Here is a 112,344-nt window from a genome sequence, read left to right on the forward strand (position 1 = left end):
TGGCACAAAGCACAGAACCCGAATTGCCAGCCACGGAAAGCTGGGCGGGTGCATCGACTGACCAGTTGAAACACCAGGCCAGCGCCTGGCGCGAACAATTGCAACCGCGGGGGGTTGCCGGTATCGACTGGCAGGCCTGGCGAGACTTCCCCAAACGGTGAGCCGTCATGAAAATTCGTTTCGATAGTCGCAAAGAATTGAACCCCACCCAGGAACAGGGCTTGAGCGTGCTGTACGCACCGAGCAAGCGCATGGCCTTTCGCGCGCGCTGGTATTTGATTCTGTTGCTGGTCGCCAGCCCCTTGATCTGGCTCGGTGGCAAGCTGGCATACAGCATGCTGATGATCGACGCACCGGCGCAATTGCGTCTGCCGATTTACGAGGTGCGCGCGCGCGATGCCGGCCGGGTCGATCAGCTGTTTGCAAAGGCGGGTGAGCAAGTCCAGGCCGATCAAATGCTGGTCACTCTGGACAACCCGGAATGGCGGGCCCGGCTGGCGCAACTGGCTGCCATGCCAACCAAGGCAACGGGCACAGGCACAGGCACTGCCCAATTGGGCGGCCGCGAGCGTCAATTGCTCAAGACCCGAATCGGCAGGGCGGAACAAAAGATCAAGGAATTGGAGTACCTGGCTGACCGAGGCGCGGCGGCTCGCGGCGAGGTGCTGGCAGCGCAGTCGGAGCTCGACGGGTTTCGAGCGGACTTGTTGGCGTTTGAACGCCGCGAGCAACTGGCGCGTCAGCCCACCCAAAGCGTTGAGCGCGAGATCATTCAGCAGAACGCCGAGCAGCAGTGGTTGAAGACGCGTCTCGCCGCATTGTCGATCAAGGCCGGACAGAGCGGCCGGATCGCGGAAGTGCTGGTGACTCCGGGCGAGAACGTCGGCGCCGGCACGCTGTTGATGCGCCTGGAGCGGCTGGAGGACCCGCTGCTATGGATTTATCTGGAACCGCTCAATATCAGTTACGCCGCGATCGGTCAGCCGTTGCGCGTGCGCATGCCGGATGGCCAGTGGCTGGCGGCGCATGTGGTTCAGGCGGTAGACAGCGCCGGGCGCACGCCGACGGTGCTGCGCGGCCCGTTTGCCGCCAGTGAAATGGGTTTGCAGGTCGCAGCCCGGTTCGATGACCCGCTGCCGTCGCGTTGGCGAATCGATCAACTGCCCTTGAATGTTCGCTTCCCCACGGACTGGCAAGAGATGTTCAGCGCCGGTCGGGAACTCATGGAAAGAGTCGAGGAGTTCGTCGCGATGGATCGACCTACAACCACTACTCCAGAGTGAATTTGCCATGTCTGCTGATCGAATTCTTGTGACGGGTGGCGCGGGCTTCATTGGTTCGCACCTGGTCGAAGCCTTGCTTGAAAACGGCTATGGCGTTCGGGTGCTGGATGATCTTTCAACCGGCAAACTGGCGAATCTGCCAGTGGACCGTGCGCATTTGAGCCTGATAGTCGGGGATGTCGCGGATGCGCCGACAGTGGAGCGCGCCCTGAAAGATTGCAGCGCGGTGGTGCATCTGGCCGCGGTCGCCTCGGTTCAGGCGTCGGTCGAAGACCCGGTCGCCACTCACCAAAGCAACTTCATCGGGACGCTGAATATCTGCGAAGCCATGCGCCAGGCCGGCCTGAGAAGGGTGGTGTTCGCCTCCAGCGCCGCCATCTATGGCAATAACGGCGAGGGCACGGCCATCACCGAAGACACGCCCAAGGCTCCGTTGACGCCCTATGCCGCGGACAAACTGGCCAGTGAGCATTTCTTTGATTTTTACCGCCGCCAACATGGTCTGGAACCAGTGATCCTGCGCTTCTTCAACATTTACGGACCGCGCCAGGACCCGTCATCGCCTTACTCCGGGGTCATCAGTATCTTCAGTGAAAGAGCCCAGAAACACCTGCCCGTCACGGTGTACGGGGACGGTGAACAGACCCGGGATTTCGTTTATGTGGAGGACCTTGTAAAGGTACTGGTACAGGCGGTGAAAGAGTCGGAGCCGAGCGGCGAACCGGTCAATGTCGGTTTCAACCGCTCCACCAGCATCAACGAGCTCGCGGCCACGTTGAGCACGCTGCTGGGTCGGCCTCTGGCGTTGAACTACGCTGCACCGCGCTCCGGTGACATCCGCCATTCCCGGGCCGATAACCAGCGTTTGCTTGAACGTTTTCGGTTCACCGAGCCGACTTGTTTTGCCGATGGTTTGGGCCAGTTGCTCCGAAGTCTGGAGGGCGGTGACCGGTGAGCTCCGGGGCGTATAACCGGATGGAACTGTTGTCGCAGGCGCACCGTCAATCGAGGATAAGGCCGCCGGACCTCAGACGCCGAGATGCAGGAGGCCATTATCCTTCGACCCCATGACGGAGGGCCTCTCCATGAGGATCGCTCAGATTGCGCCGCTCACCGAACGTTGTCCGCCCCGTTTGTACGGTGGCACTGAGCGGATTGTGTCTTACCTGACCGAAGAGTTGGTACGACAGGGACACGATGTCACGCTCTTCGCCAGCGGCGATTCGCAAACCTCGGCACGCCTGGAACCAGGTGCGCCCCAGGCCCTGCGGTTCGATCCACGCATCAAGGACGGGGCGCCTCATCACATTCTGATGCTCGATCAAGTCCTGCGACAGGCGGATCAATTCGACGTGATGCATTTTCATGTCGATATTTTCCATTTTCCTTTGATTCGACACTTGGCCGGGCGCAGCGTGACCACGCTTCACGGGCGTCTGGACATTGCGGACTACCAATCCTTTTACCCTCACTTTCCCGAAGTGCCGCTGGTCTCGGTGTCCAAGGCGCAACGCACCCCGGTGAAGGGTGACGTCAATTGGGTGGGCAATGTCTATCACGGCATTCCGAGTGATCTGCTGGCCTTCAACCCTGAACCGAGCGGCGACTATCTGGTGTTTCTGGGGCGTATCTCTCCCGAAAAACGCCCGGACCGCGCCATCGAAATTGCCTTGAAGGCGGGGCTATCATTGAAGATCGCGGCTAAGGTCGACAGGGCTGATCAGGTGTATTGGGAAGAAGTCATCGCACCGATGATCGCCGCCCATCCGAATGTCGAATTTCTCGGCGAGATCGATGAATCGCAAAAGGCAGACTTGCTGGGCAATGCTCGCGCCTTGATCTTTCCCATCGACTGGCCCGAGCCGTTCGGTCTGGTCATGATCGAAGCCATGGCTTGCGGCACGCCGGTGATTGCGTTTGGTCAGGGCTCGGTGCCGGAAGTGATCGACGAGGGCGTGTCCGGTTACATCGTCGATGGCGTCGCAGGGGCGGTAGCGGCGGTGCAGCGGTTGGCAGAGCTGGATCGGCGCAGGGTGCGGGCCAGGTTCGACGAACGGTTCACGGTCGAGCGCATGACCAATCACTATCTGGAGTTATATCGCCATCTGACGGCGGGCAACACCTATGGCCATCCCTCCACGCCCTTCGATATTCCAGCCACCGCGTCGCTGCAAGAGCTGCGCTTGCGCAACCTGAAAAACAACGACACCTTCGCGGTGTTCGATCCCAATGGCGACGTGCTGTTTGCGGACGACAGCCCGCAAGGGATTTTCCATACCGACACCCGACACCTTTCCGGGCTCTACCTGACGCTTAACGGCGCGCGGCCGCTGTTGCTCAGTTCGACGCTGCGTGACGATAACGCGATGCTCACGTGCGACCTGACCAACCCGGATCTGTTCGACGCTCATGGTGAAAAAATCCTGCACCACGATTTGATCCATCTGCGCCGCTCACGATTCTTGTGGAATGGCTCCTGTTATGAACGGCTGACCCTGCGCAATTTCGACGATTCGCCCCAGCATCTGCAATTGAGAATTCAGTTCGCGGCCGACTTCAAAGACCTGTTCGAAGTTCGCGGCGCCCGGCGTCCGCAACGCGGCGAAGGGCACCGGGCAGAGATCACCGATGAAGAGGTGGTGCTTTCCTACACCGGTCTGGACCACAAACGGCGCATGACCCGCCTGCGTTTTGCCCCGGTGCCGGCCAGCCTGACCTGCGATTCGGCGTTGTTCGAGGTTCAGCTGGCGCCTGGGGAAAGCCAGTCGTTGTTCATGGACATCAACTGCGGTGTGCAGAACCCACCGTTTACGGTGCGCCACGGGTTCTTCATTTCATTGCGCGATTCCCGACGCGAGTTACGCACGTTCTCTTCGCGGGCGGCCTCTGTGGTGAGCTCCCACGATGTGTTCAACGAGGCGGTCAGCCGCAGCGTTTCCGACCTCTACATGCTCATGACCAAAACCCGCGAGGGGCTATATCCCTACGCTGGCATTCCATGGTTCAGCACCGTTTTCGGACGAGATGCGCTGATCACTGCATGGGAGATGCTGTGGTTCGATCCCGGTATCGCCAAAGGCGTGCTCGGGCATCTGGCCGCCAACCAGGCAACCATCGTTGACGCCCACGCCGATTCCGAGCCCGGTAAAATCCTGCACGAAATAAGACTGGGAGAAATGGCCGAATTGGGCGAGGTGCCGTTCCGACGCTACTACGGCAGCATCGATTCCACACCGCTGTTCGTCATGTTGGCCGCCGCGTACCTGGAGCGCACCAATGATTTGGGCACAGTGCGTCAGCTCTGGCCGAATATTGAGGCGGCGCTGACCTGGATCGAGGAGTACGGCGACCGCGATGGCGATGGTTTTGTCGAGTATGGCCGGCAGTCCGCCGAGGGGCTGATTAACCAGGGCTGGAAAGACAGCCACGATTCGGTTTTCCATGCCGATGGGCAATTGGCCGTGGGCCCGATTGCGATTGTCGAAGTTCAGGCCTATGTGTATGGCGCCTGGACGGGGGCCGCCAAAATCGCTCGTCGGCTGGGTGATCCGGAGCGGGCTCAGCGCCTGAAATACAAGGCTCAACGCTTGCGTGAAGAATTCGATTCCCGTTTCTTCGACGAAGAACTGGGCACTTATGTATTGGCCTTGGACGGCAACAAGAAACCCTGTCGAATCCGTACCTCCAATGCCGGTCATGCCCTGTTCGCCGGCATCGCTTACCCGGAGCGCGCGGCATCGGTCGTCAGCGCGCTGATGGACCGCTCATCCTTTTCCGGCTGGGGCGTGCGCACCGTGGCGTCTTCCCAGGCTCGCTATAACCCGATGAGTTATCACAACGGCTCCGTCTGGCCCCACGACAATGCGCTGATCGCCGCTGGTTTCGCCCGCTACGGTTACCGTCGGGACGCGGCGCGGATTTTCGAAGGCCTGTTCGCCGCGTCGACCTACATCGATCTGCGGCGCTTGCCCGAACTGTTTTGCGGCTTTGCCCGGCAACGCACCCAAGGGCCGACGTTCTATCCAGTCGCCTGCATGCCCCAGGCCTGGGCCGCTGCTGCACCGTTGTCGATGATTCAGTCGTGCCTGGGGCTGAGCTTCAGGCCGAGGAAACTCAACATCCTGTTCGACGAACCGGTGCTCCCGGCATTTCTGGACACCATCGCCTTGCGGCGTTTGGCAGTGGGTGCTGAATGTGTGGACTTGATGCTCCGGCGTTCGGGGGAAAACGTCATGATCGAGGTTCTCAATCGCCAGGGCCCGGTGCGGATTTTGAGTACCAGTTAGCAAGAGGGGCGCGAGCGTGTCAGAACGTGAACGCTTGTCCCGACGAATGCTGAGCCATTTCAGTCTCCAGCAAATGCTCAACCAGCACATCGTTCAAAAAGCGGAACTGATCATTGAGCCCGACCACTTCGTTACTGAAGTGGTTGGCCGCTGCCGGCATCAGCAAGGCCTCGAAGTGCTCGTCGAACACCAGTGCGACTGCTTTGCGAGACACGACCTGTTGCGAATAGTAGTTGCTGCCGAACACCGGAAAACTGACGGCGAGGCTGATGAAATGGATCATGATTTCGGCTCCTCGGTTTGACCGATATCCAGCACGAAGCGGGAAAACAAGGTCAGAGTGACGGCCGTCAGGGCCAGGCAGGTCAGGAGATGGATCAACATGGTTTGCCCCTCCGGTGCGGGGTTGAAAATGGGGATGAGGTTAATCCTGCACCTGACGGTTTTTTTGCGGAAAGCGTTCGTGGCGATGGTGAATATTGATGTGAATGATGGTGGTGATCTTCGGTGGTCTTGAGGGCCTATTCGCGAGCAAGCCCGCTCCCACATTGGATCTCCTGCGTATGGGAATCTTGTGTCCGGCGGTGATTAAGTGTGGGAGCGAGCTTGCTCGCGAAGGCGTCCTTGAGCGCGCCACCCATTCAACTGACGGACGGCCCATGTCCCCGACCTATACTCAAATCAGCACGCTCTTTAGCGTCCGGACACTCCGTTCGGCGAAGTCTGTAGGACACCGCGATCTTGAACCTGCGTTCGCTGATCGTCGCTGTGTTGGTGATATTGGCGGGATGCGCCACGCCCACGCGTGCCCCGGTAATCGTGGTGCCAGTAGTGGTATCCCAGAGCACCTGGCAGCAAGTAGACCGAGAAATTGTCGCCGCTTCACAGCAGGCCACCGAACAGGCCAGGGTCTACGCCCGCGGGTCCATGGAGCATTGGCGCACCCGGGTTTATCAGCAAACCGAAGAAGTCTTCATTCCGTGGTTCAGCAGCTACTGGACCCAGGAATGGCTGTCGATGAAAGTCAGCTGGTACACCATCAATGCCGGAGACGAGCAGGATGCGACGACCAAACGCCTGGCGGCCTATCTGCTGGAGCAATATCACCGGCGAGTACTGGAACCGGTGGCGGTGGAGATCGATCCCGACGCGGTCCTCGGCCAGGCGACAGAGTTTTATGTGCAACTGATGGGGCAGCAACTCGAAGTTATTTCCAAACGTCATGGCGTGCCAATGGCGCAGCTCAACGGTCGCGTTCAGAAAATCCCGGCTATTTCGCTAGGCCCGCCAAGCGCCCGTGACGCTTCGCTATATCAGGTGGTGCATGCCGAACTGAGCAAATTGCCGGCCTACCAGGCGCTGATCGAGAAGATCCACACCGCGGGCGGCGAGAAGGGCATTGCTTCGACGGATGCCGGCATGGCGCCAGTGGCCAAGCGTGCCAGCCGACGAATACAAGCCGAAATGGCCCCCCGAGGCGCGGCCAGTGCCGTGGCGGCAGTGGCGGGGAAGGCGGCCGGGGCGTTGATTTCCGTGGGGGTGGCGGGGGTGCGCGCGATTATTCAGGCCAACGATCGGCCTGACAGCGAGGCACTGATTCGCAGCAGTCTGGGCAATTCGTTCGACAAGGCATGGGTGAAGCTGGTGGATAACCCCGCAACCGGCGTCATGGCTGGAACGCTGTACATGGCCAGACAAATTGAGGGCAGCCTGGAGGAGACCGTCGAGCCGTCGGTCGGTCTGGATACAGGCACTGTCGATTTTAGCCACGCTGATTCGACTACCCAGCAGATCAACCCATAACCCGAGGAGAACGATCATGGCTTACGTTGATGGCTTCGTCGCGGCAGTACCCACCGCCAACCGTGAAAAATTCAAGCAACACGCGCAATCCGCTGCCGCAATCTTCAAGGAAAGCGGCGCACTCAGCCTCGCCGAATGCTGGGGAGACGACGTGCCCGATGGCAAATTGACCTCGTTTCCCATGGCAGTAAAACTCAAGGAAGACGAAACCGTGGTGTTTTCCTGGATCGTCTGGCCGGACAAGGCCACCCGTGACGCCGGCATGGCGAAACTCATGAGCGATCCGCGGATGCAACCCGACGTCAATCCAATGCCGTTTGACGGTCAGCGCATGATTTTTGGCGGTTTCGATATGATCGTGAAAGCCTGACGGGAACCGCAGGATCACTCTGACGTCGGGGCGGTCCTGCAACTCTTGCGGTTACGAATCTCGCTGTCCGAGGGGCGCTCCTTGATGAACTCGAAACGCGGCTCGCCTTCGTTGTAGTGAACCAGCCAGCCCCATTCCAGCTCGGACTCATCCTGGCCGGGTTTTGGTGGCACGGCCCACCATGGCTCTTTGCTGATGATCTGACGCATGGCGCCCTCCCATTGATTCGGTTGCTTCAACTATAACGCGCATGCCGGCACGTGCCAGAAATGCACTTGCTGGTGTGGTATCCCTTTGTAAAATCAAAGGGTTCCCGAAGCCTTGAGGTGGCAAACATGAGCGATGAAACCCGTGTTCCGTTCAAACGGCTGTTCTTCGCCCTGAACTGCGCCCCCGAACAACGCCGGGCCATCGCCCAATGGCGCAACGCGCTGGAGCTCAATGTCGGGCGCCCGGTGCCGGCGGAAAACTTTCATTTGACGCTGCTGTTTCTCGGCACGGTGGGGATGGCGCAGATAGCGGGCGTCTGCGAGGCCGCCGCCAATGTCCAGATGCCCGGCATGCCCTTGACGGTTGTGCTTGATCGACTGGAAGTCTGGCGTCGCTCCGGGGTTTTGTTGCTGGCGCCCGAGCAGGCAGAACCGCAGTTGCTGCGGTTGGTGTATGCGCTGGAGCAGGCCATGTTGCCGTTTGGCTTTGAAGACACCCGTCGGGAATTTCGCCCGCATTTAACCCTGATGCGCGACTACCGGTCACCAGTCCCCGAATCCGCTACGCCACCAGAATTTTTCCTGCGTGCTGACCGCTTCACCTTGTTCGAATCCCATAAAGGCCGGTACCGGGCGCTGGCCGAATGGCCACTGATTTCTACACAAAAAAAGGCGCCCGAGGGCGCCCGAAATTCACCTTAACCGAGGAAGCCAGGTGAAGCCGTTCTTCTTCAGAGGAGCGCAGCGGTGGTAAGGCGCTGCGTGAACGGAAAATGGTTGAAACCTTGCCACTGATCGTTCCAGCACGGACTCCTGTGGGAGCGGGCTTGCTCGCGAAAGCGGTGGGTCAGTCACCAATGATGTTGAATGTGATGGCCCCTTCGCGAGCAAGCCCGCTCCCACATTTTGGTCCGTGGTGTCCGATTTTGAATCACTTGCCGAGCTTCACCCGCGTCCAGCCCCGGGTCATCACCCGCTGAATACCGATCGGCATATCTGGAATGGCATACAGCGTCGCCATCACCGCTTGCGGCGGGTAGGAACCCGGGTCGCTTCGAATCGCTTCATCCACCAACGGCGTGGCCGCCGCATTGGCGTTGCTGTAACCGACGCTGTTGGTGACTTCGGCGATGATGTCCGGGCGCATCAGGAAGTTCATGAACAGGTAGGCGTTGTCGACGTTGGCCGCGTCCCGCGGGATGGCGACCATGTCGTAAAAGCTGCCGGCGCCTTCTTTCGGAATGCTGTATTCGATCTTCACCTTGTCGCCGGCTTCTTTGGCACGGGCCTTGGCTTGCAGCACGTCGCCGGAGTAACCGACGGCGACGCAGATGTTGCCATTGGCCAGGTCGGAGATGTACTTCGACGAATGGAAGTAAGCCACCGACGGCCGAATTTTCATGAACAGCGCTTCGGCTTCGGCGATCTGCGCCTTGTCCTGAGAATTCACCGGGTAGCCCAGATAGTGCAGGGCGGCCGGGAGCATTTCTGTCGGTGAATCAAGAAAGCTGATGCCGCAGGCTTTGAGCTTCGCAGCGTTTTCCGGTTTGAACAGCAAGTCCCAGGAGTTCACCGGCGCATCAGTGCCCAGCACTTCCTTGACCTTGGCCGGGTTGTAGCCGATGCCGATCGAACCCCACATGTACGGGAAAGCGTGGCCATTGTCAGGGTCGCTGGCGGAGGCGTTTTTCAGCAGCACCGGGTTGAGGTTTTTCCAGTTCGGCAGCTTCGATTTATCCAGCGGCTGATACACGCCGGCCTTGATCTGCTTGGCCAGGAAACTGTTGGACGGCACCACAATGTCGTAGCCGGATTTACCGGCCAGCAAGCGTGCCTCAAGGGTTTCGTTACTGTCGAACACATCGTAGGTCACGCGAATGCCGGTCTCGTCTTCGAACTTCTTGACGGTGTCCGGGGCGATGTAATCCGACCAGTTGTAGACGCGCAATACCTTGTCATTGGCCTGGGCACCGGTAGCCATTGCGCCCAATAAGGACAGTGTCAGCAGAGTCCTGCCAAACATTTTCATCGGTACAACTCCATTTTCTTTTTTATTCAAATACGCAAAGCAAAAGTGCAGTAAACACAAAACCTGTGGCGAGGGAGCTTTTTGTGGCGAGGGGGCTTGCCCCCGTTCGGCTGCGAAGCAGTCGTAAAACCAGCGAATTCGGTGTGCTTGATACACCTCGGTTGCAGGTTTGGGGGCCGCTTCGCGACCCAACGGGGGTAACCCCCCTCACCACAGGATGGTGTTCAGTAAACTGCACCGCAGCACTAAGCCGTCGCCTCAACTCGCTGGTTTTTCGGTTGCTGCCACGACTCGCTGGCGGTCTGGTCCATCGCTTCCTGGATCGCCCGTTTGCGCGTGGCTTCGGCCTTGCGGCTGAAATACCAGACCATGAACGTGACGATCGACACCGCCAGCAGAATCAGACTGGCCACGGCATTGATCTCAGGCTTCACGCCCAGACGCACCGCCGAGAACACTTCCATCGGCAACGTCGTCGAGCCCGGGCCGGAGACGAAACTCGCCAGCACCAAATCATCCAGCGACAAGGCAAACGACATCATGCCGCCCGCTGCCAGCGACGGCGCGATCATCGGGATGGTGATCAGAAAGAACACCTTGAACGGACGCGCACCCAAGTCCATGGCTGCTTCTTCAATCGACAGGTCCAGCTCACGTAAACGCGCCGATACAACCACCGCCACATACGCTGCACAGAACGTGGTGTGCGCGATCCAGATCGTGACAAGGCCACGTTCCTGCGGCCAGCCGATCAACTGCGCCATGGCCACGAACAGCAGCAACAGCGACAGACCGGTAATCACTTCCGGCATCACCAACGGCGCCGTCACCAGACCACCGAACAGCGTGCGACCCTTGAAACGCGTCACACGGGTGAGCACGAAAGCGGCGAGGGTGCCCAACGCCACGGCGGCAATCGCCGTGTAGCAGGCGATTTCCAGGGAGCGCACCACCGAGCCCATCAGTTGCGAGTTGTCGAGCAGGCCGACGTACCACTTCACTGACCAGCCGCCCCACACCGTCACCAGTTTCGAGGCGTTGAACGAGTAGATCACCAGAATCAGCATCGGCAGGTAGATAAACGACAGGCCGAAAATAAGCATGAACTTTGAAAATCCGAAGCGTTTCATCCCCGTCCCTCCATCTCTTTGGCCTGGCTGCGGTTGAACAGCAGAATCGGCACAATCAGGATCGCCAGCATCACCACCGCCAGGGCGGACGCCACCGGCCAGTCGCGGTTGTTGAAGAACTCTTGCCACAACACGCGGCCGATCATCAGGGTTTCCGGACCGCCCAACAGTTCCGGAATCACGAACTCACCGACCACCGGAATGAACACCAGCATGCAACCTGCGATGATCCCGTTCTTGGCCAGCGGCACAGTGATTTTCCAGAAGTTGTTGAAGTTGCTCGAGCCCAGGTCCGACGCCGCTTCCAGCAGGCTGTGATCGTGCTTCACCAGGTTGGCGTACAGCGGCAGCACCATGAACGGCAAGTAAGCGTAAACAACCCCAATGTAGACCGCCGTGTTGGTATTGAGGATCTCGATCGGCTGCGACGTCAGCCCGGTCCACATCAGGAACGCATTGAGCAAACCGTTGTTGCTGAGAATGCCCATCCACGCATAGACGCGGATCAGGATCGCGGTCCAGGTCGGCATCATGATCAACAGCAGCAGAACGTTCTGCGTTTCCTTGTTGGCCTTGGTGATTGCGTAGGCCATCGGGAAGCCGATCACCAGGCACATCAGCGTGCTTAAAAACGCGACCTTCAATGAGCCGAAGTAAGCCGAGATGTACAGCTCATCTTCGGTCAGCAGCGAGTAGTTGCCGATGTTCAGCAGCAGCTGAAACTTCTGCTCGGCGAAGGTGTAAATCTCGGAGTAGGGAGGAATGGCCAGGGCTGCTTCCGAGAAGCTGATCTTCATCACCAGGAAGAACGGCAACAGGAAAAACAGGCACAACCACAGGAACGGAATGCCGATGACCAGTTTGCGGCCGCTGGGCACCAGGCGCAGGAACTGCTGATTGAAGGTTCTCATGAGCGCAGTACCACGCCGCTGTCGTCTTCCCACCACACGTAAACCTGATCGTCCCAGGTCGGGCGCGCGCCACGGCGTTCGGCGTTGGCCATGAACGACTGGACGATCTTGCCGCCGGGCAATTCCACGTAAAACACCGAGTGGCCGCCGAGGTAGGCGATGTCATGCACCTTGCCTTCGGACCAGTTGTAGCGGGTCTCGGGCTTGAGGGTGCTGACCAGCATTTTTTCCGGGCGGATGGCGTAGGTGATCGACTTGTCCTGCACCGAGGTACTCACGCCGTGGCCGACGTAGATCTTCTGTTGCAGGTCCGGGCTGTGGATGATCGCGTGACCTTCTAGATCCTCGACCACGGTGCCGTCGAAGGCGTTCACGTTGCCAATGAACTCACAGACCATGCGGCTGACCGGGGCTTCATAGATGTCGACCGGGCTGCCGATCTGGGCGATCCAGCCCAGATGCATGATGGCGATGCGTTCGGCCATGGTCATGGCTTCTTCCTGATCGTGGGTCACCATCACGCAGGTCACGCCGACCCGCTCGATGATTTCCACCAACTCCAGTTGCATCTGCGAGCGCAGCTTTTTATCCAGTGCACCCATCGGTTCGTCGAGCAGCAACAGCTTCGGCCGCTTGGCCAGGGAGCGCGCCAGTGCCACACGCTGACGCTGGCCGCCAGACAACTGATGGGGTTTGCGTTTGGCGTACTGGGTCATGTGCACCAGCCGCAGCATCTCTTCGACACGGGCGTCGATTTCGCTGGCGGGCAAACGGTCCTGCTTGAGGCCGAAGGCGATGTTCTGCGCCACCGTCATGTGCGGAAACAGCGCGTAGGACTGGAACATCATGTTGATCGGCCGTTCGTACGGCGGCATGTCGGTGATGTCGACACCGTCGAGCAAAATCCGCCCTTCGGTCGGGCGCTCGAAGCCGGCGAGCATGCGCAGCAGCGTCGATTTACCCGAGCCGGAACCGCCGAGCAGGGCGAAGATTTCCCCTTGATGGATCTCCAGGGACACATCGTCCACGGCGGTGGTTTCGTCGAATTTCTTGGTGACGCGGTCGACTTTCACCAACACCTTTTTCGGTGCCTGGTGACCTTCAAGAGCCTTCCTGTAGATGCTGGAGGCGTTTGCCATATGAAACTCCCAACAGGTTTCAGTCGTCGGGCCAACGCGGCCTGACTTAGTAGTTGATTGCAAGCCCAAGCCGTACGGTGCCAGTCAGCCAGAACGCGGCCCCCTTGTGGGAGCGGGCTTGCTCGCGAAGGCTGTGTATCAGGCAACATTGATGTCGACTGACACTCCCTCTTCGCGAGCAAGCCCGCTCCCACAAGGGGATTTGCATTTGAATCACTGGCCCATACCGATCGGGCTTATTCGGCACCGCCATCCTGGCTGCCTGGTCGTACTTGTTGTTATTGCGGTTCATCTATTACGTGAGCGACCGGCGCGCAAAGGCACGCCCGCCAGACTCACGGGGGCAGTTAAATCGTTGAATGCTTTTTGAAGTCAGTGCGTATTACGTAGCGCCGCCCGTTGCCGGCACGCGTCGCCAAACGCCTGGAAAATACTCAAATAGGGGGGATTCGAAAGCACCTGCCATTCCGGGTGCCATTGCACGCCGACGGCGAAGGCCTTGCTGTGCTCGACGGAGATCGCCTCGATCAAACCATCCGGCGCGACAGCTTCAGCGCGCAGGCCAGGAGCGAGCCGGTCGATGCCCTGGCTGTGAATCGAATTCACCTGGAACACCTGCGGCAAATCCAGCGCTTCGAACACGCCACCCCGCTGCACGTTGACCGCATGAGCAGGCGCGTATTGCACAGCCAGGTCCGGGTGATCCGCTTCGCGGTGATCGAGGTAGCCGGGTAGGTCGTGCACCTTCTGATGCAGGCTGCCGCCGAACGCCACGTTCATTTCCTGAAAGCCCCGGCAGATGCCGAGCACCGGAACACCGGCGGCGATGGCTGCGCGCAATAAGGGCAGGGTGGTGGCGTCCCGCGCCGGATCGTGATCCGTGCCGGGGGCACTGGCCGGGCCTTGATAGTGGAAGGGTTCCACATTCGATGGCGAGCCGGTCAGCAACAGACCGTCGAGCTGCGCGAGCAGGTCATCGATTTCGGTCAGATCGCCTAAGGAAGGAATGACCACGGGCAACCCCAAAGCCGCGACGCTGACAGCACGCAAATACTTGTCGCCGCTGACGTGGTAGGGGTGCAGGCCAATCTGTTTGATGCACGCAGTAACGCCGATCAATGGCTTGAATGCCATTTTTATCACCTCGAAGTTTCACACTTGAACGAGCTTTTCCGGAGCTTAGCCTTGTTGATTTTAATTAACAACTCTCATGTAAAAAATTCTAAACGCCGGGCATCTTATCTTCAGGAATTACGTGGCGTGCAAGACTGATCTGGCACTCGCGGCCCCAAAAAAGGCCAGAAAATAAAGGTTGAAAGGCCAAGTGTTCGCTATTGACTTCACTTTGCCTTTCGGATTGACTGGGCTCGTGAAAGGGTAGTGAACATAATAATTAACAGCTAATAGGTGCATCATGTCGGTCCCTCTGCGTGCCGTTCAACTCAACGAAGCAAACGCATTCCTTAAGAAATATCCTGAGGTTTTGTACGTCGACCTTCTGATTGCGGATATGAACGGTGTGGTGCGCGGCAAGCGCATCGAACGCACCAGTCTTCATAAGGTTTACGAAAAAGGCATTAACCTCCCGGCGTCACTGTTTGCCCTGGACATCAACGGTTCTACGGTGGAAAGCACCGGCCTGGGTCTGGACATCGGCGACTCGGATCGCATCTGCTTCCCCATCCCCAATACCCTCAGCATCGAACCCTGGCAGAAGCGCCCGACCGCGCAGCTGTTAATGACCATGCACGAACTCGAAGGCCAGCCGTTCTTTGCTGATCCGCGCGAAGTGTTGCGTCAGGTGGTGAGCAAGTTCGATGACATGGGCCTGACCATTTGCGCAGCGTTCGAACTGGAGTTCTATCTGATCGACCAGGACAACGTGAACGGTCGTCCGCAGTCGCCACGTTCGCCGGTGTCCGGCAAACGTCCGCACTCGACTCAGGTGTACCTGATCGACGATCTGGACGAATACGTCGACTGCCTGCAAGACATCCTCGAAGGCGCGAAAGAGCAGGGCATTCCCGCTGACGCCATCGTCAAGGAAAGCGCCCCGGCGCAATTCGAAGTGAACCTGCACCACGTCTCCGACCCTATAAAGGCCTGCGACTACGCGGTGTTGCTCAAGCGTCTGGTGAAGAACATCGCCTACGACCACGAGATGGACACCACCTTCATGGCCAAGCCGTATCCGGGCCAGGCGGGCAATGGTTTGCACGTGCACATTTCGATTCTCGACAAAGAAGGCAACAACATCTTTGCCAGCGAGGATCCCGAGCAGAACGCCGCACTGCGTCACGCGATCGGCGGTGTGCTCGAGACCCTGCCGGCGCAGATGGCGTTCCTCTGCCCGAACGTCAACTCGTACCGCCGTTTCGGCGCGCAGTTCTATGTACCGAACTCGCCAAGCTGGGGCATCGACAACCGTACCGTGGCGCTGCGTGTGCCCACCGGTTCGGCGGATGCCGTGCGCATCGAACACCGAGTCGCCGGCGCCGATGCCAACCCGTACTTGCTGATGGCGTCGGTGCTGGCCGGTATTCACCACGGCCTGACCAACGAAATCGAACCGGGCGCCCCGGTCGAAGGCAACAGCTACGAGCAGAACGAGCAAAGCCTGCCGAACAACCTGCGCGATGCACTGCGCGAGCTGGACGACAGCGAAGTCATGGCGCGCTACATCGACCCGCTGTACATCGACGTGTTCGTGGCGTGCAAGGAAAGCGAACTGGCCGAGTTCGAAAACTCCATCTCCGATCTTGAGTACAACTGGTACTTGCACACGGTTTGATTGGCTAAAAACCGTCAATCAAGGATGAAAGGTGGGCGTACACAAATCATGTGTACACCGCCAACCCCTGTGGGAGCGGGCTTGCTCGCGAAAGCGGTGGGTCAGTCGCCATCAATGTTGAATGTGATGGCCCTCTTCGCGAGCAAGCCCGCTCCCACAGGGGATTGCGGTGTTCTGATACTTAACTGGTTGGCATCAATCCAACGATCAACTATTCCTCTGCGTAGAGTCACAACAATGACAAACACTCGCAGCGACTGGGAACAACGCTTCCAGTCCCTCACACTAGAAGGCCGCGCATTCATCGACGGCCAATACCGCCCGGCACTCAGCGGCGATACGTTCGAATGCATCAGCCCGGTCGACGGCCGCTTCCTGGCGAACATCGCCAGCACCGACGAAGCCGACGCCAATGCCGCCGTGCAGGTTGCACGCCGCACATTCGAATCCGGCATCTGGGCCAAACTGCCCCCCGCCGAGCGCAAGCGCGTCCTGATTCGTTTCGCCGATCTGATTCTGCAAAACCAGGAAGAACTGGCGCTGCTCGAAACCCTCGACATGGGCAAACCGATCAGCGATTCCATGAGCATCGACATCCCAGCGACCGCCAACGCGATTCGCTGGAGCGCCGAAGCCATCGACAAAATCTACGATGAAGTCGCCGCCACACCCCACGACCAACTCGGCCTCATCACCCGCGAGCCGACAGGCGTGGTCGCCGCCATCGTGCCGTGGAATTTCCCGCTGATCATGGCCAGCTGGAAATTCGCCCCGGCCCTGGCGGCAGGCAATTCGTTCATCCTCAAGCCTTCAGAAAAGTCACCACTGACGGCCATCCGCATCGCGCAATTGGCCCTCGACGCCGGCATCCCCAAAGGCGTGTTCAACGTCCTGCCGGGCTTCGGTCACACCGTCGGCAAGGCACTGGCGTTGCACATGGACGTCGACGTGCTGGCCTTCACCGGCTCGACCGCAATTGCCAAGCAACTGCTGATCTACGCCGGGCAAAGCAACATGAAACGGGTCTGGCTGGAGGCGGGCGGCAAGAGCCCGAACGTGGTGTTCGCCGATGCGCCGGATTTGCGCGCAGCAGCACAAGCAGCGGCTGGTGCGATTGCCTTCAACCAAGGCGAAGTCTGCACCGCCGGTTCGCGCTTGTTGGTGGAGCGCTCGATTCGCGAGCAGTTCATTCCGCTGCTGGTGGAAGCACTGCAAGCGTGGAAACCGGGGCATGCCCTCGATCCTGAAACCACCGTCGGCGCGGTCGTCGATAGGCGCCAATTGGACAACGTGCTGCGCTACATCCAGGTCGGCAAAGACCAGGGCGCACAACTGATCGCTGGCGGCAACCGTACCCTCGAAGGCACCGGTGGCCTGTACGTGGAACCGGCAATTTTCGACGGCGTGACCAACGCCATGACCATCGCCCGGGAAGAGATTTTCGGCCCGGTGCTGTCGTTGATCACCTTCGACACCGCTGAAGAAGCACTGCAGATCGCCAACGACAGCATCTTCGGTCTGGCCGCCGGTGTCTGGACCAGCAACCTCAGCAAGGCCCACACCTTCGCTCGCGGTTTGCGCGCCGGTAGCGTCTGGGTCAACCAGTACGATGGCGGTGACATGACCGCGCCGTTCGGCGGGTTCAAGCAGTCGGGCAATGGCCGGGACAAATCGCTGCATGCGTTCGACAAATACACCGAACTCAAAGCGACCTGGATCAAGCTCTAACACTTTTACAGCGGCGGTCGCAGGCGAGAGTTTGCGGCCATCGGAGAAACCTATGAAACAATCACATGTAAACAGCTACTACGCCGCAACCCGAAATCACACAGCTGACTTCCCAATTCTTGAAGAGCTGGTGGAATGCGACGTCTGCGTGATCGGCGCCGGCTACACTGGTCTGTCCTCGGCGCTGTTCCTCAGCGAAGCGGGTTACAGCGTCACCGTACTGGAAGCCGCCAAAGTCGGCTTCGGCGCCAGCGGTCGCAACGGCGGCCAACTGGTCAACTCCTATAGCCGCGACGTCGATGTCATTGAAGAACGCTACGGCGACAAAACCGCCGAAGTGCTTGGCAGCATGATCTTTGAAGGCGCCGACATCATCCGTTCGCGCATCAAAGAGTACGACATCAAATGCGACTACCGTCCCGGCGGCATCTTCGCAGCGCTGAACAAAAAGCAACTCAACGGCCTGGCCGAGCAAAAGAGCAGCTGGGAGCGCTACGGCAACAAAAACCTGAGAATGCTCGACGCGGCTGACATCAAGCGCGAAGTGGGTTGCGACAACTACGTCGGCGGCCTGCTCGACATGCAGGGCGGCCACATCCACCCGCTGAACCTGGCCCTCGGCGAAGCCGCCGCGATCATCAGCCTGGGCGGCAAAATCTACGAACAGTCCGCCGCCGTGGAAATCACCTACGGCGAACCGATCACCGTGCGCACCGCCAAAGGCGTGGTGCGGGCCAAGTACCTGCTGATCGCCGGCAACGCCTACCTGCCTCAAGACCTCGACAACCGCGTCACGCGCAAAAGCATGCCCTGCGGTTCGCAAATCGTGGTCACCGAGCCGCTGTCCGAACGAGTCGCTCGCAGCCTGATCACCAACAACTACTGCGTCGAAGACTGCAACTACCTGCTCGACTACTACCGCCTCACCGCCGACAACCGCCTGCTGTACGGCGGCGGCGTGGTCTACGGCGCCCGTGAGCCCGACGACATCGAACAACTGATCAAACCAAAAATCCTCAAAACTTTCCCGCAACTCAAAGACGTGAAAATCGACTACCGCTGGACCGGCAACTTCCTGCTGACCATGTCCCGCATGCCGCAATTCGGCCGCATCGAAAAAAACGCCTACTACATGCAAGGCTACAGCGGCCACGGCGTCACCTGCTCACACCTGGCCGGCAAACTCATCTCGGAAATGATCCGCGGCGACGCCGAACGCTTCGATGCTTTCGCTTCGCTCCCGCACATGCCCATGATCGGCGGCCGCACCTTCCAGGCCCCACTCACCGCCATGGGCGCCGCGTATTACGCGCTGCGCGATCGATTCGGCATCTAAGTAGAACCTTACCGGCGGCCATCCCAAAATGTACCGCCGGCCAATGCCAGTCATGGCAGGGTACCGCTCCCACAAGGGAATTGGTGACATACACAAATTTTGCGAACAACACCAATCAACTGTGGGAGCGGGCTTGCTCGCGAAAGCGGTAGCTCAGTCGCCATCAATGTTGAATGTGATGGCCTCTTCGCGAGCAAGCCCGCTCCCACAGAGATCCAGGTCGCACACCAAATGGGTGGTCAACCGGGACCAAACTGTGGGAGCGAGCCTGCTCGCGATGAGGCCATATCAGCCGCCATCAATATCGCCCGATACACCCCCATCGCAAGCAGGCTCACTCCCACAATTCCCGCATCTGACCGACCGGCATCAAGGGCCCGCCGGGCTTTTTTCATAGCCGTTTATCGAACCTGCTGAGCAACACCAGCAAACGTGATTTAATACCCGCCTTCCACGGTTCCGGGACGGGAAACGGCGTAATCCGCGGCCACCAGTCGCCCGCCACCCACCCCCATTACCCCTTAAGTATTCTTCGCATAAGGCTGTCATGGACACGGGCTCACGACTCAAATTAGTACGCGAAAGCTACAAACTGTCCCAGCGCGAGCTGGCCCGGCGTAGCGGCGTCACCAATGCCACCATTTCCCTGATCGAACAGAATCGCGTCAGTCCCTCCGTCAGCTCCCTTAAAAAACTGCTCGAAGGCATCCCCATGTCCTTGGCGGACTTCTTCACCTTCGACCAACCGCCTCGCGAACACCAATACGTGTTCCGCGCCAATGAACAGCCGGATCTCGGCCGTCATGGTCTGCGGTTGTTGCTGATTGGCGCTTCGGTACCGAGTCGGCAGATGCGGCTTTTGCGCGAGCAGTACGCGCCTGGGGCGAGTTCTGGCGAAGAACCCATCGTGCATGCTGAAGGGGAGGAGTGTGGGCTCGTAACCCGTGGCACGGTTGAGCTCACCGTTGATGGGCAGATTAGCGTGCTGAATGCCGGGGATGGGTATTACTTTCCGACGACGCTGCCGCATCGGTTTCGCAATATCGGGGCGGATGAGGCGGAGATCATTAGCGCCAACACCCCGGCTAACTTCTGATACCGATAGCGAACATCAAATCTGTAGCAGCTGCCGAAGGCTGCGTTCGGCTGCGAAGCAGTCGTAAATCCGGGTACTGTTCCTAATCATTGCGCTCCACAATTGACAACCCGGATCATCCAAAACACTATCGGCCCATGACCTACACACGCCGCATGAACATGATGTGCTCCTACATGACCGCTTCCGGCGGGCCATGAGGTCATGCGTTCACAGAATTTGACGTAATCACCCAAGGCCCCGCCAGAAATGGACGGGGCTTTTTAGTTCTCCGTCTACCGATGGCTAACGGAGAATGAAATGTTCGAGATTAGACGCGCCACGCACAGCGATGCCCAAACGGCGTTCGACATTCGCCTTCAAGCGATACGACACCAATGCATCGGCGCCTATACCACGGAGCAAATGCTGGCCTGGACGGCAGGAGCAGCCAAGGACGGGTATAGCGACCTGATGGATAAACACTTTTATCTGGGCTGTATTCAGGGTGAGCCGGTGGCGACAGGAATGCTTGATTTGGAGAGGAGCGAAATCGGCGCGATCTTTGTCCTACCGAGCTTTATGCAGCGAGGCATTGGCTTGAGAGTCTTGAACTACCTTGAATGCCTGGCGCGGGATTTGGGGCTGAAGGAGGTCAATCTGGACGCCACGTTGAGCGCAGCTGACTTTTACCGGCGCTGCGGTTTCGTGGGTGACGAACCTGCTATTTACCATTCGCCCTCCGGGCTTCAGCTGGCTTGTGTGCCGATGGTGAAAGCACTAGACAGAATTGATTGCTTCACCGACAGCAGACCCGGAGGAGCTCGTGCAGCCCGCAATATTCCTGATTGCCACGATTGACAGCCCTAACGACTTGTAGGAATTTAGCCGCCCGCAGGTAAGGCATATCTGCTGACGGTCAAAAAATGGCCGTTATTCACCACACAAGGGATTGTCTATGCAGGGTTCAAACACCGTTGCTCAACAGGTGTGCGGTCAGCTGGTGCACGAGCATCAGAACATCGCGCACATGCACATTGCCCAGCAAATCCTCGAATGCCTGTTTCGACGTCGTAGCCTTGCCCCGGGGCAGGATCACGAACTTTCGTTGCAGGTGCTGGAACCCCATCTGGCGAAAGTAATGCAGGCGGTCGAGAGCGGTCGCAAGGTCGAAATGGTCTTGCCAGCCTTTCCCGGAAAATCGCCGAGTCGCAAGAAAACCCTCAGCCATCTACCCGATCTTGCTGAACATCACGCAATCGACGAGTTACACCGCCTGTGCAATGAGATCCAGGAGATCTACGCACCGGGAGCGCTGATTCATATCTGCTCCGATGGCTATGTGTTCTCTGACTTGGTGCATGTTCCCGATGCAGACGTTAAGGCCTACACCGACGCTATCCAGGACTACGCCGAACAGCATTATCCCGGCACGTTCGCCCATTTCGATCTCAGGGATGCCTATCCTCCGCTTGATTGTCTGGACGCCATGCGTGAGGAAATGATGATCGAGCACGGCCAGTCATTGGTCTTGTTGCAGCAGCGCTTCAAGGATGATCCGCACATGATGTTGATGTACTGCGGCATCCATCGCTTCCTGTCCGAGGATTACTCGGGGCTCAAAGTATTCGCCGGCATGAGTCTTAATGCGGTGAAGAAAGTCGCCAAGCCGGCCTCGCAGCGGGTGATCCAGCGCAGTGAAGCCTGGAGTGCGCTGTTACAGGCGCGCTACCCGCATTGCCTGCGCCTGTCGATTCACCCGCAACTGGCGGTGTCGACGAAAATCGGTATCCGGTTGGTGCCAACCAGTGACCTGTGGCGTACGCCCTGGCATTCGGTGGCTATCAAGCGACGGGGTGTGGTCACCCTCGAAAAACGCAGCAATGTCGATGAGCGCTACCACCGCCTGGTGTTCCGCAAGGGGCGTCCTTGTCACTACGCCAGTGCTCAATGATGGCGTCTCGGTTGCGGGTCGAAGCCGTACTCTTCGATTTGGATGGAACCTTGGTCGACACCCTGCCGGACATCACCTGGTGCCTGAACCAAGTGTTACTCGAACACGGTTGCCCGGCGCAGACGGCGCAAACAGTGCGGGGTTACATCGGCGGCGGGGTCACGGCGATGATCGAGCAGGTTGCCGCGCGGTTTGGCATTGCCGATGCGGTCGCTATGCACCAGCGCTATGTGGCGCTGTATCAAAACAACCTTGTTCAATTTTCCCGGCCATTCAGCGGTGTGCTTGCCTTGCTTGAAGGCTGTCGCCAGTTACACGTGCCGCTGGCAATCGTGACCAACAAGACCGAGGAAATGGCCCGGCAAGTAGCCGATGCACTGCTTCCACAGAATACCTTCGGGACGATTCTGGGGCATCGCGCGGGCAGGGCGCTCAAACCTCAGCCGGATGTGGCATGGGAAGCCGCCCGGCAGTTGTCGGTTGATCCACAACGCTGTTTGTTCATCGGCGATACCGAGATCGATCTGAAGACCGCCCGTGCTGCAGGCATGTACTCGGCGGCGGTCACTTGGGGATATGGCCTGACCCCAACATTGCAGGCCCAGGCCCCGAACTTCTGTTGTGAACAGCCAGCCGGATTGCTGCGCATTCTGCAGCAAGTCTGCGCTACAGCGCCTGTATTCAACGAGCATGGCGACACCGTTAAATCCTATTGATACACACACTCTCAAGGAAGTTGTTCTATGGAACATAGAGACGCATGGATCGCTGCCGTCAGCGATTTGCTCGCGGGCTATCTGCTCAAAGGCACGGATGATTGTTTCGACACACAAGGCAGAGCGCATCTCGCGCTACGCCTGGGGCATTACTTCGATCAGAGCCTGCCGGTGCGTCTGGTGCTGCCAGGCTTTCCCTGCAAGTCGCCGAACGCCACTGACCAGACATTCGGCGTGTTGCCGGATTATGGCGAAGTCATCGCCATCGAGCGCCTCGACCAACTTGGCCAAGCCATCGCCGCGTTGCACGCACCGGGCTGTGTGGTGTCGATCCTCAGTGACGGAACGACCTTCAATGACATCGTCGGGGTGGCCGACGAGGTTCGCGAGACCTACAACCGGGCGTTGCGTGAACTGTGCACCACCCATACGATTCAGTGGGTCAGCATGGAAGACCTGTTCCCTCAGGCCCAAAGTGCCGAGTCGGTTCGCGCCAGCCTGATCAAGCAGGCCCGTCTGCCCTGGAAAAATCTTGGGGATCTGATCGAGCAGAGCCGGCACGATGAATCCCTCAGCCAGGCGCATGACCATCTCTGCAGTCACCTCTACAACGACCTGCGTCTGTGCCGTGAAGACGGGCAGAGTGAGGACGAGTACCTGCAGCAAATCAACTTCAAAGCCTACCAAATGATGTATCGAGGGCAGGCATTGAATGCGGCAGTGGATCGTTTCTTCGGCGATGACATTCGATTGTCGGTCCATCAATACAGCAATGCCGGGCCCAAATTCACCTTCGGCTTGGCCGAAGGGCTGACCCGTGTCGACAGCCCCTGGCATGCCGTGCCGGTGTGCAACATCGATGGCAGCCAGAGCCTTCGCGCACGCGCGCAGGTCGACCTCGACCACCATGTGCTGGTCACTTGGCAAGGTCGGCCGTGGCTCTACCACCAAACAGAAAACCCGCAGGCCAAAGGCTTCGAATACGAACTGCAAAAACTTCCGCTCTTTGGCCTGGTGGTGCGAGACCCGTTGGGGCTGGGTTTCGAACGACTGTCCACGGGCCTGCTGGAGGCACTGGTGGAAACCTTCGGTTTCGTCTGCCTCAAGGGCTGCCGCTTCGACGACCAGGACAGTTTTGCTCGCAGCTGCGAACGTTTCGGCACGCTGTACGAATGGGCCTTCGGCGCCGTGCACGTGGTCAAACCCACGGACAAACCGCAAGGCGTGGTGCACTCGCTGGAGAAAACGCCTTTGCACTGGGACTTGAACATGCTGCCCGACAGCGACGCACAGGTTCAGCGCAATCCGAAATTCTGCGCCAGCAAATTCATGCTGTATTGCAAGACAGCGCCGCAACCGGGCGAGGGCCAAACCACCATCGTCGACAGCCGAAACGTACTGCGTAAAGTCGGGCAGCAAGTCGCCCGACAATGGCAGAACGTGAACATCACCTACTACACCAAAATGACCTACTTCGGTGGCTCGCCGCGCATGTACAGCCTGGTGGATCATCACCCCCGCAGCGGCGAACTCATCCTGCGTTACCAAGAAGGCACCGACTCGACACTGCAGACCCTGAGCCAGTCTGTGCAGGACCATGATGAGGAAGCTCAACAGGCGCTGCTCGAACAGGTCAACTCGCTGGTTTATGACCCGGAGTGCATGATTGCCCATCAATGGAGTGAGGGTGATCTGGTGCTGATCGACAACTATCGGACGCTGCATGGAAGGCTGCCGATGTCGGCGGGTTCTTCGTCGCGGGAGTTGTGGCGGGTGCAGGTTTACTGATCGCTGTTGTCTTGCAAGGCCCTGGAGACAGGGCCTTGCAGGAAATCCCCATCACTGCGCGATGAAGTCCCGAATCGCTCAAGACTAGAAAACCCGCAGCGACGCGGGTTTCCTTACGGCTCAAATCTGATCACTGACCTTTAGGCGCATCAAATCCACGTTGCTCAATCACCCGAAACACATCGCTCACATCCTGAACCATGATCCGGGCAATGTTGGTGACGGTGTTGATGTCATGCTCGGCGTAGTCCGGCAGGCTGGTGCAGGCCATGAGGTTGAGGTATTTGAGGACGGCGCTGAGGCGTTCGCTGAGGCAGTTGTGGAGTTCGCGCAGTGGAACGTCGGCGTCGATGAGGAGGACGGGGTGGTCGGTGGCGAAGTGGGACATGGGGGTGACGCGGCGAGGCGGTTTGTTCGTGGTCATTGGTAGTTCTCTAAGGAAGTAAATAGAGGTACCACCTTTTCGCTGCGAAACAATTGGGTGGCAGATGTACGCGGGTTCGCAGACCGAGAGATGACCTAAACCCGGCAGACTCGAAAGTCTCCCACGTACAACCGCCATGAAATGAAGCTCGGGCGAATTTTGCCAGAGTTTTCATTCGACGGTGAAGGACATCTCTTCTTGGGGCTGCGAAACCCTATCGCTAACTGCGGTCAGCGACAGACCCACTCTAGGCAGCGATTTTGATAGCCGCAACCGGGCTGTAGGACCACACGCGGTCACTGTGGCGAGGGGGCTTGCCCCCGCTCGGTGGCGCAGCCGCCGCAAAACCGGGCGTTGCGATGTATCTGAGGAAACGAGCTAGCAGGGTTTGGGGCTGCTTCGCATCCCGGGGGGAGCACGCTCCCTCGCCACAAACAGTTGTTTCCTACAAGATTCTCAGACTTCAAAATCCTGGCCGCGCGCTCATCGTGCTATCAGGCGCGGGTTTTCGGTGGAAAGGACGCTTGCTTCCGTTCAGCATCACCACCGTCGTAGACTGAAAGCCAACGGGAATTCAAGGATGGAACGCACCCCATGATCGAAATCGGCAGCCGCAACAACGCCCCCACGCCACAGCGCAAAACCCAGGACATTTACCTCTTCCACATCGACCTTTCCCGGCCGGACACGCCTTTTTGTTTCGAGCAGTCCATCGGTGGCGGTCATTGCGAGCAGGGCGGGGCAGTGTGGTTGGCGGTGTCGGGGCTTGAGGCTTGGCCGGGTGAGTGGCGTCTGCATGTGCAGAAGTCCGGTTGTGGCTGGGTCGCTGAACTGGTGGAGGGTAATCCGGGTGTCGATCAGGCGACGCTGGTGTCGATGATTCTCGAATGCCACGCTGAGGGCGCCAAGCCTGTGGGGCGGTGGAAAGCGATTGCAGGTTGGTTCAAACGCAACATTCATTTCAGCGGCCGTTACGGCGTTTAACCTGAGGAGAATCCCATGAGTCAGACACTGGAACGCGCCATTGCCATCGCCGCGGCGGCGCATGAGGGGCAGGTGGACAAGGGCGGCGCGCCTTACATCCTGCATCCGCTGAAAGTCATGCTGCGGGTGAACACGCTGGAAGAGCGCATCGTCGCGGTGCTGCATGACGTGGTCGAGGATTGCGGCATCAGCTTCGACGATCTGCGTAACGAAGGCTTCAGCGAAACGGTGCTGATGGCGATTGCATCGGTGACCAAGGTGCCGGACGAGTCCTACGAGGAGTTTGTCGAGCGCGTGGCGCAGAACCCGATTGGCCGGGTGGTGAAACTGGCGGATCTGGAAGAGAACAGCGACTTGTCGCGGATTGCCCAGCCATCCTGGGAGGATCTGGAGCGCGTTGAGAAGTATCGGCGGGCGATCGGGGTGTTGCGTTCGTAGTGAGTGTTGGCACCGCGTCGCCGGCGTGAGTGCCGGAGGTGTTCCAGCCAGAAGCGACAAAGCCCCGCATCATCAGGGCTTTGTTCTTTGAAATTGCGCAGTTCTCAGATCGTTACCGCACGCCGTCCGGCGTTATTGTCTGGCCTGCGGTGAGTGCGGGGTCTGTGCAATGTGCTTCGGTCCCGCCAAGGCCCATGCGATCAGCCCGAATAGCGGCACAAACACGATCACCACCATCCACACCAGTTTGTTGCTCGATTTACCTTCGGCTTTTCGCACCCGATTTATCGCCCACAACTCAATCAGTACAAGTACTGCTGCGAGCACGATCCAGATTGTTTCGATTTGCATTCGTCACCTCCTGATAGTCATTCAGTTAGGCGAGCGGGTGGGGGCGGGGTTCATTAAATTTGCGGTGGCTTGGGACCGCAATTGCACTCCACTTGACCACCCGTTTGCATTCGACCTGACCAGTCATTTGCATTCGTTCTGACCACCGATTGCATCGGATTTCACCAGCACGCTTTGTAACCATGATCGGCAGAGAACGGCCAGGAGCTGCTAGGGGCGTAACAATGACGAAATAGTAACTATGCTAGGTCTGATGCCGGAATTGATCGAGCAGATCGGGCCTTCCGTCCATACGTCGTGGCAAAACAATGGAAATGGGATCGATCCGCTTGTGTTGAATTGGCCGTTGCTGCATCTCAAGGCAGGTCTGCCGGAGGAGGTCTGAAGTTGCGAATCGCTTTTTTGGTGAACCGGGACGTGGAGAGCAATCTCACTCTCAATTTCCTGTTGCCCGAGATTCACGAGAGCACAGTGGGAATATTCCTCTCGGAGAGAGTGGGATCGGGCAGGAAGGTGCCACGCATGCTCGGACAACTGGCATTGATCGAGCAGGACTTCTTCAATGCCTTGACCCCTGGGTTAATCGGATCGAGCGACCAGGTTAGCAGCGGGCATCGATTCGGTTTTGCAGAACTGCAGCAACGCTTTGGGGTTCCTGTGCGGGTATTGCCCAGCTTGAGGGATCCTGCGGGCCTGCAAATGCTGCAGGATGCGGGAGCGGATCTGTTCATCTCAATCCGCTTTGGTCAAATCCTGAAGAATGAAGCGTTGGCAATTCCGCCACGCGGCGTCCTCAATCTTCACTCTGGCCTCTTGCCTCAATATCGAGGTGTTCTCGCGACCTTCCGGGCGCTGCTGAACGGGGACCCGGAGATCGGTTGTACTCTCCATTGGATCGACAGTCCCGGCATTGATGTCGGTCGCATCATTGAGACTGCGCGTGTGGCAGTCGAAAAGGAGCGCTCCTTGCTGTGGCACATCCTTTCACTTTATCAACCAGGCGCGCGTCTCATCATGAACGCAATCAGGCGCTTGGAGCGCGATGAGCCCATGACGGGGACGTCTCAAGATCCATCTGCCGGGGCCTACTACTCCTTTCCCGGCGAGGATGACCTGATGCAGTTCACGACACTGGGGTGGCGGCTCTTCGATCGCGAGGACGTTTGGGATCTTTTCGAATCGTACGGATTTCCGTTGCGGATAAGCGCTCCTTGAGAGCTGAACGGCGGCATGGCTTACTGAGGCCTTGTTGCTGGAGCATTGAAAAGCTCAAAACGACGCCGCAAAAGGTTGGCGTCGCTCAACGTCTGTGTTGGGTCGTTCTCTGCCGGTCATGCCCACAAATCGTGCTGGTCAAATCCGATGCAAATGACTGGTCAGGTCGAATGAGGGAAATGCCCTGTATGGGACATTTCACGGGTGGTGCATATGACAATGGTGTTCGAAACTGATGCTCGTGAAATACCGGGATAGACCACAATTTTTCCGCTCAACAGTTTTTGAAATCGTGGTCTGCCCCGGTGTTTCTAGCCTCCTTTTTTTGCCTGTCGCTCAAGCCTGAACTGGAGTGCAAAGCTCCACCAGCGTGCCATTCGGGCAGCGAACGTACGAGATGGTTTGCCCCCAAGGTTTGACGAGCGGGGCGGCTATTTCGGTGGCGCCGGCGTTCAGCGCTTTGGCGTGGGCGGCGGCGACGTCGTCGGTCACTAGGCCAACTTCCATACCCAATGGTTTGACGGAGGCGTGGGCCGAGATGTGACCCGTACTGAAGTTCATCGCCGCGAGTTCATCGGCGGCGAAGGCCAGAGCAGTTTCCCCTGTTTCGAGTTCGCCGTAGGTGTTGGATTCGTGGAGGAATCGGGTGGTGATTCCGAACGCTGTTTCAAAGAATTGCAGTGAGGTGGGGACGTCCGGGACGTAGATGATCAGGTAGCCGAATTTCATGTGCGAACATTCCTTGTCGTGCCATTGGGCCGGCAAATCTAGCAGAAGTTGGAGGTAACTCGCTTGACTGATTCAAACAGAAAAACCCGCAACTCAGTGCGGGGTTTTTACGTTTGGACGGTGCGCGCTATCCCTTACACACCGGTAGCCAATTTCCCACTCGTCAACCGACACCTGTAAGCACTATCCCGACTCGCTAACCAGAAGTACAACGGCGAAGTCACCAACAACCCCACCACTCAAGACAAGTCAGCCCCATTGGTGTGTTCCGAAATCGGTCCGAAACAGTGGCGCCGCTGTATCTGCCGTGTTTGATCGCCGGTTTCAAAGAGCGCTGGCCGGGTGTGGAGATCCGGATTCGCGATGGTGAGCTGCGGGAGTTGGTGCAGGCACTGACCGCCAGCAGGCCTTGACCATGGCCTTGATCACTGCACGGTCCGCGAGCATGTTGCCAGCGGCCACGCATTGTTCGCCGGTCACGGCGTTGTGGTTACCCAGGGGTTCCGAGCCGCTGAAGTGTGCGGTGCGGCCGAGGTGGTCAATCGCGGTGATCTGTCGGTATTGGCTGTAGCCGTTGCGGGTCAAAACCTTGTCCAACGCCTCGGCAGGCGCGAGGGGCAACGGGCGGCGATGGAGAAGGTCATGGTTTCGCTCCTTGTTTAGCCTTGGCTGAGGGGGGGCTGTGCTGGCCTCATCGCGGGCAAACCCGCTCCCACAGGGATCTTCGGTGGTCACAGATTTGTGTACGACGCGGATCGTGTGGGAGCTGGCTTGCCTGCGATGGCTACGGCGCGGTGTACCTGCTTACTCAGGAATCACTGCAATCACATCAATCTCCATCAACCACTGCGGCTGCCCCAGTGCCGACACAACCAACCCGGTCGAAATGGGAAACACCCCTTTAAGCCACTTGCCCACTTCCTGATACACCGGTTCGCGGTAACGCGGGTCGATCAGGTAAGTGGTGGTTTTCACGATGTGGCTGAGGTCGCTGCCGGCTTCTTCCAGCAACTGTTTGACGTTACGCATGGCTTGTTCGGTTTGCGTACGGGCATCACCGAGGCCCACCAGGTTGCCGTCAAAATGGGTGCCGACCTGGCCGCGAACATAAACGATGTTGCCGGCCCGCACGGCCTGGCACAGGTCATTGTCCAGGTTCTGGTTCGGGTAGGTTTCCTTGGTGTTGAACATGCGACTACGGGTATGGGTTGGCCATCCGACCGCTCAGTCACTTTCCTGAAAAAATCTCCGCAAGCCTGTTGACAGCTCAATTCGTTCAAAACTAATCTGCATACAGCGCTGCATACATGATGGCGCACATCGTTACACGCTTGTACCTTTCTGCCCAAGAACAACTACATATCGGTGAGGTTCAAAATGGCTCGGTTATTCTCTCGCTCCGTCCGCAACATGCTCGTCTGTGCAGCCGCTATCGGTACGCTACTGAGCCAGGCTCCAGCGCACGCCGCTGATCCGTCACTTTGGCAAGGCGTTCAAAAAGCCGGCGTGTTGCGTTGCGGCGCTGCCGTCGCGGCGCCGTATGTGATGCGTGATGCCCGTTCGGGTCAGTACAGCGGTTACTTCGTGGATTTGTGCAGGGACTTCGGCGAGAAGGTGCTCAAGGTCAAGGTGGAGTTCGTCGACACCAATTGGGACAACCTGGTCGCCGGCCTGCAAGGCGGGAAATGGGATCTGGCGATGGCGTTGAATCAGACCCCGGAACGCGCCATGGCCGTCAGCTTCTCGGTCCCGGCGACCGACTACCAGATCTCGTTGCTCACCCATAAAGACAATCCAAAACTCGCCACAGCGGGCAATGCAATCGCGGACTATGACAAGCCGGGCGTGTCGTTCGCGGTGATGTCTGGCACGGCCGCCGACAAGGCAATCAGCGCAGTGGTGAAGCATGGCACGGTCATGCGTTTGCCCGGTATGGACGAGACGCGACTGGCCGTGATGTCGCGTCGGGCCGACGTCCTGGTCGACGCCAGTGACACCAACCATTTGTTCGCCGTCGCCAACCCGGACTGGACCAAGGAAATACTGCCAGCCCCGGCATTGGCGAAACAGGGCGTGGCGTTCGGGCTGAGCCGTGACGCGTCACCGTCCGACCTGCAAGTGCTGAACATCTACCTCACCCAGCGTCGCGAAACAGGCGAGATTGCGGCCCTGGTCGACAAGGCTTCCGTCCTCGCGAACGCCGACGAAAAAACATCCAAGTAATTTCGATGATTCCCGAGAGCGGCCCGTAACCGCCGCTCTCCTGGAGACCCTTTATGACAGCTCCTTTACTGGTGGCCGCCCAGCCACAGGCTTCGTTCGTCCCTGATTCGGCCGGCGGTGACTTCATCCAGCTTCGCGATGTTTACAAATCTTATGGCGAAGGGTTGGTGGTCATGGACCATTTGAACCTGGATATGCGCGCTGACGATCGGTTGGTCATCATCGGTCCCAGCGGTAGCGGCAAGAGTTCGTTGCTGCGGGTCATGATGGGGCTTGAAAGCATCCAGGGCGGGACGATCAGCTTCCAGGGCAAGTCTTACATCGATGGCAATGCGAGAAACCACGGCAAGCCACTGGATGTGCGCTTGCAAACCCAGGTCGGGATGGTGTTTCAGCATTACACGCTGTTCCCGCATCTGTCGGTCTTGAGCAACCTGATTCTGGCGCCCATGAAGGTTCACGGGCTCTCCAAGGTCCAGGCGACCGAGAAGGCTCGGCTGTTCCTGGCTCGCCTGGGTCTGGAAAGCAAGCTCAATGCGTATCCGAGTCAGCTCTCCGGCGGGCAGAAGCAGCGTGTCGCCATTGCCCGCGCCTTGATGCTCGAACCGAAGCTGATGCTATTCGACGAAGTGACCTCGGCGCTCGACCCGGAAATGGTGACCGAAGTGCAGAACGTGATGATGCAACTGGCAGAAGAAAAAATGGCCATGATCATCGTCACCCACGACATGCACTTCGCCAGGAACATCGCCTCGCGGGTGGTGTTCTGCGCCAATGGAAAGGTCGTCGAGCAGGGGCCTCCCGCGCAGATCTTCACTCAGCCGAAGGAGCCGCGCACCCGCGAATTCCTCGAAAAAGTCCTGCACCTGGACTGAGGATAACGGCCATGAATTATCAATTTGATTTCCATTTTTTGACCGGCAACTTTGGTGCCCTGTGGGAAGGCCTCAAGGTCACCCTGCAACTGGCGCTGGTGTCGAACGTGGTGGGGCTGATACTCGGTTTTGGTCTGTGCCTGTTGACCTTGAACCGCTGGTTTTTCATCCGCTGGCCCGCTCAGCTGTTCATCGAGTTCTTCCGTTGCACGCCGGCCTTGTTGCAGATCGTCTGGTTCTTCTACTGCTTGCCGATGCTGTTCAACGTGTTCATCGATCCGATCACCATGGGCGTACTGGCCCTGGGGCTGAACCTCACCGCGTTCAACGCAGAAGCCTATCGGGCAGGGGTGCAAGCGGTTCCGCGCGAACATCTGGATGCCTGCGTTGCGCTGGGTCTGCGACCATGGCAGCGAACGCTTTACGTGATCCTCCCGCAAGCCCTGCGCACCGCGCTGCCGGTGCTGATGACCAACGGCATTTCAATTCTCCAGCAAAGTGCGCTGGTTGCCATTGTGGCGGTCGCTGACCTTATGTACGTCGGCAAAAGCATTGCCACTGAAGCCTATCGCCCACTCGAAACTTACTCGCTGATTGCCCTGATCTACTTCGCCCTCTCGTTGCCCATCGCGCAGTTGGTGCAGTGGCTCGAGCGACGCCAGGACACTGCGCTCGCGCGCTGAGGAGACGATGATGCAATTGGATTTCATGGTGGTCTTTTCCTATTGGCAGGTGTTGGCCAAAGGCTTGGCGCTGACGCTGGCGTTCACCGTCAGTTGCGCCGTGCTGGGGAGTGTTTGCGGGTTTCTCTTGAGCCTTTTGCGGCTCTCGAAAAGCCCCTTGATCCGAATCCCTACCGGGCTTTACGTCGAGCTTTTTCGCGGCACGCCGTTGCTGATTCAACTGTTCTGGATCTTCTTCTGCCTGCCCGTCGTGTTCGGTATCTCGGTTCCCCCCTACGTATCGGTGGTGTTGGCGTTGACGCTGTACATGACCGCCATCACCAGCGAGACCTTTCGCGGCGCGCTCAAGTCCATTCCGAGTGAGCAACACGATGCCTGCACTGCCCTTGGCGTGGCGTCGTGGAACAAGGTGTTTTACGTGATTTTCCCGCAAGCACTCTTGCGGGCAGTCCCGCCACTGCTTTCCAACGTGGTCAGCCTGTTCAAGGAAAGCGCGCTCATTTCGTCGGTGGGGATCGCTGACCTCATGTTCGTCGGCCAGAACATTTCCAACAGCACCGCACGCCCGGTCGAGTTCCTGTCGGCGGTGGCGGTGATTTATTTCCTGGTGGCGTTCCCCCTGACCCGACTGGTCGGCGTGATCGAAACCCGGATGCTCAGACGCTACGCGTACTAACTCAACACACTGGAGATACTCCCATGCAGCAACTCAAAGGCATCCTGCCAGCCCTGGTGACCCCGTTCGATCAATCCGGTGCGATCGATTACGACGTCCTTGCATCGATCATCGAATATCAACTCAAACAGGGCGTGAGCGGTTTCGTGCCACTGGGCTCTACGGGCGAATACTACGCGCTGACCAATGATGAGCGTCGTCGGGTCATGGCCACTGTCCGTGAGGTGGTCGGTGATCGCGGCATGCTGATCGCTGGCGCCAACGGCTCGTGCACCCGTGAGGTGATCGAGCAGGTCAAACAGGCTCGCGACATCGGTTACAGCAACCTGCTCATCGCGCCGCCGTACTACGCCATTCCGACCCAGGAAGAGCTGATCGGTCACTACGAAGCGATTCTCGACGCCGTCCCGGATGTGAACGTCGTTCTTTATAACTACCCGATCCGGACTAACGTTGAAGTGGGCTATAGCGTGCTCGATGCGCTCAAGGATCATGAGCGGGTGATCGGCATCAAGGAAAGTGCAGGCAGCCTGCTGCGCGCCATTGAGATCGGTGAAAACTATAAAGGCAAAATCCAGCTGTCCTGCGGTTCCGATGACCAGGCGCTGGACTTTTTCCTGTGGGGCGCGACCAGCTGGATCTGCGCGCCGGCGAATTTCCTGTCGCCGCAAATCGTTTCGTTCTACAACAAGTACACCTCAGGTGACTTGGCCGGTGCGCAGCAAATCGTGCGCTCCTTGTTCCCGTTAATGGCCAATCTGGAAAGCGGCAAGTTCATTCAGAAGGTCAAATACGGATGCGAACTGGCTGGCTTTGAAGTGGGTGTCGCGCGCATGCCGTTGTTGCCGCTGACGCCTGAGGAAAAAACCGAATTCCGCAAAGAGTTCGAGAAGCTGCAAGGCTGATACTTTCCCGCATCGGCCTCCACGCGGGCCGATGCGGGTAATGGCGTGTCCGTGTCAGGATGGGTTCCACCTGTACGGGCTCGGCTTCATGAAAGAGAGACGGTGTTTATGACCCCTATGCAATCACCCATCCAGCAGCAAGCCGATCGCCAAACCGCGGTTGTCATTGGCGCAGGCATCGTCGGCGTCTGCTGCGCCTTGTATCTGCAGCGCGAGGGTTATCGAGTCACGTTGATCGACCCCGAAGCGCCGGGCGACAGCACGGCCAAGTGGAGCTGCGGGCAAATGGCGGTGAGTGAAGTCATCCCGTTGTCCAAGCCGGGAATACTGAAAAAGATTCCGGGCTGGTTGCTGGATCAGAAAGGACCATTGGCCTTGCGACCCAGTGCCTTGCCGGGAATCCTGCCGTGGTTTTTGCGGTTTTTGGCCTGCGCGCGGCATTCCAGGATTGTCGAGATTTCCAATGAGATGGCGACGCTGACGCATCATGTCTATGAAGACTATGCGCCCCTGCTGGACGCCTGTGCAGACAAGACATTGATGGGCGAGCGCCCGATTATCGAAGTCTTTGACACAGCGGCGGGGCTTGAACAGGAAGGACCGCATATGGAGCTGCGCAGGTCCCTCGGCTTCAAATCGCAGGTTTTGGATCGCGCAGCAATCGCCGACCTTGAACCTGCATTGGCCGGTAAATTCAGCCACGGGCTGCTGTTTCCCGATTGGCGTGCGGTCAGCGACACCAAAGGATTTATTGCCGCGTTGACGCAAAGTTTCGTCGATCAGGGCGGCGTCAGGATGCGTGCTCAGGTGAAGCACATCGATGAGGTCGCAGACCGGGCCAGCGGCGTGACCGTGACCACCGGTGAGCGTTACGCCGCTGATCATGTGGTGATCGCGGCCGGTACCGGCTCACGACAATTCTTCGAGCAGACAGGCGCCAGCGTGCCTCTGGCGGGTATTGCCGGCTATCAAGTGCTGCTCCCGCATTCCGGTGTCGAGGTTCGTCATTCGGTGATTTACGCCGACGGCGGTTTTTGCTTCGCGCCGATGACCCGAGGCCTGCAAATAGGCGGAACGATCGAGTTCGCCGGCCCCAATGCCGCGCCTAATTACAAGCGTGCGGAGATCATCCTGGAGAAGGCGCGCAAGATCCTTCCTCAGTTGAAGATCGACGACCTTGAATACGGCGTGGGTTATCGCCCATTTCTGCCGGACACCAAACCAGTCATCGATCGTAGTGATCGGCTCAAAAACGTATTCCTTGCGTTCGGTCACGGTCAACTGGGGCTGACCCTGGGTGCAACGACCGGGCGACTCATTACAGACCTGGTCGCCGGGCGCAAACCTGCCCAGGACCTGACCCCATTCAGTGCCAAACGCTTTGCTTTCAATTGAGGCCATTCATGAAATCCTACGACCTGCTTTACATCGACGGCCAATGGGTCAGCCCCGCCGAGGGCGGCAGCTTCGAGACCATCGACCCGAGCAATGAGTGTGTGATCACCCGCGTGGCCGCCGCGACCGCGCAAGACATCGACCTGGCGGTCAAAGCCGCGCGCCGCGCTTTTGATGACGGTCCCTGGCCACAGATGACCGGGGCTGAGCGCGCCATCGTGCTGCGCCGAATCGCCGCCGGGATTCGCGAGCGTCAGCAAACCTTGGCCGAGCTGGAGGTGCGAGACAACGGCAAGCCTTTGCCGGAAGCCCTGTGGGACATCGGCGATACGGCGGGTTGTTTCGACTTCTATGCCGATCTGGCCGAAGAGCTCGATGGGCATCGGGAGCAACCGATCGCCCTCGCGGATGAACGCTTCAGCTCGATCGCCCGTAAAGAGCCCATGGGTGTCGCGGGCGCGATCATTCCCTGGAATTTCCCGATGCTGATGGCGGCATGGAAAGTCGCCCCCGCGCTCGCGGCGGGCTGCTGCATGGTGTTGAAACCGTCCGAACTCACGCCGCTGACGGCATTGGAACTGGCCGACATCGCCCATCAGGCCGGCCTGCCCGCCGGTGTGTTGAACGTCGTGACCGGTCTGGGCAGCGAGGCTGGCGCGCCGTTGAGTGAGCATCCGGGCATCGACAAACTGGCCTTCACCGGCAGCGTGCCGACCGGAACGAAGATCATGCAGTCGGCGGCTCGCGACATCAAAAACATCAGCCTGGAACTGGGCGGCAAGTCGCCGTTCATCATTTTCAATGACAGCGATATCGAGGCTGCCGTCGAATGGATCATGTTCGGGATTTTCTGGAACCAGGGCGAAGTGTGTTCAGCGACCTCCCGTGTGCTGGTCCAGCGTGATCTGTACGAGCCTTTGCTCAAGCGCCTGGTCGAACAGACCCGCAGCCTGAGTATCGGCAATGGCCTGAAAGAAGGCGTTTTGCTTGGCCCGCTGGTGAGCCGTGGCCAATACGACAAAGTGCTGGAAGCCATCGCCAAAGGGCAGGAGGAGGGCGCAACCTTGTTGTACGGCGGCACGCGCCCGGCTGATTGTGAAAAAGGCTACTTCCTGACGCCGGCGATTTTTGCCGATGTGCCCGAAGAGAGCTGGATCTGGAAAGAGGAAATCTTCGGCCCGGTAGTGTGCGTGCGTCCATTCGACGATGAGGCCGAGGCATTGCGCAGCGCCAACGATTCACGCTTCGGTCTCGCGGCGGCGGTGATGTCCAGGGATCTGCAGCGGGCGGAGCGAGTCGCGCGCGGGCTGCGGGCCGGTATCGTCTGGGTCAACTGTTCGCAGCCTACCTTCACCGAAGCGCCTTGGGGCGGCTACAAACAGAGCGGGATCGGCCGTGAACTGGGTGAGTGGGGCTTGAACAATTACCTGGAAACCAAGCAGATCACCCGTTATGACAGCCAACAGCCTTGGGGCTGGTACATCAAGTAGAGGAGGCCGAGATGCGCTGGAAGAAAACCCTGCAAATGGCCGACGTGCATTGCGAAGGCGAGATCGGCAAAGTCATTACCGGTGGCGTGCTCGACATCCCCGGCAAGACCATGCTCGACAAGATGAATTACATCAACGAAGTGGACGACAGCCTGCGTCGGCTCGTGGTGCTGGAACCTCGTGGCTGCCTGCAAATGTCCGTCAACCTGCTGTTGCCGCCAACCCGGCCGGAGGCGCAGGCCGGCTTCATCGTACTGCAAGCGGACAAGGCTCACCCGATGTCCGGCAGCAACTGCATCTGTGTGGTCACCGCGTTGCTGGAGCTGGGCATTTTGCCGATGCAGGAGCCGTCCACCACCGTGGTGCTTGACACGCCGGCCGGCCTGGTCACGGCGCGTGCCCAGTGTGCGGATGGGCGCTGTGTTAGCGTCTCGCTGGATATGGTGCCCTCGTTCGTCGAGCATTTGGACGTGGTCATCGAAACCGCCGAGTATGGACCGATCAAGGCTGACATCGCTTTTGGTGGTGTTTATTACGCGCTGGTGGATGTCGATCAGATCGGCCTGAGTATCGCCCCGGAAAACGCCCGTACGCTGGCAAGCGAGGGAGTGCGTTTGCGGCGCGTGATCAACGAGCAGATAGTGGTCCGCCATCCGTTGATCAAAGAGCTGAATGAAGTCGCGTACGTGATGTTCCGCAATCGCCTCGACGATAAAACCTGGCAAACCTGCACCACCTTGCCGCCCGGCCGAGTGGACCGTTCGCCGTGCGGTACGGGCAGCTCCGCGAACCTGGCGACCTTGAGCGCGCGCGGTCTGGTGCGGCCAGGCGATCAGCTCACCTCGCGTTCCACCATCGGTGGTGAATTCAAGGTCGAGTTGTTGGGCCTGACCGAGGTAGGAGATCGGCCTGCGGTATTGCCGAGAATCACCGGGCGTGCCTGGGTGTATGGTTTGCATCAGATCGGTGTGGACCCGGACGATCCGCTTCGCGAAGGGTTCATGCTGAGCGATACCTGGGGCGAAGGTTTCTAACCGAGCCTTGGCTGATGCTAAAGTTGCGGGCCGGACAGACGTCCGGCCCGCACCGCTGAGAGCTGCCTGATGAGCAAAGACACCGCTGAACCCAACGCAAGCGTCAAACGCCATGGTGGGCGTTACATTTACGAGGAGCTGCGTAAACAGATCCTGACGCTCAAGCTCAAGCCAGGCACGCCGCTGGATGAGGTGTCGTTGGCGGCGCAATTCGGGCTGTCACGCTCGCCGGTACGCGACGCCCTGGCGCGACTGATCAGCGAAGGGCTGGTCACGATTCTGCCCAATCGCACCACGTTGGTGACACCGTTCGAGATCGAAGAATTCCCTAATTACATCTCCGCCCTGGACCTGATTCAGCGTGCCGTCACAAGGCTGGCGGCGTTACAGCGCACCGAAGACGACCTGATGCGTATTCGCGCCGCCGATGCGGCCTATCTGGAAGCCGTCAGCACCGGGGATTTTCAGGCGATGTCGGAAATGAACAAAGCCTTCCACATGACCATCGCCGAAGCCGGCAAGAATCCCTACTTCATCAACTATTACGAGAAGCTCCTGGGGGAAGGCCAGCGACTGCTGCATCTGCATTTCGACTACATCATCAGCGCTGCCAGCACCAGCACGCGGTTGGGGCGTGACCATGATGAAATGATCGACGCCATCGCGGCGCGCAATCCGGATGAGGCCGAACAGGCCGCGCATGAACACACCATGCTGTTTCAGCGTCGTTTCCTGGCTTACATGCAGCAGAACCTCACGGGCAGCATGTCCGTGAATTAAATCGTCATTGGGGGGCGTTAGTATTTTTCCATTCTGCGGTCATTCCCCTTGAAGAGAATCGGTCTAAAAAGCCCGACCCAGGCGTCGATCAATTTGCTATCCTGAAGTTGTAGGTGAAGACGCAGACTGATGCGCAAAGGGATAGCGAGGAAGCGTGGGGCGCGCTCCCAAGGGTACACGGTTAGAAAGATCTCCGCGCTGAGATCCAGCCCTTATGCCGTGTGAGGCAGAACAGCCCAAAGCAACAATTACTGTTCTGTGAGAGGCCCGATAAACCTTGTAAGCCAGAGACCAGCACTGGCCACCTACATCGATTTCCAAAGCCCGCCTTGTGCGGGCTTTTTCGTGTTTGCGGGTAGCCAGTTTGTTCTATACGGCGCGCGCTTTTGCGGATACGGCGCGAACGCCTGGTTCATCGCGTTCCGCCTGTCTGACGTGAACCGCAAAGCCAGACTGATCCGAAGCAATCTCGGCGCGTAACGTGAGTTGCGGGATGTCGTACGCCCCGGCATTTTGCGCTAGGAAAGGAATCGGTGCGGTCTTCCATAGGTCATCAAGCCGTTGGCCGAGCGCGTCGCAGGTCGTCGAAAATCTCTCCTCATCCATTCGGCTGGTGCGATAGATCACGAACGGTGGCAGCACGTCGAAACCGGGATAAAACAGTACGCCATGCTGAATGGGGAATAGCAGATCATCGATGGGCCCATTGATGCCCCGAGGGCTGTAATGCGACTCCCATCCGCCCGCAGTGACGATCAGCATCGCCCGTTTGCCCGCCAGCGTGCCTTCTCCATAGCGATTGCCCCAGCGCGCATCGGAGTGTTCCCCCACGCCATAGGCAAACCCATAGGCATAGACGCGTTCCACCCAGCCTTTGAGAATCGCCGGCATTGAGAACCACCACAGTGGAAACTGCAGAATGACGGTATCGGCCCAGAGCAGTTTTTCCTGTTCGAGGGCGATGTCCTGGCTTTGCCGGCCTTCTTCGAACGCATGTTTGGAGTCCAGCGAAGGATTGAACCGTGAGTCGGCTGGCCGGCCGGGATTGTCATCGGCGTCGAGGGAAGCTTTCCAGTCCATCGCGTATAGATCGGAGACCTGCACCTGGTGGCCGGCAGCCTCCAGGCGTTTGACGGCAAAGTCTTTGAGCGAGCCGTTCAATGATTTGGGTTCGGGATGGGCATAAACAAGCAGAACATTCATGGCTGAGTCTCCAGTGTCAGGAGCCAGCAGAGTCGGGCTTTGCCAGGTATATTGGAAATGAATAACCAATATGCCAGGTATTACCATGAATAATCTGCGACGCCTGGACATCAACTTGCTGCTGACCCTTGATGTCTTGCTCTCGGAACACAACGTGACCCGTGCGGCGCAACGCCTGAATTTGTCTCAACCGTCGGTGAGTGTTCATCTCGCCAAATTGCGGGACATTTTCGGTGATCCGCTGTTGCTGCCTGGACCACGGGGCATGCGGCCCACGGCTCGGGCTGATGAGTTGCGCGAGCCGTTGCGCCAGGCCCTGGAAGCCCTGGAGCGCGCCGTGTCGCCCGCCAGTCCTTTCAACCCGGCCGAGGCACGGCAGACGTGGAGCGTCATGGCGTCCGACTACGGTGAGACGACTATCGTTTTGCCTGCGTTAGCCGGGCTGCGCTCGGCAGCCCCCGGCACACGTCTGGCGGTGTTTGACCTGGTTCCATCACAGATCGCCAGACAAGCGGAGCAGGGGGCAATCGATCTGGCTTTTCACACCAGCGAGGACGCTCCCCTCGGCTTGCGGCGGCGCGCGTTGTTTACCGAACAGTATGTTTTGGTGGGGCGGGCCGGCCATCCACAGTTGAAAAAGCGGCCGACACTTGCGCAGTTCTGTGAGCTCGACCACGTGATCGTGTCACGGGATGGTGGGGCGTTTCAGGGGGGCACCGATCAGGCGCTTTCGGCGGTAGGCATGACACGCCGGGTGGCGCTTTCAGTCCCGCATTTCCTGTTTGTGCGGTCGGTGGTGGAGAGCACCGACATGGTGGCGATGCTGCCGTCGCGGCTGGTTCGCGATACGCAGGCGCTGGCGGTGGTCGAGTCACCACTTGAAGTCCCGGGTTACGAGATGTCGATGCTCTGGCCCGAGCGTGTTCATCGCGATCCTGCGCATCAATGGTTGCGCGAGTTCATTGTGAGTGCGTTGTGATTCACGTCAGTTAAACGCAATCCATGTGGGAGCGGGCTTGCTCGCGAAAGCGGTGTGTCAGGCGACATTAATGTTGACTGTGCCGCCGCCTTCGCGAGCAAGCCCGCTCCCACAGGTTCTGCGCTGCCATGCCAGTTGTGTTCATCCCGGCATTTGGCTAATCTCGCACAAACACGCAAAAACAGGCATAACCATGCAAGCCGAGCATTCCTCCGCCGAACTCCCGCAGCTGCGCCGTCAGAAAATCCTGCTGATCCTCGAACGCGATGGCAAGGTCATGGCCTCCGAATTGAGCCAGCATTTCGTCGTGTCTGAAGACACCATCCGCCGGGATCTGTCGGAGCTGGCCAGCGCCGGGCTGGTGCAGCGGGTACACGGCGGGGCGCTGCCGCGACCCAAGGACACGGGCAAGGATTACTTCACCCGGGTCGGCGAAACCGATGAAGTGAAAACCCGGCTGGCCCAACTCGCCGCACGCCGGGTCAAAAATGGCCAGATCGTGATTTTCGATTCCGGCAGCACCACACTGCAGATCGCACGCTCGCTGCCCGCAGACATCTGCATCACGGCCATCACCGCGTCGCCAATGATCGCGATCATCCTCGCCGAATACAAAGGCATCACGGTGATCGTCGCCGGTGGTCAGCTCAACCCCGTGACTATGTCTTCCGGCGGCCATGAAACCCTGCGGCTGATCGAGGGCATCAAGGCCGATCTGCTGTTCACCGGGGTCTGCGCCATTCATCCGGAAGTCGGCATCAGCTCGTTGCATTTCGATGAGGTGCCGGTAAAGCAGGCGATGCTCGCCAGTGCTTCCCACGTGATTGCCGTCACTACCGCAGACAAGCTGGGGGCGGTGGAGCCCTTCGTTGTTGCGCCTTGCAACCGCGTGCATACCCTGATCACCGAACGTCACGTGGCCTCGGGCAATGTCGAGGATTATCAAAAACTGGGGATCGAGGTGGTGCAGGTAGACGCTTGAGTGTCATCGCGGTCAGCGCTGCATGGGTTACGCTGATAGCTACGACGGGAGGAATGCAGTCATGACTGAGCGCCATATGATCCACTCGGAAACGCTATCGAACGGATGCACGATCAAGGTTAAGGCCGAGATATTGAGAGACGGTTCGCTGGGGATGTTCATCGGTGTTTACTGGCCGGACGGTTCGGCCATTGTTGAGGACAACCATCCGTCGCCGCATCTGCTGGACATGGAGGCCGCGCTGGACTGGGCGATCGAAAAAGCCAAAACAATCGGCAATAGCCAAAGAACGCTGTAAGGCTTGGCGATAACTGAATCATTGAGCATCTGGAAGGTCGTATCTGCGGTTTGCACGCACTTCGAATAAATTCGTGGATAGCGTCAACTCATCCCCGAAGCTCTGACCTTTGCTTTTAGGATGTTCAAATGAAGCGCACCGCGATAATGACCCTGGCCATTGCAAGTACTCTCCTGTTGGGAGGCTGCTTTCCTCACTGGGAAGATGACGACAGGTACGATCGGGATCATCGCCGTGAATACCGTCGCGACCATGACCGAGGCTATGACCAACGTGATGATCGAGGGTATTACCGCGATTACGATCGTCGTGATGATCGCCGTCGTTACCGCGATCGGGACCATGACGACCGGGACGACGATTGATACTTGCCGTCAACCTTCAGAGCGGAGGGCACCACCGCTCTGATCTGCCGTTGGTTATGCGAGGCCCAACCATGGAAATTCTGCCTGGACGTTTCACTCGGCGCCTCAGCCAATGGCTGATCGCGTCGAGTATTTGCCTCACCGGTATGGCGTTCGATGCACAGGCGCAAACCCCACCTCAAGCCACTCAGGAAATAAACAGCTTGCTGGACTTTGTCGAGCACAGTGAGTGCCGGTTTGTGCGTAATGGAAGCGAATACCCGGGCGCTGAGGCCCGGGTACATCTGCAGAAGAAGCTGAAGTATCTTGAAGACCGGAACAAGGTCAACAGCGCCGAAGACTTCATCGATCTGGCGGCCAGCCAAAGCAGTATGAGTGGCCGCGCCTATGAAGTGCGCTGTCCGGCAGGCGTACAATCCGCCAGCCTCTGGCTGAAGACTGAGCTACAGAGGCAACGGCAAGGTCAATGATTCCGTCTTGATGGGTTAGCGCAGCAGATGCACCGCCAGCCCGATCAACGCGCAGCCTATCAGCACCTCAATCACTCCCCGTTTGAAGCGGAACAAGGCGATGGCCGCCGCAATGGCGATCAGCGCCGAAGGCCAGTCGAGTTGGCCGCTGAAGCCGTTGGGCCATAGCACGTGGTAACCGAAGAAACACGCCAGATTAAGAATCACGCCGACCACCGCCGCCGTAATCGCGGTCAGCGGTGCGGTGAGCCTGAGTTCGTTGTGCGTCGATTCCACCAACGGACCGCCAGCAAAGATGAACAGGAACGAAGGCAGGAAAGTGAACCAGGTCACCAGCGTGGCGGCGAGGGTGCCGGCCAGGAACACATGCTCGGGGCCGAACACCTGATGAACATAGGCGCCGATAAAACCGACGAAGGCCACCACCATGATCAGCGGCCCGGGGGTGGTTTCGCCAAGTGCCAGGCCATCGATCATCTGCGTGGGCGTCAGCCAGCCATAGTGACCGACAGCGCCCTGATACACATAGGGCAGCACGGCATACGCGCCGCCGAACGTCAGCAACGCCGCTTTGGTAAAGAACCAGGCCATCTGGGTGAGGGTGCCTTCCCAGCCGAACAGCGCGGTGAGAATCCCCATCGGCAATACCCACAAAACAACACCCACCAGCAACAGGCGCAGCAATTTAAAACTGCTGAAGCGGGCGTGTTCGGGAGTCGGGGTGTCGTCGTCGATCAACGCCGGGCCGAAGGATTTTTTCGCAGCGCCGTGGCCCCCGGTCTGGAACCTTTCAGGCGCCAGACGTCCGCCGACATAACCGATGATCGCGGCGCCCAGCACAATCAACGGGAAGGGCACATTGAACACGAAGATCGCCGTGAATGAAGCCGCGGCGATCCCCCATAGCCAGTTGTTCTTCAGTGCCCGCGAGCCGATTCGGTGGGCTGCCTGCACCACAATGGCGGTCACGGCCGGTTTGATCCCATAAAAAAGCCCGGCCACCACCGGCACTTCGCCAAAGGCGATGTACACCCAGGACAACGCGATCAGGATGAACAGCGAAGGCAGCACAAACAGCGCGCCGGCAATCAGGCCGCCCCATGTGCGGTGCATTAGCCAGCCAATGTAGGTCGCCAGCTGCTGAGCCTCAGGCCCAGGCAGCAACATGCAGTAGTTGAGAGCATGCAAAAAGCGCCGTTCCGAGATCCAGCGTCGGCGCTCCACCAACTCCTGGTGCATGATCGAGATCTGTCCGGCCGGCCCGCCGAAACTGATGAAGCCGAGCTTCAGCCAAAACAGAAATGCTTCCCGCAGACTGATGGCCGCAGGCGTCGACAGGTCCTGCTCGACGGTCGAAGAGGGGGCTTTATTCAAATCACGATTCCTTTTTCAACGGTCGATTCAGGCCTTTATGGCGTCCCAAACATCGCCGTCCAGTAAATGCCCGCGTCACTTTTCGGGTCCACCGCATAGGCCGCACCCAGCTCGCGAAATTGCGGGTTCATCAGATTGGCGCAATGGCCCGGGCTGGCCAGCCAGCCATCGACCACTTTGCGCACGGTGTCTTGCCCGGCAGCGATGTTCTCGCCGACCTGTTGACCCGCATAACCCGCCAATTCAGCCCGATCACCCGGTGTTCGGCCGTCGCGGTCCTTGTGATCGAAATAGTTATTGTTGGCCATGGCCCGGCTATGGGTCTCGGCCGCGGAGCCCAGTGTGGCGTTCCAGGCCAGCGGCGTCGTGGCGGTAAAGGCTTGGGTGCCGCACTGGCGCGTTTGAGCGCGGGCGCTGTTCATCGCTTCAAGCAGTTTTTGTCCCTCTGCCTGCCAGTCGCCCAAACGCCCGGTCAACAGCGGACGCGCCAGCACGATGCGCCACTCACGGCCATCGCGGCTGACGCCGATGTCTACGAATTGCGGGTCCAGCACCACTTGGCAGAAGCTCTCTTGAATCGCCTTCATGGCGGACGGCGCATCACGCGGGCCGGACAGGCTGATCGCTTGCACATTGACCATCGGATAAGCCGCGCGGGCCAGTGCCTGCTGCAAGTCACCGATGCTGTTGGCAGACAGGACCAGACGCGGATCGCTCGCCAGTGGCGGCAACTCCGAAGACGCCTGGCCGCCGCAGCGCTGCGCCTGGCTGCGGTAAACGTTGATTGACTCGACCAGCTGCGTTTCATCAGCCGCTGAGGCGGCGACGCTGAACACCAGCCCGAATGACAACACGGCAAGATGTAAAACGGATGACAGGCTGCGCATGAAATTCTCCCTTGGACGGACTGCGCCCATGATGCGCGATTTCACCCCTGCGAACGCAATGCCTTTTTGCACTGAAACGCGTTTATTGTCAGGCGGCTGGAATGACTTGCGACGACTACAATCACAGCAGGTCAGCGCTACAACATCGCCGTTTCATTGCTCAAGCCAGTGTCATCGGAAGGATCGATAATGCGATTAAAATGGGTACTCACCTGCTTCGCAATCATCCTTCTAGGAGGTCAGGTGTTGGCGACTGAGCAGGAGCAAAAACAGGAAGTGGCTGAAGACAAGGCGCAGGTCCTGGAACAGAAAGCCGCCGAAAAGGACAGCGAACTTCCGGTGCCCAAGACCGAAGCCATTACCACCTCCGAAGTGCAGGCAGTCGATCCGGCGGGCACCGCGCCGCTGGACGATGCCATTACTTGCCTTGCCCGCAGTATCTATTGGGAAGCCAAAGGTGTGGCACCGGCCAACATGGAAGCCGTCGCCAGCGTGGTCATGAACCGGCTCGGCCATGGTGGGTTTCCCGATACGGTGTGCGCCGTGGTCAAGCAAGGTTCTGAAACGGGCTCCTGCCAGTTTTCGTGGTGGTGCGACGGACGTGCGGATCAGGTAAAGGAAGACGACGAATATGCCCTCGCCAAGGAAATCGCGCGCAAGGCACTCAACAAGCAACTCGCGGACCGCACCCATGGTGCGTTGTATTTCCACGACAGAACGGTAAAGCCCGCCTGGGCAAAGAAATACACCAGGACGGCCGAGACCCGGAAGTTTCTGTTTTATAAACCTCGTGGCGGGACGGCGCAGTAGGTGTGAGTCGCTGGCGGAGCGTGCTGTCCGTAGAATTTTACGGATTCTTTACGGGGAATATTCTTTCTCGCAACGATACTTACCGCGTTTTTTTGGTCATCGTTATGCTTGTAGTTTTTCGTCCTTATCAAGCCGTTGGATCTCATGGCGGCCGAGTCGAAACGTCTACCCAGTGCCCCCGCAAACCCTCTTTTCCTCAATTTTCGAGAAGCGACCCATGAGCGAAACAGCAATCCCTGCCCATGAAGAATCCCATTCCAGAACCTCGGGAGTGGGTTTACTTGTCGCCGCGGTGGGCGTGGTTTATGGGGATATCGGCACCAGTCCTCTTTACACCCTCAAAGAAGTGTTCGCCGGTCACTACGGAGTCCAGGCCAATCACGACGGTGTACTGGGTATTCTGTCGTTGATCTTCTGGTCATTGATCTGGGTCGTCTCGATCAAGTACGTGCTGTTTATCCTTCGTGCCGACAACCAGGGCGAAGGGGGCATCATGGCCTTGACGGCACTGGCACGTCGGGCCGCTGCGCCGTATCCCAAAATGAGCAGGGTCCTGGTATTGCTTGGCCTGTTTGGCGCGGCACTTTTTTACGGCGATAGCATGATCACCCCGGCCATCTCGGTGCTCTCTGCGGTTGAAGGGCTACAGCTTGCGTTCGATGGCATTGAGCATTGGGTGGTTCCGCTGTCCGTGGTCGTCCTGGTAGCACTGTTCCTGATACAGAAACATGGCACGGCTCGTATCGGCATCCTGTTCGGCCCGGTCATGGTGCTGTGGTTTGTGGTGTTGGGTGCACTCGGCATTTACGGCATCTTGCAACGACCGGAAGTTCTGCAAGCGCTGAATCCTGCGTGGGCGGTGCAATTTTTCGTGGTACATCCGGGCATTGGCGTCGCCATTCTGGGCGCCGTCGTGTTGGCATTGACCGGTGCTGAAGCACTGTATGCCGATATGGGCCATTTTGGTCGCAAACCCATTGCTCGTGCCTGGTTCATCCTGGTACTCCCCGGCCTGGTACTCAACTACTTTGGCCAGGGCGCGCTGATCCTCGGGAACCCTGAAGCGGTACGTAATCCGTTCTATCTATTGGCACCTGACTGGGCGTTGCTGCCGATGGTCGCGCTCTCGACACTGGCAACCATCATCGCCTCCCAGGCCGTGATTTCCGGCGCGTTCTCACTGACTCGCCAGGCCATTCAGCTGGGTTACGTGCCTCGTATGTTTATCCAGCACACCTCCAGTCAGGAGCAGGGGCAGATTTATATCGGTATGGTGAACTGGGCGCTGATGGTCGGCGTCGTGTTGCTGGTCATCGGCTTTGAATCGTCCAGTGCGCTGGCGGCGGCTTATGGCGTGGCGGTGACGGGGACCATGCTGATTACGACTCTGCTGTCCTCGGCCGTTGTATTGCTGCTTTGGAAAACACCTCGTTGGTTGGCTATTCCGATGCTGTTGGGTTTTCTCATAGTGGACAGCCTGTACTTCGCCGCCAACGCACCGAAGATCTTCCAGGGCGGTGCGTTCCCGGTGATTGCCGGTATTGCCCTGTTCATATTGATGACCACCTGGAAACGGGGCCGAAAGATCATTGTCGAGCGATTGGACGAAACCTCGCTACCGCTGCCGTTGTTCATCAGCAGCATCGGCTCGCAACCACCCCATCGTGTGCAGGGTACCGCGGTATTTCTGACGGCCAGGGCTGATGCTGTCCCGCATGCCCTCTTGCATAACCTGTTGCATAACCAGGTTCTGCACGAGCAGGTGGTGTTGCTTACCGTGGTGTCTGAAGACAGTCCGCGTGTGGCTGCGGATCAACGATTCGAGGTCGAGGCTTATGGTGAAGGGTTCTTTCGAGTAAGTCTGCACTTTGGTTTTATCGAGGAGCCCGACGTACCTCTGGCGTTGAGCCTTTGCCATTTGAAAGAGCTGGATTTCAGTCCGATGCGCACCACGTATTTCCTCAGCCGGGAGACTGTCATCCCGACCAAGCGTATCGGCATGGCCCGTTGGCGCGAAAGCCTGTTCGCGTTCTTGCTGAAGAACGCCAACAGCAACCTCAAATACTTCAAGTTGCCGCTCAATCGTGTGATAGAGCTGGGCACGCAGGTTGAGATGTAGACGGCAACAGTCAGTCAAACACAATCCCTGTGGGAGCGGGCTTGCTCGCGAAAGCGGTGTGCCAGGCAACATTAATGTTGGCTGACACTCCCTCTTCGCGAGCAAGCCCGCTCCCACAGGTTCTGCGCTGAATGGCCTCAGTGAGCCGTATGCATGGGAAGCGCAGTTTCCTCAGGCGCTTTGAGCCGGGCTCATGGCCGGGTAATCGATATACCCCTGAGCGCCCGGTGCGTAGAACGTGTCTTTGTCCGGCACATTAAGCTCGGCGCCTGTGCGAAAACGCTCAGGCAGGTCTGGGTTGGCGAGGAATGCGTTGCCAAACACCACCGCGTCGGCCTGGCCCTTAGTGAGCAGGGATTGGGCGGCGTTTTGGTCGAGCCCGCCACCGATCAGGTAGCTGCCATCGAACAGCGGGCGCAACAAGGCGTGGTAGTCGACGCTGGCGCCGAACAGGGCAACGTGCAGATAGGCGAGATTCAACCCGCGCAATTGCTCGACCAGCCAGGTGTAGGTTTCTTGCGGGTTGGCATCGACGATGTCGTTGAAGTTCATTTCAGGGGAGAGCTTGATGCCAACGCGATCACTGCCAATTTCCGTCGCTATGGCATTCAACACTTCCAGTACAAAGCGAGCACGATTTTCAACCGATCCACCGTACTCATCCGTGCGCTGATTGCTGCTCGTCGAGAGGAACTGTTCAGGCAGATACCCCGAAGCGGCATGCAGCTCGACACCGTCGAAGCCGGCCTCAATGGCCAAGCGTGCGGCCTGACGGTAGCCCTCGATGACCGCGGCAATCTCGACCACGCTCAGCGTATGTGGGCTGACGAAGTCCTGAAGGCCTGAGGCTGTCCAGGTCTGGCCGGTGGGTTTGATCGCGGAGGGGGCCTGTGGCAGGGAGCCGTCAGGCAACAGCGAAGGGTGCGATATGCGTCCGCAGTGCATCAGCTGCATGAAGATCCGTCCGCCGCGAGCATGTACGGCTTCGGACACCTGCTTCCAGGCGGCCACTTGCTCAGCGGTTTCGATACCGGGAGTACGCACATAACCTTTGCCCAAGGCCACAGGGAACACCCCTTCAGAGATGATCAACCCAGCACCGGCGCGCTGCGCGTAGTAGGTCGGTACCAGTTCGGTAGGCACCCCGGAATCATCAGAACGCGAGCGAGTCATCGGGGCCATGACCATGCGGTTGGACAGTGTAAGGCGCCCGATCTGGACTTGAGAAAAAAGCGAATGCATTGCGGTACTCCTCGGTAAATGATGTGGCTATCATTGATCAATCCGAATCCGGGATAAACCGGGTAAAACTGAATTGACTGATCCACTGATGGAGCAATGACATTGGAGTTTCTCAACGACATGGCGTTGTTCGTCGAAGTCGTGAAGGCGCGCAGTTTCCGTCGGGCGGCGGAGGCGATAGGGATGCCGAACTCGACGCTGTCGCGCCGGATAAGTGGCCTCGAGAAGGAAATCGGGCTAAGGCTTTTGCATCGCACCACGCGCAAAATCGAGCTGACCGAAGCGGGGCAGTTGTACTTCGATCGCTGCAAACGCATCGTCGACGAAGCCCGGCTTGCGCACGAGCAGCTCGGCGAAATGCTTGCCCGACCCAGCGGTGTACTCCGGGCCTCGCTCCCGGTGGATTTCGCCAAAATCTACCTGGCACCGCTGATCGCGGAGTTTGCCCGGTTGTATCCGGGTATTAGCTTCGAGTTTGATCTGACCCCGCGTCAGGTCGATCTGGTGAGTGAGCCGGTTGATGTGGTCATTCGCATGGGCGAGCCCGCGAGTTCGAACCTGATCGCCCGTAAGCTCGCCAGTTTGCGCCGCGGCCTGTATGCCTCACCCCGTTATCTCGAACTGCACGGTGATCCGATTCATCCCACGGACCTTTCCAGCCACGAATGCCTGCGTATGCGCGGCACGCGCGCCGACCGCTGGATACTCTCCGGCAGTGAAGGGGAGGTGGAGGTTGAGGTTGGCGGTCGATTCGAACTCAATAGCGTGGGAATGATTCGACGTCTGGCGACGCTGGATCTGGGTATCGCGTTATTGGGGGAAGGTATCGTTGCGCAAGACCTCGCCGATGGCACACTGCGCAGAGTCTTACCGCAGTGGCAGGCTTCACCCGTCTCGGTTTACGCCCTCACCGAGACGCGGTTGTTGCCGGCGAAAACCCAGCGGTTTATCGAGTTTCTGCGTGAGCGGCTTCAGGATGCGTAGTCGGTGGATGAGTGGTTTTGACCTCGCCCTTGCCCCCGTTTTTCTAAAAAAGGATTGCTAATGTTCATTGGAAGACTCGCCCGGCTGACTGGCTGTACACCGAAAGCCCTGTTGAGCGTCGTGGAACATCCTGACCTGGCTGAGCAACATCCGGACAGGTTGGCCAGTTAGCCGTGCCCAAACCTCCAGCGCCCAGGCCACAGTGAGCAGAAGCCACTTGGGGGCTGCCGGGGGAGTACGATAGCCGGGTGAAACTACGTTCGCTGCATCAATGACTTCGGTGAGTGAAGAGGACTGCTCATTCGCCAGAATATAGCGCTGCCCCGGCCTGCCTTTTTCTGCTGCTTGAATCATTCCCTGGGCGACATCCCGGACATCGACAAAATTGAAATGAAACCTCGGGTCCAGAGGTACTTGCCGCTGTCTGACCGAATCAAGAAACCTCATGGTATCCGTCAGGTTCGCGGCATTAGGACCGATCATTGCCGAGGGTAAAACCGAGACCATCCAAAGGTTCAAGGCTTGAGCTGTGCGCCACGCCATTTTTTCCGACAATATCTTGGATTTGTAATAGGCATTCTCGTCTTCGTCATTCCAATGATCTTCATCGAGTGCATGTCCGTTCTGCCCGATTGCCGCAACGGAACTGACATAAACCAGGCGTTTGACCCCGGCTTTCGACGCGGCCTGCAAAACGCTGCGAGTGCCCCCTACGTTAGGTTCGATAATCTCGGCTTGCGGATTTCTTGCCCAGTGCTTGAACACGGCGGCGACCTGGAACAACACGTCAACCCCTTGCAATGCCTCAAACATGGCGGATTCGTCCAACAATTCGGCATAGACCATTTCGCAATCCAGCCCATCGAAAGGGGCCGTATTGTTCATGTCGCGAACGCCGGCCCGGACTCGGTAACCTTGATCGAGCAACGCTCTGACCAAGGTGTTTCCCAAGTGCCCATTCGCCCCTGTAACCAGACATAACTGACGCATTGAAATCACCCCTCGCTGGACCCAGTACCCTTTTTCATAGCGGGCAACCATAAACTCTGTCCCACGGGACAGAGTCAAGGCTGCGTGGCAGACGCGGACTTCAGTTATCCTTCTCACTAGTGAGCAATTTTCGAGGCACTGACGATGACCCGCTTTTAGAGGTTGTAAAAATCGACTTAAGTACGGTGACGAGTTCTGGCGAACTCCATTCGACCTTGAGCGATGCGCTCGGCTTCCCCGGCTGGTAGGGCTGTAATTGGGATGCTTTCCGGGACGCAATAACAGGGCTTGTCCAAATGCCCACGCAACTGAAAATCTCAGGGTGGGATACTTTGTCCAGACGTTTACCGGATGATGCGAGGCTCATGCAAGAATGCCTTGCGGACATGAAAATGGAGTACCCGGAACTCGCATCAGATGTGGAGTTCGACGCAGGAAGTCCCGACCCTGTCGCGTAATGCAGTGCAACGAGAATCGATACAAAAACCCATTTTGAGATAAGTGATGTCTTTGAGCCCAAGATCCAGTCACCCTTCAGCAGCCGGCGGTAACAGCATGATTGAGGTCACCGAGGTTTCCATTGCCCAACTGCGTGCTGCGCTCGAATCGGGCCAGACGACGGCGGTTGAGTTGGTCCAGGCCTATCTCGCCAGGATCGATGCCTACGACGGTGCCGACACGCCCACCGCCCTCAACGCAGTGGTGGTTCGCAACCCCGATGCGCTCAAGGAAGCGCAGGCGTCCGATGCCCGTCGGGCCAAGGGCGAAGCGCTGGGGCCGCTCGATGGCATCCCTTATACGGCCAAAGACAGTTATCTGGTGAAGGGGCTTACCGCAGCCTCTGGAAGTCCCGCCTTCGCGAACCTGATTGCTTATCGCGATGCGTTCACCATCGAACGGCTTCGTGCTGCTGGCGCGATTTGCCTGGGCAAAACCAATATGCCGCCCATGGCCAACGGCGGCATGCAGCGCGGGGTCTACGGTCGTGCGGAGAGCCCGTACAACGCTGACTATCTCACCGCCCCCTTCGCATCGGGTTCATCAAACGGCGCCGGTACTGCAACCGCCGCCAGTTTCGCGGCGTTCGGCCTCGCTGAAGAAACCTGGTCGAGCGGACGTGGCCCGGCGTCGAACAATGGCTTGTGTGCCTATACGCCTTCGCGCGGAGTGATCTCGGTGCGCGGGAACTGGCCGTTGACGCCGACCATGGACGTTGTCGTGCCGTTTGCCAGAACCATGGCCGACCTGCTCGAAGTGCTCGACGTGGTGGTGGCGGACGATCCCGACACACGAGGCGATCTGTGGCGGATGCAACCTTGGGTGCCCATTCCGAGTGTCGCCTCGGTGCGTCCCGCTTCCTATAGGTCGCTTGCCGCAAATACCGATGCCCTCGCCGGAAAGCGCTTCGGCGTTCCACGTATGTACATCAACGCGGATCCCGAGGCAGGCACCAGCGATGCGCCTGGTATCGGTGGTCCGACGGGCCAGAGAATCAATACCCGTCCCTCGGTTATCGGGCTATGGGAAGAGGCTCGCAAGGCACTCGAAGCCTTTGGTGCCGAAGTGATCGAGGTCGATTTCCCGCTGGTCTCCAATTGCGAGGGCGATCGTCCTGGTGCACCGACAGTGTTCAACCGCGGCCTGGTTTCCAAAGAATTCCTTCACCATGAGTTGTGGGATCTGACGGCCTGGGCGTTCGACGATTTTCTGCGGGCCAACGGCGATCCAAAACTCAATCGCCTGGTCGATGTGAACGGGCCGCTGATTTTCCCGCACGACCCGGGGACGCTGCCCAACCGTGAGGGCGACCTTGCCGCGGGCATGGACGAGTATGTGCGAATGGCCGAGCGCGGCATCACCCCTTGGGACCAGATCACCACGGTGCCGGACGGACTACGCGGCCTTGAGCAGACCCGTCGAATCGATCTTGAAGACTGGATGGATCGATTGGGGCTCGACGCAGTGATCTTCCCGACGGTGGCCGACGTGGGGCCGGCGAATGCCGATGTCGATCCGAAGTCTGCGGACATCGCGTGGAGTAACGGTGTCTGGGTCGCCAACGGCAACCTCGCCATCCGCCACTTGGGTGTTCCCACGGTCACGGTGCCGATGGGCGTCATGCCGGACATCGGCATGCCCGTCGGGCTGACATTTGCTGGGCGTGCCTATGACGATTCGACGCTGCTTCGCTTGGCTTCAGCATTTGAGTCGACGAGGACGAAACGATTGATCCCGCCTCGAACCCCACCATTGTCGGGTGGCCAGAAATAAGAAGGGCGGGATTGGGGCAGTAGACGCTCCAATCCCGCTTGGTAACGGTAATCAAAGACCTCAAGGACGCGCGATGATATTGCAGCACAGGCCAGTGAAGGCTGATGACATCAAAACTATCTGTAGCTTTCCTCTTGACGCTCGGGAACTGTTTTATATGTTTCCGAAAGCTCAATACCCTCTGACTGAAGCTCAGCTTTCTAACGCTATTACTCAACGATTCGACTCGACGGTTGTCGAGTGCGGGAATAGCGTCGTCGGCTTTGCTAACTTTTATCGGGCTGAAACGGGTGGGGTTTGCTGTATCGGCAATGTCATCGTTGCCCAAGAGGCACGAGGTAAAGGTGTGGCGACCTTCATCGTGGAGACGATGACAGCTCTGGCGTTCAATCGCTATGACGCCACCGAAGTACAGATCTCGTGTTTCAATGAAAACACAGCAGGCTTGCTGCTTTATCCAAAACTGGGCTTCTTGCCCTTTGCTGTTGAAGAGCGATCTTCTCTGGATAGTCGTAGATCAGCACTCATCCATATGACCCGCAGAAGAGCGGGCCGACCATAATGCTCACCTTGTAAGCCCGGTAAATGCAGCTGCTTTCAGGTATTCAGTCGGCTGCTTTGGTTCTGGTGAGTTCCCATACTTGAGACCGGTCTGGAGCGTTGCATGAAAGTTGGCGTGATCTCCGATACCCATGGCTTACTGCGCGCCGAAGCCCTTGCTGCCTTGGAGGGTTGTGAACGGATCATTCACGCCGGCGACATCGGCAAGCTCGAAATACTTGATCAACTGGCGTCCATTGCCCCGCTGCACGTAGTGCGCGGGAACAATGATCTGGACGCCCCTTGGGCAGAAAATCTCGCCGACCGACTATGTTTCGACCTGAATGGCTGGCAGACCTTGCTGGTTCATGACATTGCAGATGTCCCTGCCGTGCTTGATGCAGACATAAGGCTGGTGATCACCGGCCATTCGCATAAGCCACGCATAGAATGGCGCGGCGAACGGCTATACCTCAACCCAGGCAGCGCTGGCCGGCGGCGCTTCAAACTACCGGTGACGCTGGCTCTACTTGAGGTGCTTACGTGCTCGATTGAGCCGCGCCTGGTCTCGCTGCTGGAATGACATTCCTTGGATGGTCTTGGCAAGGCATGCAGTTTCGTCTCATACAGCTTTGCAGCGAAAGCATTAAGCTTGGATAGCAGTCATCTGAACTGCATTCATCGATAGGAATGCCACCCGCCAATCCTAAAACAGTGATGGCGGCTCACTTCCGGCCTCGATATGCGAAAAGACCTGATCTGGATCTGCTTGGCCCCAATATCTGAACAGAAGGCGAGGTTCGGTATTTCCGAAATACTGATCCACGATGCTCGCGGGGGGCGCAGTCAATTTAGGTTCTGACCATTGTTGCGCTAAAACACCTATTGGTTTGCCAGACGAACAAATAATCCAAGTAGCCTTGCCTCCATTGATACCAGGTAGGTAGCCCATACCTTGTATCACTTCGATTAAGGAACGCAGCGTTGCTGATGGATCGAGCGTGATCGACGTCGCGTGGCTTCCCATATCATCCCCCGCATGAACGCTATCTCGATCAATGGTAACTACCAACATAACTGCTCCTTTTTAGCGCTGTGCTGTCACTAGGTCGACGAGCGTAGAGACGTCAGCGGTTACCTGTCTACAGTCTGCTTTTTGGGTCCGATGGCTACCTGTTGCGAAGGGCAGCAACCGACCCCTAGCTGCCGTTCGCCAAAGAAATGCTTTTCGCCGTTGCTTCCTGTCACGAACGAGAACAATCCTTCTTTCGCAATGCTCTTCAACATAGGGTTGTTTATTGATTCAATTAAGTACTCGCTCTGTTCAGGCCGCCCAGCGTAGTCCGGCGACACTCAAGAGGATCAAGCCAATCCAGACAAGTTTCCAGAACGATACCGTATCACCCAACCAATACATTCCAACGATGGCTGTGCCAGCAGCGCCAATGCCGGTCCAGACCGCATAGGCAGTTCCTACGGGCAGCACCCGCAGCGCCATCGTCAACAAGCACAAACTACCGGCCAACACTACGACCGTGCCGGCCAGCAGCCAGGGCCGTTCAAAGCCGTTTGCAGATTTCAAGCCGACCGCAAAGAAAATCTCCAGAAAGCCGGCAACGATCAGCAGTAACCACGATGTGTTGTAAGTCATTCGATGAAACCTGTATGGGCAAAAAAATCGAGCCGATAAAGGCTCGCCAAAGTGAAGTAAAAGGTCAGTTGGCCAAGAGTTTGCCGCTGAACAGGCTGATCAGGGTTTTCACCAACAACACGGTAAGTGCCACAGTGAGGAACAGCAGAATCACAGCGGCGATGATCATCAGCACGGTGTTGTCCTGGGCATGTGCATATTTCAGCGCGGCATTGCTCAGGGCAGCGATGGGAAAGCTGATTGCCCACCACGAAGGGGAAAAGGGCACATCGCGTCGGAACACTTTGAAGCTCAATACCACGAACAGGAACAGGCCGAAGTAGAACAACACGCTGGCAAATCGGTCGATCTCGCCGAACACGTTGGTGTACGCCAGGAAACCTACTTCAAACGGTGCAATCAGGACCATCAGCGAAGGCACCATGCCTTTGGCCAGAGTTGCCTCATGCACCAGTCGCGAAAAGATCCGGGTGAAGAAAACCAGCGCCAGCACCGCACCCACGGCGAGCGCAAACATGTTGAACTCAGCAGTCCAAGCCATAGGCATGTGCGCACCGGTTACCGCGATATCGAGGGTGGCAACACCTGGAATCAGCCAGGCAGGTACGGCATTTAACGAATCCTGGTTACCCGACAACAGGCGGGAAACTACGAGGCCCGCGAGCAACACTGTCAGTGCGCTTCCCAGTATCCAGAGAGCCTGTCCGAGCAGTTCATTGTAGGGCGCCGCGACTGCCGAAAGCAGCAACACTGCAATGGTGAAGGTGCCAAAAAAGTTGCTGGCAATCGGATGGTTGAACTCGGCCCTTACCGCTTCTGGATGTTTCACCCATTTGGTCAGGTAACCCAAGGTCAGCAGCACGAATACCAGGCCGCCCAGCGCGCCAATCGCTTCACCCAACACGCCACCGACGCCGTAATACTGATCACTCAAGCGCCATGCCAGGCCCAGGCCGGCCAAGCCCATGACAGAGCCGAACAGATTGATAGGCAGGTTTTTGAAGGACGTCGTGCCGGTTTGTACCGATTGAGCTGCAGCGACGGGGGGGGTATATGCAGTGTTCATGGCAGTCTCTCGTTTGACTGAATTTGCTGTTGGAGCTATTTTCAGCCAAACAACCGCTGGCTGAAATAGTCATAAAGCGACGTATTCAGCCAATGATTCGACGAGGACAGACATCATGCGCATAACCCTCCTGGCATTCCCCCGCGTGCAACTGCTGGACGTCGTCGGACCTGCCGACGTCTTCGCCGAAGCAGCCAGGCAACTGGGCAATCCACGCACCTATCGGGTCGAAGTCATCGGTACCTGCAGAGGGATGATCAAAGGCTCAAGCGGTTTGAAGCTTGGCATCGACGAAACCTTCGAAACTTACAAAGGCAAGATCGACACCTTGCTCGTGGCCGGCAGCCCACACATCGACGAAATTGCGCATGACCCTGTGTTGCAAGATTGGCTACGCCGGCAGGCGAAATCCGTACGTCGTATCGGCTCCGTCTGTAGCGGTGCATTCTTGCTTGCCGCCGCTGGGCTGCTCGACGGACGCCGTGTCACCACTCACTGGAATTCCAGCGCAAAGCTGGCCAGAGAACACCCACAAATCCACGTCGATCCGGACAGCATCTTTATCAAGGATGGCAACGTCTACACCTCGGCGGGTGTGACGGCAGGCATGGATCTTGCGCTGGCGCTGGTTGAAGAGGACCACGGCAGAGAACTGGCGCTCAGCGTTGCCCGTGAAATGGTGATGTTCTTCAAGCGACCTGGCGGGCAATCGCAGTTCAGCGCTCAACTGGCAGCGCAAACCGCCGAACGTAGCGTGATCAGAGACGTGCAGGATTATGTGGTGGAGCACCTGAAGGCCGACTTGAGCGTTCCCATCCTGGCCAGCCGCGCCGGTATGAGCGAGCGCAACTTCGCCCGTATCTTCAAGGCCGAAGCCGGTTCGACTCCGGCCGAATTTGTCGAACTGGCGCGGATCGATGCGGCCAGACGGCTAATCGAAGACTCGGACGTATCACTCAAACGCTTGGCCGATACAGTCGGCTATGCCAATACGGATGGGTTCAGAAGGGCATTTATGCGGCGTCTCGGAGTGGGGCCAAGTGATTATCGAAAGCGTTTTTCATCGGTGTGATGTTACTTCAGCGTCCTCTTTTGGCCGTTTTCTGCCTGTCACGACCGACCGAAATCGCCCCCTAGTTGCCGCTCGCAACCGGCAGCGATTACCCCCGTATACGAGCGAGAAGCACAGTCATTTCGCGAATTTTGCGTACCGCTGAGGTATCGTAACCCCCCAGAATTAGATCGATTTCAAAGGATGAAGATGACATTGACTGTCGAAGATTTGGTCCGGGTGGCAATGACCAATCCAATAAACGCTGAAATCACCTCACGCTTGCCTGCGCTCGGTTTAGGTCAGTGCATGCTTACGGCTGGTTGCTTGTTCCAAGCCATTTGGAATCATCGGTCGCGGCTGCCGCCAGCGTGGGGAGTGAAGGATTACGACGTCTTTTACTTCGATGATGATTTGTCCTGGGAGGCCGAGGATGAGGTTATCCATTCAGTTCGGCGTCTGTTTCAGGACCTCGATGTAAATGTCGAGATCAAGAACCAGGCTCGCGTCCACCTTTGGTACAGCCAGCGATTTGGCGGGTCCTATCCTCAACTTGATTCAACTAAAGACGGTATCGATCGATATCTGATTGCAGGTACGTGCATTGGTCTGGGTGTGGACACTGGCGAAATCTACTCTCCCAATGGGCTAGGCGACACGGATCAAGGGGTTCTCCGTATAAACCCGAGAAATCCAAAGCCAGACTTGTTCGCTCAGAAGGCGAAAAGTTATCAAGCTCGCTGGCCTTGGCTCAGGATTATTGATTCCAGCATTTGATAAAGATCGCACACCTTCCCAGTACGATTGGGTCGCCAGGCGTGGATTTATTGCCCGCTTTGAATGGCCGCTTCTGGCCGTTTTCTGCCGGTCAAGAAGGCCAGTTTGCGACGTGCCTTTTTCCTATTGTGGCGCTTTCAGCTTAGTCGGGCGTTTAGGGCGAGGGCTGTAACGTTCTATCTCTCGAATGTACTCGCGCGCTTCGCGAAAATAGTAGCGCATCAAATGAATTCGCAGGTTCTGCCTTAGACGCCAATTACCGTATGCACCTGCGCAAAGAAAGAAAAAAAACAATGCCAGTTGGTTGGAGTCAGGTAAAAATATAGCCAGGCAAATAAGCGCTACGATAATTAATTGATCAGACGTATTGAGCCATCCGCTGTCTGTTCCTCGCTTGCTCAGGGTGCGAAGCATCCACCTGTACAGGGTGAAAATAAGTGCACTCAAGGAAAAGAACACGAACCCTATAATCCAGCTTCCTGGTATAGGCGAAAAACAGAACCTGACTCCAAAGCCAGCAAAGATAATGCTTGCGGTGAATACACCAAAAAGAGCATCCCACTGTTGATCGGCGTAGCGATACAGCCGTCTTTTGATCTCGACCCGGTGTATTTCGTGGTAGCGAGGGTTCATAGGTCTAACCTAGGCTAGCTAGCCGGAAAACAAAAACTGTGCCTTTGTTTGCCAAGTGTATGGTAGGTAGCGTTTTTGTCCAGATTGTGCTTCCTATGCCGGAAGAGAGGGAGGGATGGCGCCGCTTCTGTCCGAAAAAGGACAATAGTCAGGTCAGTGCTTACTTGGCGCTCTCCATCAACTTCCATGCAATGATTGTGATGACAGGGGATAGCAACACCAATGCGCCTACGGTGCAGACCACTGCAAACCAATAGCTGCTTTTTCCGGTGAACCGGCCCAGCGTTATCGCCCTGAGTACCCAATATCCGACTCGATAGCAGATGACGCCGAACACAACCTCCATCAGCATTTCCATGGAACTCCTTGTGTTGCTTCGACCGGTTGAATCTGCTGGTAGCTCAGAAATATACAAAAAGCGGATGCTAGCAGACCTGTCTGCGAACCAGATGGAATCCATGTAAGCCAAGTATGCAGACAGCCAGGCGCGATGATGGGAGTGTCTTGTTACCTAGTCACTGACCGCCACGTCACCAGTCCATCCAGGCCATGGTCGGACTTCAGGTATCTGAGCATGTTTTGTGCCTCGGCCTTTTCTTCAAACGGGCCTGCGAAAACGTGGGGCGCTTCATCGAGAATTGTTGGTATGTCGATTAGCGTCATCTGTGCAGCTATCCGTTCAAATTCCTCATCGGTATGGGCAGTAATGCGTGCTACCCAGCCGCTGCGATTTCTCAGGGCGATAGGCTCCACTTCGGCTCCGCAGCGCTTACATCGTGAGGCTGCAGCTTTGATGGCTTGGGTGCAGGCAGGGCAGGGGCGCAGATCTTCGTGCACTAGAGCGTCAACACCGGTCTTTGCCAACCGTGGCATTAACAACACGGCGATCAGGGCTACGCCGGGAACGAAAAGCCCGATTGCAAACCATCTTGGCCCTGATCGCCCGCGTGTACTCGCAACATAAGCGGTCACGGCTGTGAGAATGAGCCAGAGGGGGAGCGGGACGCCCATTGCACTTCCTTGTTTTGATATTTGAGTGAGAACCCCGCTGACCGGGCTCATCAAAGTATCTACTCTTTGTCAGCAACGCCATAAATAGAGAACAAAGACTGCAATCCACACCCCTGAGCGGACACTCGTCAACATCAGCTCAGGGCCAAAAGCTTCGCTATTGCAGCGGAACATACACATCAGTTTGCCATTGATCCTGCGGTGTCTCGGGATAGACGCTCAGGTAATGAAAGAACAGCGGCTGGTCACGAAGTTCCTCTCCACTGGCGGGAAGCCAATCACGGTAAATCGGATAGATCGTTTCGCCAATGTGATCCGGTGACCCCGCGTGTCGCACCACGACGCAGCGACCGCCAGGAATGACGATCTCGTGCACGCCGAACCCATTCGGCGCCACGGCCTCGTGAATCTCGCCGCAAATGGCGAAGCGGAATGCTTGTGGAGGTGTCGTATCGGGGTTGCCATAGGGAATGCCAAAGGTGCGACTCGATGCCACCGGCGACTGTCCGCTCTGCATACGCCACTCGATGAACTTGCGCACGCTCTCATTGACGAGCCCGGCTGGCCCGCAGTGCTCAAGCGTTGCTACCCTGACTTCAGGGAATTGCACTATTCGTACTTGCATGATGATAGTCCTGGAAAAGTGAGGGATTGCGAATACCGCATTCCAGACCTGCCAGTTCGGTTCCTTCCTGAACGCACTCGGCGTCATACCAAACGCCCGCCTGAACGCCCTGCAAAATGCCTCGGGACTTTCAAAGCCGGCACCGAGTGCGGCATCCAGTACCGAGTGATCAGCGGGGGCGGCCAAGCGATGTGCCGCGCGTCGTAGCCGCATCAGTTGCACATAACGTGAGACAGGCACTCCTACGAACGCGGTGAATTGTCGATGGAAGTGAAACGCCGAAAAGTTCGCCACATGGCTCAACGTCTTCACCGACAGGTCACCTTCGAGATGGGCATCAATGTAGGCGAGTACGGCGTTGAAGCGTTTTGTGTAAGCGAAGTTGGTCGGCATGTCAGACACTGGGAAAAGGCTCCTGGAAGTACGGTCGGCAATAGAGTCGACTATAGCGGCGTGAACGCGCCTAGCCGCGTTTGCTCAAGGCACCGTTTTGAAGTCTGCGTCGCTACGTAAAATCTGCCAGCGCCCGGCATGCAGGGTTATATTCTGGAATACGGCTGAATTTACCGTGCCTGTGAGCTATCGATGTTCCTGTTTTGAGAATCGGCCCTCGATGCGCGTAAGCCCTCGCCCATGCCTCCCGACCTTGCTGGCGACCATTAAATGAAATCATTGCTTCATCCATCCAGAGCTGTCGCTTTGGTTTTTCTGGCAGCAATACTCGTCGGCAGCGCGCTTCTGATGCTCCCGATATCCCACGCCGAAGGTAGTGCTGCGCCTTGGGATCCAATTGTTGGCTAAGTTTCTGTTTACGGAGCAGTTTTCTTTTTCCAAAGGCGATAGCGTTGTGGTGATCGGCCTCGGCCGCTTCGGCAGCTCTGTGGCCCAATCGTTGATGCGGTTGGGCCATGACGTCATGGGCATCGACAGGAATGCTGAGCCTGTCCATGACTGGGCTGATCTCTTGATTCACACAGTCCAGGCCGACTCCACCAACCTCATGGTCTTGCGCCAACTGGGCGTTGCCGACTTTGCCCATGCCATCGTGGGGATCGGTACCGACCTGGCGGCCAGCCTGATGACCATCATGGCGTTGACCGAACTGGGCATCCCGGATATCTGGGTCAAAGCACTGACTGCCGAACATGGACATCTTGCCCAGCGCATTGGCGCCCATCACGTTGTCTACCCGGAGGCGGATATGGGGGAGCGTGTCGCGCACCTCATTACCGGGCGGATGATTGATTTCATCGAGTTTGATGACGGCTTTGCAATCGCCAAAATTCACGCCCCATTGCCGACTCAAAACAACACACTTGCCGACGCCAATATTCGTGAAAAATATGGCGTAACGGTTGTAGGGCTCAAGCGCGCCAACGAAGACTTCCAGCATGCCACGCCTGGCACCCTGATCCTGCCGGGCGATTTACTCATCGTCTCTGGCTCGACTCATCTGATTCAGAAATTTGCGGGCCGCTCTAAATGATCAGAAGGGCCTTCTGGTGGCCCCGCGTGAGTCGCACTGACCTCGATAAATCTGTGCGGGGGCTTCTGGCTGATTGGTGTCCATCTTGAAGGGTTGTAATCAACCCGAAAGCCACCGGTCAGATACACATCTGTGCTGGGCCGCTTGCAGATTAGATGGCGGGGGGCAAGGGATCAGGATTGGGAAATGTTGCCTCGCGTTGCCAGCCGCCACCCAAGGCTTTGAATGTAGCCACCGCAGCGCGAGCCGATTCCGTTTGTGCTTGTGCCCTACCATCAGATGCAGCTAACAAGTTCTCATCGGCATCCAATACTTCGATCAAGCTCACCACGCCTTTCTCATAGGCGGTAAACGATGTACGTCGGGCTTTTGCATAAGCAGCCTCACCCTGTGCAAGATTTTTAGATTGCTGCTCGCGGTTGATCAGTGCCGAAAAAGCGGTTTCGACATCCTCGGAGGCCCGCAGCACCGATTGGCGATAGGCGGCTAACGCTTCGGCTTCTTGCCCCTTGGCCAAGTCAATCTGAGCGTTGATGCGGCCAAAGTCGAACAGCCTCCAGCGTAATCCCAATACCGCCGATGCCTGATTGGCATCGTTGGTGAAAAGATTTCCGCTGGAGACCGACGTAGCGCTACCTAGCAGCGCTCCCATAGAAAACTTTGGGTAGTACTCGGAAATGGCTTCGCCGATGCGAGCGTTCGATGCCGCAAGTCGGCGCTCTGCGACGATCAAGTCTGGACGCCGACGCAGCAGGTCGGCTGGAGAGCCCAGGCTGGCGAATTTTGGTATGTCCGGGATGCGTGTCGATTGAGTCAACTGCGCAGTGTAAGTACCCGGTGGTTTACCCAACATGACATCCAGAGCGTTCATCGCCGAATCAAGGCCAGCCTGCAGTACAGGGACAGTTGCTTGCGCTTGGTTCAGCGATCCTTGAGTCTGATTCAACTGTAGTTCAGCAGCCAGTCCTTTGGCATAGAGATGTTCGATGGTGGAGAGCAGGTGTTGTCGCGTCTCTACTTGCTTTCTTGCAATTGCCAGGCGTGCTTGCAGGCCGCGGATGCTGATGTAAAGGTCAGCAGTCTGCGCTACCACTGCTAGACGTGTGGCAACCGCTGCAGCTTGGGAAGCCTGATAGTCGGCGACGGCTGCTTCTTTGCCTCGGCGTAATCCTCCAAATACATCCAGTTCCCAGCCAGCATTGAGATTAGCCTCATAAGCACTGCCGTAGCGGTTATAGGATGGATCTGAATTCAGCACTTGGCCCAGCGGTGTCTCCAAGGACTGTCGCGCTCTAGCCGCTTGGCCGCTGACTGTAGCCGACGGCAAAAGAGCTGCGTTAGCTGCCCCCAAGCCTGCGCGAGCCTGTTCGATCCTGGCTGTTGCCTGAGCTAAATCGAGGTTCTGTTCAAGGGCTCGATTGATTAACTGACTGAGAACGGGGTCATTGAAAGCGTTCCACCAGACGGTGAGATCCCAGGGGGCTGCGTCAACTGTTCGTGTTGTAGGTGTAAGCGCCAAAAAATGCTCGGGCAGTTCTACTTTGGGCACTGAATAGTCAGGGCCCACCGAGCAACCCGTGACCATACCGAAACTTAGCAAAACGGCAAAACGGAAAGGGTGCATGTGACACCTTGGAAATGCTAGATTTGTGACCATATTACGATTTGGTCATGAGTTGTCAACTGTCCTGCGGGTGCGTAAGCTGATCGCATGAACCCATTATCCGTTTCCTCGTCCAGCACCCGCGGTCCAGCCGAACACGACATCCGCGACCAGATTGTCGCGGCGGCCAATGAACATTTCAGTCAATACGGTTACAGCAAGACAACAGTCTCCGACCTTGCGAAAGCGATCGGTTTTTCCAAGGCTTATATCTACAAGTTCTTCGACTCCAAGCAGGCGATTGGTGAGGCAATTTGCAGCAATTGCCTGTCGCAAATCATTGCGGCGGTGGAGGAAGCGATCAATGCCGAGGGTATCTCACCCACGGAGCGCTTTCGGCGATTGGTCAAAACCCTGGTAACCAAGGGGATTGACCTATTTTTTAATGATCGAAAGTTGTATGACATAGCGGCGTTCGCTGCTTCGGAGAGCTGGCCCAGCTCGCAGGTCTATGACGTGCGAATCAAACACTTCGTACAGCAAATTGTGCGAGAGGGGCGTGAACTTGGAGAGTTTGAGCGCAAGACACCATTGGATGAGACGGTGGAATCGATTCATCTCGCTTTACGTCCCTACATCAATCCTTTGCTGTTGCAGTACAACCTCGACGTCGTTGAAGAGGCACCCGGGCTCATCTCCAACCTCATTCTGCGCAGCCTGATGCCTTAAAAAGGTTCTGGCTGGCAGATCTTGCGTACCTCCACATTTATCTTTGCATCCGTAACTTAAGGCCGACTCTGCTGATCTCACCTTGGTCATCAGGCGGCTTTCATTTGTTCATGTCGTGACCATTGACATAATTGGTCACTTGAATAAGCATGGCGTATCTGCTTCCAAGAGGTCTCTATGGTCCAGCGCCGCTCCCATTCATTTATCTTCATCGGTCTATTGCCGTTTGCCTTGGCTGCATGCAGCGAGGCGCCGCCTCCTGATCCTCGTCTTCAGGTGCCCTTGGTGCGCATCGGTCTGGTTCAGCCTTCTGTGCCTGAAACCCGCGTATATACTGGCGTCGTTGCGGCTCGGGTTCAGAGTGACCTTGGTTTTCGAGTGCCCGGAAAGGTGACGGAGCGCCTCGTGGACACTGGCCAGAGCGTCAAACGCGGACAGCCACTTATGCGAATTGATGCGAACGATCTGATGCTGACAGCGCGAGCGCAGCAGGAAGCAGTGCTGGCGGCAATGGCTCGATCCCGACAAGCTACTGATGACGAGCGGCGATACCGTGATCTGGTGTCTATCGGTGCTGTATCTGCCTCGGCTTACGCAGGGATCAAAGCGGCTGCCGACTCGGCCAAAGCTCAACTGAATGCGGCCAAAGCCCAGGCTGATGTGGCGAAAAACTCCACCGGTTATTCAACCTTGCTGGCCGATTCCGACGGCGTTGTTGTAGACACTTTGGTGGAGCCGGGGCAGGTAGTAGGCGCGGGCCAGGTGGTGGTGCGTGTCGCCCATTCCGGGCAGCGTGAGGCAGTCATTCAATTGCCTGAAACGCTACGTCCTGCACTGGGATCGTCGGCGACAGTGCAGCTTTATGGGCTGGACCGGCACGAAGGGAAGGCGCATCTGCGCCAACTGTCCGATTCGGCTGACAGGTTGACTCGCACATTTGAGGCGCGTTACGTGCTGGAAGGCGCACTTGCCAATGCCGCACTGGGGTCGACCATTTCGGTTGCCATAGGCGGCACGCCAACTGCCATCGATAGTGAAGTCCAGGTGCCCGTCGCTTCTCTCTACGACGCGGGTAAAGGTCCGGGTGTATGGGTCGTGGGCGGAGAACCTGAGCAGGTGACCTGGCGCCCCGTAAAGTTCCTCGGTTTGAGTAACGCAGAAACTGCACGTGTGACAGGTAATCTCAATATCAATGATCGTATTGTCGCGTTGGGCGCTCACCTTTTAAGCGAGGGTGAGCAGGTCAGGCCTCAGGTGGCGGGCAACGCTCAGGCAGCAGTGGCTGAGGTGCGCCGATGACCGGGTTCAACCTGTCCGCACTGGCAGTGCGTGAGCGTTCGATCACGCTGTTTTTGATCTTGTTGATATCCATAGGTGGGCTGTACGCCTTCTTCAAACTAGGGCGGGCGGAAGATCCTGCCTTCACCATCAAACAAATGACGGTGGTAACGGTATGGCCTGGTGCGACGGCTCAGGAGATGCAGGATCAGGTGGTTGAAAAGCTGGAAAAACGCATGCAGGAACTGCGTTGGTATGACCGGACTGAGACCTTCACTCGTCCGGGAGTGGCACTCACCACCGTCTATTTGCTCGATAGCACGCCACCTTCTGCTGTTCCCGAGGAGTTTTACCAGGCTCGCAAGAAGCTCCGTGATGAAGAGGCGGGTTTGCCGCCTGGAGTCATCGGCCCGATCGTCAACGACGAATATGCCGATGTCACCTTTGCCCTTTATGCGCTCAAGGCCAAGGGCGAGCCGCAGCGATTGCTGGTGCGCGAGGCCGAGTCCTTGCGCCAGCGCCTGCTGCACGTGGCGGGCGTGAAGAAGGTCAATATCATTGGTGAGCAGTCCGAGCGCATTTATGTCGAGTTGTCATACGAGCGTCTGGCGACGCTGGGTATTTCCGCTCGAGACATATTTAGCGCGTTGAGCGCGCAAAACATGATGACGCCGGCCGGTTCAGTTGAGGCGAAGGGCCCACAGGTGTTCATCCGGTTTGATGGCGCGTTTGATGATCTCCAGAAGATTCGCGACACGCCGCTGGCCGTGCAGGGTAGGACCCTCAAATTATCCGATGTGGCCGAGGTCAAGCGCGGTTACGAGGACCCCACCACGTTTATGGTGCGCAACAATGGCGAGCCCGCGTTGCTGCTCGGTATTGTGATGCGCGACGGCTGGAACGGTCTCGATTTAGGTAAGGCGCTTGAAGCCGAGACAACGTCGATCAATGAGCAATTGCCGCTAGGCATGACATTGAGCAAGGTCACCGATCAGGCGGTGAACATAGATGCATCCGTCACCGAATTCATGATCAAGTTTTTCGCTGCGCTGGGCGTGGTTCTGCTGGTGTGTTTTCTCAGTATGGGCTGGCGTGTCGGCATCGTCGTCGCTGCGGCGGTGCCGCTGACCCTGGCGGCAGTTTTCATTGTCATGGCCGCAACAGGTAAAGACTTTGACCGTATAACGCTAGGGTCGCTGATTCTGGCGCTGGGGCTACTGGTGGACGATGCGATCATTGCCATTGAAATGATGGTGGTGAAAATGGAGGAGGGTTATGACCGCATCAAAGCTTCCGCCTATGCCTGGAGTCACACTGCAGCTCCTATGTTGTCGGGCACGTTGGTCACTGCAATCGGCTTTATGCCTAATGGCTTCGCCAAATCAACAGCAGGTGAGTACACAGCCAACATGTTCTGGATCGTCGGCATTGCGCTGATCACATCCTGGGTGGTGGCAGTGGTGTTCACACCTTACCTGGGGGTGAAACTGCTGCCGCAGATCAAGGTGCCTGAAGGCGGCCATACCGCGATTTACGGCACGCCCAATTACTTGCGTTTCAGGCGCGTGCTGGGCGTGGTAATTCGCCGTAAAGGGCTTGTAGCGATCTCAGTGGTTGGTTTGTTCATTGTCGCTATTCTCGGCATGGGCGTGGTGAAGAAGCAATTTTTCCCAACATCAGACCGCCCCGAGGTGCTCGTTGAGGTTCAGATGCCTTATGGCACGTCCATCGAGCAAACTGATGCAGCGGCATCCGAAGTCGAGGCTTGGTTTGCGCAACAGCCGGAAGCACGGATAGTCACCGCCTACATTGGTCAGGGCGCTCCACGGTTCTACTTGGCGATGGCGCCAGAGTTGCCCGATCCTTCTTTTGCAAAAATCGTTGTGCTAACGGCAAATCAGGAAGAGCGTGAGGCTCTCAAGATCCGGCTGAGGCAAGCCGTTGCTGATGGCCTGGCCCCTCAAGCACGCGTACGTGCGACCCAGTTGGTATTCGGTCCTTACTCGCCTTACCCGGTGGCCTTTCGCGTCATGGGGCCGGACCTGACAGTGCTACGCGATATCGCCGGCCAGGTGCGTGAGGTCATGAAAGCCAGCCCCATGATGAGAACCGTCAATACGGACATGGGCGAGCGTGCGCCGGCACTCCACCTGACGCTGAATCAGGATCGTCTGCAGGCATTCGGTTTGACCTCCGCAGATGTTGCTCAGCAGCTTCAGTTTCTGCTGAGCGGAGCGCCAGTGACCCAGGTGCGCGAGGACATTCGCTCAGTCCAGGTGGTTGCACGCTCTGCCGGTGACACTCGTTTGGATCCCTCGAAAATCGATGCCTTCACATTGACCGGAGCGCAGGGCCAACGGGTGTCGTTGTCTCAGATCGGGACGGTGGATATCCGAATGGAAGAGCCCATCCTGCGGCGTCGTGACCGAACGCCAACCATCACCGTACGTGGTGATGTGGCTGAAGGGCTTCAGCCTCCAGATGTTTCCAGCGCCGTGATGAAGCAACTGCAACCGCTTATTGAACAGTTGCCTAAGGGCTATCGGATTGAATTGGCAGGGGCGATTGAGGAGTCGGGCAAAGCGAACAAGGCGTTGCTGCCGTTGTTCCCCATCATGATCGCGCTGACGTTGCTCACCATCATTCTTCAGGTGCGTTCGATGTCGGCAATGATGATGGTGTTCGCCACGGCGCCTCTGGGACTGATTGGCGTGGTGCCGATGCTTCTGCTGTTCCAGCAACCCTTCGGGATCAACGCGTTGGTGGGGCTGATTGCGCTGTCGGGAATTTTGATGCGTAACACGCTGATTCTCATCGGTCAGATTCACGCCAATAAGCAGGCCGGCCTGTCCCCTTATGACGCAGTGGTCGAAGCCACTGTGCAGCGAGCCAGGCCCGTCATTCTCACGGCGCTCGCGGCGATGCTGGCGTTCATCCCGCTGACCCATTCGGTGTTTTGGGGAACGCTGGCCTACACCCTGATCGGAGGTACGTTTGCTGGCACTGTGCTGACATTGGTGTTCCTGCCTGCGATGTACGCCCTCTGGTTCAAGATCAAACCTGACACCTCACAGGAGGCCTCGACCGCCGTAAATCCTGCCTGATCGAGCAACGAACGCACCGCTGGTTAACGCTTCAGAGCCGCTTCGATCGCCGCGATGTCGATCTTTTTCATCCCCATCATGGCGTCGAACGCGCGCTTGGCTGCCGCTCGATCAGGATCGGTTATCGCGGCGGTCAGAACGCGTGGTGTGATTTGCCACGACAGTCCCCACTTGTCCTTGCACCAGCCGCATGCACTTTCCTGGCCGCCGTTTCCGACAATCGCGTTCCACAAGCGGTCTGTTTCAGCTTGGTCGTCGGTGGCAACCTGGAACGAGAAAGCCTCGTTGTGCTTGAACGCCGAACCTCCGTTCAGCCCGAGACAAGGGATGCCCATCACCGTGAACTCGACCGTCAAGACATCGCCCTGTTTGCCCGCCGGATAGTCGCCAGGCGCGCGAAGGACAGCTCCCACAGTGCTGTCCGGGAACGTATCGGCGTAGAACTTCGCCGCGTCCAACGCGGTGCCGTCGTACCAGAGACAAATCGTGTTCTTGCTGATCATCTTGGTTCTCCAGAATTGGGACTGATGCATGCATTCTAGTAGCGTAGGCAGCCGGACAATTTTGGCAACTTGTGTACCTTGGGAGGGCGCGCACGCCGTAGATGGCCGGATGCGTACGTCGACGTCCCTAACGGCTGCGGCTTTAACAACAGGCCACCTTGCTTATGGCCCCAAGGTAGCTTTAATAAATGGTGATCTCCCTGAGCAACATTTGTTCCGTTCGAAAGGAGCAGAAAATGTACAAATTAAGAGTCTTTGTGGCGTCAAGCGCGCTCACACTCGCCGCATTCATGACGTTACCCGTGTCGAGCGCTGAGCAACCGATGGCGGGCCACATATCGGTTCTACCCTCCGATCTCAAATGGTCTGATGCGCCATCGGTCGCGCCTGGCGCCCAAATCGTAGTCATTGAAGGCGACCTGAAAACTGCAGATCCGTTTACCTTTCGGCTCAAGCTACCGGCCAACTCTAAAATAGGTGTCCATACTCACCCGGTAGTGGAACGTGTCACCGTAATTTCCGGCACTTTTCACCTGGGAGTCGGCGACAAATTTGACCCCGCCAAAACCAGGGCCTACACGCCGGGCGGTATCACGATCATGCCTGTTGGTATGCCGATGTATGTATTCACCCAAGAAGAAACTGTCGTGCAGATCCATGGGACCGGCCCGTGGGGTATCAATTTTCTCAATCCAGCGGATGACCCCAGGAAGAAGTGACCTTATCTACCTGAGATTCCGACCAACACGCAGGTGCATGGGAGAGCACACGCGCCAGCCCCTGCGACCAATCTGATTTATTCCCTGACTGCACGCATTGAATGAAATCAATGCTGGTTCTCTTGAGTTCGGTTGCAACCCGAAGCGACCGGAGCTCTTCAACCCAGACTGACTGTCGCTCCCGGAGCCTGGGGCGGTGAGGAGACGTTCCCGGGTGCCCGATGATGGCCGAAAACTGCCGAGCATCGAGAACAATCGCCATTGTCAGGGCCATCGCAAATCAGTCCGCCAAACGGAGCCAAGGGCAGGCGCAACACCGTCTAATCTGAGGAGTACGCGAGCACAAACATGCCTCACGCCTCTTGCTACAGGGGAAACGGGATGACCGGAACAACAGCGTGCCAATGCTCGTCATGGGTCCTACTCTCCCTGCTAACCATCAACCTGGTGCTGACGAGTGGATGTTCAGGCAAAGCTGCCACTCGCTATTCGGCCTCAAACATAGGCTCAAGTTGCTATGCAAAAGCGTTACCCACTGCCGGCGAGGGTGGCCTGGCGTGGGGTTCCACCTTGAACATGGCTCGCGAAAAATCCCTGATTAATTGCATACGCTATGCCGGCCGATCCGGTGGCACGCCGGATACCTGTGAAGTCGTGTTGGCTGAGTGCAAAAATTAGAAAACGGCTCGTTGGATGGAGCGAGCCGTTTTTGTGACGGTGCTTATCGGAGGAAGTGCACGGATGTCAGACCGGATTCAAAGGTGATCCGCATCAATCACAGCCTTGGCGAACGCCTGCGGATCTTCCTGCGGCAGGTTGTGGCCGATGCCGCCGTTGATCAGCCGGAACTCGTATTTGCCGGTGAAGCGCTTGGCGTAATCCTCGGGGGCAGGGTGCGGCGCGCCGTTGGCATCGCCTTCAAGGGTGATGGTCGGCACGCTAATGGAAGGCGCCGTAGCCAGTTTCTGCTCTAGCGCTTCATATTGACTCTCGCCTTGAACCAGCCCCAGGCGCCAGCGGTAGTTGAATACGGTGATGTCGACATGGTCGGGGTTCTCCAGAGCCTTGGCGCTGCGGTCGAAAGTGGCATCATCGAACACCCATTTCGGCGACGCCAGTTGCCATATCAACTTGGCGAAGTCGTGGGTGTTTTTCTCGTAGCCGGAGCGACCGCGGTCGGTGGCGAAGTAAAACTGATACCACCATTGCAACTCGGCCTTGGGTGGCAGCGGGTTCTTGCCGGCCGCTTGGTTGCCGATCAGATAGCCGCTGACAGAGACCAGCGCCTTGACCCGTTCTGGCCACAGCGCCGAGACGATGTCGGCCGATCGCGCGCCCCAGTCATAGCCACCGAGTACGGCCTGTTTGATCTTCAGCGCATCCATAAAGTCGATGACGTCACTTGCCAGCGCGGCCGGCTGACCATTGCGAACGGTTTTATCGGACAGAAAATGCGTATCACCGTAGCCACGCGCATACGGCATCAGCACTCGATAGCCCTTTGCTGCAAGCAATGGCGCGACCTCGTCATAGCTGTGAATGTCGTACGGCCAGCCGTGCAGAAGAATGACTACTGGTCCATCGGCCGGGCCTGTTTCGGCGTACGCCACGTTCAACAGTCCGGCGCTGACATGCTTCAGCGGGCCGAACGGGGAGGGTGCCGCATGAGTGGCGTCGGCGCTGATCGCGTCTGGCGGCACAGCTGCGGTCGTTTGTGCGTGGGCCGCACCGAGAGCGCTGAACAGGGTGAGCGCGAGGATCGATGAGCCGACCAGACGGCGGCGAGTTTTGCCGGTTTTGTTCTGCAGTGCCATCTTCATGGTGATGTCTCCGTTGCAAGCCGTTGGTCAGGGGTTCTGGGTGATCCCCTTCAAACCTGGCTTGCATTTGAACGCGGCGACGTATCTGGCCTGTGTCGAATCGCAGGCCAGGTGAAAACCCATGTATCAAGCTGCTAGCCAGACACACTGAGATACACAGCGGAGCAGCAGAATCAACGACGCCGACAAAAGGACAGATCGACCCAGTCTTGAGCCGATCTATCAATGCCGGTTAGAAGTGCCAATTATCAGCGTGAACGACACGACAGAATGGGCCCGCCAGGGTTGCATTGTGATGAGCGACGATATTTTCGGCCTTCAACGCAGGAGTGTCGGTGCAGGTATGCCCATCGGCGATCAGCACTGCATCGAACCCAAGATCCCGTGCAGCGCGGCAGGTGCTGTCGACACAATACTGGGTCTTCATGCCGGCAATAACCACGCCTTGAGATCCACAAGCTTTTAGCCGATCGGCCAGGTCAGTCATGGCGAAAGCGTTGGGTCGGCTTTTTTCGAAGATCACTTCGTCGCCTTGTAGCAGGAGTTCCTGCACCAGTTGTGTCAACGGGCTTCCAGGTTCGATAGGCGAGCCAGGCGGACCTACGTGGCGAGCAAGAAAAACTGGCGCGCCTGCTTTCCGGGCTTTGCTCAGCAGGCTATTCAAAGTGTTCAGCAACGCTTCGCCAGCCCATGGTTTATCCGGGTCATGAAACAATCCAACCTGCATATCGAGAATCAACAGTGCATACATAGTGCTTTTCCTTGCGTTTGGACCAGCGACACAAGGGCAAAAGAAAAGGCCCTATCCATCACTGGCGGGCCTTTTGAAGTTCGTGCGTTATTGGCTCACGACACCTCTCACGACCCGCCTCGGGCGGTCGTGGTAGTGGTGGTCGAGGCAATGCGTGGCTGATTCATAGAGTTGACATTATCTGCACGGTGACTGGTTGGCAAGAGGGCGCATCCATGCGCCAAACGACTAGTCTTAGCGCTTGATCAGGGAAATCTTGGTGCCTTCGATGCTGATCCCGGCCATTAACCCCTGCTGGTCGAAAATGAACGCGTAGGCATCATCCTTCACTGTCGTGCTGGACAGATTCTTCGCCACCCCTTCGTCAACCATTACAACGGTGGGTCCTACGCCAATTTCCCAACCCTTGGTTTTACGGACATAGTCCACGGCTTTGTCGGTCATCAGGAAAACCGCATAGCCATACGACTGGGCGCCTGCTTGCAGCCCCCAGGACCCGGTTACGGAGTTGTAATAATTCTCTACTTTCTTGCCCTCCAACAACACACCTTCGCCATAGCTGCCGCCAAACACAAGGCCCGCCTTGATGATTTTCGGGAAGACAAGAATCGCTTTGGCTTTATGCGAAATGGATTCGGCAAATGGGGTGGACTTGTAGAGAGTTTGCAACGCTTGCCGAGAATCGACATCTAGATCCTCGGCAGTTGCCGCACCTGCAGTGTTCAAGAAGCTGGCTGATGCCAGTGAGGCTGTCGCAAGGACGATCGATAGGAAGAACCGCATTGACTGAGTCATTTTAGTACTCCAATACGGGAGCATTGGATGTGAGCAGCAGTCAGCACCTGCCTTCGGCAGAAATCCGAGCCTGCTGAAATTATCCCGCGCACCCTTAAGTGTGTGAGCTACTGGCTTCGCCCTTGAATGAAGCAGGCCAGAGGCCTTTGAACATTGGCGACGTCATCACCTGCTTTGACCTCTGTGTATCAGCCGGGTTCGTTGTCAGAAACTGCGACGGCCGAAAGTAGATACTGTTAGTTCTGTGTAATGTTGAAATGCTAAAGCGTCACGCAATGGCGCCGTCGTGCCGCTTGATTTCAGAGGAGATGCAGCATGGACCGATTTACTGGTGGTTGCCTGTGCGGCAACGTCCGAATTGAGGCGTCGGGACGCCCATACCGGGTCGGCCTTTGTCACTGTCTCGACTGCCGCAAGCATCATGGGGCTCTTTTTCATGCCTCGGCAGTGTTCCCTCAGGATGCGGTGACGATCGATGGCGAAACACGCGACTACGCCGGACGGTTTTTTTGTCCCCGCTGCGGCTCGTCCGTTTTCGCGCGCACCGGCGACGAAATCGAAGTGAACCTGGGATCCTTGGATGCCCCTGACCAACTGATGCCAACCTACGAAAGCTGGATTGTCCGTCGCGAATCCTGGTTGCCGCCGTTTCCGCTCATGCGACGATACGAGCGCGATCGTGACGCTACGGGTCGCTTTGAGGAGTAGGTCACATGAACACCATTGGCGTTCAACGCGCCAAACGCATACTCGATTTCGAGAATCGAGCCCTCAATATCGGGCAATGGCAACGTGACGAAGTTGCCGAAGCTGTCCGGCCGCTTCGAGACCAGGCCGTTGCTGAAGAGGGGCACTTCGGTCGTGCGGCCATTCTGGAACTGTCGCGCGGTCGCGGTGGAACATCAGAATGAAACCTGGCCTCCCCGTGACACCAAAACGGTCAGCTAAATCCAATATGGTTATCTTCTTCAGGCCGCTTCCAGTACCGGATAGTGACTGTCAGGAGCAAACGGAGCCGATTTTTCTTATCGTGCTGGGTGGGTTATCGATTGAAATCAGGATGATACGAACAGCCATAACCACACCTACGAGAACGGCAGCAAGACCTGACGCTTCTAGAGGTGTTGGCAGCCGGCTGTGAAACAACAAGCCAAGTAGGGTGGCGAACAGCGATTCAAGGGAGATCAGTTGCCCAGAAAGCACCATGGGAAGGCGACGGGATGCTGCGTTCCACGCCCAGGCCCCGACGAGTGAGGACATTACCGCAATAACAAGGCCCCAGACGTACAGATGTCCTGCAAGGGAAATACGGAAACCAAGCGTTGGCAGCTTGAGGAGATCCAGCACCTGCACAACCGGTAACAAGCACAAGGTGCCCATTCCGGCGCCTGCCATCATAAGGCCGGTCCAGATACCTGATGCATTGGCCGGGAGTTTCCCCAAGGCACCCTGATTCAGCCAGCTGAATGTGAGCCACAAGACAACGGCGCTGATTGAAAAAACCAACCCCATCAGCCACGAACCGTCGCCTGTTACGGGTTGATTGATACTGCTGATGTTCGACAGCAAAAGCCCACCCGTCAAAAACGTCAGCGGTATCGTCAGTCTGCGCCATGGAAGCGTTTTTTTCGCAGCGTTGCTGAGCAGTGCCAACAAGACTGGCACCATGCCAATAAACGCTGGAGTCAGCACGGGCCCGCCAAAAATGACACCGGCGGCAATACAGGTGCTGTAGCCGAGGTATCCGATCACCCCCAGACTTGCGGCGAGAAACTGCTGATCGCGACGCAGGAACCGCAACTGGGCGCGACAGAGCACCATGACACTCAGGCCCAGCGCACCGGCGATCAGAAACCTGATGACCATCAAGTCGTAGATGCTGTAGGCGCCAGTGACGTAGGGCGCTACGAAATTCAGAGCCCAGCTCAGGGTCGCGACCACGGCAAGGGTCACTCCGGCGATGATGTTTGAGTGAGCAATGGTCATCAGGCGTATCCACGAGGTATTCAACTCATGTTGCACAGCGTCAGGGGTATGCTACAAACGAGTTCTCGGTCCTGGATGCATAACGTCTGATTATGAATACGCTTGGGAAGTCATTGCCGCCGCTTGCCAGTTTGCTGCCCTTCGAAGCGGCTGCTCGACTGGAAAGCTTTTCAAAGGCCGCCGATGAATTGCACATCACGCAAGCGGCGATAAGCCGCCAGATCCGCGGGCTTGAAGATAATCTGGGACTGAAGCTTTTTTGCCGGCGCAACCGCGCAGTCTTCCTGACGCAGGAGGGGCGTGAGCTAGGGCGCGTGGTGAGCACCGCATTGCAAAGTATCAGCGACAGTGCCGTCACTCTTCGTCAATCACCTCGCAAAAACCGTGTCGTTTTACTGTGTCAGTTGTGCGAAGCGTTCTATTGGTTAATGCCGCGCCTTTCGACGTTCCACCAGCAACACCCGGAAATCGAGATCCAGGTCGCGACATCCACCCGACCATTGACTGAATTCAATGACCATTTTGACGTGGCCTTACAAAGTACCGGACGCCCCAGTGGCTTGCATGTTCTGGCGTTCACTGCCGCAGATGAGGTGTTTCCCGTGTGCAGCCCCCATTACCTGGCTGTCCGGCAATCACTGGAAATCAGCGATCTTCGCCTCCACACGCTTTTACACCATCGCGCCACGCCGCCTCACTTGATGGAATGGGATAGCTGGCTGCAGGTGTTTGGGCAGACATTGGACGGTTATCCTCAGGGCTCCGTGTTTGATAGTTACCCCCTAATGCTTCAGGCCGCCGTCGAAGGACATGGAATTGCAATGGGGTGGCGCCGAACCGCCGAGAGGCTTATTGATAGCGGTGCGCTGGTGAGACCTTGCGCAGAAAGTGTTCCTTTACCTGATGCGATATCGGTTTTTAGACAACATGATGGGGAAGATCGGATCGAGGTGCGTGCGCTGATTGAGTGGCTTGCAGAGGAATTACGTAGTGAAAGCTGACTGCTCAATTCCCCTGTTTATGACGGGAGCGAAAGTCGCGCTCCTACGCAAATTTCAGGTTTGCTGACTAGCCAAACGCTGGCAGTTTTTACTAGCAACGCAGACTTCAAAACAGTGCATACGTTTTCACCCAGCCTGGGCCGATTGCTGCCCGTCACCAAGGGCAGCAATCAAACTGCTTGAACGTCTGCGTTGCGTCATAACGCAATGAACAAAATCGACCAACCGCGCTACCGGTTTGACGCTATTTGTAATGTTGCTCAAACACCGCTACCTGCTCCGGCGTGATCAGTTGAAAGGGCACCCAGACATCCGTCTCGACCTGCTCACCTTTGATCATCTTGATAGCCGCTTGCAGCGCGCTGGTCGCTTGGGCTTTGGGGTCTTGAAAGACGGAGGCTACGAGCATTCCGCGCTTGATGGCCGCGAGGCCGTCAGGCAGGCCGTCGATGCCGACAATTGCAATCTCGCCCTTGGCTTTGCCTGCTTGCTGCAGTGCCATGGCGGCGCCGATGGCCATCTCGTCGTTGTTGGCAACGATGGCATCGAAGCCGGTGCCGGCCAGCAGCCAGTTGCTGGTCAGGTCCATCCCTTTATTGCGCTGCCACTCGGCACTTTGCTGTTCGACGATCTTGATCCCGGGATAGTCCTTGAGCACCTGTTTGACGCCTTCGGTGCGGTCGTGCGTGGAGTTTTGCGCGAGGTCGCCCATGATGATCGCGATGTTGCCTTTGCCCGCCATTTTGTCAGCCAGGTAGCGCATTTGCAGTTGCCCGGCCTCAACGTCGTTGGACGCCACCGTGACCACGCCTTTGGGCAGGACGCGTTCGTCCGGATGGCGGTTGACGTAGACCAGCGGTATTTTCGCTTCGACGGCGGCGCGAGTCATGTTGGCGGTGGCGGCAGTGTCCACGGGCAGGACGATGACGGCATCCACTTTCTGGCCGAGAAAGCCCTGAATCTGATTGAGCTGGCGAACCACATCGCCCTGGGCATCCTCGAACTGGATCTGGACGTTCTCCTTCTTGGCGGCATCTTCCAGGCCGCTGCGCACATAGGTCATGAAGTTGTCGTCAACCCTGGCAATGCTGACGCCGATGCGATAGCTGGCGGCGGCCCATTGGCTGAAGAGGAATAGCAGCGTGGCAAATAGAAGAGTGCAGCGACGCATGATGGTTTTTCCTTTTTTGTTATGAGTTGAAATTCATCAAGATCAAACGTGAGGGTTTCTGGCGCTCTCTGAATCAAACCCGCCGAGAGCGCCAGCGTCCTCAATCTAGCGTGAAGGCTTGCCGAAAGCGTTCAAGTGCCGCTTCGCTGTCGCCGCTGGCCCAGCCCTCGAGCCCGACGACACCGGTGTATCCCATGCGGAACAAGGCTTTGGCAATGGCCGGATAATGGATTTCACCGGTGCCGGGTTCCATGCGGCCGGGGACATCGGCGACCTGAATTTCCCCGATGGCGCTGCCGGCGCGCTGGATCAGTTCGATCAGGTTTCCTTCGCCGATCTGGGCATGGTAAAGGTCCAGGTTCATCTTCAAATGAGGGCTGCCCACGGCCTCGATCAGCGCCAGAGTATCGTCGGCGCGAGCGAAGGGAGTGCCGGGGTGGTCAACCTCGGTATTGAGGTTTTCCAGCAAGAATACCCGACCAGCGTCTTCACCCAGGCGAGCGATTTTTTCCAGGGTCTTGCAGGCGCTCAGCCACATGCGTCCGGTGGTGTGGGCCACGGGTTTGACCGGCATGCCTTTGTCGCCCAAACCGGTACCATGCAGATTGAGACTCGGGCAATTCAGTTGTGCGGCGACGGCCAGCGATTCTCGTGCGCTGTCGAGCAGGTGCTGGATGTCTTCGGGGTCGGTCAGGTTGCCCGAGATGTAGCCGGTCATGGAGGTGAAGTCAGCGCCCGTGGCGACAAGGGCCGCAATGTCTTTCTTGGTCCAGTCCCAGAGTTCGGCGCTGAAACCCAGCGAGTGAATGCGTTTGACGCGCTCTGTGAATGGCAGATCGAGGAAGACCATCTCGGCACTGATCGCCAGTTTGAACGGTGTGAAACTCATGAATGGGCTCCTTGCACGCGCACAGGTTTGCCCTGTTGGAAGGACTCGATACACGCGCGGGCAATGGCCAGTGCAGCCCGGGCATCTTCACCGCTGGCGAGTGGTTTTTCGCCGGTGCGCAGGCAATCGACAAAGTGATTGAGCTCGGCCACGTAGGCATCACGCAGCAGGTCGGTGTCCATGCGCTGGGTGTCGGCCTGGATGCCATTGGCCAGATAGCGCACAAGGTCAGAATCATTGAGGCCGCCCATGGTCAGCATGCCAGCGCTGCCGAAGACTTCCCCTCGAACATCGTAGCCATACACGGCCTGGAAATTGGCCTCGGCCGTCGCGATGGCACCGTTGTCGAAACGGATCGTGACCACGGCGGTGTCGAGGAAGCCCTTGGCCTTGTAGTCCGGTGCAATCAGGGCATCGGCCATGACAAAAACTTCGACCGCTTCGGCACCGGGATTGAGGTAGCGCAGGGTATCGAAGTCATGGATCAGGGTTTCGAGGAAAATCACCCACTGCGGCGAGGCAGCCGGATTGTTCAACGCCGGGTCACGGGTCAGCGAGCGCAGCAGTTGCGGCGTACCGATGCGACCGGCGACCACGTCCAGGTGGGCGGCCCGGAAGCTTTTGGCGAAGCGGCGGTTGAAGCCGACCTGCAGCGGCACGCGCGCATCGGCGGCTGCGGCGATGGCGCGGTCCGCCTCGTCGAGGGTGATGGCCATGGGTTTTTCACAAAACACGCCTTTGCCGGCGCGGGCCGCACTGATCACCAGTTCGGCATGGCTGCGGGCGGGGGCGGCAATCAAGACAGCGTCGATTTCCGGGTCATCGAGCAGTTGCTGTGGATCGGTATAGACCCGTTGCACACCCAACTCTGCGGCCAGGCGCGCGGCTTGACCGGGTGTAGGGTCGGCGATGGCGGCCAGGCAGGCGCCGGGAATGTGTCTGGCGGCAGTCAGGCCGTGAAAGCTACCCATGCGGCCAGCACCGATAAGACCCAGGCGGATGATCTTGGACGTACTCATGAAATGACTCCCTTTTATTGTTGTTCAATGACTCGCAGCAGGAATGTCCTCGCTGGCGTCAATCAAGAGAGCAAGGGCTGTGCCAATGTATAAGTACCTGATATTTAAGGGATTAATTAATATTTAATGAAAGATGTGTTCATTCGCATGACATGTCTACACTGACATGTCTAAAACGTGAACATAGAAGCGAATCGATGATGGTGAACCCACAGCTAACAGCCTTCAGCGCGCAAGACCTCGATTACATCACCGCGCTCGGGCCTGCGTCGTTGAACGAAGGACCGATCGCCGAGCTGGATCAGGCTTGGCTGGCTTGCCTGAAAGGGCGCATCGATCGACCTGCCGGGGTCAGGCAGGTTATCTGGGACTCCTGGCTGCGCAGCGTCAGTGCCGGCCTCGATCCTGAGGATGGTGAATACCGGTTTGTCGCCCCCACCGTTCTGGCTGCAACGCTGGCGGCCAATCGTGCCTTGATCGCCGCGGCGGCGGAGGTCATGAAGGGATTGCTGGCTTACAACCCCAGGGGCCATATCAATCTGACCGATGCCGCAGGCACGACCCTGTATTTCTGTGGCCTGGACCTCACGCCTGTGGGCAGTCGGCTGCTGGAGTCGGTGCAGGGCACCAACTGCACCGGGCTGGCGATTGCCGAAGATCGCTTGGTGTATGTGCTGGCCGAGGAAAACTTCGGGATTGGCCTGCGTCGGCGGCGCATGCATTGTGCTGCCGCGCCGATCAGGGATGCGCAGGGCAGGACGCTGGCCATGCTGACCTTGACCGCCGAGCCGGGGTGGTTTCATTTCCATACGCTGGGCACCGTCCAGGCAGCGGCCGAAGCGGTCTCGCGGCAGATGGCGCTTCAAGCTCTGCTGGAAGAACAGCAGACCGTCCTCGAAGTGCTCAACGAGGGTCTTGTGGTGCTGGATGAGCGGGGCTGCATCAAGGCGCTCAACCGTTATGCCCGGCAATTATTCCGCGTCGGCCGGGACCTGTTGGGCAGCCCGTTCCAGCGTCTGGGCCAGAGCGAGCTGACCGATGAGATTCTGCTGCGTGGCGGGGAAGGGCAGCAGTATGAAGGGATAAGAGATCTGGATTGCACCTTTGAGCTGCATGATCGCAGCCTCTTGGCGTGTCTGGTGTCGGTGTGCCCCCTGGAGCAGGGTGGACGCATTGTTTCGTTGCGCGAGAACCGGCGCATCCGGGAAATTACCCGGCGGATTATCGGCACTCAAGCCAGCTACACCTTCGAGACCATTCAAGGCAATTCGCGAGCCATACAAGACGCGTTGCACCTGGGACGGATTGCCAGTCGCAGTGACTCGACCACGCTGATCCTCGGTGAGAGCGGTACCGGCAAGGAGTTGTTTGCCCAGGCGATCCATAACGCCAGCGACCGTTGCAGCGGTCCGTTTGTGGCCGTCAATTGCGGGGCCATTCCGCGAGATCTGGTGCAGAGCGAACTGTTTGGTCATGTCGAGGGCGCCTTCACCGGGTCGACCCGTGGAGGCTCTGCCGGGAAGTTCGAATTGGCCGATGGCGGAACGATCTTCCTCGACGAAATCGGTGACATGTCTTTCGATGCCCAGGTCAGCCTGCTGCGCGTCTTGCAGGAAGGTGAGGTGACTCGCGTGGGCGCGAAAAAATCCCAGCAAGTGGATGTACGCATCATCGCCGCCACCCACCGCAACCTGAGCCAGGCGGTTGCCGATGGCGCCTTCCGTGAGGATCTTTACTACCGGCTCAATGTGCTGAACCTGACAGTTCCGCCTCTGCGGATGCGCCGGGAAGATGTTCCATTGCTGGCGCGACATTTTCTCAATCGTTGCACCCGGTCGTTGCGCAAATCGGTGCAGGGCATCTCGCCAGAGGCGTTGGATATTCTTTCGGCCTACAGCTGGCCGGGTAATGTGCGTGAATTGGAAAACACCATCGAGCGCGCGACCAATCTGGCGGTGACCGAACTGATCCAGCCAGATGATCTACCGCTTGAAATCAAGCAAAGGCTACGTCAGCCGGCGCCGGGAAGTGTGCCCGAACCCCAGGCTGCCCTGGACCTTGGCACCCATGAAATGAATGCGATCATCGCGGCCCTCAGGGATACCCGCGGCAACATCCGCCTGGCCGCGCGGCAGCTGAATGTTTCTCGTGGCGGGTTGTACAACAAGATGAATCGATTCGGGCTGAGTGCCGATGCTTTTCGTTCGGAACCCAACCTCTGATGGGGGGCTCACACCGTCAGTGTCGGGCGTTCTCTGAGGTGATGATCTGCAATGGAACATGGATTCGATGCCGTATCGGATCGAAGTCCGGCGTGGTCTGCAGCTCGACCAGCAAATCGACCAGCGCGGTTGCCAGTAATCGCGGCTGGGAGTCGATCACCAGGCTGATCAATCCCTGATCCAGCGCTTGTCGCGACAGCTCGGTCGACTCCTGCAGAATGCAGCACAGCGACGGCTGCTTCGGCAGTTGCGACAGGGCATTGATGACCCCGTCGCCGCCACCGCCGACCACGCACAAACCGCGCAAGTCGTCATGCCGCGCCAGCAGGTCCAGCGTCGCCTCTTCGGTGATGTCGCAATTGTCCAGATTGATCACTGCTTCCAGCAGCCGCAACCCTGGGGCGCGCTCCGCCAGGTAGCTGCGCAGCCCCTCGACCCGCGCCTGATGGCCAAGAAATCGGTGGCCGCCGAGTAACACTCCGACACTGCCTTTGCGGGCGCCACACGTGTGAGCCATCAGCCAACCCATGGTTCGTCCGACCTCGTGATTATCCTGGCCGACGTAAGGCTCATCCGCCGTCTCATGGATGTCGGACAGCAGCGCGATCACCGGCACGCCGGCCTCTCTGATCTGCGCGATGGCGGCATTGATCTGCGGATGCGCGAAGCTGACCACTGCCAGACCATCGCACTGCACCGCCAGTTGTTCGATCTGGGCAATGATCGCGCTGGGCGTGCGATCGAAGACGTACTCGAATTGAATGCTCAGGTTGGCACCAGCCTGACGCTGCGCCGCTTCGGTGATGGCGGTGGCCACGTTGCCATAAAACGCCTGGGCGGTGCCGAGCAAGAGGATGCCGAAACGGTAGGTGGGACGACGTTCGCGGATCCGCTGGCCGATCAGCCTGGCGGCGAAATAACCGACCGCTTCGGCGGCCTGGAATACCTGCTCGGCGGTGTCCGGGTTGACCGGAGCCCTGGCGTTGAGCACCCGGTCTACGGTAGCGACACTCAAGCCAGCGTGTTCGGCAACGGTGGCGATGGTTGGGCGTTTAGTGTTGTTCATGGTAGGTCCCGCAAACGCTTTGATAGAAAACTATCAAGCTTCAATGGGCCTGGATGATAGCTTGATAGGGAATGTATTCAAGGGCTTGAGGGTGATTTCTGCGCTCTCTATATTTTCCCCAGCGATGTGATCCCGCGTCGAAAAGTGCCTAAAACAATCAAGCTTGCGGAGAACAATAAAATGCCTGAACAAAACGCAGCCTTTGAAAACCCCGGTAAACCCATGCCTCGGGATTATCGATTGACCGGCCCCGAAGCCGCCCGAGCGGCGCAAAAAGGCCTGGTATCGGCAAGCTGGTACCAATCCCCCATTTCTCGTAAACGCATGAAGGAATTGATGCAGCGCCGCGATGGCCCGGCCTTGCTTGATACCGCGATCTGGCTGTCGGCGATGGTTGTGACCGGGTTCGGCGGTTACTGGTTCTGGGGCTCCTGGGCCTGCGTTCCGTTCTTCTTTGTCTACGGGATGCTCTACGGCACCGCGTCCAATGCCCGTTGGCACGAAGCCGGTCATGGTACGGCGTTCAAGACCCGCTGGATGAATGATGCGGTCTACCAGCTGTCGAGCTTCATGTTCATGTTCGAACCCCAAGTCTGGCGCTGGAGCCATGCACGGCACCACACCGACACCGTCATCGTCGGCCGCGATCCGGAGATCGTCGAACCACGTCCGCCAAGCCTGATCAATATGGTGCTGAGTCTGTTCAGAATGCCTTATGCGTTGAACACGATGTGGTCAGTCTGCAAGCATGCGGTAGGGCGGATGGGTGAAGAAGAACAGACGTTCATCCCCGAATCCGAGTGGCCCAAGGTGGTGAGGGATGCACGCGTCTGGCTGGCGATTTATGCGCTTACTGTGGGCACTGCGCTGTACATGCAGAGCTGGTTGCCGCTGATGTTTATTGGTCTGCCGACGCTCTATGGCGGTTGGCTGTCCTACCTGTTCGGCCTGTCGCAGCATGTCGGCCTGGCTGAGGATGTACTCGATCACCGCAGCAACTGCCGCACGATTTACATGAACCCGGTGCTGCGCTTTATGTACCTCAACATGAACTATCACCTTGAGCACCACATGTATCCGATGGTGCCTTTTCACGCGCTGGCGCAGCTTCACGAGGAGATTCGCAACGACTGCCCGCCGCCTTACACCAGTCTGTTCGAGGCCTTCAAGGAGATCCTCCCGACCATTTGGAGGCAGCGCAAAGACCCGACTTATTTCGTCTCTCGTCCTTTGCCACAAAGCACCAAACCCGCCGCAACCGTCCGGGCACAACCTGAAGCAATGCCGGGCTGACATCCAATAGGCACAACCCCTGTGGGAGCGGGCTTGCTCGCGAAGACGGCGTCACAGTCAACATCGATGTCGCCTGATACACCGCTTTCGTCGGAACGCCGCCCGGAGCAAGCCCGCTCCCACATGACACCTTCCTGTGTGTACCACTACAAGAGAAAACGCCATGACCGATCAATGGATCGATGTATGTGCCGTGGACGATATCGACGATGAAGATGTCATTCGTTTCGACCATGGCCAGCACACCTATGCCGTCTACCGCTCCGCCGACAGCGAGTTTTTCGCCACCGCGGGCTTGTGTACCCATGAGTCCATCCACCTGGCCGATGGCCTGGTGATGGAGCATGTCATCGAGTGCCCCAAGCACAACGGACGTTTCGACTACCGCTCCGGCAAAGCCCTTGGCGCACCGGTGTGCGTCAATCTCAAGACCTATGAAGTCCGGGTCGAGGCGGGACGTGTTCTGCTCGCCATCACGGTTTAACTGCGCGGAGTCTGTGCCATGAATCCTGCCAATGCTCCATTGATCATCGTCGGCGCCGGCCATGCGGGTGGCCGCGCGGCCCTGACCTTGCGCGGCGAAGGTTATAGCGGTCGCCTGATTCTGATAGGCGACGAGTCCCACCCGCCCTATGAACGTCCGCCGCTGTCCAAGGGGTTGTTGCAGGGCACGGTCGATCTGGCGGGTTACAGCCTGTGCGACACCACTCAGCTTGCCGATCTGGACATCGAACACCTGGCCGGCAACCCGGTGAAATGTCTGGATCCGCAGCAGCATCGTCTGCAGTTGGCCGACGGCAGCTGGCTGCATTACGCCCGGCTGTTGCTGGCGACGGGAGGGCGGTCGCGCAGACTTGCCTCGGTGCCCGAGCATCTGCTCAATGTGCTTTATCTGCGTACCCATGACGAGGCGCTGGCACTGCGCGCGTCGTTGCAGCCTGACGCCCGGGTGGTGATCATCGGCGGCGGCTTTATCGGACTCGAAGTCGCCGCCACCGCCCGTGCCTTGGGTTGCACGGTGACCTTGCTCGAGGCCGGACCGCGTCTCGCGGGGCGAGTATTGCCGGAGCAGCTGTCCAGTGTCCTGCTGGAACTGCATCGCAGTCAGGGCGTGGATGTCCGGCTGAATGTGGCCATTGAGGCGGTGCAGGGCGCTACTCATGTTGAGTCCGTGCAACTGGTCGACGGCGAGTTGCTGCCCTGCGACCTGGTGGTGGTGGGCATCGGCATGCAACCCAACACTGAACTGGCCGAGGCCGCAGGACTCGAGGTCGGCCAAGGCATCCGCGTCGATGCCCAACTGCGCACCAGTGCGCCGGACATCTTTGCGGCGGGCGATGTCTGTGAGTTTCGGCTGCACCCGCAAGGCGTTTTCCAGCGTCAGGAAACCTGGCGCAACGCCGAGACCCAAGGTCGTCACGCCGCCCTGAATCTGTTGGGCGGCGAGTTGCCCTTCGAGGTCATTCCCGGTTTTTGGTCCGATCAATACGACTGGGGATTGCAGACCATGGGCGTGATCGCAAACACAGAACCCACGGCGAGTCGGACAACCCCTGGTGGCGGTTACCTGTTGTTCTACCTTGATGCCGAGCAACGTCTGCAAGGCGCTTGCGGTTGGGGGCAGGGGAATAGCGTCGCCAAGGACATCAAGCTGTGCGAACGGCTGATCGCTTACCGTAACCTCCTTTCGGTAGACGCTCTGGCCGACGCCGATGTACCGCTCAAACAACTGCTGAGGAACTGACATGCGTGAATTCCTGGTCTTTCAGTCCCAGTGGGCCATGCAAGATCATCGCGGCCAATGCGACCTTCCCCTGGAAGCGCAAGTGGAGAAAATCGCCGCCGCCGGCTTCGACGGCATCACCGACCATTTCTGGGTCGTGCCACATGCCGCACGTCTGCATGCCGCCGCCAAGGCGCAGGGCCTGCAAATCGAAGGGCAGGTGTTCCCCCGCACCGTGGATGATCTGGCGGCAGCGATCGATGTCGCGTCCCGCTTCGGCTGCCACCACCTCACGCTGCAAGCAGACGTGCGGCCGCGCACGCTGAAGCAAGCTATCGAGCTGATCGAAGGCTGGCAGCGTCTGGCCGAGCAGGTGGACTTTCCCGTTCTGCTGGAAACCCACCGTTATCGCCTCACCAATGACCTGTTGTTCACCCTCGACATCCTCGCTGAAATGCCCGATCTCAAACTGTTGGCCGACTTGTCCCACTATGTCGTGGGTCGCGAACTGCCAGAGCCGGCCACTGCCGAGGACGACGAACAGATCCACACCATCCTGCGCCACAGTTGGGGTTTTCATGGTCGTGTCGCCAACGGCGAACAGGTCCAGGTGCCCCTGAGCTTCGCCCAGCATCGACCCTGGCTGGAGCGCTTTCTGGGCTGGTGGCGTTATGGGATCGAGGATTGGCTGGCCCGACCGAACACGCCCGACAGCCTGTCCTTCACCTGTGAACTCGGCCCGCCGCCTTATGCCATTACGGGTGCCGATGGACGCGACATCACCGATCGCTGGGCGGAGGCGCTGATACTTAAGGATGTGATACGTGAGGTTTGGAATGACTGTCGGGCGCGGTCAAACGATGGGGGTTGATTTAACGTGGGAGTGTCGTAGGGCAGGCAGTTTTCGACTGTGGCGCCCATTTCAGCCGCCGCAACGGCGATCAGATCGCCGTCACGACGTTAGTGCTCAACCGCGAATGAACGCCAGCAAATCGGCGTTGATCTGATCCGCGTTGGTAGTCGGCATACCGTGAGGAAAGCCCGGGTACGTCTTGAGGGTGGAATGCTTCAATAGTTTGGCCGAAAGCGGCGCAGAGTCGGCAAACGGCACAATCTGATCATCCTCTCCATGCATGACCAGTGTGGGCACCTGAATCGCCTTCAGGTCTTCGGTGAAGTCGGTCTCGGAAAACGCTTTGATGCAGTCGTAATGAGCTTTTGCACCGCCCATCATGCCTTGACGCCACCAGTTGTCGATTGCGCCTTGTGAAACCTTGGCCCCAGGTCGATTGAAACCGTAGAACGGCCCCGACGGCACGTCCAGGTAAAACTGTGCGCGGCTGGCGACCAGTGCCGAACGGAACCCGTCGAACACTTCCAGAGGTAAACCGCCGGGGTTCTTCTCTGACTTAACCATGATGGGGGGAACCGCGCTGATCAGTACGGCCTTGGCGACGCGTCCCGGTTTGGCTCGAGCGGCGTAGCGCGCTACTTCACCACCACCGGTCGAATGGCCGACATGGATCGCACCTTTAAGGTCGAGCGCATCGGTCAGCTCGATGACGTCAGCGGTATAGGTGTCCATTTCGTTGCCCGCCCAAGTTTGGGTCGAGCGGCCGTGACCGCGGCGGTCGTGCGCGATCACCCGATAGCCTTTGAGCAAGAAAAACATCATCTGGTTGTCCCAGTCGTCCGCGCTCAATGGCCAGCCGTGGTGAAACACGATGGGCGTCGCGTCTTTCGGACCCCAATCCTTGAAGAAAATCTCGGTGCCGTCTTTGGTCGTAATAGAGTTCATAGCGTGCATCTCCTTGTGATCTGGTTTGTTTTGGGTTGCAGAGTGCTCAATAGCGGCCTGCGTCAACCCGGAAAAGCTGGAAAGCGGTACCAACAAACTGGCGGCCACTACTGCTGAACTTGTCAATATGGCCCGACGCTGGAGATCTATCTCCCGATTGGAGTCTTTCATTAAAGGTCTCTCGATCATGTGATGTTGCTCAGGGAGATTCGTGCCTCCGTGAACGGAGGCGCAAATCCGACAAGCGATCAGTAGTCCCAGAAACCCGCGACCCAGCGAAAGGCGTCACCGTCCACTGCCACCCGGCCAACGGAGGGGAACGGCAGGTGAGTCGCCACGAACAGCTCACCGCTAGCTGCCGCCTCTTGCAACAGGCGGACACGAACGCGAACCGACTCCTCAGGGTCATGTTCAAAGCCGTTATGCCAGTCGGGGTGTTCGAAGGCGACCGGGAACAGGGCGTCGCCTGCGAAGGTCAACCGCTCACCGCCGGATGTCACGTAGACCACGCTGTGCCCTGGGGTGTGGCCGCCGGTGAGCTTGACGACCACGCCTGGTGCCACCTCATACTCATCCTCGAACGTGCGCACCTTGCTGCGGTATTCGCTGATGAACTGATTAGCCGTTGCCCGCAGGACGTCCGGCACCGGCGACGGCATGGAGGTGAGGGAGAAATCGGGCGACTCCCAGAACGCGACCTCGGTGGCTGAAACGTGGATACGCAGATCTGGACGCAGTTGGCTCTTCACCTCATCGACAAGCAGCCCGCCGATATGGTCCATGTGCATGTGGGTTATCACCACGTCGGTCACGGACGCAAGATCGATACCGGCGGCCTTCAGTCGTTTGGGGAACTGCCCGGCCCGCGGAAATCCGGGGAACTGTCCTCCGAGTCCAGCGTCGACGAGGATGAGCTTGTCGCCGCTACGCACCACAAGTACGTTCAGCGCCCAATCGAACGCGTCCGGCCCCAGGAACATGTCCTTGAACCAGGCCGCGCGGGCGGCTGGGTCGGCATTGGTGGACATCGTCTCGGTCGGCAGAGGCAGCACCCCATCACTGACCACCAGCACGTCAATCTCGCCGATCCGCAGCGCATAGCGCGAAGGAACCAGCTCCTCGGACCCCGACTCACCGGGGTGTGAGGTGTTGTGCAAGTTCATGTTTGACTCCTGCTGAGCGTTCCTTTTCTGTGTTCCATCCTTTTGGGTGGGGTGGTCCAAATGCATTGTCATGGTCCTTCTCCTATTGCTTGGGTCAAGAACGTCGGGTTCAGGCGGGAGGCTTCAGGCCACAGGAATCATCGGGTCGGCTGCTGCCAGGGCGGCGGCCCGATCAGCTGCCGGTGGGTAGATCCACTGGGTGTTGATCTGCGTCTTGAGCTCTTTGGCCGTTTCCTTGACCAGCTTGAGCTGGCGATCCCAGCCTTCAGTAAACACCGCGCCCCAGGCGCCCAGATCGAGGCAGGTCACGTACTTGGGCTGACGGTAGGGGGTGGGCGCGACACCTAGCAGGTCCGCAGCGACGTTGTTCCCGGCGTGACGGCCTAGAGAAATCGCATGCTGGCAAGACATTGCGGCGAAGTTACCGAGGTCGTCGGTGGCGGCATAGGCGACATCTCCAGCGGCGTAGACATGCTCCTGGCCGAACACCTTCAGGTTCTCATCGACGTGCAGGCGACCCTGGACATCGCGCACGCTGGAAATCTGTTCGGTCAGCGGGCTGGCGCGAAAGCCGACGGTCCAGATCACTGTTTGGGTCTCGATGCGGCTACCATCGGCGAGGGTAACGCCGTTGGCGTCCACTGCCGTCACACTGGCGTTGACCACCCATTCAATGCCCAGGTATTCGGACGCCTCGATGATCGATGGACGAATTCCCTCACCCATGGTCGCGCCGATCTGAGGCGCACGGTCGATGATGATCACGCGGATGTCCTGATCGTTACCGAGCAAGGACCGCAGTCGCGCCGGCATCTCGGTGCCGGTCTCGATACCGGTGAAACCGCCACCCGCGACCACCACCGTGTTGCGGGCAACGCTGGAGGGACGGTTCTTGAGGGATTTGAGGTGGTTCTCCAGGCGCATCGCGGCTTCGATCTGATCAACGTCGAAGGCATGGGCGTCAAGGCCTGGCACCGTCGGACGGGCTAACTGGCTGCCAGCCGCAAGTACCAGGCGATCGTAGGTCAATGTGCTCCACCGGCCAGCCTCATCGCGATAGCCAACGGTCCTTCCAAGGTCATCAATGTGCTCGGCGGTGCCTTTGATGAAACGCACACCTACCGAGTCGAACAACCCATCCAGGGGGGCGAACATTTTGTGCACGTCGCTTTCGTAGAAGCGGGGGCGGATGCGCAATTGCGCCTGGGGCGCCAGCAGCGTGATTTCCACGTCGCTACGACTGTGCTTATCCAGTAGACGGGCGGCGCTCAATGCACTCCACACACCACCGAACCCCGCACCAATAACCAGAATATGCTGTTTCATTAGTTGTTCCTCAAAAAGGTTTTCAATGTTATTGAAGTTATTCTTCAAGTTTGGTTGGTCGATACAAGGGCCCCGAAAGTCAAGGTGCCTATGTTGAATGCAGCAGGTCGCCCGCTGTGGATTTATGTTATTGCTGGATTATTGTCGGCGCACTTCTACATCGGTTCAGAAAAGCTATACGTCAGTGGTATGGGGATATACGAAGGTTTGTATTGGATGCAAAAGAGAACTTTCAGAGCGCTCTCAGTTCTGCTGGAGGAGGGCTGTTTCGATGTAGTTCAGAAGCTTGTTGGTGTCACAAGGTTTAGGCAGATAGGCAATCAGCGCAGGCGTATCGGTGCTAAGGGGCGGGAGGGCTTCAGGGTAAGCCGTGATGAATATAGTGGGAATGTGAAAGCCCATCGCGACGAGCTGCTTATGAAGCTCAAAACCGCTCATTCCCGGCATCTGGATATCGGAGATAAGGCAATGTGTTTGAGCGGGACCGTCCGTGTTGAGAAACTCCAGAGCGCTGCAATAAGTTTTAACTTTGTAACCGCAGGATCGCAGCAAGCTTTCAAGCGCTGTCCGGACCGAATCATCATCGTCGACGATGGCGATAATCATTGAGTTGCGTATTTGTGTATCTTGCTTCATTTGGGACCCTCGTGACAGCTTTGGTCGTTACTACAACATACGCCAACTTGTAAGGTGTTGAAGTATACCAATGTATGATCCGCTAAGACCAAAGTGTAGATGTTCTACTTGGAAGTTCGATGAAGTCACCCAGGTTAGTCTTGTGCTACTTGGTCGCGATTCCGGGCATACCCATGTACAAGGCTGCCCAACCAAGGGATACATCGGCTGAACCTAGGTACAAGTGACGTCTTGCTATTGGCCTGCATAAGCTTGAACTCCCCTTACCCATGTGGCCTTGTGCCTAGGCGGTGAACGTGATGAACAGAAATGATCTGCGGCGTGCCGACATCAATCTGTTGATTGTCTTCGAAACAGTGATGTGCGAACGCAACGTTACCCGGGCCGCAGAGAGACTTTTCCTGTGTCAGGCCACTATCAGCAGCGCCCTCGGGCGACTGCGTTCGATGTTCAATGATCCGCTGTTCATCCGCACTGGCAGGGTGATGGAGCCGACGGCGCGGGCAGAAGAAATTCATGCGCGGCTGACGCCAGCATTGGATGGCATTGCTGTCGCCTTGAGTTGTGCCCGGGCGTTCGACCCACTCACCAGCGACGAGACCTTTCATATCGGACTCTCTGACGATGTCGAGTACGCGCTGCTTCCTCGTTTGATCAAGCACCTGCGGGACGAGGCGCCAAACATCACGCTGGTAGTGCGCAGAGTGGACCATCGGCAATTACCCCAATTGCTGACCTCGGGAGAGATTTCCGTGGGTATCAGCTTTGCGCAAGAACTGCCGGCCAGTGCCCATTGCAAAAGCTTGCGAGCGATGCAACCCATGCTATTGCGTGCCGATTCGGCCCCCGGTTCCCTCGAGCTGGATGACTTTTGCAGGCGGCCTCATGTGGTTGTCTCTTCGATGGGAAATGTCATCGACGATGCCGACCATGCCCTGAGTCTGGTCGGTCGGCAGCGCAGGGTAGTACTGGCTGTTCCGCAGTTCAGTGCCTTGCCCGCTTTGCTCGCCGGCAGCGACATGATTGCGATCGTACCGGACTACGTCGCCCGGGCCATGGCGCGAATGGAGGGGATGCGTGCTGACTTTGCGCCATTGGCGTTACCGGCGCCGGACTTGTCCATGGCTTGGCGCGGCGCGGCCCACAACGACCCTCGGGAACGCTGGTTGCGTTCGTGCTTCTGTCGCTATCTTGGTCAACATCAAGAGCAGCCCGCGCCTCTCGCCGTAGCGTGAATCAAGGCTACATTGTTCCGTGAAGCGCCCCCTGGCAGGTCGTGCAAACAGGGCTTGACCCTGACATTAGTGTCAGGGTCGTAGAGTCCCATTGTGGAGGACAACATGAGAATTGGAGAACTGGCATTCCGGACCGGTGCGAGTCATCGGGCCTTGCGTCACTACGAGCTGCAGAAGCTAATCGAATCGACCCGACGGGAAAACGGTTATCGCGAATATGCGCCAGGGGCCGTGCAACGAGTCCTTTGGATCAAGGAACTCATTGATTGCGGTTTCAGTACCCGACAAATACACGGTCTGCTCGCCTATCTGCAGGACAGCGAGCCAGGCAGTGAACAATTTCGTCAGTGCCTGAAGCAGCACATGGAGAAGCTGGGCGCCCTGGACAGCTTGCTCGCGCTGTTGTTGGAGCGAAGGCAACGACTGTTTGACCGACTGGAGCGCTACACCCAATCGGGCGCATCGACGAACACAGGTGAGCGAGAGAGCGATGCGCTCAATAACACACGCTTTGATAGGGAACTGGAGGGAGTTAGCGATGGGTAAACTGGACGATAAAGTAGCGGTGATCACCGGCGGTGGCAGCGGCATTGGCCTGGCGATCGCGCGTCGGTTCGTTGAGGAAGGTGCGAAAGTGGTGATCACCGGACGCCGACAGGAAACGCTGAATGATGCGCTGGCGATAATAGGTTCACGCGCCACAGCATTCAGGGGAGATGTCAGTCGACGGGATGACATCGAGCGTTTGTATGAGCAAGTGGGGGAGTTGCATGGCCGCATTGATGTGCTGGTGGCCAATGCCGGCGTCATCCATCCCGCACCGTTGGAGTCAGTGACCGAGGAGCAGTACGAAAGTCAGTTCGATATCAATGTCAGGGGAGTATTCCAGACCACCCAAAAAGCCTTGCCGTTGCTCAACGACGGCGGCGCTATCGTATTGGTTTCTTCCATTGCGCATTTCAAGGCACTGGAAGGCCACTGTGTGTACGCGGCGACCAAGGCCGCGGTACGCTCCTTTGCACGCAGTTGGGCGCATGATCTCAAGCATCGCGGGATCCGCGTCAACTGCCTGAGCCCGGGGCCGGTGATGACACCGATCATCGGCAAAATGGGCATACCCGATGAAAGTCTGGAGGCCTTTGAGAAGGGGCTTGGCGAGATGATCCCCCTTGGACGACTGGGCCGTCCCGAGGAACTGGCAGCGGCGGCGCTGTTTCTGGCCAGCGACGAAAGTAGCTTTATCACTGGCATTGATCTTTGTGCTGACGGTGGGCTCGGTCAGATCTGAGTTCTAATGGTACTGGAAGCTGTTGTAGGCTATTGCGGCGGCATCGGCATGTGCGGCGCGACTCTGGGTACAGCGTGACGGCAATGCGCGGCAGTCAAGAACCTACTTATTGTTCCCGCTCCGACGGATAACAACATGCAGATACTATGGAACGATGGTGAGCGTACCTTCTGTCGAGAGTTACGCTCGGGGGTGGAAGGCGACCGCAATGTTCTAGTCGCACGACCCGCTGCTGAACAACCGCTTCCGGCTTGTCTTGGCCGTTTCGCCCACGAGTTTGGCCTGAAGGACGAACTGGATGGCTCTTGGGCTGTGCGTCCGCTTGAGATGGTGCGAGAAAGTGGGCAGATGTATCTGCTGCTGGAAGATACGGGTGGCACGCCGCTTGTGCAGTTGCTGGTTGCCCCCATGGAAACGCTAACTTTTCTGCGTCTTGCTATTAGCATCGCGCAGGCATTGGGAAAGCTCCACCAGCGCGGACTCGTCCATAAAGATATCAAGCCCTCCCATATTTTGGTGAACTGCTCCGACGGTCAGGCCCGGCTTACAGGGTTCGGCCTCGCCTCGTGGCTACCGCGTGAGCGACAGGCGCCTGAGACCATCGCTGGCACGCTCGCCTACATGGCACCTGAGCAGACCGGCAGGATGAATCGCTCGATCGATTTACGCAGCGACCTCTATTCCTTTGGCGTCACGCTTTACCAGATGCTCACGGGCTCGCTGCCGTTTACGGCATCTGACCCGATAGAGTGGGTGCACTGCCATATCGCCAAAAAACCGCAGCCACCGAGCGTGCGGGTCGAAACCGTCCCCGATGTGCTTTCCCGGATTGTCATGAAGCTGCTCGCCAAGACCGCTGAGGAGCGCTACCAGACGGCTGCGAGTGTTGAACACGATCTGCGGCAATGCCTGGCAGACTGGGAGTCCTTGAGCCACATCAATGCCTTCGCGTTGGGCGAGCAAGGGACATCCGATCGGCTGATGATTCCCGAGAAACTCTACGGGCGCGAGCATGAGGTGAGTACCTTGATCGCCGCGTTCGATCGGATCATCGCAAGCAGCGCGCCGGAACTGATGTTGGTCACCGGCTATTCCGGTATTGGCAAATCCTCTGTGGTCAATGAGCTGCACAAAGCGCTGGTCCCGCCGCGAGGACTCTTCGCTACCGGCAAGTTCGATCAATACCGGCGCGATATTCCCTATTCGACGCTGGTGCAGGCATTTCAAAGCCTGGTGCGCACGCTGCTGGGCAAGAACGACACTGAACTGGCGCAATGGCGTGACGCATTACAGAGCGCACTGGATGCCAACGCGGGGCTCATGACCGACCTCATTCCCGAACTGAAGCTCATCATTGGTGAGCCACCACCGGTGCAGACACTTGAGCCTCAACAGGCGCAACGCCGTTTCCTCCTGGTGTTCCGGCGCTTTATCGGTGTATTTGCCCGGGCGGAGCATCCGCTTGCTCTGTTTCTGGACGATCTGCAGTGGATCGACGCGGCAACGCTCGACCTGCTGGAGGATCTGTTGACCAGCTCGGACGTGCGGCATCTGATGCTGGTGGGTGCCTACCGCACCAATGAAGTGAATGTCACGCACCCATTAGCGGGCAAACTTCAGGCCATTCGGAACGCTGGGGGCAGGGTAGATGAAATCACTCTGGCGCCGCTCGCGAAGGGACACATTGAGCAGTTGATTGCGGATGCGCTTCACGACGAGCTTGCGCACATCGAGCCCCTGGCGCAGTTGGTGCTGGACAAAACCGCCGGCAACCCGTTTTTCGTGATCCAGTTTCTGCAAACACTCGCTGACGAACAGCTGCTGACCTTCAACCATCAAGCAAGGCAGTGGTGCTGGAGCCCGGAGCGCATCCATGCCAAGGGTTACACCGACAACATCGTGGACCTGATGGTCGGCAAGCTGACCCGCTTGCCGGCTGAAACGCAACACGCATTACAGCAGCTTGCCTGTCTGGGGAACGTTGCTGGGACCACGACGCTTTCGACCGTTCTGGGCATCCCCCAGGCACAGATCCGCACGGTATTGTGGGAAGCCGTACGCCAGGAGTTGGTTCAGCGGCTGGAAGGCGCTTATGGCTTTGTTCATGACCGTATTCATGAAGCGGCCTATTCACTGATCCCCAAGGGGGCTCGCGCCGAGGCTCATCTGCGAATAGGCCGGTTGCTCGCAGCGCAGACGCCCCTGCAAGGGCGGGAGGAGGCGATCTTTGACATCGTCGGCCAGCTCAACAGCGGCGCAGTGCTGCTCACCGATCAGGCCGAGCAGGAGCAATTGGCAGAGCTCAACCTGATGGCCGGCCAGCGTGCCAAGGCGTCAACGGCCTATGCTTCGGCGCTCAACTATCTCACCACGGGTGCGCAGCTGTTGGACGACAGCTGTTGGACGCGGCTACATGGGTTGATGTTCGCGCTGGAGTTGAACCGGGCCGAATGCGAGATGCTGACTGGACAGTTATCGGTCGCGGACAAGCGCCTGGCGGCGCTGTCGGATCGCGCCATGACTACGATCGAACGAGCCAATGTCGTGTGTCTGCAAATGGATGACTACCTGCTCCTGGATCGGAGCGATGGCGCGGTCGCTGCTTGTCTCGCCTATCTGCGGCATGTGGGTATCGAGTGGTCAGCCCATCCGAGTGACGATGAAGTGCGCCAGGAGTACGACCATATCTGGTCGTTACTGGGCGATCGGGCAATCGAGGAACTCATTGATTTGCCATTGATGGAGGACGCAGCTTCCCTCATGACCGTCAGCGCGCTGGGCAAGCTTTTCCCGCCTGCCTTGCAGACGGATGCGAACCTGACGGACCTGTTGATCTGCAAGGCGATCAGCCTGAGCCTTGAAGGGGGCAACTGCGATGCCTCATGTGTGCATTACGCCAATGCATTCAGAGTCGCCGGACGGCGTTTCGGCGATTACGAGGCAGGATTCCGATTCGGCCAGCTCGGCTGCGAACTCGTTGAACAGCGAGGCCTGAAGCGATTCGAAGCCAGTACCTATCTTTGTTTCTCGAATTTTTCCGTGCGCTGGATGAAGCCCGTAGAGCAATGCCGCGACCTGCTGCACCGCTCATTTGCTGCGGCGAACCGGATCGGTGACTTGCCATATGGTGCTTATGCGGGCAATAGCCTCACCTCCGACGCTCTCTTCGCCGGCGAGCCATTGTCCGAGGTACAGGACGAAGCCGAACGTGGCCTGGCTTACGCCAGGAAGGTGCGGTTCGGGCTGGTCACCGATTTCATTGGTACACAACTGGCGCTGATCCGGATGCTCCGGGGTTCGACGCCAGTATTCGGTTGTTTTGATGATGGACAGTTTGACGAGCCAGGCACCGAAGCCCACCTGTCCAGCAATCCGGACCTGGCATTGGCCGAGTGCTGGTACTGGGTCCGCAAATTACAGGCATGCTACATGGCCGACGACCCCAGGGCGGCCATGCAAGCCGCTGCAAAGGCACAGCAGTTGCTATGGACGTCATATTTGTTCTTCGAGGAGGCTGAGTTTTACTTCTATGACGCACTGGCTCGTGCCCGATGGTGCGACAGTGTCCCGGTGGACGAGCGTGCGCAGCACTTGATCGCAATGGCGACGGATCACCGGCAACTCCAGATCTGGGCTGAACAGTGCCCGGAGAATTTCGCGAGCCGGGCCGCGCTGGTCGACGCCGAGATCGCCCGCGTCGAAGGGCGCATGATCGAGGCCGAGTTGCTTTACGAACAAGCTGTCCACTCGGCGCAGAAGAGCGGTTTCGTCCATATCGAAGCGCTTGCCAACGAACTGGCGTCTCGCTTCTATGCGGCCCGCGGCCTTGGGAAAGTAGCCCGCGTTTACTTGCAAGACGCTCGCTACGGCTACCTGCGCTGGGGCGCTGATGGCAAGGTGCGGCAGCTTGAGGCGCGGTATCCGTTGCTGAGGTCCGAAGAGCAAACGCTCGGCCCGACAACTACGATGGCCGCACCGGTCGAACACCTCGATCTGGCCACCGTGATAAAGGTTTCGCAGGCCGTGTCGGGAGAAATCGTCCTGGAAAAACTCATCGACATGATCATGCGCACAGCCATCGAACAGGCCGGTGCCGAACGAGGCGTGTTGATTCTGTCGGACACTGGTGAGCACCGTATAGCAGCGCAAGTGACCACTGGCAGCCATTCGATGCAGTTGCGCGATGAGCCGATGACTTCGGCGCTGCTGCCGGAGTCACTTCTCTACCATGTCCTGCGCACGGGCGAGAGTGTTTTTCTTGATGATGCCCTGACCGAGGCCCCGTTTGCCGAAGACCCCTATATACGTCGGCACCACGTCCGATCGGTTCTCTGCCTGCCGTTGATGAACCAGGCCAAACTGACCGGCGCGCTCTACCTCGAAAACAATCTGACCGCCCGTGTGTTCAGCCCATCCCGGATTGCCGTGTTGAAACTGGTGGCCTCACAGGCTGCTATTTCGCTGGAAAATGCCCGTTTGTACCGCGAGGTCGCGGAGCGCGAAGGGAAGATTCGGCGTCTCGTAGACGCCAACATCATCGGGATCCTCGTCTGGAATGCCGACGGTGACATCGTCGAGGCCAATGATGCCTTTCTTCGCATGGTCGGATACGAGCGAGAGGATCTTGTCTCGGGCTGTCTGCGCTGGAGAGATCTGACAACACCGGAATTTCATGAGCTCAGCGAGCACTTTTTGGCGCAAGCCGTGCGGACCGGCTATGCCCAACCCCACGAGAAGGAATATTTCAGAAAGGATGGTAGTCGCCTGCCGGTGATTGTCGGTTTGGCGATGTTCGAAGCCAGCAGCAAGGAAGGAGTCGCTTTCGTGCTGGATCTGACCGAGCGCAAACAGGCGGAAGAAAAAATCCGCGAAAGCGAACGACGCTATCGCGAGGTGCAAACGGAGTTGGCCCACGCGAACCGTGTCGCGACCATGGGGCAGCTTGTCGCCTCGATTGCTCACGAAGTCAATCAACCGATTGCAGCGGCCATCCTCAATGCCAACGCCGCGCTGCGCTGGCTAAACATCCAGCCGCCGGAGATCGAAGAGGTCCGCAAAGTACTTGGCAGTCTCATCATGGATGCCAATCGGGCAGCCGATGTATTGGGTGGAATTCGTCGGCATATCCGCAAGGCACCACCGCAAAAGGGGGCGGTGGACATCAACGCGGCGATTCGCGAGATGATCGAGTTCACCCGTGGCCAGATCATGAAGAGTGGGGCCTTGATTCGGACTCAACTCAAAGACGGTTTGCCATTTATCGAAGGCGATCGCGTTGAACTGCAACAGGTGCTGCTCAACTTGATCATGAATGCGCTCGAGGCCATGAATGGTGTAAGCGAGGGTGAACGCCAATTGCGCATCAGCGCTCTGTTAAATGACGCCGGTTGTGTGCTCGTCAGTGTGAGCGATTCGGGGCCAGGGTTTGCCTCGGAAAACACCGAGCAGATTTTCGCTTCTTTCTACACCACCAAGCCCACCGGATTGGGGATGGGGTTGTCCATTTGTCGCTCGATCATCGAGGCACATGGCGGCCACTTGTGGGCAAGCGTCAACCGGCCCCGCGGTGCTACCGTTCAATTCACCCTGCCTGTCGAGCATCATTGAATCTACTGCACTCTGGTCGCCTGCAATCAGGTGCCCGGTTTAATACTTAGGTTTAGGGGAGGTATATTAATGGTCACTTAAATTAATCCTGTGTACAAATGAAGCTTCGCAGCCCTGGCGATATATTACATAACAAGGGTCTGCGGAGAGTTTGTCGTGAATACTCTAGCTATCAAGTTGACAAGTGGATTTTCATCGCTTCGATCAGTCATCGTTTTTTGTCTGACGATAATGGAAATAGACCTCGCTGGTTATTTGAAGGCGCTAATGCTCGAAAGTTGTCTGTTTGTCGAGCGCTGCAATGGTAGTAAGTCACCAAGAAGATCTTTCATGTTTCCAATGGAGTTAGTGCATGTCGAAAAGGATACAGTTAATTTGCCAATAGGTTCGCACCTGGTTAGCCCGCGCAAATTTTATGTGCATCATGGCATATACCTTGGGTGTGGGGACGTAGCTCATTACTCTGGATTTAGCAGTTCCCTCAAGCCAGGTCCCATCGAAGTGACTGACCTTGAAAGCTTCGCACGCGGCAAGCCAGTCTGGTTGATACGGGAACCGTGTGAATATTCAAGCGATGAAATTGTCAGTCGTGCGCGTTCTAGAATGGGTGAAAGTCAATACAGGATTCTGTCCAATAACTGCGAGCATTTTTGCAATTGGTGCATTAGTGGGCGAAGTTGTAGTGTCCAGGTCAGGGCGTTTCTCCATTGTCCACGTTATCTACTTTCTTTTATTTCAGCGCTGGAGCTGTATTTTATAGCATGACTTTTCCCAGTCTTTCCGGGCCGTTGTAATCATGCTTGCGCGCGCACTAACGCAAAATAAAGTGTTGTGCTAGACTTTTTCCTTCAACCAATCAAAGAGGGCTGTGCATGAACGGAAATCCACCATCCAATGAGCAAGGCAGTAAAGGTTCTATGGTGTTCGTGGTGGATGACGATGCTTCCATGCGCGACGCATTAAGCAATCTTTTACGCTCTGCCGGTATACAAGTCGAGACGTTCGCATCCACTGCGGAGTTTCTTCAACAGCCAAAGACAGAGGGTGCAAGCTGTTTGATCCTTGATGTACGACTTCAAGGTAACAGTGGTCTTGAGTTTCAAAGCCAGTTAGCTAAATCCAATGCCAATATTCCGATTATTTTCATCACTGGGCATGGGGACATCGAAATGTCCGTCAAGGCGATGAAAGCCGGTGCGGTGGATTTTTTGGCAAAACCGTTCCGTGAACAGGACCTTCTGGATGCGGTGTCTGCCGCACTGCAAGCAGATGTCAAACGCCGGCAATTTGAGCAGCAGTTTTCAGATCTGCATGCCCACTATCAGACGCTGACAGTTCGTGAGAAAGAGGTAATGGCCCTTGCAGTCAAAGGTCTGATGAATAAACAGATTGCAGGGCAGATGAATCTGAGCGAGATCACCGTGAAAATTCACCGCGGGCATGCAATGAAAAAAATGCACGCAAAGTCATTTGCTGATTTGGTTCGAATGGCAGAGTCATTAGGGGAGAGTCTTGATCGTTGATCAGTTTGGCGCTGGTGAAATTGCGGCCGAGTCGTCGATGGGTGACCTCCGACTGATCGGGACGGCACTCCACATTTCAAAATTTCAGGGAAGATATACGTCAAATGCGTGAGCGAAAGGCCGCACGATTACTAGTTATAGGCCCCTCTCGGGATGTCCTTCTTTTCAAATTTATCCATAAAGATGGGGCTTTAGCCGGTAGAAATTACTGGGCCACCCCAGGCGGTGGTCTTGAAGACGGAGAAACATTCCACGCCGCTGCAATACGTGAACTGCGTGAGGAGACTGGTATTCAGGTCAACACAGTTGTAGGGCCTGTGGCAGATCGGAGGTTTTCAATGCTCCTGCCCAGCGGCGAGACAGTGTTCGCAGTTGAGCAGTATTTCGTTGTGCATGCGCAAAGCCAAACCCTTTCTAGCTCCGAATGGACCTTACACGAGACTCAGGTCATGGCAGATCATCAATGGTGGTCCGCTCACGAGCTGAGATCTACTGGAGAAACAGTATGGCCAGAGGCGTTAGTTGAGATGCTTGTGGATGCAGGTGTCTTCGAACCGGCTGCGTAACCTCCACCGCGAATCCATATGTGTTTTTACACACACTGGGCCGAAAGCAGCTTATCGCGAGGGGCCGCTATCGGTGTCGCATCCGGCTGCACCTCTGTGAGCGGGTGTCGAGACTGACCCCATAAGCCCGTCGATAAAGGGTGCTTTCCGTGCCAGGTATTCACTTATGCCGCCGGTGTTGTTTGCTTCCAGTTCAAGTTTTAAGTCTTGATACTGTTGGCGAATCACAGGGGCGTCCCTGAGCAAGTCACGAAAACGGAGCATTCTTTCGATTTGACCGTGGCCGGTGATACAAACGTGGGCCTTATGTGTTCGCACACCATCAACATCGCGACGATAAAAATGGTGTCCCGCCGACAGATCGCTTCCCCGTGCATAGCCTAGTTCGCGCATGACATTGTCTCGGGAGGATTCGTTTCGATGCTCCGCAACCTCGACCAGGAGGTCGATCTCTGGCTTGGCTGCGAGCCCGGGAACGGCGGTACTTCCGACATGATGGATGGCAATAAGATCAGTGCCAAACGCCTTCGCGATCTGTTCTTTGGCGCTAAGGAAAAGCGCGGGCCATCTACTGTCGTAGGGGGAAATCTTGCTGGTTAGTGCCATGTGCTCTTCCTTGTATCCGCAGGCTTGGCAATATTGCGGCGATACCCATCCCGTGTCCAACGTCCACAACCCAAACAGCCATTCGCAATCAACAGGACGCTTACCTTGGAATGCAATGCCAGTCAGCCTGTTCTAGATCGATGACGACTCAGACATCTGCACCAACAGTTGCCCAAATGTATTGGCCGCAGGCGTCTTTCCTGTGACGCTCCATATCAGTCTGAAATCAGCATCCAGCAGCGGTGGCAGGCCATATTGCCCGTCAATCACCACCATGCCGGGCTCTAGATCTCCCAGCGGTAGCGCGGTGACGGCAAGCCCCGCCAATACCGCCGCCCGCAGTCCTTGTTGACTTGGAGAGGTGAAGGCAACTCGCCAATCCACTGTGGAACTCGCCAGTGCCTCTACGGCCACTTGCCGGTGCATGCAGGGCGCTGGTGCAAACGCCAGCGGTAGAGGGGCGTCGCCGGTAAAGTCGAAACCCTGCGCCGCGGCCCAGACAAACCGGGTTTCGCGCAGCACGGTACCGCCGGCCTGACTGCCCGGCAATGCCATGACCACGGCCAGATCGAGCCCATCGGCATCGACCTGCGCGCGCAGATCGAGGTAGGTGCCAACGGTTACATCCAGACGTACTGCGGGAAATTGTCTGGCGAACCGAGTCAATAACGGCGGCAGGCCGTCGCCGATAAAGTTTTCTGGCACACCGAAGCGCACGGTTCCGGATACCGATGAAGTTTCGAAACGTCGTGAGAGGGCGTCTTGCGCGTTGAGGACATGTTCGGCATGACGCAGAAAATCTTCGCCATCTTCTGTCAGCGTCAAACGTCGGGTGGTGCGCACCAGTAGGGTGGTGCCGGCCTGTTCTTCCAGGCGCCGGATCTGATGACTGATCGCTGACTGGCTCAAGTGCAGCCGTTCTGCGGCACGAGTGAAACTACCGGTCTCCTTGATCGCGACAAAAGCACGCAACAGAGCTGGGTCGAAGTCCATTTAGTCAACTCATGATGAATATTAATAAAACTTACGAAATTAAATCATTTCTGTCATTTTTTAATTACTTCCAGAATGCGGCCGGTCACTTGGAGTTATGTCGGGTGACGCTGGTGAGGCATTGCGCCAACTCCCTGAGGGCGTTCAGGGCGGTCTTGCCAGTTGCCCATCAACTTGATCTGGAAGATCACGATGCAGTTCTCTTCTTCGCAAAAAGATGTTTTCACAATAGCCGCCGTTTGCTTGGCCTCGCTGATGTTCGGCCTGGAAATCTCGAGCGTGCCGGCAATCCTGCCCACACTTGAATCGGTTCTGCGCAGCGATTTCAAAGATATGCAGTGGATCATGAATGCCTACACCATCGCCTGCACCACGGTGCTGATGGCCACCGGCACACTGGCGGATCGGTATGGGCGCAAGCGAGTGTTTGTCATTAGCCTGGTACTTTTCGGCATTACCTCACTGAGCTGTGGATGGGCACAAAGCACCAGTGTGTTGATCGCAAGCCGATTCCTGCAAGGTATGTCCGGTGGTGCCATGCTGATTTGTCAGGTGGCAGTGCTGTCTCACCGATTCCAGTCGGGAGCTGCGCGCGGTAAAGCTTTCAGTGCCTGGGGGATCGTGTTCGGCATCGGTCTGGGGTTCGGTCCGATTATCGGCGCAGCTATCGTGGCGTTGTCGAGTTGGGAATGGGTGTTCCTGGTGCATGCGCCAATTGCCGTGCTCGCGCTGGTGCTGGTGATCGCCGGTGTCGATGAGTCACGCGACCCGCAGCGTCGCAGGCTGGATGTGCTGGGCATTATTTCGCTATCGCTGGCAGTGTTGGGTCTTTCCTGGTTCATCACTCAGGGAGCGGGGCTGGGCTTCTCCAGTGGTTCGGCCATCGCCAGCCTGGTTGTGGCAATGGTCAGCTTCATTGTCTTTGTCATCGCACAGCGACGCTATGTCGATCCCATGTTCGACTTCTCGGTATTTCGCATCCGCCGCTTCTCGGGTGCCTTGCTAGGGTCGGCAGGCATGAACTTCAGCTTCTGGCCATTCATGATCTACCTGCCGCTGTACTTTCAAAATAGCCTGGGCTACGCCAGTGTCGGCACCGGTCTGGCACTGCTGGCGTATACGCTGCCAACGCTGGTTATCCCTCCGTTGGGCGAACGGCTGGCGCTACGTTATCGACCTGACGTGGTGATTCCCGCAGGCTTGTTCATCATAGGTCTGGGCTTCCTGCTGATGAAATGGGGCAGCAGTGTCACGCATGCCAGCTGGCTGACGATGCTTCCTGGCTGCCTGATCGCCGGAATCGGACTGGGGTTGACCAATACGCCTGTCACCAATACCACCACTGGATCGGTGCCCAGTGAGCGTGTAGGCATGGCATCGGGCATTGATATCAGCGCTCGTATGATCAGCCTTGCAATCAATATCGCGCTGATGGGATTCATCCTGGTGGAAGGCATCCTGTCTTCCCTGCGCGAGCAGTTATCTGACTCCTCCGATGATGTTCAACTGAGGTTGCTGGCGGAGAATATTTCAGCCGGCAACAACGCCATGTTGGCACAGACTGGCCAGGGCACTACGATTCCGGTCGATGTCGCCAACGCAGCGTTGGCCCATGGGTTTGGCTGGGTGATGCTGTATGGCGGTATTGCGGCATGGGTGCTAGTGGCGGCGAGCTGCCTGGTCTTTCACGCAACTGGGCCGTGCCAAGATGGCCGAGACCATGTGTCCAGCGAAAAGGCTGGTTAAGACTCGAGCTCTTCGCAACGCCATGCTTGGAGCACAGTGTCGATTGCATTTGATCATGGCGGGCTCCTGCTATGGTTTATGTCGCCGGGTTTTAGCCAGCGACGCAACTTGATGCCCCCCAAGAGGAGTGCCAACCATCATGAAGAAGATCGACCCAAAGGAAGACGAGGATGGAGGCTCTGCCTCTGAGCTGATAGAGGCGAAAATCAAGGCACTGAGTGACTGGCGGGGCGAAACGCTTGCCCGCGTTCGAACGCTGATCAAGCAGGCCGACCCAGACGTGGTCGAGGAGTTGAAGTGGAGAGGAGTTCCAGTGTGGTCGCACGCCGGCATCATCTGCACCGGCGAGACGTACAAGAATGCCGTGAAGATGACCTTCGCCAAGGGCGCCGCGCTGGAGGACCTTTCAGGTCTGTTCAACGCCAGCCTCGAGGGCAACACCCGACGTGCCATCGATTTCCATGAGGGCGACAGGATTGATGAAGACGCGTTGAAGACGCTGATTCGTGCGGCGGTGGCGCTCAATACGTCGACGTAAATTGTTCTATACGGCTAACTGATCGACTCCAGAGCTCTCGAATAAAAAAATCGGCACTGTTTAGATCGATTATTTCTTTCGGTTCTTTATATAGCGCTGGGTCGAATATCCGTAACTGCTAAAACCACGTCTTCGTTTTGATTCTGTCTGTGATGAAGGCGCTGTAGCCGCTATTACAGACGGCAGCGTACCGACCACGCCACTAAAGCGGTTTCAACATCAAAACCTGCTGCTCGGCCATCATCTTGTCGTCCCTTTGCCAGTCCTTAGAATCCGCCTCCATCAGCTTCGTCCAACTATCGAATCGCTTAGGGAGTTACACCATGATGAACGCCATGCAGATGCCAATGCCGATGATGAACGCCAACATGCCGATGATGCCAATAATGGGCATGCCGATGATGATGGCGACCATGAGCTGCGAAATGATGGACGACGGCATGATGTGCAAAATGATGCCGGCCGCTGGCATGGACATGGCCATGTTCAAGAACAGCGCTGAAATGATGCAGATGATGATGAACTGCGGCATGCCAATGATGATGCACTGCGGCAACATGAGCATGATGTGCATGTCCCAGGCGAGCATGGCCATGCCGATGATGAACATGATGATGCCCATGCCGATGATGGGCATGCCGATGCCGTCGATGAAGTGTGTGATGGAGTGCACGATGATGGCCGACTGCATGATGTGCAAAATCATGCCGATGGCCGGCATGAACATGGACATGATGAAAAGCTGCTGCGACTTGATGATGAAAATGATGAACGATTGCAGCATGCCGATGATGATGAGCTGCAACGGCATGCCGCTGATGTGCTGCACCTGCTGATCCCTGACAGGAGCACAAAAAAGCCCCCGCGACCTTATGGTTACGGGGGCTTTTTCATTCCGGCAAACACCACATCCCCCCGTAGGAGCGAGGCTTGCCCGCGAAGGCGGAGTGTCAGCCAATATTAATGTTGGATGGACTGGCCTCATCGCGGGCAAGCCCGCTCCCACAGGGATCTGGGTTGAGCGCGGTATTCGTGGGTAGCGGTAGTAAAACTGTGGGAGCGGGCTTGCTCGCGAAGGCGGTGTGCCAGGCAACATTAATGTCGACTGACACTCCCTCTTCGCGAGCAAGCCCGCTCCCACATTGGATGTTCATTGCTCTTTCAGGTGTTTAATCCAGGCGTTCCGGATAGGTCACCACCAGATAAGCCACTGCCTCACTGTCCGCGGGGTTGCGGTAGCGGTGGGGCTGGTCGGCGTAGAACAGGATCGAGTCGCCGGTAGACAGCAGGTAGCGTTCATCGTTGACGCTGATTTCCAGTACACCCTGCGACACCACCAGGTTCTCCTGAACACCGGGGCCATGCCCCTCGCTGTGGTCTTCGCCCAAAGGGCTCAGGCGCAGTTCGTAAAATTCCGATTGGCGTGCCACATCAAACGGGAACAGGGCACGGCTGATGAAGGCTCCGTTGGCGCTGACCAGGCGTTTGCTCTCACGTGCGGACAGCACGGCCACACCTTCAAAGGCTCGATGCTCAAGAAAGGCGGCCACCGAGACTTTCAGGCCTTTGGCAATTTTGCACAGCACTTTGATGGACGGCACGCTGCGTCCGGACTCGATCTGCGCCAGCATTGCCCGGCTCACACCGCATTGCCGGGCGAGCGCGTCGAGGGACAAGTGACGCTTGCCCCGCAGCCGTTGCAGGTTCTGTGCGACTCGCTCGCAGATCGGCTCTTCTTCCAGTGGCTCCAGATTATTCAAATCCGTCACGGGTTCGTCTGCGCTCGCCAGAAATCGCGAGGGTTGCTGCGCGTTCATGCGTGTCGGGTCTCGGTCGAATGAGCGACCTGGACCCATTGATAAGCCTGTAAACCGGCGTTACGTGCATACATCTCCCACATGGCCCGTGCCCGTTGCTGAGCCTGTTTGCGTTTGCGGTAACTGGCGAAGTCGATGAGGTTGTCAGTCGGATTCATGGGGCACTTCACTGTGGTGATGAATGACGGGATGAGCTGAGAGTACGTGGATATTTTTATAACGATAAATACTGATTTTGTATTTGTTAATTCGTTTTGGTTATTGAATTAATATTCAATAAAGGAATAAGCAGATAATTATATATTCATTTTGTTGTTAGTACGGGTGGTGCATTTTGAGGGTCTGCACATCCATGCGGATGCGCCCGACATCAGACAGGAAGCCTCATCATGACCATCAAAGCGATCAACGTCCGGAACCAGTTCAAGGGTGTCATCAAGGAAATAGTAGAGGGCGAAGTGGTGTCTGAAATCGACGTGCAAACCGCTTCCGGGATCGTCACCTCGGTGATTACTACCCGTTCGGTGCGCGACCTTGAATTGAAAGTGGGGAGCGAGGTGATTGCCTTCGTCAAATCCACCGAGGTGTCGATCGCCAAGCTCTGAAATTGAAATTTGAGCGACGAAAATCCTGTGGGAGCGTGGCTTGCCCGCGAAGAATGCACCGCAGTTTTTCAGGTATTACGCGTCATCGTTCTTCGCGGGCAAGCCACGCTCCCACAGGTTCTACGTTTTGACTTACCGGCATTGTGCTCACCTTCCATAACGTTGAGGTTTTCATGGCGACTCCCTTGAAGCGCTCCGCATTAACACTGTTGGCAGCCTCCGTGGCTGCGGTGAGTGCGTTACTCAGCCCCGGCGTTCAGGCTGAAGGCAAAATCAGCATTGCCCAGCAATTTGGTATCGGTTACCTGATCCTGGATGTGGTGCGCGATCAGCAGCTCATCGAGAAGCATGGCAAGGAGCAGGGCCTCGACATCGAGGTCGACTGGAACAGCATTTCGGGTGCCACGGCGATGAACGAGGCATTGTTGGCCGGTGCGCTGGATGTGGTGTCGGCAGGCGTGCCGCCGATGCTGACGATCTGGGACCGGACCAAGGGCAAACAAAACGTCAAGGCCATCGCCTCGCTGGGGTCGATGCCCAATTACCTGCTGACCAATAATCCGAACGTAAAAAGCCTCAAGGACTTCACCGTAAAGGACCGCATCGCGGTGCCGGCGGCAGGGGTAGGTTTCCAGTCGCGCACTTTACAAATCGAAACGGCGAAACAGTTTGGCGCGCAAAACTTCAAAAAGTTTGACGACATCTCGATCAGCCTCGCCCACCCGGATGCGACGTCGGCGCTGATTGCCGGCGGTTCGGAGATCAACTCACATTTCTCCAGTCCGCCGTTCCAGTACCAGGAGCTGCAGAGTCCCAACGTGCACAAGGTGCTGAGTTCCTACGACGTGTTGGGTGGCCAGGCCACGTTTAACGTGCTGTACACCACCGAGAAATTCCACGACGAAAATCCGAAAACCTACAAGGCGTTCTACGGGGCACTCGCCGAGGCCGAGAAAATAATCAAGGCCGATAAGCCCGCAGCGGCCCAAACCTATATCCGGGTGGAGCAATCGAAGCTGGCGCTGCCACTGGTTGAGAAAATCGTCGCCGACCCTGAAATCGACTTTACCGTCGTGCCCCAGCGCACCTTCATCTACGCCGAGAAACTCCAGGAACTCGGTGTGCTGAAAAACAAGGCTGCCAGCTGGAAGGATTACTTCTTTGAAGAAGCACACAGCAGCGAGGGGAGCTGAGCGGCTCAGAGCCCCCGACTGCTCCTGATCAACTCATAGGCCCGACGCACCAGCGGATTTACGGTGTTGGGCCGAATCCACAAGTGGTAGGTCACGTCCGGCAGTCGTGGCAGGCCATCGGTTTCGCCGAGTACGCGCATATCCGGGCCGAGCATTTCCATGCTTCTGGGCGTGACGCCCAACCCGGCGCGCGTCGCGGCCTTGATGCCAATCAGGTTCGAGGCCAGATAAGCCTGGCGCCAGGGAATGTTTGCGCGTTCCAGGGCTTCCAGCGCATAGCGGCGATAGATGCTTGGCTCGTCCACCAGAATCAGCGGCAAGGGCTCGCCGGGTGTATGGATGTACTGCGCCGAGCAGATCCACCACACCGGCGAGGTGCGCAAGGCAAAGCCTTCGAGCGCCGGGTCTTCGCGAGTGGAAATCACCATGTCGACCTTGCCCCGGTGCAGGTCATCCATCAAAAACGGACTGCGGCCGACATCGATCTCCAGGCGCAAACGAGGGGCCGATCGGGCGATGTGGCTGAGGATCGGCGGCAGGATGGTGTCGGCAATGTCATGGGGCGATCCGATGCGCAATACACCGCTCAAGCTGCTTTCACGCAGGGAGTTCAGCGCATCGTCGTTGAGCGAGAGCATCTGCCGTGCATGCCGAAGTAACTGCAAACCGGCTTCGGTGAGTTGTTTCTGTCGCCCGCGCTTCTCGAACAGACTCACCCCGACTTGTTGTTCCAGGCGTTGCATGTGTTGGGTGACCGACGATTGCGTGCGGGCCAGTTGCGCGCCGGCCTCGGCAAAACTGTGGTGATCGACCACGGCAATGAAGGTGCGCAGTAGTTCGAGATCGAGGGTAGGTGAGGTCGACATGGTCATTCCCGAGGCTGTTTTTATATCAGTGCTGCAAACATAAACATTACATTTGTTTATGTTATTTGGCGATATTTTAGTGTTTGTGTCACATGCTCCAGTAATTACTGGGGTTAATAAGATTGCCGCTTAGCGTCAACACGGCAAGTTATAACGATATTAGATATTTGAATTTCCGTTACGCCAACGCTGTACCTAGGATGCCCTCACATCAGGTCGGGGGACGCCGATCATTTCATGAGGGGAAATCCATGTTGCTTGAGCGCTCACCTGTAAAACGATTGTTGCCTGCCATGCTGGGTGCCTTGATCTCATTGGCCGCCAGTGCCGGTGCTCAGGCTGATGCCACCCTGGACAAGATCCAGCAACGCCATGTGCTGACAGTGGGGGTTGTACTGTCTGGCGGTCCCTTTGGCAGTATCGATCCGGGTACCCAGAAACCACGGGGTTTGAACGTCGATCTCGCTCAGGAACTGGGACGGCAATTGGGCGCCGAGGTGCAACTGGTGCCGGTATTGCCAGCCAACCGCGTGCAGTTTTTGCAGCAGGGCAAAGTTGATCTGCTGATCGCCAACATGGAATGGACGGCCGAACGCGGCGAGATTCTCGGTTTTGTGCCGACACCGTTCTACCGCGTCGGCGGCTCCGCGGCGCTGCTCAAGGACAGCAAGATCACCCGCTGGGAAGACCTCAAAGGCCAACCCGTTTGCACCTCCCAGGGCAGCAGCTACATCAAGCCGCTCACCGAGTTGGGCGTCGAGATCAAGGCCTTCAAGAGCTCGTCGGAATCCCTGCTCGCGCTGCGTGGCAACAACTGCGTCGCGGCGGTGCATGACGCCACGCTGATCAACCCGTTGATCGCCGACAACGCCGAATGGCAGGGCTATCGCGCGCTCAGTCCGGAACTCAACCCGGCTCCCTCAGTGATTTGGACCCGACTTGGCGAACGCGATACCCAGGCCCGGCTCGACCCGATCGTCAAGGAACTGCATCGCAGCGGTTGGCTGATCGAAGCCCAGACCCGCAACCGCATCACCCCCGCGTCACCGGCCTTGGTGGATTTACAGAAACAGTTCCAGGCCAACGGCGCCTGACCGGTTCACCTCATCGTTTCAATAGGTCGCCGACGGGCTCGGCGGTCGTTCAAGGAATCACTGGATGGAACTGTTCGTCCACTGGGCCGCCGGGTTCGGCCTGAATTACGGTTTTCTGCTGGACGCCTATCAGCGCGGAACCCTGGAGCAGGGCGCGCTGACCACGGTGCTGCTGTGCCTGTTCACCATCGTCGGCAGTCTGCTGGCGGGTGTCGGGTTGGCGGCGATGTTGACCTCGGGCAAACCCTGGCTGGCGAAACCTGCGCGGGTGTTTGTCGAAGTCACCCGTAACACACCGACGCTGGTGCAGCTGTATTGCGCGTTCCTGGTGCTGAATATGCTGCTGACCCAGGCCGTCGGCGCGGCCAACCCGCTGACGCCGTTCGCCTGGGTGGTGATCGTGATCTCGCTGCACAAGGGGGCGTTCCATGCCGAAGCCTTGCGCGCCGGCATCGAAGCCGTGCCTGCGGTGACGATGGAGGCGGCCAGTTCGCTGGCGTTCAGCAGCCGCCAGTTGTTGTGGAATGTGCAACTGCCGCTGGCCTTGCGCTTCGCCTTGCCATCGCTGATCAACAACCTGATCGACCTGGTGAAAATGACCGCCGTCGCCTCGGCAATTGCCGTCGGCGATATCACCTACGCGGCGATCATGATCTGGACCCAGAGCGATAACGTGCTGGAGTTGATGATTCTGATCTTGACGTTTTTCGGTCTGCTGAGTTTTACCGTCAATTGTGTGGGACGCCTGCTCGAAGCGCGCCTGAGGATGCCCGGCTATGGCCATTGAATCGTCCGTCACCGCGCCAGTGGCCTGGCCACGGCGGCATGTCGGCAAGTTGCTGCTGTTGGCGGTTGCCGTGCTCTGGCTGGTGTATTTCACCCCGCACAGCCCGGTGCTCAAGGCCTTGCTGCAATGGTCCCCGGCGCTGGTCGTGGGCTTTGGCCAGAACATTCTGATCAGCCTGGTGGCGATCGGGTTGGGGTCGTTGCTGGGACTGTTGGTGGGTGCCTTGGGGTTGTCGCCGTTGTGGCTGCTGCGTTTGCCGGCGCGGATCTGGGTGCAGATTTTTCGCAACGCGCCGTGGCTGGTGCTGATCTATTTCACCACCTATGTGTTCCCGTTCGAGATCCACATCGGCAGGGCCTATGTCTCGTTCCCCGACTGGGTCAAGGTCACCCTTGGCCTGGCGTTGCCGGCGAGTGCCAACGTCGCGGAAATCTTCCGTGGCGCCGTCGCCTCGATCCCCAGTACCCAATGGGAAGCCGCACGCTCCCTGGCGTTCACCCGTGGGCAGATTTTCCGCTCGATCATCCTGCCGCAGTGCTTCAAACGCATGTTGCCGCCATGGATGAACCTCTACGCGGTGATCACCATGGGCACCGCGCTGGCGTCTTTGGTGGGCGTGCATGACGTGATCGACACCGCGCAGATCGCCAGCAACACGGTGAACCTGACCGGCTTCACCGTGGTGATTTACCTGAGCCTGCTGGTGCTGTTCTTTGCTTAT

General features: G+C 57.8%; 110 protein-coding genes and 4 pseudogenes (2 of these 114 cut by a window edge). 71 read left to right on the forward strand and 43 right to left on the reverse strand.

Annotated elements, in window-relative coordinates; genetic code table 11:
• The 4 genes from KVG95_RS03500 to KVG95_RS03515 form a co-directional block, all read left to right on the forward strand.
• A protein-coding gene (locus tag KVG95_RS03500) for a hypothetical protein (protein WP_217854522.1) crosses the window boundary here: on the forward strand, window positions 1-161 show its 3' end. Its footprint begins 802 nt before the window's first position; 161 of the gene's 963 nt are visible here — the last part of the coding sequence; its start codon lies beyond the left edge, outside the window; it ends in the stop codon at window positions 159-161.
• A 6-nt stretch (window positions 162-167) separates the two neighbouring features.
• Window positions 168-1,283: an HlyD family secretion protein gene (locus KVG95_RS03505; protein WP_217854523.1), complete on the forward strand. Its 1,116-nt coding sequence runs from the start codon at window positions 168-170 to the stop codon at window positions 1,281-1,283.
• A gap of 7 nt (window positions 1,284-1,290) precedes the next feature.
• Window positions 1,291-2,238, forward strand: a complete 948-nt coding sequence (locus tag KVG95_RS03510; RefSeq protein ID WP_052963034.1) for an NAD-dependent epimerase/dehydratase family protein — start codon at window positions 1,291-1,293, stop codon at window positions 2,236-2,238.
• A gap of 130 nt (window positions 2,239-2,368) precedes the next feature.
• Entirely contained in the window at window positions 2,369-5,569 is a 3,201-nt protein-coding gene (locus KVG95_RS03515) for a glycogen debranching N-terminal domain-containing protein (protein ID WP_217854524.1), read from the forward strand.
• Between the two features lie 19 nt (window positions 5,570-5,588).
• Here the strand turns inward: KVG95_RS03515 and KVG95_RS03520 are convergent, their stop codons facing one another.
• Window positions 5,589-5,852 (reverse strand): hypothetical protein, encoded by a 264-nt coding sequence (locus KVG95_RS03520; RefSeq protein ID WP_217854525.1) that lies wholly within the window; start codon window positions 5,850-5,852, stop codon window positions 5,589-5,591.
• A 458-nt stretch (window positions 5,853-6,310) separates the two neighbouring features.
• Between KVG95_RS03520 and KVG95_RS03525 the strand changes: the two genes are divergently transcribed.
• Window positions 6,311-7,372 carry a hypothetical protein gene (locus KVG95_RS03525; RefSeq protein WP_217854526.1) on the forward strand — a complete coding sequence of 354 codons (1,062 nt, stop codon included), beginning with the start codon at window positions 6,311-6,313 and terminating at the stop codon, window positions 7,370-7,372.
• A gap of 16 nt (window positions 7,373-7,388) precedes the next feature.
• Window positions 7,389-7,742 (forward strand): DUF1428 domain-containing protein, encoded by a 354-nt coding sequence (locus KVG95_RS03530; RefSeq protein WP_217854527.1) that lies wholly within the window; start codon window positions 7,389-7,391, stop codon window positions 7,740-7,742.
• A gap of 14 nt (window positions 7,743-7,756) precedes the next feature.
• On the opposite strand, the gene KVG95_RS03535 is transcribed toward KVG95_RS03530, so the two are convergent.
• On the reverse strand, window positions 7,757-7,951 hold the full coding sequence (locus KVG95_RS03535) for a hypothetical protein (protein WP_217854528.1): 195 nt from the start codon (window positions 7,949-7,951) through the stop codon (window positions 7,757-7,759).
• A gap of 126 nt (window positions 7,952-8,077) precedes the next feature.
• Here KVG95_RS03535 and thpR point away from each other — a divergent pair, with 126 nt between their 5' ends.
• Complete coding sequence (thpR, locus tag KVG95_RS03540; protein ID WP_217854529.1) at window positions 8,078-8,653, forward strand: RNA 2',3'-cyclic phosphodiesterase; 576 nt, start codon at window positions 8,078-8,080, stop codon at window positions 8,651-8,653.
• 229 nt (window positions 8,654-8,882) lie between these two features.
• On the opposite strand, the gene KVG95_RS03545 is transcribed toward thpR, so the two are convergent.
• The 5 genes from KVG95_RS03545 to KVG95_RS03565 form a co-directional block, all read right to left on the reverse strand.
• Entirely contained in the window at window positions 8,883-9,980 is a 1,098-nt protein-coding gene (locus KVG95_RS03545; RefSeq protein ID WP_052963027.1) for a polyamine ABC transporter substrate-binding protein, read from the reverse strand.
• A gap of 245 nt (window positions 9,981-10,225) precedes the next feature.
• The gene (locus KVG95_RS03550; protein ID WP_030128946.1) at window positions 10,226-11,110 is read right to left on the reverse strand and encodes an ABC transporter permease subunit; all 885 of its coding nucleotides are present in this window, start codon (window positions 11,108-11,110) and stop codon (window positions 10,226-10,228) included.
• A complete protein-coding gene (locus tag KVG95_RS03555; RefSeq protein ID WP_217854940.1) occupies window positions 11,107-11,988 on the reverse strand; it encodes an ABC transporter permease subunit in 882 nt (293 codons plus the stop codon). The genes KVG95_RS03550 and KVG95_RS03555 overlap by 4 nt, the downstream gene beginning before the upstream one ends.
• Window positions 11,989-12,017: 29 nt before the next feature.
• A complete protein-coding gene (gene potA, locus KVG95_RS03560; RefSeq protein ID WP_030128944.1) occupies window positions 12,018-13,160 on the reverse strand; it encodes a polyamine ABC transporter ATP-binding protein in 1,143 nt (380 codons plus the stop codon).
• 372 nt (window positions 13,161-13,532) lie between these two features.
• The gene (locus tag KVG95_RS03565; RefSeq protein WP_217854530.1) at window positions 13,533-14,294 is read right to left on the reverse strand and encodes a gamma-glutamyl-gamma-aminobutyrate hydrolase family protein; all 762 of its coding nucleotides are present in this window, start codon (window positions 14,292-14,294) and stop codon (window positions 13,533-13,535) included.
• 280 nt (window positions 14,295-14,574) lie between these two features.
• Here KVG95_RS03565 and KVG95_RS03570 point away from each other — a divergent pair, with 280 nt between their 5' ends.
• The 8 genes and pseudogenes from KVG95_RS03570 to KVG95_RS03605 all read left to right on the forward strand — a co-directional run bounded on the left by KVG95_RS03570 (window position 14,575) and on the right by KVG95_RS03605 (window position 24,548).
• Window positions 14,575-15,951 (forward strand): glutamine synthetase family protein, encoded by a 1,377-nt coding sequence (locus tag KVG95_RS03570; protein ID WP_217854531.1) that lies wholly within the window; start codon window positions 14,575-14,577, stop codon window positions 15,949-15,951.
• Between the two features lie 237 nt (window positions 15,952-16,188).
• Complete coding sequence (locus KVG95_RS03575; protein WP_217854532.1) at window positions 16,189-17,679, forward strand: aldehyde dehydrogenase; 1,491 nt, start codon at window positions 16,189-16,191, stop codon at window positions 17,677-17,679.
• A gap of 52 nt (window positions 17,680-17,731) precedes the next feature.
• Window positions 17,732-19,015: an NAD(P)/FAD-dependent oxidoreductase gene (locus KVG95_RS03580; protein ID WP_217854533.1), complete on the forward strand. Its 1,284-nt coding sequence runs from the start codon at window positions 17,732-17,734 to the stop codon at window positions 19,013-19,015.
• 547 nt (window positions 19,016-19,562) lie between these two features.
• Window positions 19,563-20,111, forward strand: a complete 549-nt coding sequence (locus KVG95_RS03585; RefSeq protein ID WP_008011722.1) for a cupin domain-containing protein — start codon at window positions 19,563-19,565, stop codon at window positions 20,109-20,111.
• 300 nt (window positions 20,112-20,411) lie between these two features.
• Window positions 20,412-20,873, forward strand: a pseudogene (locus KVG95_RS03590) (GNAT family N-acetyltransferase); the annotation flags it as partial.
• A gap of 175 nt (window positions 20,874-21,048) precedes the next feature.
• Window positions 21,049-22,044, forward strand: a complete 996-nt coding sequence (locus tag KVG95_RS03595; RefSeq protein ID WP_217854535.1) for an isocyanide synthase family protein — start codon at window positions 21,049-21,051, stop codon at window positions 22,042-22,044.
• Complete coding sequence (locus KVG95_RS03600; protein ID WP_217854536.1) at window positions 22,044-22,760, forward strand: HAD family hydrolase; 717 nt, start codon at window positions 22,044-22,046, stop codon at window positions 22,758-22,760. The genes KVG95_RS03595 and KVG95_RS03600 overlap by 1 nt, the downstream gene beginning before the upstream one ends.
• Before the next feature lie 27 nt (window positions 22,761-22,787).
• Window positions 22,788-24,548, forward strand: coding sequence for an isocyanide synthase family protein (locus KVG95_RS03605; protein WP_217854537.1), 1,761 nt, complete (start codon window positions 22,788-22,790; stop codon window positions 24,546-24,548).
• A 130-nt stretch (window positions 24,549-24,678) separates the two neighbouring features.
• Here KVG95_RS03605 and KVG95_RS03610 read toward each other — a convergent pair whose 3' ends face one another.
• Window positions 24,679-24,972, reverse strand: coding sequence for a fructose-bisphosphate aldolase (locus tag KVG95_RS03610; protein WP_217854538.1), 294 nt, complete (start codon window positions 24,970-24,972; stop codon window positions 24,679-24,681).
• A 594-nt stretch (window positions 24,973-25,566) separates the two neighbouring features.
• Here KVG95_RS03610 and KVG95_RS03615 point away from each other — a divergent pair.
• Together KVG95_RS03615 and KVG95_RS03620 are read left to right on the forward strand one after the other, a co-directional pair.
• Entirely contained in the window at window positions 25,567-25,956 is a 390-nt protein-coding gene (locus tag KVG95_RS03615) for a hypothetical protein (protein ID WP_217854539.1), read from the forward strand.
• 15 nt (window positions 25,957-25,971) lie between these two features.
• Window positions 25,972-26,394, forward strand: coding sequence for an HD domain-containing protein (locus KVG95_RS03620; protein ID WP_052963016.1), 423 nt, complete (start codon window positions 25,972-25,974; stop codon window positions 26,392-26,394).
• Between the two features lie 132 nt (window positions 26,395-26,526).
• On the opposite strand, the gene KVG95_RS03625 is transcribed toward KVG95_RS03620, so the two are convergent.
• Entirely contained in the window at window positions 26,527-26,745 is a 219-nt protein-coding gene (locus KVG95_RS03625; RefSeq protein ID WP_183678331.1) for a PLD nuclease N-terminal domain-containing protein, read from the reverse strand.
• 522 nt (window positions 26,746-27,267) lie between these two features.
• Here KVG95_RS03625 and KVG95_RS03630 point away from each other — a divergent pair.
• Window positions 27,268-27,960, forward strand: coding sequence for a formyl transferase (locus tag KVG95_RS03630; protein ID WP_225922897.1), 693 nt, complete (start codon window positions 27,268-27,270; stop codon window positions 27,958-27,960).
• A 336-nt stretch (window positions 27,961-28,296) separates the two neighbouring features.
• Here the strand turns inward: KVG95_RS03630 and KVG95_RS03635 are convergent, their stop codons facing one another.
• Window positions 28,297-28,689, reverse strand: a complete 393-nt coding sequence (locus KVG95_RS03635; RefSeq protein WP_217854541.1) for a VOC family protein — start codon at window positions 28,687-28,689, stop codon at window positions 28,297-28,299.
• A gap of 134 nt (window positions 28,690-28,823) precedes the next feature.
• Window positions 28,824-28,970, reverse strand: a pseudogene (locus tag KVG95_RS29660) (cytosine permease); the annotation flags it as partial.
• Between KVG95_RS29660 and KVG95_RS03640 the strand changes: the two are divergent.
• Window positions 28,971-29,096, forward strand: a pseudogene (locus KVG95_RS03640) (LysR family transcriptional regulator); the annotation flags it as partial.
• Here KVG95_RS03640 and KVG95_RS03645 read toward each other — a convergent pair.
• Together KVG95_RS03645 and KVG95_RS03650 are read right to left on the reverse strand one after the other, a co-directional pair.
• Window positions 29,095-29,304 (reverse strand): annotated as a pseudogene (locus KVG95_RS03645) (DUF1028 domain-containing protein); the annotation flags it as partial. The pseudogenes KVG95_RS03640 and KVG95_RS03645 sit on opposite strands and share 2 nt — an antisense overlap.
• 189 nt (window positions 29,305-29,493) lie before the next feature.
• The gene (locus KVG95_RS03650) at window positions 29,494-29,880 is read right to left on the reverse strand and encodes a RidA family protein (protein WP_217854542.1); all 387 of its coding nucleotides are present in this window, start codon (window positions 29,878-29,880) and stop codon (window positions 29,494-29,496) included.
• Window positions 29,881-30,066: 186 nt separating this feature from the next.
• On the opposite strand from KVG95_RS03650, the gene KVG95_RS03655 reads away from it, so the two are divergent.
• The 9 genes from KVG95_RS03655 to KVG95_RS03695 all read left to right on the forward strand — a co-directional run bounded on the left by KVG95_RS03655 (window position 30,067) and on the right by KVG95_RS03695 (window position 38,750).
• On the forward strand, window positions 30,067-30,912 hold the full coding sequence (locus KVG95_RS03655) for a substrate-binding periplasmic protein (RefSeq protein WP_217854543.1): 846 nt from the start codon (window positions 30,067-30,069) through the stop codon (window positions 30,910-30,912).
• Window positions 30,913-30,965: 53 nt separating this feature from the next.
• Window positions 30,966-31,787: an amino acid ABC transporter ATP-binding protein gene (locus tag KVG95_RS03660; protein ID WP_302470443.1), complete on the forward strand. Its 822-nt coding sequence runs from the start codon at window positions 30,966-30,968 to the stop codon at window positions 31,785-31,787.
• Between the two features lie 11 nt (window positions 31,788-31,798).
• The gene (locus KVG95_RS03665) at window positions 31,799-32,470 is read left to right on the forward strand and encodes an amino acid ABC transporter permease (protein WP_217854544.1); all 672 of its coding nucleotides are present in this window, start codon (window positions 31,799-31,801) and stop codon (window positions 32,468-32,470) included.
• Window positions 32,471-32,480: 10 nt separating this feature from the next.
• Window positions 32,481-33,146, forward strand: a complete 666-nt coding sequence (locus tag KVG95_RS03670; protein WP_217854545.1) for an amino acid ABC transporter permease — start codon at window positions 32,481-32,483, stop codon at window positions 33,144-33,146.
• Window positions 33,147-33,169: 23 nt separating this feature from the next.
• Entirely contained in the window at window positions 33,170-34,051 is an 882-nt protein-coding gene (dapA, locus tag KVG95_RS03675; RefSeq protein ID WP_217854546.1) for a 4-hydroxy-tetrahydrodipicolinate synthase, read from the forward strand.
• 108 nt (window positions 34,052-34,159) lie between these two features.
• A complete protein-coding gene (locus KVG95_RS03680; RefSeq protein WP_225922898.1) occupies window positions 34,160-35,446 on the forward strand; it encodes an NAD(P)/FAD-dependent oxidoreductase in 1,287 nt (428 codons plus the stop codon).
• An 8-nt stretch (window positions 35,447-35,454) separates the two neighbouring features.
• Window positions 35,455-36,936: an aldehyde dehydrogenase family protein gene (locus KVG95_RS03685; RefSeq protein WP_217854547.1), complete on the forward strand. Its 1,482-nt coding sequence runs from the start codon at window positions 35,455-35,457 to the stop codon at window positions 36,934-36,936.
• Between the two features lie 11 nt (window positions 36,937-36,947).
• A complete protein-coding gene (locus tag KVG95_RS03690; RefSeq protein WP_217854548.1) occupies window positions 36,948-37,970 on the forward strand; it encodes a proline racemase family protein in 1,023 nt (340 codons plus the stop codon).
• A 69-nt stretch (window positions 37,971-38,039) separates the two neighbouring features.
• Window positions 38,040-38,750 (forward strand): GntR family transcriptional regulator, encoded by a 711-nt coding sequence (locus KVG95_RS03695; RefSeq protein ID WP_217854549.1) that lies wholly within the window; start codon window positions 38,040-38,042, stop codon window positions 38,748-38,750.
• Between the two features lie 369 nt (window positions 38,751-39,119).
• On the opposite strand, the gene KVG95_RS03700 is transcribed toward KVG95_RS03695, so the two are convergent.
• Complete coding sequence (locus tag KVG95_RS03700; protein WP_217854550.1) at window positions 39,120-39,953, reverse strand: NAD(P)H-dependent oxidoreductase; 834 nt, start codon at window positions 39,951-39,953, stop codon at window positions 39,120-39,122.
• 85 nt (window positions 39,954-40,038) lie between these two features.
• Here KVG95_RS03700 and KVG95_RS03705 point away from each other — a divergent pair, with 85 nt between their 5' ends.
• From KVG95_RS03705 to KVG95_RS03725, 5 genes are all read left to right on the forward strand, one after another.
• Entirely contained in the window at window positions 40,039-40,932 is an 894-nt protein-coding gene (locus KVG95_RS03705; RefSeq protein ID WP_217854551.1) for a LysR family transcriptional regulator, read from the forward strand.
• 193 nt (window positions 40,933-41,125) lie between these two features.
• A complete protein-coding gene (locus KVG95_RS03710; RefSeq protein ID WP_217854552.1) occupies window positions 41,126-41,914 on the forward strand; it encodes a DeoR/GlpR family DNA-binding transcription regulator in 789 nt (262 codons plus the stop codon).
• 61 nt (window positions 41,915-41,975) lie between these two features.
• Window positions 41,976-42,212, forward strand: a complete 237-nt coding sequence (locus KVG95_RS03715; RefSeq protein WP_007904583.1) for a hypothetical protein — start codon at window positions 41,976-41,978, stop codon at window positions 42,210-42,212.
• A 128-nt stretch (window positions 42,213-42,340) separates the two neighbouring features.
• On the forward strand, window positions 42,341-42,577 hold the full coding sequence (locus tag KVG95_RS29665) for a hypothetical protein (RefSeq protein WP_080370380.1): 237 nt from the start codon (window positions 42,341-42,343) through the stop codon (window positions 42,575-42,577).
• 71 nt (window positions 42,578-42,648) lie between these two features.
• Window positions 42,649-43,047 carry a YfeK family protein gene (locus KVG95_RS03725; protein ID WP_217854554.1) on the forward strand — a complete coding sequence of 133 codons (399 nt, stop codon included), beginning with the start codon at window positions 42,649-42,651 and terminating at the stop codon, window positions 43,045-43,047.
• 15 nt (window positions 43,048-43,062) lie between these two features.
• Here the strand turns inward: KVG95_RS03725 and chrA are convergent, their stop codons facing one another.
• Window positions 43,063-44,421: a chromate efflux transporter gene (chrA, locus tag KVG95_RS03730; protein WP_217854555.1), complete on the reverse strand. Its 1,359-nt coding sequence runs from the start codon at window positions 44,419-44,421 to the stop codon at window positions 43,063-43,065.
• 35 nt (window positions 44,422-44,456) lie between these two features.
• A complete protein-coding gene (locus KVG95_RS03735; protein WP_052963006.1) occupies window positions 44,457-45,308 on the reverse strand; it encodes a CAP domain-containing protein in 852 nt (283 codons plus the stop codon).
• A 189-nt stretch (window positions 45,309-45,497) separates the two neighbouring features.
• Here KVG95_RS03735 and KVG95_RS03740 point away from each other — a divergent pair, with 189 nt between their 5' ends.
• Both KVG95_RS03740 and KVG95_RS03745 read left to right on the forward strand, forming a co-directional pair.
• A complete protein-coding gene (locus KVG95_RS03740) occupies window positions 45,498-46,118 on the forward strand; it encodes a cell wall hydrolase (RefSeq protein WP_217854556.1) in 621 nt (206 codons plus the stop codon).
• Between the two features lie 217 nt (window positions 46,119-46,335).
• Window positions 46,336-48,237: a potassium transporter Kup gene (locus KVG95_RS03745; protein ID WP_217854557.1), complete on the forward strand. Its 1,902-nt coding sequence runs from the start codon at window positions 46,336-46,338 to the stop codon at window positions 48,235-48,237.
• Between the two features lie 171 nt (window positions 48,238-48,408).
• On the opposite strand, the gene KVG95_RS03750 is transcribed toward KVG95_RS03745, so the two are convergent.
• Entirely contained in the window at window positions 48,409-49,479 is a 1,071-nt protein-coding gene (locus KVG95_RS03750) for an alkene reductase (RefSeq protein ID WP_217854558.1), read from the reverse strand.
• Between the two features lie 102 nt (window positions 49,480-49,581).
• Here KVG95_RS03750 and KVG95_RS03755 point away from each other — a divergent pair, with 102 nt between their 5' ends.
• Entirely contained in the window at window positions 49,582-50,463 is an 882-nt protein-coding gene (locus tag KVG95_RS03755; protein ID WP_217854943.1) for a LysR family transcriptional regulator, read from the forward strand.
• Between the two features lie 57 nt (window positions 50,464-50,520).
• On the opposite strand, the gene KVG95_RS03760 is transcribed toward KVG95_RS03755, so the two are convergent.
• A complete protein-coding gene (locus KVG95_RS03760) occupies window positions 50,521-51,453 on the reverse strand; it encodes an NAD-dependent epimerase/dehydratase family protein (RefSeq protein ID WP_217854944.1) in 933 nt (310 codons plus the stop codon).
• Between the two features lie 296 nt (window positions 51,454-51,749).
• On the opposite strand from KVG95_RS03760, the gene KVG95_RS30300 reads away from it, so the two are divergent.
• The 4 genes from KVG95_RS30300 (at window position 51,750) to KVG95_RS03780 (ending at window position 54,847) form a co-directional block, all read left to right on the forward strand.
• Window positions 51,750-51,911: a barstar family protein gene (locus KVG95_RS30300; protein ID WP_437180781.1), complete on the forward strand. Its 162-nt coding sequence runs from the start codon at window positions 51,750-51,752 to the stop codon at window positions 51,909-51,911.
• A gap of 97 nt (window positions 51,912-52,008) precedes the next feature.
• Window positions 52,009-53,724 carry an amidase gene (locus KVG95_RS03770; protein ID WP_217854559.1) on the forward strand — a complete coding sequence of 572 codons (1,716 nt, stop codon included), beginning with the start codon at window positions 52,009-52,011 and terminating at the stop codon, window positions 53,722-53,724.
• A 73-nt stretch (window positions 53,725-53,797) separates the two neighbouring features.
• Complete coding sequence (locus KVG95_RS03775; RefSeq protein WP_217854560.1) at window positions 53,798-54,286, forward strand: GNAT family N-acetyltransferase; 489 nt, start codon at window positions 53,798-53,800, stop codon at window positions 54,284-54,286.
• 102 nt (window positions 54,287-54,388) lie between these two features.
• Complete coding sequence (locus tag KVG95_RS03780) at window positions 54,389-54,847, forward strand: metallophosphoesterase family protein (RefSeq protein ID WP_217854561.1); 459 nt, start codon at window positions 54,389-54,391, stop codon at window positions 54,845-54,847.
• 123 nt (window positions 54,848-54,970) lie between these two features.
• Here KVG95_RS03780 and KVG95_RS03785 read toward each other — a convergent pair whose 3' ends face one another.
• The 3 genes from KVG95_RS03785 to KVG95_RS03795 all read right to left on the reverse strand — a co-directional run bounded on the left by KVG95_RS03785 (window position 54,971) and on the right by KVG95_RS03795 (window position 56,981).
• Entirely contained in the window at window positions 54,971-55,339 is a 369-nt protein-coding gene (locus tag KVG95_RS03785; protein ID WP_217854562.1) for a hypothetical protein, read from the reverse strand.
• Window positions 55,340-55,588: 249 nt separating this feature from the next.
• Window positions 55,589-55,915, reverse strand: a complete 327-nt coding sequence (locus KVG95_RS03790; RefSeq protein ID WP_217854563.1) for a DMT family transporter — start codon at window positions 55,913-55,915, stop codon at window positions 55,589-55,591.
• Window positions 55,916-55,979: 64 nt separating this feature from the next.
• Entirely contained in the window at window positions 55,980-56,981 is a 1,002-nt protein-coding gene (locus tag KVG95_RS03795) for an SLAC1 anion channel family protein (protein WP_217854564.1), read from the reverse strand.
• Window positions 56,982-57,096: 115 nt separating this feature from the next.
• Between KVG95_RS03795 and KVG95_RS03800 the strand changes: the two genes are divergently transcribed.
• Together KVG95_RS03800 and KVG95_RS03805 are read left to right on the forward strand one after the other, a co-directional pair.
• On the forward strand, window positions 57,097-58,053 hold the full coding sequence (locus KVG95_RS03800) for a GlxA family transcriptional regulator (RefSeq protein ID WP_217854565.1): 957 nt from the start codon (window positions 57,097-57,099) through the stop codon (window positions 58,051-58,053).
• A 189-nt stretch (window positions 58,054-58,242) separates the two neighbouring features.
• Window positions 58,243-58,809 carry a nucleotidyltransferase family protein gene (locus tag KVG95_RS03805; protein ID WP_217854566.1) on the forward strand — a complete coding sequence of 189 codons (567 nt, stop codon included), beginning with the start codon at window positions 58,243-58,245 and terminating at the stop codon, window positions 58,807-58,809.
• 123 nt (window positions 58,810-58,932) lie between these two features.
• Here KVG95_RS03805 and KVG95_RS03810 read toward each other — a convergent pair whose 3' ends face one another.
• The 3 genes from KVG95_RS03810 to KVG95_RS03820 form a co-directional block, all read right to left on the reverse strand.
• Window positions 58,933-59,442: a hypothetical protein gene (locus KVG95_RS03810; protein ID WP_217854567.1), complete on the reverse strand. Its 510-nt coding sequence runs from the start codon at window positions 59,440-59,442 to the stop codon at window positions 58,933-58,935.
• 160 nt (window positions 59,443-59,602) lie between these two features.
• Window positions 59,603-59,800: a hypothetical protein gene (locus tag KVG95_RS03815; protein WP_217854568.1), complete on the reverse strand. Its 198-nt coding sequence runs from the start codon at window positions 59,798-59,800 to the stop codon at window positions 59,603-59,605.
• 810 nt (window positions 59,801-60,610) lie between these two features.
• Entirely contained in the window at window positions 60,611-61,480 is an 870-nt protein-coding gene (locus KVG95_RS03820; RefSeq protein ID WP_217854569.1) for an AraC family transcriptional regulator, read from the reverse strand.
• Between the two features lie 388 nt (window positions 61,481-61,868).
• On the opposite strand from KVG95_RS03820, the gene KVG95_RS03825 reads away from it, so the two are divergent.
• Window positions 61,869-62,564, forward strand: coding sequence for a potassium channel family protein (locus tag KVG95_RS03825; RefSeq protein WP_217854570.1), 696 nt, complete (start codon window positions 61,869-61,871; stop codon window positions 62,562-62,564).
• 151 nt (window positions 62,565-62,715) lie between these two features.
• Here the strand turns inward: KVG95_RS03825 and KVG95_RS03830 are convergent, their stop codons facing one another.
• Window positions 62,716-64,188 carry an efflux transporter outer membrane subunit gene (locus KVG95_RS03830; protein WP_217854571.1) on the reverse strand — a complete coding sequence of 491 codons (1,473 nt, stop codon included), beginning with the start codon at window positions 64,186-64,188 and terminating at the stop codon, window positions 62,716-62,718.
• 87 nt (window positions 64,189-64,275) lie between these two features.
• On the opposite strand from KVG95_RS03830, the gene KVG95_RS03835 reads away from it, so the two are divergent.
• The 3 genes from KVG95_RS03835 (at window position 64,276) to KVG95_RS03845 (ending at window position 69,278) form a co-directional block, all read left to right on the forward strand.
• On the forward strand, window positions 64,276-64,896 hold the full coding sequence (locus KVG95_RS03835; RefSeq protein ID WP_217854572.1) for a TetR/AcrR family transcriptional regulator: 621 nt from the start codon (window positions 64,276-64,278) through the stop codon (window positions 64,894-64,896).
• Window positions 64,897-65,073: 177 nt separating this feature from the next.
• A complete protein-coding gene (locus tag KVG95_RS03840) occupies window positions 65,074-66,195 on the forward strand; it encodes an efflux RND transporter periplasmic adaptor subunit (RefSeq protein WP_217854573.1) in 1,122 nt (373 codons plus the stop codon).
• The gene (locus KVG95_RS03845) at window positions 66,192-69,278 is read left to right on the forward strand and encodes an efflux RND transporter permease subunit (RefSeq protein ID WP_217854574.1); all 3,087 of its coding nucleotides are present in this window, start codon (window positions 66,192-66,194) and stop codon (window positions 69,276-69,278) included. Before KVG95_RS03840 ends, KVG95_RS03845 begins: the two co-directional genes overlap by 4 nt.
• 23 nt (window positions 69,279-69,301) lie before the next feature.
• On the opposite strand, the gene KVG95_RS03850 is transcribed toward KVG95_RS03845, so the two are convergent.
• The gene (locus KVG95_RS03850; RefSeq protein ID WP_217854575.1) at window positions 69,302-69,781 is read right to left on the reverse strand and encodes a VOC family protein; all 480 of its coding nucleotides are present in this window, start codon (window positions 69,779-69,781) and stop codon (window positions 69,302-69,304) included.
• A gap of 236 nt (window positions 69,782-70,017) precedes the next feature.
• On the opposite strand from KVG95_RS03850, the gene KVG95_RS03855 reads away from it, so the two are divergent.
• Complete coding sequence (locus KVG95_RS03855) at window positions 70,018-70,500, forward strand: cupin domain-containing protein (RefSeq protein WP_201060186.1); 483 nt, start codon at window positions 70,018-70,020, stop codon at window positions 70,498-70,500.
• Window positions 70,501-70,881: 381 nt separating this feature from the next.
• On the forward strand, window positions 70,882-71,178 hold the full coding sequence (locus tag KVG95_RS29670) for a hypothetical protein (protein ID WP_225922900.1): 297 nt from the start codon (window positions 70,882-70,884) through the stop codon (window positions 71,176-71,178).
• A gap of 77 nt (window positions 71,179-71,255) precedes the next feature.
• Here KVG95_RS29670 and KVG95_RS03860 read toward each other — a convergent pair whose 3' ends face one another.
• The 3 genes from KVG95_RS03860 to KVG95_RS03870 all read right to left on the reverse strand — a co-directional run bounded on the left by KVG95_RS03860 (window position 71,256) and on the right by KVG95_RS03870 (window position 73,866).
• A complete protein-coding gene (locus KVG95_RS03860) occupies window positions 71,256-72,320 on the reverse strand; it encodes an alpha/beta fold hydrolase (protein WP_217854576.1) in 1,065 nt (354 codons plus the stop codon).
• A gap of 232 nt (window positions 72,321-72,552) precedes the next feature.
• Window positions 72,553-73,071 (reverse strand): isochorismatase family protein, encoded by a 519-nt coding sequence (locus KVG95_RS03865; protein ID WP_217854577.1) that lies wholly within the window; start codon window positions 73,069-73,071, stop codon window positions 72,553-72,555.
• 234 nt (window positions 73,072-73,305) lie between these two features.
• A complete protein-coding gene (locus KVG95_RS03870) occupies window positions 73,306-73,866 on the reverse strand; it encodes a lipid-binding SYLF domain-containing protein (protein WP_217854578.1) in 561 nt (186 codons plus the stop codon).
• A 315-nt stretch (window positions 73,867-74,181) separates the two neighbouring features.
• On the opposite strand from KVG95_RS03870, the gene KVG95_RS03875 reads away from it, so the two are divergent.
• Together KVG95_RS03875 and KVG95_RS30065 are read left to right on the forward strand one after the other, a co-directional pair.
• Window positions 74,182-74,574, forward strand: coding sequence for a GFA family protein (locus KVG95_RS03875; RefSeq protein ID WP_217854579.1), 393 nt, complete (start codon window positions 74,182-74,184; stop codon window positions 74,572-74,574).
• A 5-nt stretch (window positions 74,575-74,579) separates the two neighbouring features.
• Window positions 74,580-74,777: a hypothetical protein gene (locus KVG95_RS30065; RefSeq protein WP_217854580.1), complete on the forward strand. Its 198-nt coding sequence runs from the start codon at window positions 74,580-74,582 to the stop codon at window positions 74,775-74,777.
• An 88-nt stretch (window positions 74,778-74,865) separates the two neighbouring features.
• On the opposite strand, the gene KVG95_RS03885 is transcribed toward KVG95_RS30065, so the two are convergent.
• Complete coding sequence (locus tag KVG95_RS03885; RefSeq protein WP_217854581.1) at window positions 74,866-75,852, reverse strand: DMT family transporter; 987 nt, start codon at window positions 75,850-75,852, stop codon at window positions 74,866-74,868.
• Between the two features lie 92 nt (window positions 75,853-75,944).
• On the opposite strand from KVG95_RS03885, the gene KVG95_RS03890 reads away from it, so the two are divergent.
• Window positions 75,945-76,853: a LysR substrate-binding domain-containing protein gene (locus tag KVG95_RS03890; protein ID WP_217854582.1), complete on the forward strand. Its 909-nt coding sequence runs from the start codon at window positions 75,945-75,947 to the stop codon at window positions 76,851-76,853.
• 244 nt (window positions 76,854-77,097) lie between these two features.
• Here the strand turns inward: KVG95_RS03890 and KVG95_RS03895 are convergent, their stop codons facing one another.
• The 3 genes from KVG95_RS03895 to KVG95_RS03905 all read right to left on the reverse strand — a co-directional run bounded on the left by KVG95_RS03895 (window position 77,098) and on the right by KVG95_RS03905 (window position 79,932).
• Window positions 77,098-78,024 (reverse strand): sugar ABC transporter substrate-binding protein, encoded by a 927-nt coding sequence (locus tag KVG95_RS03895; RefSeq protein ID WP_217854583.1) that lies wholly within the window; start codon window positions 78,022-78,024, stop codon window positions 77,098-77,100.
• A 100-nt stretch (window positions 78,025-78,124) separates the two neighbouring features.
• Entirely contained in the window at window positions 78,125-78,913 is a 789-nt protein-coding gene (locus KVG95_RS03900) for a TIM barrel protein (protein ID WP_217854584.1), read from the reverse strand.
• The gene (locus KVG95_RS03905; RefSeq protein ID WP_123719130.1) at window positions 78,910-79,932 is read right to left on the reverse strand and encodes a Gfo/Idh/MocA family oxidoreductase; all 1,023 of its coding nucleotides are present in this window, start codon (window positions 79,930-79,932) and stop codon (window positions 78,910-78,912) included. The genes KVG95_RS03900 and KVG95_RS03905 overlap by 4 nt, the downstream gene beginning before the upstream one ends.
• Window positions 79,933-80,132: 200 nt before the next feature.
• On the opposite strand from KVG95_RS03905, the gene KVG95_RS03910 reads away from it, so the two are divergent.
• Window positions 80,133-82,154, forward strand: a complete 2,022-nt coding sequence (locus tag KVG95_RS03910; RefSeq protein ID WP_217854945.1) for a sigma-54 interaction domain-containing protein — start codon at window positions 80,133-80,135, stop codon at window positions 82,152-82,154.
• A 16-nt stretch (window positions 82,155-82,170) separates the two neighbouring features.
• Here KVG95_RS03910 and KVG95_RS03915 read toward each other — a convergent pair whose 3' ends face one another.
• Window positions 82,171-83,220 (reverse strand): LacI family DNA-binding transcriptional regulator, encoded by a 1,050-nt coding sequence (locus KVG95_RS03915; RefSeq protein ID WP_217854585.1) that lies wholly within the window; start codon window positions 83,218-83,220, stop codon window positions 82,171-82,173.
• A gap of 180 nt (window positions 83,221-83,400) precedes the next feature.
• On the opposite strand from KVG95_RS03915, the gene KVG95_RS03920 reads away from it, so the two are divergent.
• The 4 genes from KVG95_RS03920 to KVG95_RS03935 all read left to right on the forward strand — a co-directional run bounded on the left by KVG95_RS03920 (window position 83,401) and on the right by KVG95_RS03935 (window position 87,107).
• Entirely contained in the window at window positions 83,401-84,513 is a 1,113-nt protein-coding gene (locus KVG95_RS03920) for a fatty acid desaturase family protein (RefSeq protein ID WP_217854586.1), read from the forward strand.
• A gap of 163 nt (window positions 84,514-84,676) precedes the next feature.
• On the forward strand, window positions 84,677-84,997 hold the full coding sequence (locus KVG95_RS03925) for a MocE family 2Fe-2S type ferredoxin (RefSeq protein ID WP_038983770.1): 321 nt from the start codon (window positions 84,677-84,679) through the stop codon (window positions 84,995-84,997).
• An 18-nt stretch (window positions 84,998-85,015) separates the two neighbouring features.
• Window positions 85,016-86,257, forward strand: a complete 1,242-nt coding sequence (locus tag KVG95_RS03930) for an NAD(P)/FAD-dependent oxidoreductase (protein WP_217854587.1) — start codon at window positions 85,016-85,018, stop codon at window positions 86,255-86,257.
• Window position 86,258: 1 nt separating this feature from the next.
• Window positions 86,259-87,107 carry a sugar phosphate isomerase/epimerase family protein gene (locus tag KVG95_RS03935; RefSeq protein ID WP_217854588.1) on the forward strand — a complete coding sequence of 283 codons (849 nt, stop codon included), beginning with the start codon at window positions 86,259-86,261 and terminating at the stop codon, window positions 87,105-87,107.
• Between the two features lie 96 nt (window positions 87,108-87,203).
• Here KVG95_RS03935 and KVG95_RS03940 read toward each other — a convergent pair whose 3' ends face one another.
• The 4 genes from KVG95_RS03940 to KVG95_RS03955 form a co-directional block, all read right to left on the reverse strand.
• Entirely contained in the window at window positions 87,204-88,034 is an 831-nt protein-coding gene (locus KVG95_RS03940; protein ID WP_217854589.1) for an alpha/beta fold hydrolase, read from the reverse strand.
• Between the two features lie 248 nt (window positions 88,035-88,282).
• On the reverse strand, window positions 88,283-89,269 hold the full coding sequence (locus KVG95_RS03945) for an MBL fold metallo-hydrolase (RefSeq protein ID WP_217854590.1): 987 nt from the start codon (window positions 89,267-89,269) through the stop codon (window positions 88,283-88,285).
• A gap of 51 nt (window positions 89,270-89,320) precedes the next feature.
• Window positions 89,321-90,523 carry an NAD(P)/FAD-dependent oxidoreductase gene (locus KVG95_RS03950; RefSeq protein ID WP_217854591.1) on the reverse strand — a complete coding sequence of 401 codons (1,203 nt, stop codon included), beginning with the start codon at window positions 90,521-90,523 and terminating at the stop codon, window positions 89,321-89,323.
• Between the two features lie 243 nt (window positions 90,524-90,766).
• Window positions 90,767-91,159, reverse strand: a complete 393-nt coding sequence (locus tag KVG95_RS03955; RefSeq protein WP_217854592.1) for a response regulator transcription factor — start codon at window positions 91,157-91,159, stop codon at window positions 90,767-90,769.
• A gap of 299 nt (window positions 91,160-91,458) precedes the next feature.
• On the opposite strand from KVG95_RS03955, the gene KVG95_RS03960 reads away from it, so the two are divergent.
• The 7 genes from KVG95_RS03960 to KVG95_RS03990 all read left to right on the forward strand — a co-directional run bounded on the left by KVG95_RS03960 (window position 91,459) and on the right by KVG95_RS03990 (window position 101,378).
• The gene (locus KVG95_RS03960; protein ID WP_217854593.1) at window positions 91,459-92,394 is read left to right on the forward strand and encodes a LysR family transcriptional regulator; all 936 of its coding nucleotides are present in this window, start codon (window positions 91,459-91,461) and stop codon (window positions 92,392-92,394) included.
• 105 nt (window positions 92,395-92,499) lie between these two features.
• On the forward strand, window positions 92,500-92,940 hold the full coding sequence (locus KVG95_RS03965) for a MerR family transcriptional regulator (protein ID WP_217854594.1): 441 nt from the start codon (window positions 92,500-92,502) through the stop codon (window positions 92,938-92,940).
• Entirely contained in the window at window positions 92,933-93,682 is a 750-nt protein-coding gene (locus KVG95_RS03970) for an SDR family NAD(P)-dependent oxidoreductase (protein WP_217854595.1), read from the forward strand. The genes KVG95_RS03965 and KVG95_RS03970 overlap by 8 nt, the downstream gene beginning before the upstream one ends.
• Window positions 93,683-93,817: 135 nt before the next feature.
• Window positions 93,818-99,289: a trifunctional serine/threonine-protein kinase/ATP-binding protein/sensor histidine kinase gene (locus KVG95_RS03975; protein ID WP_217854596.1), complete on the forward strand. Its 5,472-nt coding sequence runs from the start codon at window positions 93,818-93,820 to the stop codon at window positions 99,287-99,289.
• A gap of 156 nt (window positions 99,290-99,445) precedes the next feature.
• Entirely contained in the window at window positions 99,446-100,054 is a 609-nt protein-coding gene (locus tag KVG95_RS03980; protein ID WP_217854597.1) for a lecithin retinol acyltransferase family protein, read from the forward strand.
• A 107-nt stretch (window positions 100,055-100,161) separates the two neighbouring features.
• The gene (locus tag KVG95_RS03985) at window positions 100,162-100,812 is read left to right on the forward strand and encodes a response regulator transcription factor (protein ID WP_217854598.1); all 651 of its coding nucleotides are present in this window, start codon (window positions 100,162-100,164) and stop codon (window positions 100,810-100,812) included.
• A gap of 104 nt (window positions 100,813-100,916) precedes the next feature.
• On the forward strand, window positions 100,917-101,378 hold the full coding sequence (locus KVG95_RS03990) for an NUDIX hydrolase (RefSeq protein ID WP_217854599.1): 462 nt from the start codon (window positions 100,917-100,919) through the stop codon (window positions 101,376-101,378).
• A 51-nt stretch (window positions 101,379-101,429) separates the two neighbouring features.
• Here the strand turns inward: KVG95_RS03990 and KVG95_RS03995 are convergent, their stop codons facing one another.
• Both KVG95_RS03995 and KVG95_RS04000 read right to left on the reverse strand, forming a co-directional pair.
• Window positions 101,430-101,984, reverse strand: coding sequence for a GrpB family protein (locus tag KVG95_RS03995; RefSeq protein ID WP_217854600.1), 555 nt, complete (start codon window positions 101,982-101,984; stop codon window positions 101,430-101,432).
• Between the two features lie 132 nt (window positions 101,985-102,116).
• Entirely contained in the window at window positions 102,117-102,977 is an 861-nt protein-coding gene (locus KVG95_RS04000; protein WP_217854601.1) for a LysR family transcriptional regulator, read from the reverse strand.
• A 192-nt stretch (window positions 102,978-103,169) separates the two neighbouring features.
• On the opposite strand from KVG95_RS04000, the gene KVG95_RS04005 reads away from it, so the two are divergent.
• The 3 genes from KVG95_RS04005 (at window position 103,170) to KVG95_RS04015 (ending at window position 106,097) form a co-directional block, all read left to right on the forward strand.
• Window positions 103,170-104,723 carry an MFS transporter gene (locus tag KVG95_RS04005; protein ID WP_217854602.1) on the forward strand — a complete coding sequence of 518 codons (1,554 nt, stop codon included), beginning with the start codon at window positions 103,170-103,172 and terminating at the stop codon, window positions 104,721-104,723.
• A gap of 139 nt (window positions 104,724-104,862) precedes the next feature.
• Window positions 104,863-105,261, forward strand: coding sequence for a DUF1801 domain-containing protein (locus KVG95_RS04010; RefSeq protein ID WP_217854603.1), 399 nt, complete (start codon window positions 104,863-104,865; stop codon window positions 105,259-105,261).
• 323 nt (window positions 105,262-105,584) lie between these two features.
• The gene (locus KVG95_RS04015) at window positions 105,585-106,097 is read left to right on the forward strand and encodes a hypothetical protein (protein ID WP_217854604.1); all 513 of its coding nucleotides are present in this window, start codon (window positions 105,585-105,587) and stop codon (window positions 106,095-106,097) included.
• A 333-nt stretch (window positions 106,098-106,430) separates the two neighbouring features.
• Here KVG95_RS04015 and KVG95_RS04020 read toward each other — a convergent pair whose 3' ends face one another.
• Together KVG95_RS04020 and KVG95_RS04025 are read right to left on the reverse strand one after the other, a co-directional pair.
• On the reverse strand, window positions 106,431-107,078 hold the full coding sequence (locus tag KVG95_RS04020; protein ID WP_225922901.1) for a helix-turn-helix domain-containing protein: 648 nt from the start codon (window positions 107,076-107,078) through the stop codon (window positions 106,431-106,433).
• Window positions 107,075-107,236, reverse strand: a complete 162-nt coding sequence (locus KVG95_RS04025) for a hypothetical protein (RefSeq protein ID WP_217854605.1) — start codon at window positions 107,234-107,236, stop codon at window positions 107,075-107,077. Before KVG95_RS04025 ends, KVG95_RS04020 begins: the two co-directional genes overlap by 4 nt.
• A 231-nt stretch (window positions 107,237-107,467) precedes the next feature.
• Between KVG95_RS04025 and KVG95_RS04030 the strand changes: the two genes are divergently transcribed.
• Window positions 107,468-107,683 carry a TOBE domain-containing protein gene (locus KVG95_RS04030; protein ID WP_038983759.1) on the forward strand — a complete coding sequence of 72 codons (216 nt, stop codon included), beginning with the start codon at window positions 107,468-107,470 and terminating at the stop codon, window positions 107,681-107,683.
• A gap of 173 nt (window positions 107,684-107,856) precedes the next feature.
• Window positions 107,857-108,876: an ABC transporter substrate-binding protein gene (locus KVG95_RS04035; protein WP_217854606.1), complete on the forward strand. Its 1,020-nt coding sequence runs from the start codon at window positions 107,857-107,859 to the stop codon at window positions 108,874-108,876.
• 5 nt (window positions 108,877-108,881) lie between these two features.
• Here KVG95_RS04035 and KVG95_RS04040 read toward each other — a convergent pair whose 3' ends face one another.
• Complete coding sequence (locus KVG95_RS04040; RefSeq protein ID WP_217854607.1) at window positions 108,882-109,742, reverse strand: LysR substrate-binding domain-containing protein; 861 nt, start codon at window positions 109,740-109,742, stop codon at window positions 108,882-108,884.
• Window positions 109,743-109,993: 251 nt separating this feature from the next.
• On the opposite strand from KVG95_RS04040, the gene KVG95_RS04045 reads away from it, so the two are divergent.
• The 3 genes from KVG95_RS04045 to KVG95_RS04055 all read left to right on the forward strand — a co-directional run.
• Window positions 109,994-110,836 (forward strand): transporter substrate-binding domain-containing protein, encoded by an 843-nt coding sequence (locus KVG95_RS04045; RefSeq protein ID WP_217854608.1) that lies wholly within the window; start codon window positions 109,994-109,996, stop codon window positions 110,834-110,836.
• Between the two features lie 64 nt (window positions 110,837-110,900).
• A complete protein-coding gene (locus KVG95_RS04050; protein WP_096480031.1) occupies window positions 110,901-111,623 on the forward strand; it encodes an amino acid ABC transporter permease in 723 nt (240 codons plus the stop codon).
• Window positions 111,613-112,344: the 5' portion of an amino acid ABC transporter permease gene (locus tag KVG95_RS04055; protein ID WP_217854609.1), read on the forward strand. The gene runs 57 nt beyond the window's last position; only the first 732 of its 789 coding nucleotides appear in the window; it begins with the start codon at window positions 111,613-111,615; the stop codon falls past the right edge of the window. The genes KVG95_RS04050 and KVG95_RS04055 overlap by 11 nt, the downstream gene beginning before the upstream one ends.

The sequence above is a fragment of the Pseudomonas farris genome (genome assembly GCF_019145235.1).
GTDB lineage: Bacteria > Pseudomonadota > Gammaproteobacteria > Pseudomonadales > Pseudomonadaceae > Aquipseudomonas > Aquipseudomonas farris.

Bases quoted from the DNA above. Each gene is read 5' to 3' on its own strand.
- KVG95_RS03505 (WP_217854523.1), top strand. From the start codon at position 168: ATGAAAATTCGTTTCGATAGTCGCAAAGAATTGAACCCCACCCAGGAA.
- KVG95_RS03510 (WP_052963034.1), top strand. From the start codon at position 1,291: ATGTCTGCTGATCGAATTCTTGTGACGGGTGGCGCGGGCTTCATTGGT.
- KVG95_RS03515 (WP_217854524.1), top strand. From the start codon at position 2,369: ATGAGGATCGCTCAGATTGCGCCGCTCACCGAACGTTGTCCGCCCCGT.
- KVG95_RS03520 (WP_217854525.1), bottom strand. From the start codon at position 5,852: ATGATCCATTTCATCAGCCTCGCCGTCAGTTTTCCGGTGTTCGGCAGC.
- KVG95_RS03530 (WP_217854527.1), top strand. From the start codon at position 7,389: ATGGCTTACGTTGATGGCTTCGTCGCGGCAGTACCCACCGCCAACCGT.
- KVG95_RS03535 (WP_217854528.1), bottom strand. From the start codon at position 7,951: ATGCGTCAGATCATCAGCAAAGAGCCATGGTGGGCCGTGCCACCAAAA.
- thpR (WP_217854529.1), top strand. From the start codon at position 8,078: ATGAGCGATGAAACCCGTGTTCCGTTCAAACGGCTGTTCTTCGCCCTG.
- KVG95_RS03545 (WP_052963027.1), bottom strand. From the start codon at position 9,980: ATGAAAATGTTTGGCAGGACTCTGCTGACACTGTCCTTATTGGGCGCA.
- KVG95_RS03550 (WP_030128946.1), bottom strand. From the start codon at position 11,110: ATGAAACGCTTCGGATTTTCAAAGTTCATGCTTATTTTCGGCCTGTCG.
- potA (WP_030128944.1), bottom strand. From the start codon at position 13,160: ATGGCAAACGCCTCCAGCATCTACAGGAAGGCTCTTGAAGGTCACCAG.
- KVG95_RS03565 (WP_217854530.1), bottom strand. From the start codon at position 14,294: ATGGCATTCAAGCCATTGATCGGCGTTACTGCGTGCATCAAACAGATT.
- KVG95_RS03570 (WP_217854531.1), top strand. From the start codon at position 14,575: ATGTCGGTCCCTCTGCGTGCCGTTCAACTCAACGAAGCAAACGCATTC.
- KVG95_RS03575 (WP_217854532.1), top strand. From the start codon at position 16,189: ATGACAAACACTCGCAGCGACTGGGAACAACGCTTCCAGTCCCTCACA.
- KVG95_RS03580 (WP_217854533.1), top strand. From the start codon at position 17,732: ATGAAACAATCACATGTAAACAGCTACTACGCCGCAACCCGAAATCAC.
- KVG95_RS03585 (WP_008011722.1), top strand. From the start codon at position 19,563: ATGGACACGGGCTCACGACTCAAATTAGTACGCGAAAGCTACAAACTG.
- KVG95_RS03595 (WP_217854535.1), top strand. From the start codon at position 21,049: ATGCAGGGTTCAAACACCGTTGCTCAACAGGTGTGCGGTCAGCTGGTG.
- KVG95_RS03600 (WP_217854536.1), top strand. From the start codon at position 22,044: ATGGCGTCTCGGTTGCGGGTCGAAGCCGTACTCTTCGATTTGGATGGA.
- KVG95_RS03605 (WP_217854537.1), top strand. From the start codon at position 22,788: ATGGAACATAGAGACGCATGGATCGCTGCCGTCAGCGATTTGCTCGCG.
- KVG95_RS03610 (WP_217854538.1), bottom strand. From the start codon at position 24,972: ATGACCACGAACAAACCGCCTCGCCGCGTCACCCCCATGTCCCACTTC.
- KVG95_RS03615 (WP_217854539.1), top strand. From the start codon at position 25,567: ATGATCGAAATCGGCAGCCGCAACAACGCCCCCACGCCACAGCGCAAA.
- KVG95_RS03620 (WP_052963016.1), top strand. From the start codon at position 25,972: ATGAGTCAGACACTGGAACGCGCCATTGCCATCGCCGCGGCGGCGCAT.
- KVG95_RS03625 (WP_183678331.1), bottom strand. From the start codon at position 26,745: ATGCAAATCGAAACAATCTGGATCGTGCTCGCAGCAGTACTTGTACTG.
- KVG95_RS03630 (WP_225922897.1), top strand. From the start codon at position 27,268: ATGCTCGGACAACTGGCATTGATCGAGCAGGACTTCTTCAATGCCTTG.
- KVG95_RS03635 (WP_217854541.1), bottom strand. From the start codon at position 28,689: ATGAAATTCGGCTACCTGATCATCTACGTCCCGGACGTCCCCACCTCA.
- KVG95_RS03650 (WP_217854542.1), bottom strand. From the start codon at position 29,880: ATGTTCAACACCAAGGAAACCTACCCGAACCAGAACCTGGACAATGAC.
- KVG95_RS03655 (WP_217854543.1), top strand. From the start codon at position 30,067: ATGGCTCGGTTATTCTCTCGCTCCGTCCGCAACATGCTCGTCTGTGCA.
- KVG95_RS03660 (WP_302470443.1), top strand. From the start codon at position 30,966: ATGACAGCTCCTTTACTGGTGGCCGCCCAGCCACAGGCTTCGTTCGTC.
- KVG95_RS03665 (WP_217854544.1), top strand. From the start codon at position 31,799: ATGAATTATCAATTTGATTTCCATTTTTTGACCGGCAACTTTGGTGCC.
- KVG95_RS03670 (WP_217854545.1), top strand. From the start codon at position 32,481: ATGCAATTGGATTTCATGGTGGTCTTTTCCTATTGGCAGGTGTTGGCC.
- dapA (WP_217854546.1), top strand. From the start codon at position 33,170: ATGCAGCAACTCAAAGGCATCCTGCCAGCCCTGGTGACCCCGTTCGAT.
- KVG95_RS03680 (WP_225922898.1), top strand. From the start codon at position 34,160: ATGACCCCTATGCAATCACCCATCCAGCAGCAAGCCGATCGCCAAACC.
- KVG95_RS03685 (WP_217854547.1), top strand. From the start codon at position 35,455: ATGAAATCCTACGACCTGCTTTACATCGACGGCCAATGGGTCAGCCCC.
- KVG95_RS03690 (WP_217854548.1), top strand. From the start codon at position 36,948: ATGCGCTGGAAGAAAACCCTGCAAATGGCCGACGTGCATTGCGAAGGC.
- KVG95_RS03695 (WP_217854549.1), top strand. From the start codon at position 38,040: ATGAGCAAAGACACCGCTGAACCCAACGCAAGCGTCAAACGCCATGGT.
- KVG95_RS03700 (WP_217854550.1), bottom strand. From the start codon at position 39,953: ATGAATGTTCTGCTTGTTTATGCCCATCCCGAACCCAAATCATTGAAC.
- KVG95_RS03705 (WP_217854551.1), top strand. From the start codon at position 40,039: ATGAATAATCTGCGACGCCTGGACATCAACTTGCTGCTGACCCTTGAT.
- KVG95_RS03710 (WP_217854552.1), top strand. From the start codon at position 41,126: ATGCAAGCCGAGCATTCCTCCGCCGAACTCCCGCAGCTGCGCCGTCAG.
- KVG95_RS03715 (WP_007904583.1), top strand. From the start codon at position 41,976: ATGACTGAGCGCCATATGATCCACTCGGAAACGCTATCGAACGGATGC.
- KVG95_RS29665 (WP_080370380.1), top strand. From the start codon at position 42,341: ATGAAGCGCACCGCGATAATGACCCTGGCCATTGCAAGTACTCTCCTG.
- KVG95_RS03725 (WP_217854554.1), top strand. From the start codon at position 42,649: ATGGAAATTCTGCCTGGACGTTTCACTCGGCGCCTCAGCCAATGGCTG.
- KVG95_RS03735 (WP_052963006.1), bottom strand. From the start codon at position 45,308: ATGCGCAGCCTGTCATCCGTTTTACATCTTGCCGTGTTGTCATTCGGG.
- KVG95_RS03740 (WP_217854556.1), top strand. From the start codon at position 45,498: ATGCGATTAAAATGGGTACTCACCTGCTTCGCAATCATCCTTCTAGGA.
- KVG95_RS03745 (WP_217854557.1), top strand. From the start codon at position 46,336: ATGAGCGAAACAGCAATCCCTGCCCATGAAGAATCCCATTCCAGAACC.
- KVG95_RS03750 (WP_217854558.1), bottom strand. From the start codon at position 49,479: ATGCATTCGCTTTTTTCTCAAGTCCAGATCGGGCGCCTTACACTGTCC.
- KVG95_RS03760 (WP_217854944.1), bottom strand. From the start codon at position 51,453: ATGCGTCAGTTATGTCTGGTTACAGGGGCGAATGGGCACTTGGGAAAC.
- KVG95_RS30300 (WP_437180781.1), top strand. From the start codon at position 51,750: ATGCCCACGCAACTGAAAATCTCAGGGTGGGATACTTTGTCCAGACGT.
- KVG95_RS03770 (WP_217854559.1), top strand. From the start codon at position 52,009: ATGATTGAGGTCACCGAGGTTTCCATTGCCCAACTGCGTGCTGCGCTC.
- KVG95_RS03775 (WP_217854560.1), top strand. From the start codon at position 53,798: ATGATATTGCAGCACAGGCCAGTGAAGGCTGATGACATCAAAACTATC.
- KVG95_RS03780 (WP_217854561.1), top strand. From the start codon at position 54,389: ATGAAAGTTGGCGTGATCTCCGATACCCATGGCTTACTGCGCGCCGAA.
- KVG95_RS03785 (WP_217854562.1), bottom strand. From the start codon at position 55,339: ATGTTGGTAGTTACCATTGATCGAGATAGCGTTCATGCGGGGGATGAT.
- KVG95_RS03790 (WP_217854563.1), bottom strand. From the start codon at position 55,915: ATGACTTACAACACATCGTGGTTACTGCTGATCGTTGCCGGCTTTCTG.
- KVG95_RS03795 (WP_217854564.1), bottom strand. From the start codon at position 56,981: ATGAACACTGCATATACCCCCCCCGTCGCTGCAGCTCAATCGGTACAA.
- KVG95_RS03800 (WP_217854565.1), top strand. From the start codon at position 57,097: ATGCGCATAACCCTCCTGGCATTCCCCCGCGTGCAACTGCTGGACGTC.
- KVG95_RS03805 (WP_217854566.1), top strand. From the start codon at position 58,243: ATGACATTGACTGTCGAAGATTTGGTCCGGGTGGCAATGACCAATCCA.
- KVG95_RS03810 (WP_217854567.1), bottom strand. From the start codon at position 59,442: ATGAACCCTCGCTACCACGAAATACACCGGGTCGAGATCAAAAGACGG.
- KVG95_RS03815 (WP_217854568.1), bottom strand. From the start codon at position 59,800: ATGGAAATGCTGATGGAGGTTGTGTTCGGCGTCATCTGCTATCGAGTC.
- KVG95_RS03830 (WP_217854571.1), bottom strand. From the start codon at position 64,188: ATGCACCCTTTCCGTTTTGCCGTTTTGCTAAGTTTCGGTATGGTCACG.
- KVG95_RS03835 (WP_217854572.1), top strand. From the start codon at position 64,276: ATGAACCCATTATCCGTTTCCTCGTCCAGCACCCGCGGTCCAGCCGAA.
- KVG95_RS03840 (WP_217854573.1), top strand. From the start codon at position 65,074: ATGGTCCAGCGCCGCTCCCATTCATTTATCTTCATCGGTCTATTGCCG.
- KVG95_RS03845 (WP_217854574.1), top strand. From the start codon at position 66,192: ATGACCGGGTTCAACCTGTCCGCACTGGCAGTGCGTGAGCGTTCGATC.
- KVG95_RS03850 (WP_217854575.1), bottom strand. From the start codon at position 69,781: ATGATCAGCAAGAACACGATTTGTCTCTGGTACGACGGCACCGCGTTG.
- KVG95_RS03855 (WP_201060186.1), top strand. From the start codon at position 70,018: ATGTACAAATTAAGAGTCTTTGTGGCGTCAAGCGCGCTCACACTCGCC.
- KVG95_RS29670 (WP_225922900.1), top strand. From the start codon at position 70,882: ATGACCGGAACAACAGCGTGCCAATGCTCGTCATGGGTCCTACTCTCC.
- KVG95_RS03860 (WP_217854576.1), bottom strand. From the start codon at position 72,320: ATGAAGATGGCACTGCAGAACAAAACCGGCAAAACTCGCCGCCGTCTG.
- KVG95_RS03865 (WP_217854577.1), bottom strand. From the start codon at position 73,071: ATGTATGCACTGTTGATTCTCGATATGCAGGTTGGATTGTTTCATGAC.
- KVG95_RS03870 (WP_217854578.1), bottom strand. From the start codon at position 73,866: ATGACTCAGTCAATGCGGTTCTTCCTATCGATCGTCCTTGCGACAGCC.
- KVG95_RS03875 (WP_217854579.1), top strand. From the start codon at position 74,182: ATGGACCGATTTACTGGTGGTTGCCTGTGCGGCAACGTCCGAATTGAG.
- KVG95_RS30065 (WP_217854580.1), top strand. From the start codon at position 74,580: ATGAACACCATTGGCGTTCAACGCGCCAAACGCATACTCGATTTCGAG.
- KVG95_RS03885 (WP_217854581.1), bottom strand. From the start codon at position 75,852: ATGACCATTGCTCACTCAAACATCATCGCCGGAGTGACCCTTGCCGTG.
- KVG95_RS03890 (WP_217854582.1), top strand. From the start codon at position 75,945: ATGAATACGCTTGGGAAGTCATTGCCGCCGCTTGCCAGTTTGCTGCCC.
- KVG95_RS03895 (WP_217854583.1), bottom strand. From the start codon at position 78,024: ATGCGTCGCTGCACTCTTCTATTTGCCACGCTGCTATTCCTCTTCAGC.
- KVG95_RS03900 (WP_217854584.1), bottom strand. From the start codon at position 78,913: ATGAGTTTCACACCGTTCAAACTGGCGATCAGTGCCGAGATGGTCTTC.
- KVG95_RS03905 (WP_123719130.1), bottom strand. From the start codon at position 79,932: ATGAGTACGTCCAAGATCATCCGCCTGGGTCTTATCGGTGCTGGCCGC.
- KVG95_RS03910 (WP_217854945.1), top strand. From the start codon at position 80,133: ATGGTGAACCCACAGCTAACAGCCTTCAGCGCGCAAGACCTCGATTAC.
- KVG95_RS03915 (WP_217854585.1), bottom strand. From the start codon at position 83,220: ATGAACAACACTAAACGCCCAACCATCGCCACCGTTGCCGAACACGCT.
- KVG95_RS03920 (WP_217854586.1), top strand. From the start codon at position 83,401: ATGCCTGAACAAAACGCAGCCTTTGAAAACCCCGGTAAACCCATGCCT.
- KVG95_RS03925 (WP_038983770.1), top strand. From the start codon at position 84,677: ATGACCGATCAATGGATCGATGTATGTGCCGTGGACGATATCGACGAT.
- KVG95_RS03930 (WP_217854587.1), top strand. From the start codon at position 85,016: ATGAATCCTGCCAATGCTCCATTGATCATCGTCGGCGCCGGCCATGCG.
- KVG95_RS03935 (WP_217854588.1), top strand. From the start codon at position 86,259: ATGCGTGAATTCCTGGTCTTTCAGTCCCAGTGGGCCATGCAAGATCAT.
- KVG95_RS03940 (WP_217854589.1), bottom strand. From the start codon at position 88,034: ATGAACTCTATTACGACCAAAGACGGCACCGAGATTTTCTTCAAGGAT.
- KVG95_RS03945 (WP_217854590.1), bottom strand. From the start codon at position 89,269: ATGACAATGCATTTGGACCACCCCACCCAAAAGGATGGAACACAGAAA.
- KVG95_RS03950 (WP_217854591.1), bottom strand. From the start codon at position 90,523: ATGAAACAGCATATTCTGGTTATTGGTGCGGGGTTCGGTGGTGTGTGG.
- KVG95_RS03955 (WP_217854592.1), bottom strand. From the start codon at position 91,159: ATGAAGCAAGATACACAAATACGCAACTCAATGATTATCGCCATCGTC.
- KVG95_RS03960 (WP_217854593.1), top strand. From the start codon at position 91,459: ATGAACAGAAATGATCTGCGGCGTGCCGACATCAATCTGTTGATTGTC.
- KVG95_RS03965 (WP_217854594.1), top strand. From the start codon at position 92,500: ATGAGAATTGGAGAACTGGCATTCCGGACCGGTGCGAGTCATCGGGCC.
- KVG95_RS03970 (WP_217854595.1), top strand. From the start codon at position 92,933: ATGGGTAAACTGGACGATAAAGTAGCGGTGATCACCGGCGGTGGCAGC.
- KVG95_RS03975 (WP_217854596.1), top strand. From the start codon at position 93,818: ATGCAGATACTATGGAACGATGGTGAGCGTACCTTCTGTCGAGAGTTA.
- KVG95_RS03985 (WP_217854598.1), top strand. From the start codon at position 100,162: ATGAACGGAAATCCACCATCCAATGAGCAAGGCAGTAAAGGTTCTATG.
- KVG95_RS03990 (WP_217854599.1), top strand. From the start codon at position 100,917: ATGCGTGAGCGAAAGGCCGCACGATTACTAGTTATAGGCCCCTCTCGG.
- KVG95_RS03995 (WP_217854600.1), bottom strand. From the start codon at position 101,984: ATGGCACTAACCAGCAAGATTTCCCCCTACGACAGTAGATGGCCCGCG.
- KVG95_RS04000 (WP_217854601.1), bottom strand. From the start codon at position 102,977: ATGGACTTCGACCCAGCTCTGTTGCGTGCTTTTGTCGCGATCAAGGAG.
- KVG95_RS04005 (WP_217854602.1), top strand. From the start codon at position 103,170: ATGCAGTTCTCTTCTTCGCAAAAAGATGTTTTCACAATAGCCGCCGTT.
- KVG95_RS04010 (WP_217854603.1), top strand. From the start codon at position 104,863: ATGAAGAAGATCGACCCAAAGGAAGACGAGGATGGAGGCTCTGCCTCT.
- KVG95_RS04015 (WP_217854604.1), top strand. From the start codon at position 105,585: ATGATGAACGCCATGCAGATGCCAATGCCGATGATGAACGCCAACATG.
- KVG95_RS04020 (WP_225922901.1), bottom strand. From the start codon at position 107,078: ATGAACGCGCAGCAACCCTCGCGATTTCTGGCGAGCGCAGACGAACCC.
- KVG95_RS04025 (WP_217854605.1), bottom strand. From the start codon at position 107,236: ATGAATCCGACTGACAACCTCATCGACTTCGCCAGTTACCGCAAACGC.
- KVG95_RS04030 (WP_038983759.1), top strand. From the start codon at position 107,468: ATGACCATCAAAGCGATCAACGTCCGGAACCAGTTCAAGGGTGTCATC.
- KVG95_RS04035 (WP_217854606.1), top strand. From the start codon at position 107,857: ATGGCGACTCCCTTGAAGCGCTCCGCATTAACACTGTTGGCAGCCTCC.
- KVG95_RS04040 (WP_217854607.1), bottom strand. From the start codon at position 109,742: ATGTCGACCTCACCTACCCTCGATCTCGAACTACTGCGCACCTTCATT.
- KVG95_RS04045 (WP_217854608.1), top strand. From the start codon at position 109,994: ATGTTGCTTGAGCGCTCACCTGTAAAACGATTGTTGCCTGCCATGCTG.
- KVG95_RS04050 (WP_096480031.1), top strand. From the start codon at position 110,901: ATGGAACTGTTCGTCCACTGGGCCGCCGGGTTCGGCCTGAATTACGGT.